General features: G+C 62.7%; 94 protein-coding genes (2 of these 94 only partly in view). 48 read left to right on the top strand and 46 right to left on the bottom strand.

Annotated elements, in window-relative coordinates; all coding sequences use genetic code 11:
• Positions 1 to 2,016 carry the 5' portion of a retention module-containing protein gene (locus CXQ81_RS10150; RefSeq protein ID WP_101337135.1) on the bottom strand. 4,365 nt of this gene lie to the left of the window's left edge, so 2,016 of the gene's 6,381 nt are visible here — the first part of the coding sequence; its start codon is at positions 2,014 to 2,016; the stop codon falls past the left edge of the window.
• A 588-nt stretch (positions 2,017 to 2,604) separates the two neighbouring features.
• Here CXQ81_RS10150 and CXQ81_RS10145 point away from each other — a divergent pair.
• Genes CXQ81_RS10145 through CXQ81_RS10135 form a run of 3 tightly spaced genes read left to right on the top strand, consistent with a single transcriptional unit; the run spans position 2,605 to position 7,508 of the window.
• Positions 2,605 to 3,963 (top strand): TolC family outer membrane protein, encoded by a 1,359-nt coding sequence (locus tag CXQ81_RS10145; RefSeq protein WP_007920684.1) that lies wholly within the window; start codon positions 2,605 to 2,607, stop codon positions 3,961 to 3,963.
• Positions 3,964 to 3,982: 19 nt separating this feature from the next.
• Positions 3,983 to 6,142 carry a type I secretion system permease/ATPase gene (locus CXQ81_RS10140; protein WP_101337134.1) on the top strand — a complete coding sequence of 720 codons (2,160 nt, stop codon included), beginning with the start codon at positions 3,983 to 3,985 and terminating at the stop codon, positions 6,140 to 6,142.
• Between the two features lie 10 nt (positions 6,143 to 6,152).
• On the top strand, positions 6,153 to 7,508 hold the full coding sequence (locus tag CXQ81_RS10135) for an HlyD family type I secretion periplasmic adaptor subunit (protein WP_007920682.1): 1,356 nt from the start codon (positions 6,153 to 6,155) through the stop codon (positions 7,506 to 7,508).
• Positions 7,509 to 7,647: 139 nt separating this feature from the next.
• On the opposite strand, the gene CXQ81_RS10130 is transcribed toward CXQ81_RS10135, so the two are convergent.
• Both CXQ81_RS10130 and CXQ81_RS10125 read right to left on the bottom strand, forming a co-directional pair.
• A complete protein-coding gene (locus CXQ81_RS10130) occupies positions 7,648 to 8,259 on the bottom strand; it encodes a tRNA-uridine aminocarboxypropyltransferase (RefSeq protein ID WP_101337133.1) in 612 nt (203 codons plus the stop codon).
• A gap of 10 nt (positions 8,260 to 8,269) precedes the next feature.
• On the bottom strand, positions 8,270 to 9,163 hold the full coding sequence (locus tag CXQ81_RS10125) for a LysR family transcriptional regulator (protein WP_007920680.1): 894 nt from the start codon (positions 9,161 to 9,163) through the stop codon (positions 8,270 to 8,272).
• A gap of 373 nt (positions 9,164 to 9,536) precedes the next feature.
• Here CXQ81_RS10125 and speB point away from each other — a divergent pair, with 373 nt between their 5' ends.
• The 6 genes from speB to CXQ81_RS10095 all read left to right on the top strand — a co-directional run bounded on the left by speB (position 9,537) and on the right by CXQ81_RS10095 (position 15,139).
• Complete coding sequence (gene speB / locus CXQ81_RS10120; protein ID WP_007920678.1) at positions 9,537 to 10,487, top strand: agmatinase; 951 nt, start codon at positions 9,537 to 9,539, stop codon at positions 10,485 to 10,487.
• Positions 10,488 to 10,496: 9 nt separating this feature from the next.
• The gene (locus CXQ81_RS10115; protein WP_007920677.1) at positions 10,497 to 10,919 is read left to right on the top strand and encodes a nuclear transport factor 2 family protein; all 423 of its coding nucleotides are present in this window, start codon (positions 10,497 to 10,499) and stop codon (positions 10,917 to 10,919) included.
• A 54-nt stretch (positions 10,920 to 10,973) separates the two neighbouring features.
• Positions 10,974 to 12,485: a cytosine permease gene (locus tag CXQ81_RS10110; RefSeq protein WP_101337132.1), complete on the top strand. Its 1,512-nt coding sequence runs from the start codon at positions 10,974 to 10,976 to the stop codon at positions 12,483 to 12,485.
• A 140-nt stretch (positions 12,486 to 12,625) separates the two neighbouring features.
• Positions 12,626 to 14,005, top strand: coding sequence for a sodium:solute symporter (locus tag CXQ81_RS10105; RefSeq protein WP_007920675.1), 1,380 nt, complete (start codon positions 12,626 to 12,628; stop codon positions 14,003 to 14,005).
• An 84-nt stretch (positions 14,006 to 14,089) separates the two neighbouring features.
• On the top strand, positions 14,090 to 14,815 hold the full coding sequence (locus tag CXQ81_RS10100) for an MBL fold metallo-hydrolase (protein ID WP_007920674.1): 726 nt from the start codon (positions 14,090 to 14,092) through the stop codon (positions 14,813 to 14,815).
• Between the two features lie 72 nt (positions 14,816 to 14,887).
• Positions 14,888 to 15,139 carry a phosphopantetheine-containing protein gene (locus CXQ81_RS10095; protein ID WP_007920673.1) on the top strand — a complete coding sequence of 84 codons (252 nt, stop codon included), beginning with the start codon at positions 14,888 to 14,890 and terminating at the stop codon, positions 15,137 to 15,139.
• Positions 15,140 to 15,291: 152 nt separating this feature from the next.
• Here CXQ81_RS10095 and CXQ81_RS31440 read toward each other — a convergent pair whose 3' ends face one another.
• Both CXQ81_RS31440 and CXQ81_RS10090 read right to left on the bottom strand, forming a co-directional pair.
• Positions 15,292 to 15,420 carry a PA1414 family protein gene (locus CXQ81_RS31440; protein ID WP_009042667.1) on the bottom strand — a complete coding sequence of 43 codons (129 nt, stop codon included), beginning with the start codon at positions 15,418 to 15,420 and terminating at the stop codon, positions 15,292 to 15,294.
• Positions 15,421 to 15,558: 138 nt separating this feature from the next.
• Positions 15,559 to 16,440: a LysR family transcriptional regulator gene (locus CXQ81_RS10090; RefSeq protein ID WP_101339396.1), complete on the bottom strand. Its 882-nt coding sequence runs from the start codon at positions 16,438 to 16,440 to the stop codon at positions 15,559 to 15,561.
• A gap of 104 nt (positions 16,441 to 16,544) precedes the next feature.
• Between CXQ81_RS10090 and CXQ81_RS10085 the strand changes: the two genes are divergently transcribed.
• Positions 16,545 to 17,705 (top strand): MFS transporter, encoded by a 1,161-nt coding sequence (locus CXQ81_RS10085; RefSeq protein WP_101337131.1) that lies wholly within the window; start codon positions 16,545 to 16,547, stop codon positions 17,703 to 17,705.
• Between the two features lie 8 nt (positions 17,706 to 17,713).
• Here the strand turns inward: CXQ81_RS10085 and CXQ81_RS10080 are convergent, their stop codons facing one another.
• The 3 genes from CXQ81_RS10080 to CXQ81_RS10070 all read right to left on the bottom strand — a co-directional run bounded on the left by CXQ81_RS10080 (position 17,714) and on the right by CXQ81_RS10070 (position 21,524).
• Positions 17,714 to 18,637 carry a DMT family transporter gene (locus tag CXQ81_RS10080; protein WP_007920670.1) on the bottom strand — a complete coding sequence of 308 codons (924 nt, stop codon included), beginning with the start codon at positions 18,635 to 18,637 and terminating at the stop codon, positions 17,714 to 17,716.
• 157 nt (positions 18,638 to 18,794) lie between these two features.
• Positions 18,795 to 20,243 carry an NCS1 family nucleobase:cation symporter-1 gene (locus CXQ81_RS10075; protein WP_101337130.1) on the bottom strand — a complete coding sequence of 483 codons (1,449 nt, stop codon included), beginning with the start codon at positions 20,241 to 20,243 and terminating at the stop codon, positions 18,795 to 18,797.
• Positions 20,244 to 20,687: 444 nt separating this feature from the next.
• Positions 20,688 to 21,524 carry a S1 RNA-binding domain-containing protein gene (locus tag CXQ81_RS10070; protein WP_101337129.1) on the bottom strand — a complete coding sequence of 279 codons (837 nt, stop codon included), beginning with the start codon at positions 21,522 to 21,524 and terminating at the stop codon, positions 20,688 to 20,690.
• Positions 21,525 to 21,875: 351 nt separating this feature from the next.
• On the opposite strand from CXQ81_RS10070, the gene CXQ81_RS10065 reads away from it, so the two are divergent.
• The 6 genes from CXQ81_RS10065 to CXQ81_RS10040 all read left to right on the top strand — a co-directional run bounded on the left by CXQ81_RS10065 (position 21,876) and on the right by CXQ81_RS10040 (position 26,823).
• On the top strand, positions 21,876 to 22,064 hold the full coding sequence (locus CXQ81_RS10065) for a hypothetical protein (RefSeq protein ID WP_016702300.1): 189 nt from the start codon (positions 21,876 to 21,878) through the stop codon (positions 22,062 to 22,064).
• Positions 22,065 to 22,261: 197 nt separating this feature from the next.
• Positions 22,262 to 22,975 carry a TorF family putative porin gene (locus tag CXQ81_RS10060; RefSeq protein WP_101337128.1) on the top strand — a complete coding sequence of 238 codons (714 nt, stop codon included), beginning with the start codon at positions 22,262 to 22,264 and terminating at the stop codon, positions 22,973 to 22,975.
• 79 nt (positions 22,976 to 23,054) lie between these two features.
• Positions 23,055 to 23,924 carry a DUF6279 family lipoprotein gene (locus CXQ81_RS10055; protein WP_101337127.1) on the top strand — a complete coding sequence of 290 codons (870 nt, stop codon included), beginning with the start codon at positions 23,055 to 23,057 and terminating at the stop codon, positions 23,922 to 23,924.
• 240 nt (positions 23,925 to 24,164) lie between these two features.
• Positions 24,165 to 24,902: a thioredoxin family protein gene (locus CXQ81_RS10050; RefSeq protein ID WP_053260062.1), complete on the top strand. Its 738-nt coding sequence runs from the start codon at positions 24,165 to 24,167 to the stop codon at positions 24,900 to 24,902.
• 117 nt (positions 24,903 to 25,019) lie between these two features.
• Positions 25,020 to 25,967 carry a GyrI-like domain-containing protein gene (locus CXQ81_RS10045; protein ID WP_053260061.1) on the top strand — a complete coding sequence of 316 codons (948 nt, stop codon included), beginning with the start codon at positions 25,020 to 25,022 and terminating at the stop codon, positions 25,965 to 25,967.
• A gap of 583 nt (positions 25,968 to 26,550) precedes the next feature.
• Positions 26,551 to 26,823: a hypothetical protein gene (locus tag CXQ81_RS10040; RefSeq protein ID WP_053260060.1), complete on the top strand. Its 273-nt coding sequence runs from the start codon at positions 26,551 to 26,553 to the stop codon at positions 26,821 to 26,823.
• 303 nt (positions 26,824 to 27,126) lie between these two features.
• On the opposite strand, the gene CXQ81_RS10035 is transcribed toward CXQ81_RS10040, so the two are convergent.
• The 5 genes from CXQ81_RS10035 to CXQ81_RS10015 all read right to left on the bottom strand — a co-directional run bounded on the left by CXQ81_RS10035 (position 27,127) and on the right by CXQ81_RS10015 (position 44,878).
• A complete protein-coding gene (locus tag CXQ81_RS10035) occupies positions 27,127 to 27,717 on the bottom strand; it encodes a hypothetical protein (protein ID WP_053260059.1) in 591 nt (196 codons plus the stop codon).
• A gap of 179 nt (positions 27,718 to 27,896) precedes the next feature.
• Entirely contained in the window at positions 27,897 to 28,475 is a 579-nt protein-coding gene (locus CXQ81_RS10030; RefSeq protein ID WP_371860899.1) for a hypothetical protein, read from the bottom strand.
• Positions 28,476 to 29,221: 746 nt separating this feature from the next.
• A complete protein-coding gene (locus CXQ81_RS31020) occupies positions 29,222 to 29,824 on the bottom strand; it encodes a hypothetical protein (protein WP_157832240.1) in 603 nt (200 codons plus the stop codon).
• Positions 29,821 to 43,146, bottom strand: a complete 13,326-nt coding sequence (locus tag CXQ81_RS10020) for a hemagglutinin repeat-containing protein (RefSeq protein ID WP_256593467.1) — start codon at positions 43,144 to 43,146, stop codon at positions 29,821 to 29,823. The genes CXQ81_RS31020 and CXQ81_RS10020 overlap by 4 nt, the downstream gene beginning before the upstream one ends.
• Before the next feature lie 25 nt (positions 43,147 to 43,171).
• Positions 43,172 to 44,878: a ShlB/FhaC/HecB family hemolysin secretion/activation protein gene (locus tag CXQ81_RS10015; protein WP_101337125.1), complete on the bottom strand. Its 1,707-nt coding sequence runs from the start codon at positions 44,876 to 44,878 to the stop codon at positions 43,172 to 43,174.
• Positions 44,879 to 45,162: 284 nt separating this feature from the next.
• Between CXQ81_RS10015 and CXQ81_RS10010 the strand changes: the two genes are divergently transcribed.
• Positions 45,163 to 45,438 carry a hypothetical protein gene (locus CXQ81_RS10010; protein WP_101337124.1) on the top strand — a complete coding sequence of 92 codons (276 nt, stop codon included), beginning with the start codon at positions 45,163 to 45,165 and terminating at the stop codon, positions 45,436 to 45,438.
• 56 nt (positions 45,439 to 45,494) lie between these two features.
• On the opposite strand, the gene CXQ81_RS10005 is transcribed toward CXQ81_RS10010, so the two are convergent.
• Positions 45,495 to 46,832, bottom strand: coding sequence for a DEAD/DEAH box helicase (locus CXQ81_RS10005; protein ID WP_101337123.1), 1,338 nt, complete (start codon positions 46,830 to 46,832; stop codon positions 45,495 to 45,497).
• 192 nt (positions 46,833 to 47,024) lie between these two features.
• Here CXQ81_RS10005 and CXQ81_RS10000 point away from each other — a divergent pair, with 192 nt between their 5' ends.
• On the top strand, positions 47,025 to 48,323 hold the full coding sequence (locus CXQ81_RS10000; RefSeq protein WP_007920632.1) for a mechanosensitive ion channel family protein: 1,299 nt from the start codon (positions 47,025 to 47,027) through the stop codon (positions 48,321 to 48,323).
• A gap of 152 nt (positions 48,324 to 48,475) precedes the next feature.
• Here CXQ81_RS10000 and CXQ81_RS09995 read toward each other — a convergent pair whose 3' ends face one another.
• The 3 genes from CXQ81_RS09995 to CXQ81_RS09985 form a co-directional block, all read right to left on the bottom strand.
• Entirely contained in the window at positions 48,476 to 49,348 is an 873-nt protein-coding gene (locus tag CXQ81_RS09995; protein WP_053260037.1) for a carboxylate/amino acid/amine transporter, read from the bottom strand.
• 412 nt (positions 49,349 to 49,760) lie between these two features.
• Entirely contained in the window at positions 49,761 to 50,360 is a 600-nt protein-coding gene (locus CXQ81_RS09990) for an FMN-dependent NADH-azoreductase (RefSeq protein WP_007920630.1), read from the bottom strand.
• Between the two features lie 149 nt (positions 50,361 to 50,509).
• Complete coding sequence (locus CXQ81_RS09985) at positions 50,510 to 50,824, bottom strand: hypothetical protein (RefSeq protein ID WP_007920629.1); 315 nt, start codon at positions 50,822 to 50,824, stop codon at positions 50,510 to 50,512.
• Between the two features lie 49 nt (positions 50,825 to 50,873).
• Here CXQ81_RS09985 and CXQ81_RS09980 point away from each other — a divergent pair, with 49 nt between their 5' ends.
• The 5 genes from CXQ81_RS09980 (at position 50,874) to aqpZ (ending at position 56,372) form a co-directional block, all read left to right on the top strand.
• A complete protein-coding gene (locus CXQ81_RS09980; RefSeq protein ID WP_007920628.1) occupies positions 50,874 to 51,797 on the top strand; it encodes a LysR family transcriptional regulator in 924 nt (307 codons plus the stop codon).
• 43 nt (positions 51,798 to 51,840) lie between these two features.
• Entirely contained in the window at positions 51,841 to 52,644 is an 804-nt protein-coding gene (locus CXQ81_RS09975) for an alpha/beta fold hydrolase (protein WP_007920627.1), read from the top strand.
• 3 nt (positions 52,645 to 52,647) lie between these two features.
• Positions 52,648 to 53,211 (top strand): peptidylprolyl isomerase A, encoded by a 564-nt coding sequence (locus CXQ81_RS09970; RefSeq protein WP_007920626.1) that lies wholly within the window; start codon positions 52,648 to 52,650, stop codon positions 53,209 to 53,211.
• An 88-nt stretch (positions 53,212 to 53,299) separates the two neighbouring features.
• Positions 53,300 to 55,132: an ABC transporter ATP-binding protein gene (locus tag CXQ81_RS09965; protein WP_101337122.1), complete on the top strand. Its 1,833-nt coding sequence runs from the start codon at positions 53,300 to 53,302 to the stop codon at positions 55,130 to 55,132.
• A gap of 541 nt (positions 55,133 to 55,673) precedes the next feature.
• On the top strand, positions 55,674 to 56,372 hold the full coding sequence (aqpZ, locus tag CXQ81_RS09960) for an aquaporin Z (protein ID WP_007920624.1): 699 nt from the start codon (positions 55,674 to 55,676) through the stop codon (positions 56,370 to 56,372).
• Between the two features lie 15 nt (positions 56,373 to 56,387).
• Here aqpZ and CXQ81_RS09955 read toward each other — a convergent pair whose 3' ends face one another.
• Positions 56,388 to 57,512, bottom strand: a complete 1,125-nt coding sequence (locus CXQ81_RS09955; RefSeq protein WP_053260033.1) for a GNAT family N-acetyltransferase — start codon at positions 57,510 to 57,512, stop codon at positions 56,388 to 56,390.
• Positions 57,513 to 57,558: 46 nt separating this feature from the next.
• Positions 57,559 to 58,446 (bottom strand): LysR family transcriptional regulator, encoded by an 888-nt coding sequence (locus CXQ81_RS09950; RefSeq protein WP_037033593.1) that lies wholly within the window; start codon positions 58,444 to 58,446, stop codon positions 57,559 to 57,561.
• Between the two features lie 118 nt (positions 58,447 to 58,564).
• Here CXQ81_RS09950 and CXQ81_RS09945 point away from each other — a divergent pair, with 118 nt between their 5' ends.
• From CXQ81_RS09945 to mtr, 8 genes are all read left to right on the top strand, one after another.
• The gene (locus CXQ81_RS09945; protein ID WP_007920621.1) at positions 58,565 to 59,932 is read left to right on the top strand and encodes an MFS transporter; all 1,368 of its coding nucleotides are present in this window, start codon (positions 58,565 to 58,567) and stop codon (positions 59,930 to 59,932) included.
• Positions 59,913 to 60,314: a DUF4440 domain-containing protein gene (locus tag CXQ81_RS09940; RefSeq protein WP_101337121.1), complete on the top strand. Its 402-nt coding sequence runs from the start codon at positions 59,913 to 59,915 to the stop codon at positions 60,312 to 60,314. Before CXQ81_RS09945 ends, CXQ81_RS09940 begins: the two co-directional genes overlap by 20 nt.
• Positions 60,315 to 60,328: 14 nt before the next feature.
• Positions 60,329 to 61,276 (top strand): flavin reductase family protein, encoded by a 948-nt coding sequence (locus CXQ81_RS09935; RefSeq protein WP_101337120.1) that lies wholly within the window; start codon positions 60,329 to 60,331, stop codon positions 61,274 to 61,276.
• A gap of 13 nt (positions 61,277 to 61,289) precedes the next feature.
• On the top strand, positions 61,290 to 62,591 hold the full coding sequence (locus tag CXQ81_RS09930) for a Rieske 2Fe-2S domain-containing protein (protein WP_101337119.1): 1,302 nt from the start codon (positions 61,290 to 61,292) through the stop codon (positions 62,589 to 62,591).
• The gene (locus CXQ81_RS09925) at positions 62,584 to 63,054 is read left to right on the top strand and encodes an aromatic-ring-hydroxylating dioxygenase subunit beta (RefSeq protein WP_009042645.1); all 471 of its coding nucleotides are present in this window, start codon (positions 62,584 to 62,586) and stop codon (positions 63,052 to 63,054) included. The genes CXQ81_RS09930 and CXQ81_RS09925 overlap by 8 nt, the downstream gene beginning before the upstream one ends.
• An 18-nt stretch (positions 63,055 to 63,072) precedes the next feature.
• The gene (locus CXQ81_RS09920; protein ID WP_085530105.1) at positions 63,073 to 64,782 is read left to right on the top strand and encodes an NAD(P)/FAD-dependent oxidoreductase; all 1,710 of its coding nucleotides are present in this window, start codon (positions 63,073 to 63,075) and stop codon (positions 64,780 to 64,782) included.
• Positions 64,783 to 64,818: 36 nt separating this feature from the next.
• Positions 64,819 to 66,162: an amidase family protein gene (locus CXQ81_RS09915; protein ID WP_101337118.1), complete on the top strand. Its 1,344-nt coding sequence runs from the start codon at positions 64,819 to 64,821 to the stop codon at positions 66,160 to 66,162.
• 98 nt (positions 66,163 to 66,260) lie between these two features.
• Complete coding sequence (mtr, locus tag CXQ81_RS09910; protein WP_101337117.1) at positions 66,261 to 67,538, top strand: tryptophan permease; 1,278 nt, start codon at positions 66,261 to 66,263, stop codon at positions 67,536 to 67,538.
• 96 nt (positions 67,539 to 67,634) lie between these two features.
• Here the strand turns inward: mtr and CXQ81_RS09905 are convergent, their stop codons facing one another.
• The 6 genes from CXQ81_RS09905 to aceK form a co-directional block, all read right to left on the bottom strand.
• On the bottom strand, positions 67,635 to 68,978 hold the full coding sequence (locus CXQ81_RS09905; RefSeq protein WP_101337116.1) for an OprO/OprP family phosphate-selective porin: 1,344 nt from the start codon (positions 68,976 to 68,978) through the stop codon (positions 67,635 to 67,637).
• A gap of 565 nt (positions 68,979 to 69,543) precedes the next feature.
• Positions 69,544 to 69,777 (bottom strand): anti-sigma factor, encoded by a 234-nt coding sequence (locus tag CXQ81_RS09900; protein ID WP_007926855.1) that lies wholly within the window; start codon positions 69,775 to 69,777, stop codon positions 69,544 to 69,546.
• Positions 69,771 to 70,385 (bottom strand): RNA polymerase sigma factor, encoded by a 615-nt coding sequence (locus CXQ81_RS09895; RefSeq protein WP_101337115.1) that lies wholly within the window; start codon positions 70,383 to 70,385, stop codon positions 69,771 to 69,773. The genes CXQ81_RS09900 and CXQ81_RS09895 overlap by 7 nt, the downstream gene beginning before the upstream one ends.
• A 66-nt stretch (positions 70,386 to 70,451) precedes the next feature.
• A complete protein-coding gene (locus CXQ81_RS09890; RefSeq protein WP_101337114.1) occupies positions 70,452 to 71,573 on the bottom strand; it encodes a beta-ketoacyl-ACP synthase III in 1,122 nt (373 codons plus the stop codon).
• 331 nt (positions 71,574 to 71,904) lie between these two features.
• Positions 71,905 to 75,816 carry an ATP-dependent RNA helicase HrpA gene (gene hrpA, locus CXQ81_RS09885; protein ID WP_101337113.1) on the bottom strand — a complete coding sequence of 1,304 codons (3,912 nt, stop codon included), beginning with the start codon at positions 75,814 to 75,816 and terminating at the stop codon, positions 71,905 to 71,907.
• 92 nt (positions 75,817 to 75,908) lie between these two features.
• Complete coding sequence (gene aceK / locus CXQ81_RS09880) at positions 75,909 to 77,630, bottom strand: bifunctional isocitrate dehydrogenase kinase/phosphatase (RefSeq protein ID WP_053260022.1); 1,722 nt, start codon at positions 77,628 to 77,630, stop codon at positions 75,909 to 75,911.
• A gap of 199 nt (positions 77,631 to 77,829) precedes the next feature.
• Between aceK and CXQ81_RS09875 the strand changes: the two genes are divergently transcribed.
• Together CXQ81_RS09875 and CXQ81_RS09870 are read left to right on the top strand one after the other, a co-directional pair.
• Positions 77,830 to 78,744, top strand: coding sequence for a DMT family transporter (locus tag CXQ81_RS09875; protein WP_101337112.1), 915 nt, complete (start codon positions 77,830 to 77,832; stop codon positions 78,742 to 78,744).
• A gap of 713 nt (positions 78,745 to 79,457) precedes the next feature.
• A complete protein-coding gene (locus CXQ81_RS09870) occupies positions 79,458 to 83,201 on the top strand; it encodes an autotransporter domain-containing protein (protein ID WP_101337111.1) in 3,744 nt (1,247 codons plus the stop codon).
• Positions 83,202 to 83,380: 179 nt separating this feature from the next.
• Here the strand turns inward: CXQ81_RS09870 and CXQ81_RS09865 are convergent, their stop codons facing one another.
• The 4 genes from CXQ81_RS09865 to cysK all read right to left on the bottom strand — a co-directional run bounded on the left by CXQ81_RS09865 (position 83,381) and on the right by cysK (position 87,384).
• A complete protein-coding gene (locus CXQ81_RS09865; protein ID WP_101337110.1) occupies positions 83,381 to 83,767 on the bottom strand; it encodes a hypothetical protein in 387 nt (128 codons plus the stop codon).
• A gap of 232 nt (positions 83,768 to 83,999) precedes the next feature.
• Entirely contained in the window at positions 84,000 to 84,863 is an 864-nt protein-coding gene (locus tag CXQ81_RS09860) for a DMT family transporter (RefSeq protein WP_009042632.1), read from the bottom strand.
• Positions 84,864 to 85,208: 345 nt separating this feature from the next.
• Entirely contained in the window at positions 85,209 to 86,147 is a 939-nt protein-coding gene (locus tag CXQ81_RS09855) for an aspartyl/asparaginyl beta-hydroxylase domain-containing protein (protein ID WP_009042631.1), read from the bottom strand.
• Between the two features lie 262 nt (positions 86,148 to 86,409).
• Positions 86,410 to 87,384, bottom strand: coding sequence for a cysteine synthase A (cysK, locus tag CXQ81_RS09850; RefSeq protein WP_007926882.1), 975 nt, complete (start codon positions 87,382 to 87,384; stop codon positions 86,410 to 86,412).
• A gap of 133 nt (positions 87,385 to 87,517) precedes the next feature.
• Here cysK and CXQ81_RS09845 point away from each other — a divergent pair, with 133 nt between their 5' ends.
• From CXQ81_RS09845 to CXQ81_RS09835, 3 genes are all read left to right on the top strand, one after another.
• Entirely contained in the window at positions 87,518 to 88,591 is a 1,074-nt protein-coding gene (locus CXQ81_RS09845; protein ID WP_101337109.1) for a DUF748 domain-containing protein, read from the top strand.
• Positions 88,592 to 88,734: 143 nt separating this feature from the next.
• Positions 88,735 to 89,580, top strand: a complete 846-nt coding sequence (locus CXQ81_RS09840; protein ID WP_053260017.1) for a MoxR family ATPase — start codon at positions 88,735 to 88,737, stop codon at positions 89,578 to 89,580.
• A 12-nt stretch (positions 89,581 to 89,592) separates the two neighbouring features.
• Positions 89,593 to 90,771, top strand: coding sequence for a VWA domain-containing protein (locus CXQ81_RS09835; RefSeq protein WP_007926886.1), 1,179 nt, complete (start codon positions 89,593 to 89,595; stop codon positions 90,769 to 90,771).
• Positions 90,772 to 90,913: 142 nt separating this feature from the next.
• Here CXQ81_RS09835 and CXQ81_RS09830 read toward each other — a convergent pair whose 3' ends face one another.
• The 4 genes from CXQ81_RS09830 to CXQ81_RS09815 all read right to left on the bottom strand — a co-directional run bounded on the left by CXQ81_RS09830 (position 90,914) and on the right by CXQ81_RS09815 (position 94,636).
• Positions 90,914 to 91,831 carry a biotin-dependent carboxyltransferase family protein gene (locus CXQ81_RS09830; RefSeq protein ID WP_101337108.1) on the bottom strand — a complete coding sequence of 306 codons (918 nt, stop codon included), beginning with the start codon at positions 91,829 to 91,831 and terminating at the stop codon, positions 90,914 to 90,916.
• Positions 91,828 to 92,535, bottom strand: a complete 708-nt coding sequence (locus CXQ81_RS09825) for an allophanate hydrolase subunit 1 (protein WP_101337107.1) — start codon at positions 92,533 to 92,535, stop codon at positions 91,828 to 91,830. The genes CXQ81_RS09830 and CXQ81_RS09825 overlap by 4 nt, the downstream gene beginning before the upstream one ends.
• Entirely contained in the window at positions 92,532 to 93,281 is a 750-nt protein-coding gene (locus tag CXQ81_RS09820) for a 5-oxoprolinase subunit PxpA (protein ID WP_007926891.1), read from the bottom strand. The genes CXQ81_RS09825 and CXQ81_RS09820 overlap by 4 nt, the downstream gene beginning before the upstream one ends.
• A 68-nt stretch (positions 93,282 to 93,349) precedes the next feature.
• Positions 93,350 to 94,636: an MFS transporter gene (locus CXQ81_RS09815; RefSeq protein ID WP_009042625.1), complete on the bottom strand. Its 1,287-nt coding sequence runs from the start codon at positions 94,634 to 94,636 to the stop codon at positions 93,350 to 93,352.
• A gap of 134 nt (positions 94,637 to 94,770) precedes the next feature.
• Here CXQ81_RS09815 and CXQ81_RS09810 point away from each other — a divergent pair, with 134 nt between their 5' ends.
• Complete coding sequence (locus tag CXQ81_RS09810; RefSeq protein WP_007926895.1) at positions 94,771 to 95,685, top strand: LysR family transcriptional regulator; 915 nt, start codon at positions 94,771 to 94,773, stop codon at positions 95,683 to 95,685.
• 157 nt (positions 95,686 to 95,842) lie between these two features.
• On the opposite strand, the gene CXQ81_RS09805 is transcribed toward CXQ81_RS09810, so the two are convergent.
• From CXQ81_RS09805 to CXQ81_RS09795, 3 genes are read right to left on the bottom strand one after another with little or no spacing between them, the layout of a single operon-like run.
• On the bottom strand, positions 95,843 to 96,385 hold the full coding sequence (locus CXQ81_RS09805; protein ID WP_009042623.1) for a DUF2937 family protein: 543 nt from the start codon (positions 96,383 to 96,385) through the stop codon (positions 95,843 to 95,845).
• An 11-nt stretch (positions 96,386 to 96,396) separates the two neighbouring features.
• Positions 96,397 to 97,173 (bottom strand): class II glutamine amidotransferase, encoded by a 777-nt coding sequence (locus tag CXQ81_RS09800; RefSeq protein WP_007926899.1) that lies wholly within the window; start codon positions 97,171 to 97,173, stop codon positions 96,397 to 96,399.
• 25 nt (positions 97,174 to 97,198) lie between these two features.
• The gene (locus CXQ81_RS09795; protein WP_009047575.1) at positions 97,199 to 97,693 is read right to left on the bottom strand and encodes a hypothetical protein; all 495 of its coding nucleotides are present in this window, start codon (positions 97,691 to 97,693) and stop codon (positions 97,199 to 97,201) included.
• A gap of 101 nt (positions 97,694 to 97,794) precedes the next feature.
• Here CXQ81_RS09795 and CXQ81_RS09790 point away from each other — a divergent pair, with 101 nt between their 5' ends.
• Both CXQ81_RS09790 and CXQ81_RS09785 read left to right on the top strand, forming a co-directional pair.
• Positions 97,795 to 99,849: a S9 family peptidase gene (locus CXQ81_RS09790; protein ID WP_101337106.1), complete on the top strand. Its 2,055-nt coding sequence runs from the start codon at positions 97,795 to 97,797 to the stop codon at positions 99,847 to 99,849.
• A 103-nt stretch (positions 99,850 to 99,952) separates the two neighbouring features.
• A complete protein-coding gene (locus CXQ81_RS09785; RefSeq protein ID WP_007926904.1) occupies positions 99,953 to 100,426 on the top strand; it encodes a cyclic nucleotide-binding domain-containing protein in 474 nt (157 codons plus the stop codon).
• On the opposite strand, the gene CXQ81_RS09780 is transcribed toward CXQ81_RS09785, so the two are convergent.
• Positions 100,423 to 100,728, bottom strand: a complete 306-nt coding sequence (locus CXQ81_RS09780) for a hypothetical protein (RefSeq protein WP_007926905.1) — start codon at positions 100,726 to 100,728, stop codon at positions 100,423 to 100,425. The genes CXQ81_RS09785 and CXQ81_RS09780 overlap by 4 nt on opposite strands.
• A 75-nt stretch (positions 100,729 to 100,803) precedes the next feature.
• Here CXQ81_RS09780 and CXQ81_RS09775 point away from each other — a divergent pair, with 75 nt between their 5' ends.
• The 4 genes from CXQ81_RS09775 to CXQ81_RS09760 all read left to right on the top strand — a co-directional run bounded on the left by CXQ81_RS09775 (position 100,804) and on the right by CXQ81_RS09760 (position 103,003).
• The gene (locus CXQ81_RS09775; protein WP_007926906.1) at positions 100,804 to 101,490 is read left to right on the top strand and encodes a spermidine synthase; all 687 of its coding nucleotides are present in this window, start codon (positions 100,804 to 100,806) and stop codon (positions 101,488 to 101,490) included.
• Between the two features lie 49 nt (positions 101,491 to 101,539).
• Positions 101,540 to 101,905 carry a YajD family HNH nuclease gene (locus CXQ81_RS09770; protein ID WP_009042617.1) on the top strand — a complete coding sequence of 122 codons (366 nt, stop codon included), beginning with the start codon at positions 101,540 to 101,542 and terminating at the stop codon, positions 101,903 to 101,905.
• Between the two features lie 165 nt (positions 101,906 to 102,070).
• Positions 102,071 to 102,538 (top strand): RNA methyltransferase, encoded by a 468-nt coding sequence (locus tag CXQ81_RS09765; RefSeq protein WP_101337105.1) that lies wholly within the window; start codon positions 102,071 to 102,073, stop codon positions 102,536 to 102,538.
• 87 nt (positions 102,539 to 102,625) lie between these two features.
• Positions 102,626 to 103,003 carry a DUF2892 domain-containing protein gene (locus CXQ81_RS09760; RefSeq protein WP_007926910.1) on the top strand — a complete coding sequence of 126 codons (378 nt, stop codon included), beginning with the start codon at positions 102,626 to 102,628 and terminating at the stop codon, positions 103,001 to 103,003.
• A gap of 125 nt (positions 103,004 to 103,128) precedes the next feature.
• Here CXQ81_RS09760 and CXQ81_RS09755 read toward each other — a convergent pair whose 3' ends face one another.
• Positions 103,129 to 104,367, bottom strand: a complete 1,239-nt coding sequence (locus tag CXQ81_RS09755) for a hypothetical protein (RefSeq protein WP_101337104.1) — start codon at positions 104,365 to 104,367, stop codon at positions 103,129 to 103,131.
• A gap of 46 nt (positions 104,368 to 104,413) precedes the next feature.
• Complete coding sequence (locus tag CXQ81_RS09750; protein WP_007926912.1) at positions 104,414 to 104,863, bottom strand: YcgN family cysteine cluster protein; 450 nt, start codon at positions 104,861 to 104,863, stop codon at positions 104,414 to 104,416.
• Positions 104,864 to 105,142: 279 nt separating this feature from the next.
• Here CXQ81_RS09750 and CXQ81_RS09745 point away from each other — a divergent pair, with 279 nt between their 5' ends.
• A complete protein-coding gene (locus CXQ81_RS09745) occupies positions 105,143 to 105,736 on the top strand; it encodes a nitroreductase family protein (RefSeq protein WP_087089047.1) in 594 nt (197 codons plus the stop codon).
• A 127-nt stretch (positions 105,737 to 105,863) separates the two neighbouring features.
• On the opposite strand, the gene CXQ81_RS09740 is transcribed toward CXQ81_RS09745, so the two are convergent.
• From CXQ81_RS09740 to CXQ81_RS31015, 6 genes are all read right to left on the bottom strand, one after another.
• A complete protein-coding gene (locus CXQ81_RS09740; protein ID WP_101337103.1) occupies positions 105,864 to 106,796 on the bottom strand; it encodes a D-2-hydroxyacid dehydrogenase in 933 nt (310 codons plus the stop codon).
• A gap of 127 nt (positions 106,797 to 106,923) precedes the next feature.
• Complete coding sequence (locus tag CXQ81_RS09735) at positions 106,924 to 107,217, bottom strand: YcgL domain-containing protein (RefSeq protein WP_007926915.1); 294 nt, start codon at positions 107,215 to 107,217, stop codon at positions 106,924 to 106,926.
• On the bottom strand, positions 107,214 to 108,347 hold the full coding sequence (gene rnd / locus CXQ81_RS09730) for a ribonuclease D (RefSeq protein WP_009042613.1): 1,134 nt from the start codon (positions 108,345 to 108,347) through the stop codon (positions 107,214 to 107,216). The genes CXQ81_RS09735 and rnd overlap by 4 nt, the downstream gene beginning before the upstream one ends.
• Positions 108,348 to 108,470: 123 nt before the next feature.
• Positions 108,471 to 109,154, bottom strand: a complete 684-nt coding sequence (locus CXQ81_RS09725) for a class I SAM-dependent methyltransferase (protein ID WP_007926917.1) — start codon at positions 109,152 to 109,154, stop codon at positions 108,471 to 108,473.
• Positions 109,155 to 109,238: 84 nt separating this feature from the next.
• A complete protein-coding gene (locus CXQ81_RS09720) occupies positions 109,239 to 110,888 on the bottom strand; it encodes a phosphoethanolamine transferase (RefSeq protein WP_101337102.1) in 1,650 nt (549 codons plus the stop codon).
• Positions 110,889 to 110,935: 47 nt separating this feature from the next.
• Entirely contained in the window at positions 110,936 to 111,151 is a 216-nt protein-coding gene (locus CXQ81_RS31015) for a hypothetical protein (protein ID WP_157832239.1), read from the bottom strand.
• Between CXQ81_RS31015 and CXQ81_RS09715 the strand changes: the two genes are divergently transcribed.
• Complete coding sequence (locus CXQ81_RS09715) at positions 111,150 to 111,932, top strand: transporter substrate-binding domain-containing protein (protein ID WP_085530084.1); 783 nt, start codon at positions 111,150 to 111,152, stop codon at positions 111,930 to 111,932. The two genes, CXQ81_RS31015 and CXQ81_RS09715, sit on opposite strands and share 2 nt — an antisense overlap.
• On the opposite strand, the gene cynR is transcribed toward CXQ81_RS09715, so the two are convergent.
• Complete coding sequence (cynR, locus tag CXQ81_RS09710; RefSeq protein ID WP_101337101.1) at positions 111,905 to 112,819, bottom strand: transcriptional regulator CynR; 915 nt, start codon at positions 112,817 to 112,819, stop codon at positions 111,905 to 111,907. The genes CXQ81_RS09715 and cynR overlap by 28 nt on opposite strands.
• Positions 112,820 to 112,942: 123 nt before the next feature.
• Here cynR and CXQ81_RS09705 point away from each other — a divergent pair, with 123 nt between their 5' ends.
• The 3 genes from CXQ81_RS09705 to CXQ81_RS09695 all read left to right on the top strand — a co-directional run.
• Positions 112,943 to 113,602 (top strand): carbonic anhydrase, encoded by a 660-nt coding sequence (locus CXQ81_RS09705; RefSeq protein WP_007926930.1) that lies wholly within the window; start codon positions 112,943 to 112,945, stop codon positions 113,600 to 113,602.
• Between the two features lie 74 nt (positions 113,603 to 113,676).
• Positions 113,677 to 114,147, top strand: coding sequence for a cyanase (gene cynS / locus CXQ81_RS09700; RefSeq protein ID WP_009042607.1), 471 nt, complete (start codon positions 113,677 to 113,679; stop codon positions 114,145 to 114,147).
• A gap of 260 nt (positions 114,148 to 114,407) precedes the next feature.
• Positions 114,408 to 115,343, top strand: partial view of a cyanate transporter gene (locus CXQ81_RS09695; protein ID WP_101337100.1) — the 5' portion only. It continues 249 nt past the right edge of the window; 936 of the gene's 1,185 nt are visible here — the first part of the coding sequence; its start codon is at positions 114,408 to 114,410; its stop codon lies off the right edge, out of view.

Raw genomic sequence — 115,343 nt, 5'->3', positions numbered from 1 at the left:
ATTCAGCACCAGGTTGGCGGTGCTCGGGTCGCCATCGGCGTCGGTGAGGGTGTAGGCGAAGGTCTCGGTGCCGTTGCCATTGCCCTGCAAAGCCTTGAAGTCGGCGTCCGCGGTGTTGAGGGTGTAGGTGTAAGTGCCATCGGCTGCGAGGACCAGGGTGCCGTAGGTGCCGGTGAAGGTACCGGCGGTCACTGGGCCGGTGGGTACCCGGTCGGCGCCCTGCACGTCGTTGGTCAACACATTGCCGCTGAGCACCAGCTGGCTTTCCGAGGCCACGCCATTGCTGTCATCGACTGCCGTTGGCAGGTCGTCCACCACATTCACATCCAGCGAACCGCTGGCCGTGCTGCCATCGGCATCGGTGGCGACCACATTGAAATGTTCGCTGAGGCTGTTGGCGCCATTGGCCGTTGGGTGGGCCTCATTGTCGGCCAGGGTGTAGCTGTAGCTGATCACCCCGGTGGCGGCGTTGTAGCCCGTGATGGTCAGGGTGTTGCCCAAGGCCGTGGTCACCGATTGCGGGAAGCCCGCGGCCACCCCGCCCGTCACCAGGTTGATCCCGCCGACCGTCAGGGTCTGCATGCCGTCCAGCGCGGTCACGGTGAAGGTGCCGCTTTGGGTCAACGCGCCCGCATCCGGGCTGCTGCCGTCCGCCAGGTTCTTCTCGTAGACCGTGACTTCGCCGCCTTCGGCATTGAGACCCTGAATCACCACCGTGTCGTCGTTGTTGTGCACCTGCAACACCAGGTTGGCGGTGCTGCTGTCGCCGTCGGCATCGGTCAGGGTGTAGGTGAAGCTGTCCGTACCGTTGCCGCCGCCCTGAAGCGCGAGGAACGCCGGGTCGCTGGTATGCACGGTGTAGGTATAGGTACCGTCGGCGGCCAGCACCAGGGTGCCGTAGGTGCCGTTGAAGGTGCCGGCGCTGATCGGCCCGCTGGGCACCCGGTCGGCGCCTTGCACATCGTTGGTCAGGACATTGCCGCTCAGGGTCAGTTGGCTTTCCGAGGCGACGCCATTGCTGTCGTTGAACGCCTGGGGCACATCGTCGGTGATATTGATATCCAGCGAGTTGCTCGCCGAATCGCCATTACTGTCGCTGGCGACCACGGTGAAATGTTCGCTCAGGTTGTTGGCACCGTCGGCGGCGGAATGGATTTCGTTGCCGACCAGGGTGTAGCTGTAGCTGACCGTACCCGTGGCAGGATCGAAACCGGTGATGGTCAGGGTGTTACCGAGGGCGGTGGTGATCGACTGCGGGAAGCTGGCGGCCACCCCGCCACTGACCACGGCGATCCCGCCCACGCTGAGGCTGAGCAGCCCGTCGGGGGCGGAGACACTGAAGGTACCGTTCTGCACCAGCGCCGCGGGATTGCTCGCCGAGCCTTGGGGCAGATTGGCTTCGCTGAGGGTCAACTCGCCATTGGCGACCGACAGGCCGCCCAGGGTGACCGGGTTGTTCGGTGGGGGTGGGGGTGGCGGTGCGATACCGCCATCGTCGCTAGGCGGTACCGCGGCAATCCGCTCAGGCACGAACTCGGGAATGCCGTTGAAGCCCGCGGTGGGGAAACCAATGATCGGCTCGACCCGACCCGCGACTTCTTCAAGCAGTACAAAGGTATGCCCGCCACCCAGGGCGCCAGCGGTGCCACCCGTAGCCCCGGGGCCGGCCGCGGTGGCTTCGCCAGTCTGCGTCGGGTCGGCGCCGGCAGCGATGGCTTTCTGCAGTTGCTCGACATCGGTCAGTTGCGCCTCGCTGGGGGTCACGACTTCAGGAGCCTGCACATGGGGCGCCTGGTTCGCCAGCAGTTGCGGGGTCAATTGCAGGCTGCTGTCGCGCCCGAGGGTCAGTTCCTGGCCGTTCTGCAGATGCACGGCTACCGCGCCCTGCGCACCGGTCACCAGTTGATCCCCCGCAAACAGACGATCGCCTTCTACCAGAACGCGCCGGCTGCCATCCGCCGCTACCGCTACCACCTGCCCGATTACCTTACTGACGACACCGATTAACCTAGCCATGAGCACTTCCTCCGCTGCCGACCGCTATCGGCATCTGGTTGCACGGAAAAGTGCTATGGCGTTATCGGGTCACCGACGGGAAACGCCAGCCTGAAGGTTCGCTGATTGCTGCTCAGTCGAACCTGCGCACCGGCCTTCCCTCTCGCTCGTCCCTCGCTGGCCTGCTGTTTCTGCCGAAGGCAAAACCGAATGCAATCAAACGCATTCAGGCTTCGGACAGCCCTCCCGCGAAAGTCGCGACATGGATTCAAACACTGCAAGTGACAAAAAAATGTCGCTATAAAATCCGTATCGCACCCTCCCCACCGCTCCTCTCCCGCCCTATGTCGCAAATTTTGTTGAACCTTTTCAAGCCCCTGAAAAGCCCTCTAGAGCCTATAAATACGGGGCTTGCGAACTGAACAATGTGCTGGATTTCACAGAGTGCATAAGTTTTTTTCAGCATAAGCCTTATGAGAAATTCTTCTTAGCTTGCGCTCAGGATGTTCTTAGCTCTGTTGTTACAAGCCTGAAACGGTTTGACCTATAAAGTTCGTCATTTTTTTGGCGACTGCAAAGCACCATACATGGACCAGGGAGATGTACCTCATGCGCGTTTTTACCCCCCTCAGTAGCGCGATTTTATTAGCCATGGCCTGCATTCATCAGGCCCAAGCCATGTCTCTGACGGAGGCGATTCAAAGCACGCTGGACAACCACCCGGAACTGCGCGCGAGCCAGAACAACCGTCTGTCGGCTGATGAGGACGTCAAGGTCGCCAAAGGGGGCTTCTATCCATCGCTGGACCTGAATGCTGCCTATGGCCGTGGCTACAGCGACAACACCACCACGCGCGCGTTGGGCAACCATCACACCGAGACCCTGACCTATACCCAGTCGGAGTTGCGCCTGCGGCAAATGCTCTTCGACGGCTTCAATACCGCCAACGAAGTCGGGCGTACCCAGTCGGTCTCCAACTCGCGGGCCTACTACACCCGCGGTACCGCCGAGAGCCTGGCCCTGCGCACCATCGAGGTGTACCTGGAAGTGCTCAAGCGCCGCGAACTGGTGACCCTGGCCAAGAACAACCTGCAGGCGCACCTGCGGGTCAACGACCAGATCGGCCTGCGCAGCGAACGTGGCGTCGGCAGCACCGCCGACCTCGACCAGTCCAAGGCCCGTCGCGCCCTGGCGGAAAACAACTACGACACGGCGCAGGTCGACCTGGCCGACGCCGAGGCCAACTTCTTCAGCGCCGTGGGCCGTATGCCCGACGAACTGGAAAGCCTGCCTTCGGTGCGCGGCGAGATCCCCGCCAGCCTGCCGGATGCCCGGCAGAGCATGCTGGAGAACAACCCCTACCTGAAATCGGCCCAGGCCGACGTGCAAGCGGCCGAGAGCCAGTACGAAGTCGCCAAGTCGCCGTTCTACCCACGCTTCGATGCCGAGGCCGCGGTGGGCGCCAACGACAACGTGCAGGGCGACAAGGGCCACGACAATGAATGGCGAGTGGGCGTGGTGATGAACTACAACCTGTTCCGCGGCGGCAGCGACAAGGCCCGCCTGCAATCGGACGCGCACAAGATCAACCAGGCCATGGACATCCGCAACAACGCGCTGCGCATGCTCAACGAGAACATCACCCTGGCCTGGAACGCCATGCTCAACGCCAAGAAGCAGACCCCCACCGCTCGCGAATACGCTGAAACCACCACCCGCGTACGGGCCGCTTACCAGGACCAGTTCGGTCTCGGCCAGCGCACCCTGCTCGACCTGCTGGACAGCGAAAACGAGCTGTACAACGCCAACCGCCGCTACACCGAGGTGCGTTACACCGAGGAGTTTTCGATGTATCGCGTGCTGGCGAACATGGGCGAGTTGTTGAACAAGGAAAAAGTCGTGGTGCCAGCCGAAGCGATCGCCCAGACCGAAGTGAAGAGCGAAGCCCGTCTGCCTGAGATGCGTTAAGTCCTCGGAGGACTTCAATGTGACCAGCATGGAACCCGGGAGCTCAGGCGTCGATCCGCGCCTGAGCTTTGATGACCCGTTGTTGGACGGATTGTTGATCCTCTGCAAACTGCACGACTGCACCGTCAGCCGGGCCAGCCTCAGCGCGGGGCTGCCCCTGGCCCAGCAACGCCTGAGCCTGGACCTGCTGCCCCGCGCCGCGGCCCGCGCCAGCCTGCAGGCCCGCCTGCTGCGGCGTGAGCTGTCGGCGATCTCCAGGCTCAACCTGCCGGTGCTGCTGATCCTCAAGCATGGCCGCTGTGCGGTCCTGCGCCGCTGGGGCGATGACGGCCAGGCGCTGATCCTGCCCAGCGAAGCCGAAGGCGGCGAGCAATGGGTCAGCCAGGCGGATCTGAACGATGACTACAGTGGCCAGGCGCTGTTCGCCCGGCCACGCCACGAACTGGAAGAACTGCGCAATTCCCTGGTACCGCGGGTCGAAGCCTGGTTCCGCGACACCCTGAAACTCTCGCGCTGGCTGTACAGCGACGCGATCCTCGCCAGCCTGCTGATCAACCTCCTGGGGTTGATGGTGCCGCTGTTCGTCATGCAGACCTACGACCGCGTGGTGCCCAACCAGGCCACCTCGACCCTCTGGGTGCTGGCCATCGGCCTGTTGATCGGCACCGGCTTCGAGCTGGTCCTGCGAGTGGTGCGCGCCCATCTGCTGGACAGCGCCGGCAAGCGCACCGACGTGATTCTCTCCGCCACCCTGTTCGAGCGCATCACCGGCATGGCGATGAAAGCCAAGCCGGCGACCATCGGCGGCTTCGCCCAGAGCATCCATGACTTCCAGGGCCTGCGCGAGTTTCTCACCGCCGTGACCCTGACCAGCCTGATCGACCTGCCCTTCGCCGTGCTGATGCTGCTGGTGATCGGCCTGCTCGGCGGCTGGCTGGTGGTGATCCCGCTGCTGGCGTTTCCCCTGACCATCGTCTTCGCCATGCTGATCCAGGCCCGCCTGCGCGACACCGTGCAAAAGAGCCTGAGCCTGGGCGCCGAACGCCAGGCGCTGCTGATCGAGACCCTCGGCGGCCTGGAAACCCTCAAGGCCTGCAGCGCCGAAAGCGAACGCCAGCACCGGTGGGAAAGCACCCACGGCGCCCTCACTCGCCTCGACAGCCACGCGCGCAATCTCTCGGCCCTGGCCACCAACGGCACCCTGTTCATCCAGCAGTTCTGCGGCATGGCGACCATAGTCGCCGGGGTCTACAGCATCATCGCCGGCAACCTCAGCGTCGGCGCGCTGGTGGCCACCTACATGCTCGGCAGCCGGGTCCTGGCGCCGCTGGGGCAGATCGCCGGGCTGATCACCCGTTACCAGCAGGCGCAACTGACCATGCGCAGCACCGACGCCCTGATGGCCTTGCCCCAGGAACGCGATGCCCGCCAGCGCCCGCTGGAGCGCACGCAACTGCAAGGCGCGCTGGCGCTCAATCAGGTGACCTTCCGTTATCAGGGGCAGAATGCCGCGGCCCTGAGCAATATCAGCTTCAGCATGCAGCCCGGCGAACGCATCGGCATCATCGGCCGCAGCGGCTCCGGCAAGAGCACCCTGGGGCGCCTGGTCATGGGTTTCTATGCCCCCGAGGAAGGACAGTTGCTGCTGGACGGCCTGGACCTGCGCCAACTGGACGTGGCCGACCTGCGCCAGCAGATAGGCTATGTCGCCCACGACCTGCCGCTGCTGGCCGGCAGCCTGCGCGACAACCTGACCCTCGGCGCCCGCTACATCAGCGATGCGCGCATGCTCGAGGTCGCCGAGCTGACCGGAGTCACCGAGCTGGCCCGCCAGCATCCCCAAGGCTTCGACCGGCCGGTGGGCGAGCGTGGCCAGCTGCTGTCCGGCGGCCAGCGCCAAGCGGTGCTGCTGGCCCGAGCGCTGCTGCTGGACCCGCCGATCATGCTCCTGGACGAACCCACCAGCGCCATGGACAACAGCAGCGAAGACGCCCTGCGCCAGCGCCTGCACGCCTGGGTGCAAGGCAAGACCCTGCTGCTGGTGACCCACCGCACCTCGATGCTCAGCCTGGTGGAGCGGCTGGTGGTCCTGGACAACGGGCGGATCGTCGCCGACGGGCCGAAAGAAGCGGTCATCGATGCACTGCGCAAGGGCCGTGTCGGCTCTGCGGCGGTCTAGGAGTCGCCCCATGCCTGCCTCATCGCAATCACGCGGCTACTTCGCCAGCCTGCGCAAAAGCGCGGAAAGCGAGTTCATGCCCGAAACCGCCGGCGCCTCGCTGCAGGATTCGCCCCGCGGCTCGCGCATCGTCGTCTGGCTGACCACCGGACTGCTCGTCAGCGCCCTGCTCTGGGCCAAGTTCGCGGTGCTTCAGGAAGTCACCACCGGCGAAGGCAAGGCCATCCCGTCGAGCAAGGTGCAGGTGGTGCAGAACCTGGAAGGCGGCATCGTCACCGAGATCTTCGTGCGCGAAGGGCAGATGGTGAACAAGGGCGACACCCTGCTGCGCCTGGACGACACGCGTTTCCTGTCGAACAAGGGCGAAAGCGAGGCCGACCGCTATGCCTTGATGGCCCAGGTCGAACGCCTGTCCGCCGAAGCCGAGGGTCGGCCGTTCAAGCCGTCCGACGAAGTGGTGGCCAAGGCGCCCCAGGTGGCGGAGGACGAACGCTCGCTGTACGAACAGCGCCAGCGCCGCCTGGCCAGCGAACAACGGACCCTGAGCGAACAGCTGCGGCAAAAGACCCAGGAACTGGCGGAGTTCCGTTCGAAACAGGGGCAATTCAGTTCCAGCCTGGCCCTGCTCAACCAGGAGATGAACATGTCGGCGCCGCTGGTAAGTACCGGCGCGGTGTCACCAGTGGAGATCCTGCGTCTCAAGCGCAGCGCGGTGGAAATCCGCGGCTCGCTGAATGCCACGACCCTGGCCATTCCCCGGGCGGAATCGGCGATCAACGAAATCAGGAGCAAGATCGACGAGTCCGAACAGGGCTTCCGTTCCGACGCCGCCAAGGAACTCAACGAGAAACGCACCGACCTGTCGAAAATCACCGCCTCGAGCATCGCCATCGACGACCGAGTGACCCGCACCACCGTGACTTCGCCGGTGCACGGGGTGATCAAGCAGCTCAAGGTCAACACCATCGGCGGCGTGGTCCAGCCGGGCAGCGACATGCTGGAAATCGTGCCGCTGGAGGACAACCTGCTGATCGAGGCCAAGGTGCGGCCACAGGACGTGGCCTTCCTCCATCCCGGGCAGAAAGCCATGGTCAAGTTCAGCGCCTACGACTACACCATCTACGGTGGCCTGAGCGCCAAGCTGGAACTGATCGGCGCCGACACCATCGCCGACGACAAGGGCAACAGCTTCTACCTGATCCAGGTGCGCACCGACAAGAACCACCTGGGCGGCGACCTCAAGCCGCTGCTGATCATCCCCGGCATGGTCGCCACGGTGGACATCATCACCGGCGAGAAAAGCGTGCTCGACTACCTGCTCAAGCCGGTGCTCAAGGCGCGGACCGAGGCGATGCGCGAGCGCTGATACACCCGACCTGTAGCCGCTGCCGCAGGCTGCTCCGGGTCGCGCAGCGGCCCCTGGACCTGACACCGCGTACCTCCTGCAAGACCGAGGCGCCTGGATCGGCGCCCGCTTCGCGGTCGATCGCAGCCTGCGGCAGCGGCTACAGGTCTTTTGTCTGTTGGTGGTTACGTTGGTAGGTGTCTTCGCCCATTGCCGCGATCTGTCCGTCGATCAAGGCTTCGAAGGGCTTCAGCAAGGGCGCGAACGTGGCCGGTGCCTCCAGGACTTGCAGGGCCTGGACGATGGCCTCGATGGTCGACAGGGCCCCCGGCGCGGGCGCTTTGCGCAGCCGGTAACGGGACACCGTGCCTTCGGCCAGGGTCACCCGGGGCAACGCGGCCAGCAGCGGATTGAGGTGCAGCAACTTGCGCGCCTTGCGCCAGGTGCCGTCGGGCACCACCAGCAGCAAGGGCTGCTCGTCCGGCACGCTGGAATAGGCCTGCAATGGCTGCGCGTCCTCCGCCGGGAACAGCAGGCGCGCCTGATACCCGGGACAGTTCAACAGCTTCGGCAGATCGGCAAACACCTCGCCGACGATCAACTCGGCATTGTTCAACCCCAACGCCGCCAGCCGCGCGGTGTTCAGCGCGTGGCTCACTTCGCTGGGATGCTGCAACAGGAGTATCCGGGTGCGGCTGTCCAGCCGTGGAATCAGCGGGCACAGGCAATGGGTTTTCGGGCGCAGGCAACGCGGGCATTGAATTCTCGACATGGACGTCTCCTCAGGCCTGATTGAGCTGCGCCTTGAGCAGGTCGCGGAACGTCTGGATCAACGGTTCGCGGCTGCGCCCACGGCGGACGATCATCGAAAACGGCGCCTGATAACCGAAGGTCGCCGGCAGCAGCACGCGCAAGTCGCCCTTGTCGGCCCAGGCCTGGGCGTAATGCTCCGGCAGGTAGCCGATGTAGGCGCCGGACAGCACCAGGATCAGTTGCGCTTCCATGCTCTCCACCGTCGCCGCGCTGTGCTTGAAGCCGTGGCGCGCCAGCTCGGCCTGGCTCCAGTAGCCACGGCCGACCATGCGCTGCTGGGTGATCACCTGCTCGGGGATGCGCCGCTCGTTGAACAGCGGGTGCCGGCTGCTGCAATACAGCCAGTGCTGCTCGCGGTACAGCGGCATATATACCAGCCCGCTCATGCGCGTGGAGAACGCACCGATGGCCAGGTCCAGGCGGTTGTCCTGCACACCGAGCTGCAATTCGTAGGGGCTGAGTACCGACAGATGCAAATGCACCGCCGGGTGTTCCTGGCTGTAGGCACCGATGGCTTCGGCGAACGGCAGGGCCTTGTCGCTCACCGTCGAGTCGATCACCCCCAGGTTGAGGGTGCCGCGCAGTTCGCCCTTGAGCGCCGCGGCGTACTGCTCGAAACCCTCCAGCTCGCCCAGCAGGCGCAGGGTTTCCTGGTGGAACAGCTCGCCCTTGCTGGTCAGGCTGAAACCGCCGCGGCCACGGTGGCACAGGACCAGCCCCAGGGCCGACTCGAGCTGGCTCATGTAGGTGCTGATGGCCGACGTGGAGAGGTTCAGTTCGTGCTGGGCATTGGCGAACCCCTGATGCCGCACCACGCTGACGAAGATGCGCAATAGTTTCAGATCAGGTAAAGCGTTGGCCATGGGAGCTCCACAAGGAAAATCGACAACGGGGATCGGGTGTCAGGGTCATCCAGACCTCATTGGCGTTCCTTCATGAACAGCGTCGCGGCGCCGATTATGACCGCTGTGCGGCCAATCGCGGGCAAGCCTCGCTCCTGCTTCTGTAGGAGCGAGGCTTGCCCGCGAATGATCTCCGGTCCGGGCAGTGCCGCTCTCACAGGACCAGAGTCTATCCTTTACACCCGCCCTTAGTTTAGAAAAATCTGAACTAAGTATTTGCCCGTAGCGATTCTTCCCGCCCACTACATTTCGCAGAATCGGCCCCACTCGGTTTCGCCGGCAGTCATCGCCGCGCCACAAACCCCATAAATAAAACAACGATGAGGCCAATCCCGTGGACAAGATTCTCCACCAACCACTGGGCGGCAACGAAATGCCGCGCTTCGGCGGCATCGCCACCATGATGCGTCTTCCCCATGTACCTACCCCGGCCGGCCTGGATGCCGCCTTCGTCGGCGTACCGCTGGACATCGGCACCTCGCTGCGCGCCGGCACCCGCTTCGGGCCCCGTGAGATCCGCGCCGAATCGGTGATGATCCGTCCGTACAACATGGCCACCGGCGCCGCGCCCTTCGACTCGCTGAACGTGGCCGACATCGGCGATGTGGCGATCAACACCTTCAACCTGCTGGACGCCGTGCGCATCATCGAAGAAGCCTACGACGGCATCCTCGAGCACAACGTGATCCCGCTGACCCTGGGCGGCGACCACACCATTACCCTGCCGATCCTGCGCGCCATCCACAAGAAACACGGCAAGGTCGGCCTGGTGCACATCGACGCCCACGCCGATGTCAACGATCACATGTTCGGCGAGAAGATCGCCCACGGCACCACCTTCCGCCGCGCCGTCGAAGAAGGCCTGCTGGACTGCGACCGCGTGGTGCAGATCGGCCTGCGCGCCCAGGGCTACACCGCCGAAGACTTCAACTGGAGCCGCAAGCAGGGCTTTCGCGTGGTGCAGGCCGAAGAGTGCTGGCACAAGTCGCTGGACCCGCTGATGGCCGAAGTACGGGCGAAAGTCGGCGACGGCCCGGTGTACCTGAGCTTCGACATCGACGGCATCGACCCGGCCTGGGCGCCAGGCACCGGCACCCCGGAAATCGGCGGCCTGACCACCATCCAGGCGATCGAGATCGTCCGTGGCTGCCAGGGCCTCGATCTGGTCGGCTGCGATCTGGTAGAAGTCTCGCCACCGTATGACACCACCGGCAACACCTCGCTGCTGGGCGCCAACCTGCTATACGAAATGCTCTGCGTGCTGCCGGGCGTGGCGCGTCGCTGAGGCCCGGCCATGAGCGAGCGTGAGCAGGTCCTCAAAGCCGCCGCCGAGCTGGTGGCGGCCTTCGCCCGTAACGATCGCGAAGCCTACTTCGGTGCGTTCAGCACCGATGCCAGCTTCGTCTTCCACACCCTCGCCCAGCCCCTGCTGTCCCGCGACGCCTACCAAGCGCTGTGGGACAGCTGGCGCCGCGAGGACGGCTTCGAGGTGTTGTCCTGCACCTCGAGCAACGCGTTTGTCAGCCTGCAGGGGAACACCGCGGTATTCATTCATGACGTCGCCACCGAGCTGCGCATGCAAGGGGAGCAACACTTCAGCCAGGAGCGCGAGACCATTGTTTTTTGCAAACAAGGGTCCGGCACACAACAACAAGGCCTATGGCTGGCCTGCCACGAACATTTGTCCGCAATGCCGGAAGGGCTGCCACCCCCTTAGCCAGAAAGGTGACGCTCACGCACGATGAGCGCGCCCTAGTGATCGGAGCAGATCATGAATAACAACAACAAAGAAAAAAGCCTTAGCAGCATCGAAACGAACGGGGTCGAACAGATCCCCGACCATGAACGCGACGCCCGGCCCAGCGACCTGTTTCGCCTGATCTTCGGCGGCGCCAATACCTTTGCCACCGCCGTGCTCGGCAGTTTCCCGGTGCTGTTCGGCCTGTCCTTCCAGGCGGGTGTCTGGGCGATCGTGCTGGGCGTGATCCTGGGGGCATTGATCCTCGCGCCGATGGGCCTGTTCGGGCCGATCAACGGCACCAACAACGCCGTCTCTTCCGGTGCGCACTTCGGCGTGCACGGGCGGATCGTCGGCTCGTTCCTGTCGTTGCTGACCGCCATCGCCTTCTTCTCCCTCTCCGTATGGAGCTCGGGGGACGCCCTGGTGGGCGGCGCCAAGCGCCTGGTCGACCTGCCGGAAACCGACCTGACCCTGGGCCTGGCCTACGGCCTGTTCGCGATCCTGGTACTGACGGTGTGCATCTACGGCTTCCGCTTCATGCTGTGGGTCAACCGCATTGCCGTCTGGGCGGCGAGCCTGCTGTTCCTGCTGGGGATCTTCGCCTTCGCGCCGACCTTCGACAGCCAGTTCGCCGGTACCCTGGCCCTCGGCCAGGCGGGTTTCTGGGCGGCCTTCATCGGTGCCGCGCTGGTGGCCATGAGCAACCCGATTTCCTTCGGCGCGTTCCTCGGCGACTGGTCGCGCTACATCCCCCGCGAAACGCCGAAAGGCCGGATCATGCTGGCAGTGATCGCCGCCCAGATCGCCACCCTGATTCCCTTCCTGTTCGGCCTGGCCACCGCCACCATCGTGGCGATCAAGGCGCCCGACTACATCGCCGCCAACAACTACGTCGGCGGCCTGCTGGCGGTCTCGCCGAGCTGGTTCTTCCTGCCGGTGTGCCTGATCGCGGTGATCGGCGGCATGTCCACCGGCACCACTTCGCTGTATGGCACCGGCCTGGACATGTCCAGCGTGTTCCCGCGGGTGCTGTCGCGGGTCAAGGCGACCCTGTTGATCGGCGTGCTGTCGATCGCCTTCATCTTCATCGGACGCTTCGCCGCCAACCTGGTGCAGAGCGTGTCGACCTTCGCCGTGCTGATCATCACCTGCACCACCCCGTGGATGGTGATCATGCTGATCGGCCTGCTGGTGCGTCGCGGCTTCTACTGCCCGGACGACCTGCAAGTCTTCACCCGTGGCGAGCAAGGTGGCCGCTACTGGTTCCAGCACGGCTGGAACTGGCGTGGCCTGGGGGCCTGGATTCCCAGCGCGCTGGTCGGCCTGTGCTTCGTCAACCTGCCCGGGCAGTTCGTCGGTCCGCTGGGCAACCTGGCCGACGGCATCGATATCAGCCTGCCGGTGACCCTGGGCCTGGCCTCGCTGGTGTACCTGGCCCTGCTCAACCTGTTCCCGGAGCCGACCGCGGTCTACGGCCCCAACGATCCACGCAGCAAGAGCACGGATTCGCTCGGTAAACCGGTCATGCGCCAAGCCGCCTGACTCAAGCATGACCTGTAGCGGCAGGCTCGCCGGCAATCACGCCTCACACGACGGGTCCGCCAGATCGCGTCGCCTTGATTGCGGCAAGCCTCGCTTCTACAGCAAGCCACTATAAGAAAGACAATCGGAGACACGCCATCATGGCTTTAGATCTACTCGTCGTACTCATCTACGCCGCCGGCATGCTGGTGCTCGGCTATTACGGCATGCGCAAGGCCAAGACCCACGAGGACTACCTGGTAGCCGGCCGCAACCTGGGCCCGACCCTGTACATGGGCACCATGGCCGCCACCGTGCTGGGCGGTGCCTCCACCGTCGGCACCGTGCGCCTGGGCTATGTCCACGGCATCTCCGGCTTCTGGCTGTGCGCGGCGCTGGGCCTGGGCATCATCGCCCTCAACCTGCTGCTGGCCAAACCGCTGCTCAAGCTGCGGATCTTCACCGTTACCCAGGTCCTGGAAAAACGCTACAACCCGATGGCCCGCCAGGCCAGCGCGGTGATCATGCTGGCCTACGCGCTGATGATCGGCGTGACCTCGATCCTCGCCATCGGCACCGTGCTGCAAGTGCTGTTCGGCCTGCCGTTCTGGATTTCGGTGCTGCTGGGCGGCGGCGTGGTGGTGATTTATTCGGCGATCGGCGGCATGTGGTCGCTGACCCTGACCGACATCGTCCAGTTCGTGATCAAGACCGTCGGCCTGATGTTCATCCTGCTGCCGATCTGCCTGTACCGCGTCGGCGGCTGGGATGAGCTGGTGGCCAAGCTGCCGGCGTCCAGCTTCAGCTTCACCACCATCGGCTGGGACACCATCGTCACCTACTTCATGATCTACTTCTTCGGCATCCTGATCGGCCAGGACATCTGGCAACGGGTGTTCACCGCCAAGACCGAAAAAGTCGCGCAATACGCAGGCACCGTCGCCGGCTTCTACTGCATCCTCTACGGTCTGGCCTGTGCCCTGATCGGCATGGCCGCGCATGTCTTGCTGCCGGACCTGGACAATGTCAACAACGCCTTCGCCGCCATCGTCAAAGCCTCCCTGCCGGACGGCATCCGTGGCCTGGTGATCGCCGCGGCCCTGGCCGCCATGATGTCCACCGCCAGCGCCGGCCTGCTGGCCGCCTCCACCACCCTGACCGAAGACCTGTTGCCCAAGCTGCGTGGCGGCAAGCAGTCGAGCCTGGGAATCAACCGCCTGTTCACCCTGCTGACCGGCATCGTGGTCCTGGGCATCGCCCTGGTGGTCAACGACGTGATCAGCGCCCTGACCCTGGCCTATAACCTGCTGGTGGGCGGCATGCTGATCCCGCTGATCGGGGCGATCTTCTGGAAACGCGCGACCACCGCCGGCGCCATCGCCAGCATGGGCCTGGGTTTCCTCACCGCGCTGGCGTTCATGTTCAAGGACGGCCTGGACGCCAACACCCCGATCTACTACAGCCTGGCTGTCGGCCTGATCAGCTTCGTGGTGGTGAGCCTGCTGTCTCGTCGCCCGGCAACCCTGGCCAACGCGATCTAACCTCAGGTCAGACGCCGTACATTTTTCTTCGGCGGGTGCAGCGTCGGTGGCTGCACCCGTTTTTTTTCGCCTGGAGGAAAGTCGATGAAGATTGTCAGCCGCGACCGCTGGTTCGAAGTCAGAAGCCTGAGCGACGGGATTCGGCTGATCCACGAGCCCTATATCCGGCCGTTCTATCGCTGCAACCTGTGGCATATCCAGGGTCGCGACAGGGACCTGCTGCTGGACAGCGGCTCCGGCCTGGTCAGCTTGCGCGAACAGTTGCCCTGGCTCACCGAACGGCCCTTGCTGGCGGTGGCCAGCCATTGCCATTTCGACCATATCGCCGGGCATCACGAATTCCCCGAACGCCTGGTGCACCCGGCCGAGGCGCAGATTCTCGCCGCGCCTGACGGGGCCAATACCTTGTCGGCCGCCTTCGTTGGCGACGCGATGTTCGAGGCCCACCCGGATTGCCCGCTGTGCTACGCCGAATATCGGGTCAAGGCCGCCCCGGCGACGCGCCTGATCGAGGAAGGCGACGTGCTCGACCTGGGCAACCGTAGCCTCCAGGTGCTGCATACACCCGGCCATTCCCCCGGGGGGATCAGCCTCTGGGAAGCCGCCAGCGGCACCCTGTTCAGCGGCGACATCATCTACGACGGTCCGTTGGTCGAAGACGCCTACCACTCCAACCTGGAGGACTACGCTGCCAGCCTGAGACGCCTGTACCAGCTGCCGGTGCAGACTGTGCATGGCGGCCATTTCGGCAGTTTTTCGGGAACGCAGCTGCGCAGGATGATCGAGGATTGGATCCGCCGGCACCCATGAAGCTGTGCTGTACTGCACACAATCGCGCCCGCTTCAAAGACCATGCGCAGGCCCCTGGCGAAAAGAGCCAAGATGAAAAGAGCCGAAGTCCGACAAGCCGTGCATGACTTCATCAGCCGTCTGCTGGATGGCAACGACGGATTTGCCGACGATGTGAGCCTGCAGGAGCTGGGGTTGGACAAGCAGGATATCGAGGACCTGATCTTCCACCTGGAAGATCAGTTTGGACTGACCGCCTTCACCCACGAAGAAGACCAGATGCTCAAGGCGGCGAACAGCGCCAATGACTTGAGCCGGTTTCTGCTGAAGATTTCACGGCACTGAAGATTCCATGGCGCCAAGCACCATGGGCGGGTTACGTGCGGGGTGACTGGTTTGGATCAGAAGGCGGCAACCGTTCGCGAGTGAACCTGCCCTCGCGCGGCTGAAAAGTGGCGGGAGCAGGCTGGATGCCTGCCCCATTCCCGAGCCGATGGTTAGCGGCGACGCTGTTGCCGACGCCGTTGTTCGTCGTCTGTGCGGATTGGCACCGGCTGCAATGGCGGCTCGATCAGCCCCAGTGCGACCCCGAGGTCGTGAAGCCAGTTTTGCAGTTTCTCTTTCATAGTGCCCCCCTTAAGGGTCGTGCCTGGCGGCTGGGTTCTGAAGCCGCTTCGCTCTGATAATAGCGCTAACTTTCGCCCAGTGCTCCCCCCGGATAGCAATGATCTGTTACCGGATTAATCCGAATCAGCCAGCCCGTTTCAGGCCGTCGCCCGCTGATCCGTCTGACTCGCCTGTTGCAGTTCGATCCAGGCATTGAGGTTGGCGCCGAGCATGCCCTTGCGCCACATCAGCCAGGTGGTGGCACTGGCGAATGGCTCGGCCAGCGGGTGAACCGCCACACTCTCGCGACCGGGCAAGCTGGCGAGCATCGACGCCGACATCAGCGCCACCCCGGACCCGGCAATCACGCAGGCCAGCATTCCCTGATAGGACTCGATTTCTATCGCCCGCCCCATGGCCGCTTGGTAGTGGGCGAACCAGGACTCCAGGCGCAAGCGGTACGAGCAGCCGCGGCGAAAGGTAAATACCGCGCGCCCTTCGACATCCCGGGCACTGCGGATCGGCGGGTGGTCCGCTTCGCTGATCAACACCAGCTTTTCATCGCACAGCGGCACCCCGTCCAGGCTGGCCAGCTCCAGCGGGCCGTCCACCAGCACTGCATCCAGGCGCCCGGCCAGCAAGCCTTCGAGCAACTCGCTGCTGGGCGCCGATTGCACCTGCAGGTTCACCGCCGGGTAGGCGCGGTGGTAACGCGCCAGCAGCGCGGGTAATTGAATCGCTGCCGTGCTGTACATGGTGCCCAGTACGAAATTCCCGGCCGGCTGACCGCCCTGCACCGCCCCATGGGCCTCATCGCGCAGGGCAAACAGGCGCGCGGCGTAATCGAGCAGCACCTTGCCCGCCGGCGACAGTTGCAGCCGCTGCCGTTCCCGCAGGAACAGCTCGACCCCCAGTTGCTCTTCCAGTTGCTTGAGCCGCGTCGACAGGTTGGACGGCACCCGATGCAAGCGCTCGGCCGCCCGAGTGATGGAACCTTCCTCGGCGACCGCCTGGAAGATGCGCAACTGGCTGAACTCCACGACCATTCTCCAAAAGCGAACAAGTTACTTAATATTATTCATTTTTATAGAAAGTCAATCAGTCCTAGCCTGACGCTCATCGCCTCTTCGACGGAGCCCGGACCATGTCACCGCTGATTCGCTTACTCGCCAGTTTCATTGCCCTGATGATGGCCATGGGCATCGGTCGCTTCGCCCTCACCCCGCAACTGCCGCACTTGCTGAGCGAAGGTCAGGTCGACCTGACCGACACTGGCCTGATCGCCGCCGCCAACTACCTGGGGTATTTCATCGGCGCGCTGGATGCCATGTTCGCCCGCCGCCCGGCCCAGGTTCGCCGGCGTCTGTTGGGTGGGCTGTGGCTGTGCGTGCTGCTGACCCTGGCCTCGTCCTGGGCCGGCGGCTTCTGGGCGCATTCGGTATTGCGCTTCGGCACCGGCGTGGCCAGTGCCTGGGTAATGGTGATGATCGCCGCCCTGAGCCAGTCGCTGGCCCTGGCCGCCGGCCGGTCACGCCTGGGCGCCCTGGTGTTTGCCGGGCCCGGGCTGGGGATTTTCCTCACCGGCCTGCTGGCCCTGGGCTCGAACCTGCTGGGGCAAAGCTCCGCGATCCTGTGGCTGGTGTACGCCGCGGCCGGCCTGCTGATGCTGCTGGTGATCCTGCCGATCCTGCCGCAACCCGCCATGCCCGCACTGACCGCCCAGATGCCACACGCCTCGAACCACAGCGGCATCCCCCGCCTCGGGCTGATTTATGCGCTGTACGGCCTGGGTTACATCATCCCGGCAACCTTCCTGTCACAGATGGCCAGCGCACGCTTTCAAGGGCAATGGCAGGCCGACCTGTTCTGGCCGTGCTTCGGTCTGGCGGCGGCCATCGGCGTGGGGCTGGTCAGCCTGCGCCGACACAGCCCGAACGCCACCCGTCACTGGCTGATGGCGACCTTGTGGCTGCAAGCCGCCGGGGTCTTCGCCTGTCTGCTGGGCAGTGGTGCCGGCCTGGCGCTGGGGGTGACTCTTTGCGGCGCGCCGTTCCTGGCCTGCATGCAGTTGGTGATGCAGCGCTCGCGGGAGTTGGCGCCCCATGCGGCCCAGCGCAACGCCGGTTTGCTCACGGCCTGCTTCGCCATGGGCCAGTTGAGCGGGCCACTGCTGGCGGCCCTGAGCAGCCATTTCAGCGGTAGCCTGCAACCGGCGCTGATCGTCGCCGGCTGCAGCCTGCTGCTAGCGGGGGGCTTGCTGTTGAGGCAACAACCGCTTGCCCGGGAATGCCACGCCACGGCCTGAGCCTGGGGTTACAGCAGGCTGCGGATCCGCCGGCGCAGCCACTGTTCGGCGCTGACGAAGGTGATGCCCAGCAACACCAGCACCGCGCCAATGACGAAATTGAGGCTCAGGGGTTCGCCCAGCAACAGGACCCCGAAGGTGACACCGAACAGCGGCGTCATGAAGGAAAACACCGCCAGGTTGGCGGCCAGGTAACGGCGCAGCAGCCAGAACCAGGTCAGGTAGCTGAAAAAGGACACCACCAGCCCCTGGAACAGCACGCTGGCCACCGCCACCGGGGTCAGGTCGACATGGGTGACCTGGCCGCTCAGCACGGCGATCAGCAGCAGGCCGACAAAACCGACGATCAGCTGATAGAACAGGGTCAGGGTCGCTGGCGCCTCGGACAAGCGCGACGCGCGCACCACCACCGTGGTCGCGCCCCAGGCCAGGCCGGCCAGCACGCCCAGGGCGTCGCCAAGCAGCATGCGCGTGTCCAGGTTATCCAGCGAAATGCCGCCGGCGAAGGCCACGCCAATGCCGATGAACGCCAGCAGAATCCCCAGCCACTGCAAGGGCCTGAGGCGCTCGCTGGGCAGCAGCCAGTTCACCCCCAGCGCGGTGAAGATCGGCGCGGTATAGAGAAACACCGACATGTGCGCCGCGCTGGTGAGCTTGAGCCCTTCGGCGATAAACAGGAACTCCAGGCCAAACAGGCTGCCGGCCAGCAAACCGCCGCGCCAGGTACTGCCGATCTGCGACCAGCCGCCCTTCCAGCACATCAGCAAGGCCACCAGCAGCGCCGAAATGCCCGAACGCGCGGCCGCCTGCATCACCGGCGCGATATCCGCCGCGGCCCACTTGATCATCACCTGTTGCACGCCCCAGATCAGGCACAGCCCCAACATCACTTGCAGTGCGAAACCGTCGGCGCTGCGCCGCTCGATACTCACCGCAGCCCCTCGGGCAGATTCATAGACATGGCAGTTACTCGACAGAAACGACAAAGCCCCGGAACCGGTCCGGGGCAAAGAATGGATGTGCTGTCGATTATCAACCAAACGGACAGAAAAATACGCCTGGAAAAACACCTTTTCCTGGCCGCGGCCGTCAGCTCGACGCCGTCGGGCTCAGCCTCAGGGATGCCAGGGCCTCACGGCGCGCGAGGAGAAAAAACAGCGCACCACCGAGGAAACACCCGGTGAACCAGGCGAAGTTGGCCATCGGCTGCAATGCTGGCGTGAAGGTGATCGCCACGCCCATCAGGGTCGCCGGCACCAGCGCCTTGACCGCGGTCCAGTTGACCCCACCGCTGTAGTAATAACGCCCGTCCGGGCCGTCGTTGAACAGCGCGTCGATATCGATCTGCTGCTTTTTGATCAGGTAGTAGTCCACCAGCAGAATGCCGAACAGCGGGCCGATAAAGGCGGCCAGCACGTCGAGGGTGTAGTGGATTACCTGCGGGTTGTTGAACAGATTCCAGGGGGTGATGAAGATCGAGGCCAGGGCCGCGATCATGCCGCCCGTGCGCCAGCTGATCCGGCTCGGAGCGACGTTGGCGAAGTCGAAGGCCGGCGAGACGAAGTTGGCGACGATGTTGATGCCGACGGTGGCAGTGACAAAGGCGAAGGCGCCGAGCAGCACCGCGACGTCGTTGTCGATCCGCGCCACCGTGGCGATCGGGTCATGGAGCATTTCACCGAACACCGGCAGGGTGCCGGAGACAATGACCACGGTCACCAGGGAGAACGCCAGGAAGTTCACCGGCAGCCCCCAGAAGTTGCCGCGTCGTACATCCTGCATGCTGCGGCAGTAGCGGCTGAAGTCGCCGAAGTTCAGGGTCGGCCCGGAGAAGTAGGACACCACCAGCGCCGTGGCGACGATCACCTGGCCGAATGCCTGCCAGCCCGACAGCGACTTCTCCCCCAGTGTGAAGCTGATGTTGCTCCAGCCGGCCTTCCAGACGATCCAGCCGGCGAGGAGGAACATCACCGCGTAGACCACCGGCCCCGCCCAGTCGATAAAGCGCCGGATCGACTCCATGCCGGCCCAGAACACCAGGGCCTGGACCAGCCACAGCGCCAGGAAACCGAACCAGCCCAGGTAGGACAGCCCGGCAAAATGCGGCTCGGCATAGGCCGCCATGGCCGGGAAAAAGCGCAGCACCACAATGATCAGGGCGCTGGACGCCAGGTAGGTCTGGATCCCATACCAGGCCACCGCGATCAGGCCTCGAATCACCGCCGGGATATTCGCCCCGAATACACCGAACGCCAGCCGGCAGATCACCGGGTATGGCACCGCCGCCTGCTGGCTGGGCCTGGCCACCAGATTGGCGATCAGTTGCACGATGCAGATCCCCGCCAGCAGGGCCACCAGCACTTGCCAACTGGCCAGCCCGAGGGCGAACAGGCTGGCGGCGAACACATAACCGCCGACGCTGTGCACGTCGCTCATCCAGAAGGCGAAGATGTTGTACCAGTTCCACTTCTGCGGCAGCGGCCCCAGGTCCTGGTTGTACAAGCGCGGGCTGTAGCCCTTGGGTAGTTGCTCGGTCATTGCAAGGCTCCTTGTTGGACAGGCCCTGCCCCCGCGATTGACCTTGCGACCACACTGCGTACGGGAGCTGACATGAGTTGTATACGAAGCGCTACGCAGAATGCGTGCCATACCGGAAAAATCTGTAGGCGAACGGCGCGGATCGCTTGTCCATCAAGGGCTGGGGCTTGGCTGCACAACGATGATCAGCAGCCGGGATCAGTGGCAGACATGCCCACTGGCTGTGCACGACTGCCTGATATCAGTGCATCAGGAATGGCTTGAAACTGTATACAGCGACCATGACAACGATCGAAGACGCCGACTCTGACGTCCTTCAACGCAGCCAGGAAAAAAGCAATAAAAAACCGCTGCCGGAACCGGCAGCGGTTTTTTCGGACAGCCCCGTGGGTCGTTAGCGCCGCCGAAGGTTCTTCGACCGCAACTACGCCAGGGAGGAACGAATCAGATCAGTTCAATGCGGTCGGCATGAATAACGATCTGGCCATTCTTGTACAAGGCACCGATGGCCTTCTTGAAGTTGCCCTTGCTGACGCCGAACAGGCCACTGATCACCGTCGGATCGCTCTTGTCGCTGACCGGCAGGGTGCCATTGTTTTCCCGCAACTTGGCGAGGATCTTCGCGTTCAGGCTGCTGGCCAGTTCTTCGCCCACCGGTTGCAGGCTGAGGCTGATCTTGCCGTCGGCGCGGATCTCTTTGATGAAACCCTTTTCCTGTTTGCCCGGACGCAGGAACTTGAACACTTCGTTCTTGTGGATCAGGCCCCAGTGCTTGTTGTTGATGATCGCCTTGAAGCCCATATCGGTGCTCTCGGCCACCAGCAGATCGACTTCCTGACCAACCTTGTAGGTCACCGGAGCCTTGTCCAGGTAGCGGTCCAGACGGGCCGTGGCGGTGATGCGGCGGGTGTGCTTGTCGAGGTAGACGTGCACCACGCAATACTCGCCGGCGGTCAGCTGGCGCTTTTCCTCGGAGTACGGCAGCAGCAGGTCCTTGGGCAGGCCCCAGTCGAGGAACACACCGATACTGTTAACTTCCACGACTTTAAGACTGGCGAACTCACCGACTTGAACTTTTGGTTTTTCGGTAGTTGCAATTAACTTGTCGGCGCTATCCAGATAAACGAAAACATTCAACCAGTCTTCATCTTCACTGGGAATATCCTTGGGAATATAACGATTGGGCAGCAGTATTTCGCCATCCGCCCCGCCGTCCAGATATAAACCGAAGTTAGTGTGTTTAACCACTTGCAAACTGTTGTAGCGCCCGACTAAAGCCATTTCCAATACCCTCATTGCGTGGGCGGCATTCTACCCGGTTTTCCGCTCCTGGTTGGCCCGCGTCGCCGGATAGCAGCGGATATTTTCCTGAATGCCTTGATTTTTATGGCTTTGCGCCAGCAACCGGTTCCGCCCGTCAGGCCAGCCGGCAGCGACTTTTGCCTCAGCGCCGCCGAGCAAGCCGCTCTTTGTGCCATTGTCTTTATTTAAAACAGCAGCTTATGGGGATATCCCCGAGATCAACTTAGGATTATTCGGGAGTTTTCCACTGTTATTCCAGGAGGATATTTACCAAGCAATTGTCAAGCATTTCATGTATGATGGCTGGCCAAATTAATTTTCTGAAGGTTAATGGCCGCCATGCGTGTAAAAGCATCCAACAGCAAAGCAAAGCCAGCTCCAGCCGTTGAAACCAGCGAATCGATCAACGATCAGATTGCTGCTTTCCTGAAATCCGGCGGCGAGATCCAGCAAATTGCCAAAGGCGTCAGCGGCCAGACTTTCGGCCCGTCCAAGCAGATCAGCCTGGGCAAGAAGTAATCCCCCCGCCACACCTCCTGGTCCCTATGCGCTTTGAGCCTCAAAGCGCTAGGACTAGAGTTCTGACTCCTCCCCTCCCATAAAAATCGACGAACGGCCCTCATCCCCGAGGTTTCGCCGGTATCCTTGCACACGTCTAGATCGGGCATTCCAGTAGGTTCCGCGGTTCCTGCTCCTCGCATTTCATGGAGTGAAGCATGCTCAAACCCTCTCATATGCTGCTTGCCAGCCTTCTCGCCAGCCCCTTGGCCCACGGGCAGATCTTCCAGCGCGAACTGGGGGACTTCGACCTCAAGCTCAGCAGCACCCCGAGCCGCAGCATGGCCCAGGGCCTGGTCAAACCCTCGGCCACCGGCTCGTTCCATGGCGGCCTGGACCTGACCCATGACAGCGGCTGGTACATCGGCCAGTGGTCGCCGAGCATGGGCCTGGGCGAGAGCGACCTGGAAGTGGACTCCTACCTGGGCTTCAAGCGCCCCTTCGATCAGACCCTGGGTTATGAGGTGGGGATGATCCAGTACAACTACCCGCAGCTGGCCCCGCAGGACAGCCAGGAGTTCTATGGCGGCCTGACGCTGCTGGGCAGCCGCTTCGGCGCCGCGTTCAGCCAGGAACCGGACAAACGCAACAGCACCCTGTTCGCCGACCTGGGCGGCAACCAGCCCTTCGGCATCGGCGTCAGCATCAAGTACACCACTCATCAGCTGGGCAACCCGGTTTCGGTGAGCAGCGGCTACGTCAGCAGCTTCAACGACTGGTCGATCAAGTTCTCCCGCCCCTGGATGGGCATCGACCTGAAACTGATCTACAGCGACTCCAACCTCAACGGCAGCGATTGTTCGGCCTATTCTGGACATAACGCGCAATGCGACGGTCTGCTCACCTTCAAGGCCGAGCATTCGTTCTATTGAGCGGCTGAACTGCCGGAAGCTTTCCGGGTTCAGATAAGAAACCCATGCTTACAAACCCAGGCCTTCGCAAGGACTTGCCATGTCGCGCCGGCTGCAACACCTCACCCTGCTACTGCTGTTGAGCCTGGTGCTGACCTCCTGCAATCGTGTCGGCCTGGCTTACCGCAACCTCGATGTGATCATTCCCTGGACGCTCAATGACTACCTGGAAATGAACCGCGAGCAGAAAATCTGGTTCAACCAGCGTCTCAAGAAGCACCTGAGCTGGCACTGCAGCACGCAGTTGCCCGGCTACCTGGACTACCTGGACCGTCTGCAGCAGATGGTCGCACGCAATCAGGTCAACGATGCCGAGCTGCAAGATTTCACCCGCGGAGCCAAGCAGGCCATTGCCCAGACCGCCCGCGCGATCGCGCCTTCGGCCATCGAGTTGCTGCGGGGCCTGGACGACCGACAGGTCGCGGAAATGAAGGCGGCCTTCGCCAAGGACATGCGCCAACGTCGCAGCAAATACCTCAAGCCACCACTGGAGCAACAGATCAGGCTGCGCACCGAACGCATGGACAAGCGCCTGACTACCTGGCTCGGCCCCCTCACTCCCGAGCAGGCCCAGCAGGTGACGGACTGGTCAACGTCCCTCGGCGAACAGAACCAGCTCTGGCTCGCCAACCGGGCCAACTGGCAGGCACAGTTCAGCGCCGCGCTGGAGCAACGCCAGAACAGCGACTTCGACAGACGCATCGAGCGCCTGCTGGTGGATCGTGAAAGCTTCTGGACACCGGCTTATCGCCAGGCCTATGCCAACAGCGAACAGGCAGCGCGCAGCCTGCTGGTGGACGTGATGGCCAAAAGCACGCCAGCCCAGCGCGAGCATCTGCGCAACAAGCTGCAGAACGTGCGCAATGAATTCGAAGCGTTGAAATGCATGAAAGAAACCCGCCTGAAGTAACGCCTGAAGTGCTCTCGTCCCCATGGCAGAGCCTGAGCTCAGATCCCAGTTATAAGTCGCCATCCTGATTCAACCTCCCCCCATGAAAGGCATAGCCCCATCCATAACCACTCAACGGTATCGAGCAGGCAGGCGACCGTTGGGCGGAACCGTCCGGCGGCTGTCGATTTGCCCGCGGGAGAAACGACTAGCCTGTGTAGGCACTGTCGCCGCGCCACCTTTGCCGCAGGAGAAGACGTCATGCACCTCAACGATCATCCAGTCGTATCCCGGGAACAATGGATACAGGCCCGCAAGCAGCACCTGATTCACGAAAAGGCGTTCACCCGCCAACGCGACCAGCTCAGCGCCGAGCGGCGTGCCCTGCCCTGGGTGAAAATCGACAAGCCCTACCGCTTCCAGGGCCCCCACGGCGAACTGAGCCTGGCCGACCTGTTCGGCGATCGCAGCCAGCTGGTGGTCTACCACTTCATGTTCGCCGATGGCTGGGACGAAGGTTGCCCGGGCTGCTCCTTCCTCTCCGATCACATCGACGGCGCCAACCAGCACCTGGCCCACCACGACATCGCACTGGTGGCGGTGTCCCACGCGCCCTTCGCCGAGTTCCAGGCGTTCAAGCGGCGCATGGGCTGGAAGTTCGACTGGGTTTCGTCCGCCGGCTGTGATTTCAACTACGACTTCGGGGTCTGCGCCCGGGCCGACGAGGTCGCCGCCGGCACCGCCACCTACAACTACGAAAAAACCGACGGCGCCGAGGAAGAGCTGCCTGGCCTCAGCGTGTTCTATCGCAATGAAGCCGGTGAGATCTTCCACACCTACTCCACCTACGCCCGTGGCCTGGACCTGCTGGTGGGGGCCTACAACTACCTGGACCTGACGCCCAAGGGGCGCAACGAAGAACAGATCATGGACTGGGTCAGGCACCATGATCGTTATGACGACAAACCGGCCGCCAGTTGCTGCCATGGCGGGTCCTGAGCGCCGGACAGCGATCGCGGGCCTGCAGGAGCGGGCTCGCGATCACGTTCGTCCGGCCGACGGAAAAAACCCGCCCGGCACAAACCCGTGGCCTGGCCCCCGGCTAAACTTGGCTCCATGAGCCCCGCCTATCACAGCCTCCACGAATACACCCAACGCATGAACCGGGTGCTGGAGTATATCGACCAACACCTGGACCAGCCGCTGGAGCTGGCGGAACTCGCGCAGGTCGCGCATTTTTCGCCCTTTCACTTTCATCGCCTGTTCACCGCCTGGGTCGGCGAAACCCTGGGCGACTACCTGCGCCGACGCCGCCTGGCCTGTGCTGCCTATCAGTTAGCCAGCCATCCAGAAATGAGCATTCTCGACGTGGCCCTGGAAGTCGGCTTCAGCTCCGGCGAAGCATTCTCCCGGGCGTTCAAGCAGCATTTCTCGGTTACCCCGAGCACCTGGCGCAGCATCGAACCCAAACGCTGGCACCGCCGCCTCAGCGACGTCCGCGAACGGCGTCTGCGGGAATTGAGCAATCCTGATCAGACGCACATCCCGGCCTTCGACGATCCTGACGCCTTCATTCACCTGAAGGAGCCTTTGATGAACGTCACCCTCAAGGAACTGCCACCGGTCCGCGTCGCCTACCTGCGTTATATCGGCCCCTACGGGTCGGGCATCGGCACCTTCTGGCGCGACACCGTCGCCCCCTGGATGGTCGAAAACGGCCTGTTGGGCCGCGTGCGTTACGGCATCGGCCACGACGATCCCTACGTCACCCCACCCGAAAAATGCCGCTACGACGCCTGCGTCGAAGTCCCCGACGACTTCAAGGCCAGCGCCCCCGCCGTCGTCACCACCCTGCTCGGCGGCCTCTACGCCATCGCCCACTACCAAGGCAAAGGCCCCGACATCGCCGACGCCTGGACCGAACTGTGCCGCGACTGGCTGCCCAAGAGCGGCATGCAATTCGACGCCCGACCAGCGTTCGAGCGTTATCCGGTGGACGCGAAATATGACATGAAGACGGGGGAACTGGAGTGTGAGATCTGTATTCCGGTGAAGGCGTTGTAAGCCGCGCTGAGCGCGGGCGAAATGATACGGGGCAGTCTGTGCTGCCCCATTTTTTTGTGCCTCGGGAATGCTCGGTCTAGAGGCTATCGCTGGTAAAGAACCCGCCGCCCGTCGATCGGGAAGAACTGAACGAGCTGCTGGAACTTGCACTTTTAGCAAAGTGCCGGTATTGCCCGGAGCCATTCGCGGGAAGCCCTGTTCTGGAAAGTGGATGGGGCGTTTTAGCGGGTATTGGAGCTACCTGCCAAGCAGGCAGCGTCCTGCTGGATTAATCAGAAAAGCCCTACAGCCTGCAGTGCACTCCCCTTATTCCTGCCAACCACAGTGCGGCTTACAGTCGATGGGTCGCCCAGATGGCGACCGGGTTTGGCGACCCGAGAGACACAAGTAGGCTGCGTATTCTGCAATAAGGCAGAATACGCCCCTGCGAGCGCAGGCCTTTGCTTTATGGCAGCTGTGCGTGGGAGACCTTCGGGTCTGCCGGTTTCTTGTGTCGCCGGTTCGCCAACCTGCGTACAGCCGCCACCCATTCGTTTGGCGACGGATGAGTAGCGACACTCAGACAGGCACAAGGATAGAAACCATGAATCGCTACATGCCCATTACCGGCCACGACTGCAATATTCCCTACCTGCTTATCGATACCCAGGCACCTATTGACATACTGCACGAGGCCGCTGCTTATCGCATTCGCGCGGTGACCCAGTTGCTGGAAAGCTTTTCAGTAGCTGATGCCCCTCGTCATGAACCTGTTCTTCTTCAGGAACTGACACTGGTCTGTAGCATCGTGCTGCGTGACGGGTGTGATTTGATGGATGTGGCGGGGCGACGACTGCAAGAGCAACTTTCAACATAAATAGTAATGGGCGGCGTTGAGCCGCCCATTCGTCAATTACTTAAAGACATGCAACAGACGACTACTAGAACCATTAAACAACCCACATCATTGATTAACGAGTCGCTTAAGCAGCTAGCCCCATTTGTCCCACCACCTTAAAAAACAGAAACACAAAACCTAGCATTTAGCATTAATCTTTATAGACTACAAAAAAAAACAACAGGACAACTCACAAAAAAGCCAACTCATTCAACAAACAGAGCCTCGTAAACCTTAAAAGCCATCCAATAATAAAAGTGACCCGACTCGATTTCCCTGTGATCAGACAGGATTACTCGCATCATACTTCTCTGTAATAACAGGGATGCGTTCTTTAGGTTTAGTGACATCATAGACATGCTGTTCACAACCTTTACCGATGATCAAGAACTCTACCAGGTAAACTTTTTCCTTCTCGGGTTTGAAGCTCGAGCGCATAGGGCCACAGGCATAAACCAACCTTTCAGCAATACGATAGTAGTTGTTATCGTAAACCCGCGACTCGCCAATCACTTCAATCGACTGCCCAGAATCAGCCTGCAACTCCAACTGTGGGAAACGCTTAACGGCTGCGCTGTTGGCTACTTCGTTAAGCTTGGCGATCCAGCCAAATACCTGACCACGACCGGAGTCTACTACGGTGCCCAATATCTCCGGACGCTGATCCGGGTCAGAACCGCGCCGCACGGAGAACTGTACCGGGTAGGTGAATCCAGTCGATTTCATGATGACCTTCGCATGGCCGGCATCGGCCACAACCTTCTTTTGCTGCAGCTGGATACCATCCTTGAGCAGGCTTGGCGAAGAATCTCTGACATTGGAATGACAGCCTGTCAGGACCAACATCAAGGCTAAAATTTTGGCTATTTTCATTAGGAGAGTTTCCGTGAAGGTGTGAAATAAAAACTGAAACCATTATTTGCTTTCGTTGGCCAATCGGGACTTCCATCAGATTTCACCCACCTAGGATCAACGTCCAACTTCTTAGCAGTGGCCACCTGCGCTGGTGTCGGATTGGCTATGGGAACACGCATTCTGCCTTTTGCACCAATTTAACAAGGTGCTTGAACAAACCTTAACTTCCAATAATCACCACCCTGAACCCAATATCGCTCTATATCGGGTATCAAGAAGCTGAAATCTGAACATTTGGAAAGCCAATCCGGATACGCAAGATCTTCATGGAACCGACCAAAATCCATATGCATATATATCTTTCTGTCAAAATTTATATAGAACATCGGCAATCTAGATGCGAGCCGCCCAGCAAAACTGAACTCATCTGCATCCAACTCCACCCCCGACAAATAATATTCTTCAACTCGCCTCAACAATTTTCCAGCGTTGCATTTTCCATCTACATCAAAGATCCCCTTAAAATCCTCACTAACAAACACACATTCCCTTATGCCACTTATATACTGCAGAAAATTATCGGACGTCAGCTTTAAAACCCCTCCCCTAAACTCCTTACACGCCTGCACATATTGATCTTGCGTTATATAACCTTTACTCAAATACCCACGATAGTCTCTCTCCGCATCTAGCGAAAAATTATATTTATAATCCAAAACCCAATAACACTTTCCTTTGTTGACAAAAAAGCAGATGCTTTTTTTCCCGTTCCACATATCATCAAGTAACGCCTGATCAAAATTCAATTCCCAAACTCCTTTAAAAACGCCTCTTGAGAGTAAACACGTGCATTACTCGAATTCTTTTCAAGTAACGACTCCCATATTTTAGGGAGTTCCAGGGCAGTACCTGGCTTAGTGGGATCTACGATTTTAGGTGCTGATGGATCTCGTGGAATACCTGGGATCGGTCGTTGGGGTATCGCATTAGCCATAATTTCCTTATGGAGATTAGCATCCACATCAAATACAACTACAGAACCATCTGGATGCTTATTAGTTAAGTAAGTGAAATACCCCCCCAACAGATGCCGGTTTCTTTAGAGAGCACTTACTCAACTACATATGTAGTGAATTTATTTACCCCTCTTCTAAGTGCAATCTTCTACAGTTTGGACATCGATATACCGTAATAGCTCTTTCATCAAGAGCCTCATATCGCTGATCAGAAGAGAGCTCACCTCCATTATCCAATCTTTCCCCCATTCTCTCTATCGTCGACTCAGAAATTAAAGTCAGCTCGTAGTCTGACCACTCTTGGGAAAGGTTCATAACGTAACCGCATACACAAGAATACTTTGGCACAGCTAGTCCCCTCCAGAAGGCCGGTAAAATCGGACAACTACCCCATCAGAACCTTGGAAGAATATAGTCTTTATATTCTGAGCGTTAGTTTTTCCCAACATACAAGCAGCGATGGAGGACATAAGACTGCTTGTCGATTACGGCAAAACGGAGCTCCCCTAAGAAAAAGGGGACTCTTTAATTACTGCCAAAGACATAATAACCTGATCTGGTGCATCATTCAGATCTCCTCCACAGCCACTAACCTCTAAGCCACCATAATTTTTATCAGTGTAAAACCACTCTTCAGCACCATCAAACTCCAACCCTGTATATGGCAATAATTCCCGCACATAACTCCCAAGCCCAATGCCTCCTGACAACTCCCCTTGATATGAATTGACAGGCTTATCACCCAGATTAAGACACTCAAACATCCACGCTTTAATAGCATGGATTTTCCATCCACTAGTAAGTACGTGAAGCGCTCGCGTTTCAACACCAGGATGACTTTTGCTATCATAGTACAGACGCCAATTCGTCAGCTCTAAATCAACGACATAAAATCCATATCCACCATCCCCACTTGAATCAAATCTCTTCTCCATCCTCAAAACTGGAGAACCAACAAACCGATATAAACCTTCCACCTCATCAATAACATACTTACTAAGACTTCTCTCAAAGTCTTCCACATGCGCACCCAACGGGATTCCTGCAAGTGAATGAGATGGAACGACCGGAGCCGACCACGAGATAATAAAACAGTTAGTGCTTGTCATTGAGGCGTCCATAAATTTTGCGAAGCGTCAAATTTAACATTCTGCCCCTGCGGGTTCAGGTAAACCGTATTTTTATCATAAACAGGCTGTCCCCTCTCAAAAGTTGGCCGATATGTGGCAGGCTCAACAATCTTGATTTTACTACCATCCGCATAGGTCAACTTATAATATTCACCTATATGCGTTGACTGTTTAACAGCGCCAGCAGTTGACGGACTATATTGCACTTCTACAATTTTAGAAACCCCACCATCACTAGAGCTAACTTTAAATACCTGGGCATTACCAGAGGTACCGCTTTTAGTTGAAGACGTCACAATAAAACGGTCTAGGAGAAATGACTGTTTAAGATCATCTATCGACTTACCCCAAACACTTGTAGGAGCCTCGGCAATATTGCGAGGTATACCGACTTGCGCAGCAAGATTATTACGCAATCCCTCACGAGCAATAGCTGAGGTTGCAGGTATTTCTCTTTCAAGCTCACTTATTACCCCTCCAGTACCTTTGGCACCAAGGCTCTCAGCTTCCGCCGCCGCAACCTTCTTCGCCGCCCGCCTTTCCGCTACAGCTTCCAATATCGTCTTGAGAGTAGCCTTACCTCCGACCACTCCACCCAGCGACAGGATGACATCGTCGATAATACTCACCGACTCCGTATTCTTCACCGCCAGCGTCAATATCCGATCAGCGGCATTTTTCGAGGCTAGGTTGTTACTCGAGAAATCCAGGATTTCCTTGCTGTATGCCTCAGCCTGAGCTTTCCCATACTGCTTCCATTTTTCGGCCGCCGTCAGTTCGCCGTAATAACCCTTTCCAAGGCCGTTGAACAAACCTGAGTCATTAAACTGCTCTGGCGTCGAGGCGAACGCATAGACAGGGTTACCATAGGCAATGATCTGCTTGCCATCTGCCCAAGTCAGCGGGATTTTTTGATCCACCAACTGTTTTACGGCGTTTTTTGCAACATCCAGATCGCGCTTGAACCAATCCGTGGTCGGGTCACTCCCCCACTTCTCAACCAAGGCTTCCAAGCGCGCTTTTTCAACTGCGTCAATTTTTTCACCACTGGCGAGGAGGAGCAGATCCTCCCAAAGGGCGTCAGACTTCGGTTTGCCCAGTGTCTGCTCCAGCTCCTCGGCTTTTTTCTTCAGCAGCGGAAGTTCTTGATCACGATGATGCTGGCGATTATTAACCTCGACCCCTGCCCCGCTACCGCCACCTGCGATTGCTCCGGCAGTACCTCCCAGCGATCCGGCCGATGCTCCAAGCCCCGTGGCGATGAGTGTTGCAATAGCTTCCTGATTGCTCTGTTCAATACCACTTTTGCCCAAGGCCTCTGCAATCGCAGGCATCAGCGCCGCCGACGCTCCCGCTCCCAACGCACCGCTCTGTACAGAGCCGCTCGACAGCCCCATCGCAGCACCGGCCAAGGCGTGAAGCAATACCCGGGCAGCGCCACCTTCAGCCCATGCCGCTCGGCTGATGTCTTCGGTAGCATTGCGCTTCTGTGCATCGGCGTAATCACCAATCTTTTTGAAGGTGTCATTGGCCGTGGTATTGGCAACGATGCCAACTGCAGTCGTGCCACCAACACCTCCGAGGCCCGCCGCAATCAGGCCCGAGGCAATGTCAGCCATGATGCGTTTGTCACCACCGACGCTCCAGCTAGCAGCATCCGCAAGGGCCGTGTTGGCCTTCTCCTTCTCTTCAGAAGTTTTGGCTTTGCTTAGCAGCTCTTTAGCGGAATCCGCCTTGGCTTTAGCTATCAGATTGATGGTGGTACTCGCTAGCTGCGCAGAACTCTGGATCAGGTCCATGCGCTCCTGCATTTTCTTCTCGTCCGGCCGGTCAAGATGCTGATTCGCATTGCTGGTATCGCGATTCAGCCCCACCAGATCCTGGGCGCCCGCTGGATCACGAACCGTGATGGTGCCCTCGCTGATGGCACTGCGAGTGCTGCTGTGATCAGACTCCTTGAGCGCCAGCGGCAGGGTGCCACCGGTTTCCGAGTGTGCCCATTTCCTTTCGCTGTCCGGCGTCTGCGGTCCGCCCGGCTTGTCCCACTTGGTACTGGTGTAAGAAGCACTCAGACTGGCCGATTGGCTTTTGATCTCACTGGTGTTCTTGATGTCGCTGACGATCAAGCGACCTGTATCGAGATGGTTCTTGTCGGCACTGGCTTCACTGGCAATCACCGCGCCTTGCAGCTGGGTATTGGCCCCGACATAAATGTCGTATCCCCCTTTACCTGCATAGAGTCCGGTCTGGTCAGTCACCGCCTGGTAATCGCTGTTCATCTTGCTGCCAGCAATATTGCCGCTGGCGGTCACTATGGAGCCGTAGCAGAACGGCGGTACACAGATGCTGGCGCCGAAACCTCCACTCGTCTGTCGGTTTTTCTGATCAGCTTCGTCCTGCCGGGAGACGATATTGAGATTGCCTCCCACATCCGCCTTGATGGTATCGGCCCGTACCTGGGCGCCGGCCAAGGTGGTGTCCTGACCACTTTTCAGCATGAGCAAGCCGGTATCCACGGTGCTGTTGACCTGGGTAACCGAGTGCCCCTTACCCATGCCTTTGGCCATCTGTGCACCAAGATCCAGAGTGAAGCCGTTCTGATCACCAATATTGAAACTGGCGCCGATACTGGTCTTGCTGTTGCGGTTCTGGTTATCCCATTGCGCACGGTCCTGCGCGCTTTCCAGAGTGATGTCGTTTTTCGCCATCAACAGCGTATCTTTTGCCTTGAGGCTACTACCCACGACATGAATATCGCCCCGGCTACCCGGCGCGTCCCCTACCGCCGAAATGACCAGACCCGCACCGCTGGTCAAGCTCGATTGCTTGGCCGTTTCACTCCTGTACTCGCTGGTACTTTTACTCCGGGTCGAACCCAACTCGGTCCCAATCTTGATAAGCGAACCACTGCTGTTGGCTGGCTTACCTTGGGATTGATTCGCCGCATCGGCGCTGAAGCTGTCGGCCGCGTTGTAGGCAGAGAGCAATGCCTGCGCCCCCTTGACCGCTTTCAAACGACTATCATCTGCATCCCTGGCCGCACGTACATCATTGCGAATGCTCTTGTACGTATCGACCACCATGCCACCGACTACCCGGCCCACTGCAAGACTCTTCGAGCTGTCGGTACTGCTTTGTGTGGCCGTTTCAGTGCCAGCGGCAATCGTCACGTCAGCACCGGTCAGGTACATGTTCTTGGTACTAACCAAATCACTGGCCACCACCTTCAACCCACGTCCGGCCTCCAGCCTCACGTTGCCTTCGCTCGAACCCACCGTACTGCCGGTCAAGGTGGTTTGCGCCGCCTTGCCCGTGTGATTACTGCTGCTGATCGACAGGTGCTGGTTACCGGTGATGTCGTCCACGCCCAGGTTGTTGGCGGTGAGTACGCCCATCAGGTCGCGGTTTTTCTGCTTGTGCAGCTCGCTGCGGGTGAAGGTGTTTTCGGCCGCATCGATGGTCAGGTCATTGCCGGCCTGAACGCTCAGGTCTTTGGTGCTGACCAGCGCGGAACCGGTGACGGTGGCATCGTGCTTGGCAACCACGTCCACGGTGTTGCCGGAAATGATGCTGCCGACCGCCTTGGTCTGGGTTTCCGCCAGTTTGTCCTGGACCTTGCTGGCCTTCAGGCCGCCCCAGCTGCTTTTGCTTTTACTGCTCTCGTGGCGCGCACTGTTGGAGTCGCTGACGGCCAGGATTTGCACGTCATTACCCGCCGTCAGCCGGGCAGCGCCTTTGTCTGCCGCGACTTCGCTGCCTTTGACCAACAAGTCGTTGCCAGCGATCAACACGCTGTTATTACCCGAGGTGACGGAGCTGCCGATATTGGTCGTACTCGCCACCTCATCAAGCCGACTCTTCTTGCCCGACGAGCTCTTCTTGGTCTTGCTGTAGAAGCTGTAGTTGCTGTCCTCCGCGGACTCCAGCGCCAGGTTGCCACCGGCCACCAGATACGCCTCATCCCCCGCACTCACCCGACTGGCAATCAGTTCCAGATCCTTGCCGGCACTGAGGGCCACGCTGCCACCTGCGGTCACCGCCGTGGCCACCTGACTGACCTTGTCCGACTGGCCCTTGTACTTCTTCGAGCTGGAGTACGAGTGTTGTTCGTCCGCTGCCGAGGCCAGGGTCAGGTTGCCGGTGGCGGCCATGGCGAGGTTGCGCTTGGCGTCGATCTGGCTGGCGATGGCCGACAGGTCGCGGCCGCTGTTGATCGTCAGGTCGCGGCCGCTGGTGAGCACCGAGCCGTGCTGGCTGGTGCTGGTGTGCAGGGAGTTGGTCCGGGTCTCGTTGTCCTGCTGTTCGACAGCGGAGAGGTTGGCGTCCCGGCCGGCGTTGATGGTGGTGTCACGCGCCGCTTGCAGTACGCCAGCGGCGTTATTGAAATCGCGACCGGCCTTGAGCGTCAGGTCATTGGCGGCTTCGATACGCGCGGCGCTGTCGAGGAAGTCACGCCGTTGTTGCAGATCGCCGCCGCTGTTCTGGTGGCTGGTGACCGTGCGTTCGTTGACCAGGTCGCCGTTGAGGGCAGTCAGGCTCACATCGCGACCGGCGATGATGCCGCCCGCCTTGTTCACCAGGTTGTTGCCCGCCAGCAGGTCCAGGCGATTGCCGGCTTCGATCAGCCCGCTGTTGACCAGGTCGTTGCCGGCCTTGGCCGAGAGGTTGTTGGTGGCGTGCAGGGTGCCGGCATTGAGCAGGTCCTTGCCGGCGATCAGGCTGATGTCCTGCCCGGCGATCAGCGCGCCGTTGGCGGCCAGGCGATTGTTGGCGTGGGCCATGTACAGCACCGGCACCAGCACGTTCTCGCCATTCACCTGATGCGATTCGAGCCAGACGATGTCGTGGGTCAGGGCCGCGACCTGCTCGGAGGTCAGCGAGGTGCCGATCGCCAGGTTGAGCTGCTGCTTGCTCTGCAGCGCGTTATCCATCAGGTACTTGAACAGTTTCTCGTCGGAGTCCTGGCCATCGATGAAACGTTGGCCGGTGCGGGCGACCACCGCCTGCTGGATCAGCCGTTGTTCGTAGAAACCGTCGCCCAGGCGTTTCCAGCTGTTGTCGGGGTTGTAACCCAGGTTCGACAGCAGGTAGTCCGAGCTCATGAACTGTTTCAGGTTGGTCAGCGCCGGGTTGGTTTCAACCAGGTATTTGTGCGCTTGAGGGGGATTGTCGAGCATCGGGATGCCCTGGACCCGCACAATGCTGCCTTGCACCTGTTGCGCCGGGGTACGGCTGTATACCGGCCCTTGAGTAGCCGTTCCACTGTCCGTCGGGGTCGTGACGCTAATCATCGGCAGACTGGCATCGACACCAGGCTGCACCGCGCCAACCTGCGCCAGCTTGCGCTCAGTCGCGGCCACCGGGGCCACCGGGGCCAGCGAATCGACCTGGAGCGCCCGCGCCTGACTCTGGGCCAGGTTCTGCTCGCGCTCGGCGAATCTCAGGCTGATGCTGCCCATGCTCCAGTCCATCGGTGCCGGGTTGCGCTGGGTCGCCGCGGTGTCGCCGGCTCCTTCGCTGCTCAGGCGGAACAGGCCGTGTTGCCCGACCGGCAACGTGAAGCCTGGCAGGGCCAAGGGGTTGACCTGCTGCTTGGCCAGATCCGGCGGCAATTGCGAGTTGATATAGATCGGCGTCGAATACTGACTGCCCGTCGAAGTGTCGCCGGTCTTCTTGCCGCCGCCGACATAGGCGTAGTAACCACGCACCACGCCGTTGTCGATCTTCTCCGAAGCGTTGAGCTGGACGCTGGCGCCGGACTGGATGATGGCGTCGAAGCGCTTGCCGTCGCTGCTTGCCAGAGCCTTGGTACCACCACCCGCCAGTTTTCGAGTACCGGTCATCAGGGCATTGAACCGCGCCAGGTCGGCTTCGAAGGTAGCAGACGGCTTGGTGCCATTTCGGGCATTGAAGGCAGCCACCGCAGCGACCGCACCTTGGTACTCATCCACATGGTTGTATTTGATGGTGGTGGTTTCAATGTCCTGGGGCACCACCCCCTGGTTCTTGATGCTGACGGCGTTGATCGCCAGGTTGCCGGAGGAGGCGATAAAACTGCTTTCGTTGCTCAGCTCCTGGGCACCGATGTCCAGCTGCCCGCCGCTGGAGATACTGGAGGCCGCCGTACTGGCGGTCACCTGCAGGCGATCACGCTCGGTGAGCTGCCAGACCGCATTACGCCGATTGCCATGCTTCTTGACATGGCATACCCCAAAGGGGCCGCACGGCAACTCAGTGATTGCGGCGTAGTACTTCTCGTGTTCCGAGTAGGTAAGGATGTCCATGACGTTCTTCACCGTCATGGCGCGAATGGTCATGTCACCCAGGCTTTCGAGGGTGCCGGAGCGGTTTTCCAGCAGGCTCGACTGGACCTGCCCGGCATTGGCGGCCACCAGCAGGCTGCCCATGCTGAAAACGTCGGCATAGCGATTGCTGAAGGTGTTGCCCAGCAACTGCATGTCGCCGCCGCTGAAGATCGAGCTGTGCTCGGCATCGCTGACACCGGTATTGAGCAGCGTCCCGGCATTGAGGGTCAGGGCCCCGGCGCTGCCGAGGGAGCCATAGTTATTGATCGCCCCGGCATTGACCGTCAGCCCCTGGGTGGAGCTCAGGCGTCCGCGATTGGTGAGTACCCCGCCGACATTGATCCGCGTGTTGCCGCCCCCGGTGATAGTCGCGGCGCCTGGCAGGTCGAGCTGGGCGGCGCCGAAGCTCATGTCGCCCAGGCTGGTCAGTCGCCCGTTGCCACCGTAGGCGCCGGACAGTTGCAGGCTCAGGCTGCCGTCACTGGCGATCAGGCCATCGTTGTTCCAGTTGCCGCCACCGCCTTCAAAGCTGTCGGAGGCCAGCAACTGGCCGCCGGCACTCTGGTAGAAGTTGTTGACGTTGACCTTCAGGCGTCCGGCCTGGATCACGCTGGTGTTGCTCCACGAATCGGCCGCGAGGGTCAGCCCCCCTTGGGTGACCAGGGTGCCGCCCGCCCCGCTGACGTTGGCCATCGAGATATCGAATTGCCCCTTGCCGGAGTGCAGCAGGGCGCCGCCGGCATTCTGCAAGCTCGTCGCGCCGAGGCCCAGGTCGGTACTGGCCACTTCGATGCGACCGTTACGGTTGTCCAGCAAGCCGCCGATCTGGAACAGGCTCTTGCCGCCGCTCCCGGCGGCCCGTAGCTGACCCTGAGCGTTGTCGATACTGGCCGCGCGAATGAGCAGCGCGGTGTCACTCTCGATAACCCCCAGGCGGTTGTTCAATGCACCGCTCAAGCCGAGATCGATGCCTTGACCGGCAACCTGCCCGCCCTTGTCACCGCCGTTGTCGAACGTAGTCGCGGTGACGCCAAGCTGGCCGCTGGCGTAAAGCCCGCCATTGCGGTTGTCGAAGCCGGCGGTGTTGACGATGACATCGCCCTGGCGCGCGGCAATGCGCCCCCCGTTGTTGTTCAGCCCGGCCAAGGCACGCAGGTTCAAGCGCTGGGCTTCGATCACGCCACGCTGGCGCTGGTCATTCAGGTCATAACCGTTGAGCAGCACGCCACTGATATGGGTTTCAAGCGCGCCCTTGAGGCTCGATAGCACCCCGCCACGGTTGTCGAGGTTGGCCGCGGTAATGCTGACCGCGCCGTCCTGACCGATGACCTTGCCGCCCTGGTTGTTGAAGTCGCCGCTGATATTCAGCGTCAGGCCGTTCTGGCTTTGCACCGCGGCCTTGCTGTTGTCGAGGCTGGCAGCCTTCAGCTCAAGGCCCGCATCACGGCTGTAAATCAAACCGCCCTGGGCATTCTGGACAGCTCCCGCGACAGTCAGGGTGGCTTGCCGGTTGGCCGCCACGGTGCCGTGGTCACGGTTGTCCAGGCTGTCGGCGTTGAAGGTCAACAGATCCTGGCCGATCAGTTTGCCGCCGCGGTTATCGACGTGGGCCGCGCGCTTGAGCAGCAAGGCCCCGTCACTGCTGAGGGTACCCAGGACGTTGTCCAGGCTGGCCGCCACGTCCAGGGTCAGGGCACCTTTGGTCGCCAGGCTGCCGCTACTGTTGTCCAGGCTGCCGGCGCGCAGATCGACCGATTGCAACGCACTGAGGTTGCCGGCCTTGTTGTTCAAGGTTGCCGCCTTGAGATCAAGGGTGGCACCACTGTCGAGCAGACCGCCGCCCGCGTTATTCAGCAGGCCGGCGACCGTGAGCGTCTGGCCGCCGACACTGGAGGCCACCCCTTCGCCGCTGTTGTCCAGGCTCGCAGCGCTCAGCTTGAGCGTGCCATTGCTGGCCAGGGCGCCGGCGCCGCTGTTCAGCAGGGCGCCACTGACGTCAACGGCCAGGTTGCCCTCCTTGCTGGAGAGCGTCCCGTGGTTGCGGTTGTCCAGGCTCCCCGCCTCGACGGTCAGGCCCTTGATCCCCGACACCAGGCCATTGGCATTCAGCAACTGGCCGGACACGACACCCAGCGCCGCCTCACTGATCAACTTGCCTTGGGTGTTATCCAGGGTGCGGCCCGTCAGCGTGAAGCCTTGGCGACTGGACAGGGTCCCCTGCTGGTTCTTCAGGTCCTGCAGTTGCTTGATGCTCAACAAGCCTTTGGCATTCAGTCGGCCGAGGCTGTTGTCGAGATCGCCATTGGCCAGGTCCAGGGTCACCGCGCCGTCGCCCAACAGGCGACCGCCACGCTGCGTCAGCCCCGTGATCTTGAGGTTCATGTCGCCCTTGGCCGACACTTCGCCGGCATCGCTCGAGTCCAACTGGTGCGCGGTCAACTCCAGCGCGCCTTTACTGTTGATCAGCCCGCTGTCCGTGTTGTTCAGCGCCTTGGCCGACAGGTTCAGCCAGTCACCCGCCAGCACGGAACCGTGACGGTTGTTCAAGTCACCACTGGCGATACTCAAGCCGTTGATGGCGTTGATCAGCCCCTGGTCCTGGTTGGTCAGTGGCCCCTGTACCGTCAGTTTCAGCCCCGAGCGGCTGGTCAACGCACCGGCGCTGTTGTCCAGGCTGGCGGCCTCTACCTCCAGCGCCGCGGCACCGATCTTGCCCTTGATGGAGCTGAGCGCCTGTTCGATACGCAGGGTCAACGCCTGGTTACCGAGCAGTTGGCCGCCATCGTTGTTCAGGCTCTTGGCGTTGAGTTCGTAGGCCGCGTCGCTGGAGATTTCGCCGTTGCGGTTGTCAACGTCACTGAGGTTTTTCAGCAGCAGCGCACCCGGCGCGTGAATGAAACCGTCCCGGTTGTTCAGCCGGCCATGGTTCAGGTCCAGGCTCAGGCTGGTGTTGCTGAACAGACTGCCGCCCTGCTGTTCAAGGCTGCTGACCTTCGCGGTCAGTGCCTTGTCACTGCCGATGCGCCCGGCCGCGTTGGTCAGTTTTGCCGCCGTCAGGTCCAGGGTGTCGCCACTGTCGAGGCTGCCGGCCTGGCTGTTATCGAAGTCGCCGGTGGTGACCTGTACCGCGCCCTTGCCGCTGATCACGCCTTTGTGGCTGTTGTCCAGGTTGGCGCTGCGCAACTGCACGCCCCCCTCGCTCACCAGCTTGCCGCCCACGTTGGTCAAGGCGCCACGAGCGCCGAGGTCCAGCTCAGCAGCGCTCATGAGACGACCGTCGCTGTTGTCCAGGGCTGCCGCGGCCACATCAAGGGTGCTTTGGCTATCGATCAGCCCTTGGTTGTTTTGCAGGTTGCCCTTGAGTGTGAGGTCCAGGCCTTGCTGGCTTTTGATTTTCCCACTGCGGTTATCGATACGCCCGCCCGTGATCGTCAGCTCGGCCAGCGCATTGATCAAGCCGGCAGCCTGGTTGATCACCTCATCGACCTTGAGCGTCAGCGTGTCATGGGCCTCGACCAGACCCTGGTCGCTGTTATCCAGCTGCTTGCCTGTCAGGCTCAGGCCGGCCTGGGTAGAAAGCTCGCCGCTTCGGTTATCGAGCGTATCGACCTTGAGTTTCAGCGCTTTTGTAGCCCCTACCAGACCGCCTTGGCGGTTATCGAGGCTCGCCCCCGTCAGGTCCAGCACGCCAGTGGCGATCAACTTGCCGCCCTGGTTGTCCAGGGTGCCGATCCGAGCGGTCACATCTTGTTTGCCGGAGATATCGGCAGCGCGGTTGTCCAGGCTGGCGGCGGTGAGCAGCAACGCGCCGTCGGCGACAACGGTGCCCCGCTGGTTAGCGAAAACCGTATCGACCTTCAGGTCCAAGTCGCCGGTCGTGCCGAGCACGCCATCAGTGTTGTCCAGGCTGGCGCTGTGGCTGTCGAGGGAACTGGCGCTGACCAGGCCCTTCACGTTGTTCAGGGCCTCGGCGATACGCAGGGTCAGCCCCTGGTCACTGATCAGCTTGGCACCGTTGTTGTCCAGGCTTTGCGCTTCCAGGCTGAAAGCCCGGGCGCTGGAAATCTCACCCTTTCGGTTGTCGACGCCCTTCAGGTTCTTGAGCAGCAGGGCTCCCGGCGCATGGATGTAGCCGCCCTGGTTATTGAGCTGTCCGTTGTTCAGGTCCAGGCTCAGGGCGGCTTCGCTGAACAGCTCCCCGTGTTGCTGATCGAGCCCGGTCACGCTGGCCGTGAGGTCCTGTGCGCTGCTGATGCTGCCACCGGCGTTATTGACCTGGGTGGCGATCAGGCCAAGGCTGCTTTCACTGCGCAGGCTTCCACCCTGGCTGTTGTTGAAGGTCGTCGCGGTGATTTGCGTGGCGTGCTTGCCGGACAGCAGGCCCTTCTGGCTGTTATCGAGAGGGCCGCTGGCGACAGTCAGGCCCTTCTCGGACTTGATGGAGCCACCCTGATTGAGCAGTTCGCCACGGCTGGTGATCGACAGGTCTTCCACGCTCTCAATACGGCCGGCGGTGTTCGTCAGTTTGCTGGTGCCCAGGGTCAGGGGGCGGTCGCTGCGGACCAGCCCGCGGGTGTTGTCGAGCCCACCGGCCAGGGTGATCTCCAGCCCGTTGTGGCTGTCGATCTCGCCATCGGTGTTATCCAGGCTCTGGCTGTTCAGCGTCGTGGTGCCCTTGCCCTGGATCAACCCCTTGCTCTGATTGATAAGACGGCCAACCTTCAGCTCCAGATCGCTACCGGCCAGGACTCTGCCGCCGTCACTGTTGTCGAGCTGCTGGCCGTCAACTTCAGTGGTGATTCCGCTGGACAGTTTTCCGGCGCGGTTGTCGATGCCCTGAACCTCTAGTTTCAGCGCTTTTGTCGCCGCGACCAGGCTGTTGTCCCGGTTGTCGAGAACACTGCCGATCAGCGTCAGGTTGCCTTGCGCCACCAGGGTGCCGCCCTGCTGTTGGAAGGTGTCGACGGTCGCATGTACATCGCCTTGGCTGGCGATCCGCCCCAGGGCGTTTTGCACGTTCTGAGCCTTGAGCGTCACTGGGCCGACGGCGCTGAGCAAGCCGCCGCGGTTGTCCAGGCGGGTACCGGTCAGGCCGATCCCTGCCTGACTGGTGATCACGCCTTTGTCGCGATTGTCGAGCTGGCGCACATCGAGTTGCAGGTGCTTGTCGGTGCGTACCTTGCCTGCGCGGTTGTCCAGCAAAGCCGTGTCCAGGCTCAGGCGATCCTTGCCGGTCAGGCTGCCGCCACGGTTGTCGAGACTACCAGCCTGCAGGTCCACTACGCCCTTGGCACCCAGGTCTCCTGCGCTCTGGTTATCGAACAGGCCCGCGATCCGCGTGGTCAGGCTGCCATCGCTGGCCAGGCTGCCTGCATGGCTGTTATCCAGGCTGGCGGCGCTGATGCTCACACGCTTGGCGGAACCCAGGACACCGCCCTGGTTGTTCAGGGCGCCGATCAAGCCGATGTTCAACGCCACGTCACCGGTGACCTGACCGCCGCTGTTGTCCAGGCTGTTGGCCGTCAGGGTGGTGATACCGACGCTGGAGACTTCGCCATCGTGGTTATTCAGATGGCCCAATGTGGCGCTGAGGTTGCCGTCGCCGCTGATCAGGCCCCGGCCGTTGAGCACCTGACCGGCCGTGAGTTCGAGACTACCGCTGCTCAGCACCCGCCCCTTGTTCTGGTTATCCAGGGTCGCGGCGCTGACGTTGGCGCTCTGCCCCGCACTCAAGGTCCCGCCCTGGTTGTTCAGCGCCTGTGCCGCGTTCACCCTCAGATTGCGGCTGGCGATCACGCTCTTGCCATTGTTATTGAGGCTCTGCGCGCTCAGGCTGACATCGCCATTGGCATTGCGGCTGTTATCGGCGTTGACCCCGACTTCGATGATGCCGCTGTTGCTCAGTCGCCCTCCGGCGCTGAGGCTGATGCTGTCGCGCGCGGCGAGGTTGTGCTGGCTGTTCAGGTCGCCCTGGGTCTGCACGTTGAGGGCGGTGCCGGCGTAAATCGGGCCCTGGGCCTGGAGGCTGGCCGCCTTGACCTTGACCGCGCCATTGGCCGCCGAGGCGTCGACCATGCTCAGATGGCCATTGGCATCGAGCTGGATATCGCCGCCGCTGGCGATCAACTTGCCGTCGAGTTTTACCCCGACCCCGGCCTCGGTGCCCACCAGCCTGATCGCCCCGGCGTACATGCCGCCCAGGGCCGAGGAGTCGATCGCCAGTTCCGGCTTGGCGCTGCCGTCGTCGGCGCGGGCCGTGGCGTTCAGGGTGCGGGCATCGACGTCGTTGCGGCCGGTGACGATGGTCAGGTTGTTCGCCTGGATCTCGGCATTGATCTTGGCGCTGCGGGTGATGATTTCGAAGCGGTCGACGTTGCTGGCGTTGAGCGTCGCACCGTCGATGGTCACCTGCCCCTGATCGACCTGGTAACGGCTGAGCTGGCCGTTTTCGATCACCGGCTTGCCGGTGGTCAGGGTGGCTTTCGGGGTGTTGATGAAGCCGCAGCCGTTGCAGCTGATGCCATAGGGGTTGGCGACGATCACATGGGCCGACTGCCCCGCCACTTCGGTGTAGCCGCGCAGCTGGCTCGGGCTGCCGCCGTTGACTTCGTTGAGGATGGTTTGCGCCGCGACGCCCTTGAGGTTCGGGTTGCCGACGATGATCCCGCCCAGCTGGGTGCTTTGCGTGCGGTCGGTGGCGTTGTTGAGGATCAGCCCCTGCTGGCCGACGTTGTAGTCGTGGAACTGGTTATGCGACAGGCCGCTGCCATTGGGCGTGGCGATATTGACGATGGGTACGCCGTTGCCCGCCTGGCCCAGGCTGGTGCCCGGCGCGCTGACCACGATGCCTTCCGCCTGAGCCCACAGCGGTTGCCAGAACATGGCGTTGGCCAGGATGAACGCCAGGCCGCGCTTGGGCAGGCCGCAGAAGTGCTCGCGGGTTTTCAGGACAGCAGAAGGCTGGCGGGCCAGGAAAGCGAATTGGCGAACATCCATGTCGAAGGTCTCGGAAAAACGCGAATCAGAGGAAGAAATCCAGGCGGAAGTAGATCGGCGCTTCGCGCTCGCTCAGGACATCCGGGCGTTCAAGGGAATGGGCGAAGGTCACGCTGGTCGCCAGGTGCCGGCCGCGGGCGAACAGCTCCAGGGAGTTGCTCGACAGGCGCCCGTGCTGCTCACCGTTGTAGCGATCGCCACGGATGACGCCCTGGTCGTAGCCCAGGCTGCTGCGGTACTCAGTGAACAGTGGCTGTAGCCAGGCCCAGGTCACCGGACGGCTCCAGCGCAGGTCGTTGCGCCAGTACCCGCCGCTGTCGCCGGACAGCGACTGATCCTTGTACCCGCGAATCGACGACTGCCCGCCCAGGCTGGTGCGCTGCGGGCTGAACAGCACGTCTTCGCTGCGCTGGCCGGTCATCAGGCTGCTGAAGCTGAACGACTCGCCCCACAGCTTGAACGGCTGCAGGTAACTGAGGGTGGCGGTGTATTTGCGGTAGCGCGCATTCGGCTCGCCGGGTCCCGGGTGGCCATTGTCCTGGGCGTCGAAGGCGCCAATGCCGTGCTGCATGCCCAGGTCGAGGTTGACGAAGGCACCGCCGATGCGCCGGCCATGGTTGATGCCGAACTGGGCTTCGCTGAGGCGATTGCTGCTCAAGGCCAGCTTGCTGTCTTCGATGAAGTTATTGGTGCGCAGGTAGGCCAGGCCGGCATTCAGCGAGGTCTTGCTCACCGCATCACGCAGGATCACCCGCTCGGCGCGCAACTGGTGGTTCTGGCTGTCGCCGGTCTGCTTGAAGCTGAAACCATTGGCCTGGGCCTGGGAGCGGTACTCACTCTGGCTGTAGGTGTAACTGAAGTTCCACCAGCCCCAGGGCAGGTTGTAATAGAGCATGGCGTTGTTGGAGGTGTGCTGGTGGTCGCTCATGGCATCGTGGCCACCGCGCAACATCAGCTGGTCGGCCAGCCCCAACGGGCTGTCCCAGTCGAAGGTGGTGCCCCACTGCTGCTCGCCGGTGCTGCGCTGGCCGTCGTTGCTGCGCGACAGGCCGGCGCGCCAAGGCTTCTGCGGGGTGTTCTTGACCAGCACCTCGCTGCCACCGACCTCCTTGCCGGGGGCCAGTTCCATTTGCGCCTGGTTCGACGGCAGGCGGTTGAGCTGGTCCACCAGTTGTTCGATTTCCCGCAGGTTGACCCGCTCGCCGACCTGGCCGGGAAAGGCCATGGCCAACTCGCGCTCCGATAGCCGGCTGCCCTCGGCTCCCTTCAAGCCTTCGAGCCGGCCCTCGACCACCAGCACCTTCAAGTGGCCGCCAGACAGGTCCTGCTGCGGCAGGTAGGCACGGCTGGTCACCAGGCCCTTCTCGAGGTAGTGGTCGGTGATGACCTTGAGCAGCTCGTTGAGCTGGCTGACACCCAGGCACTGGCCGATATAGGGCTTGAGCAGGCGCGCCTGCTCGGCGGCGGACAGGCTGTCAGCGCCCTTGAGCTCGATGTCCTTGATCGGGAAACAGCGGGTGTCGACAGGCGCGGTCGGCGCCGTGGGGGCGGCCTCTTTACCGGGCAGGTCCTTGAGTTCTTCCAGGCGCCGGCGCTGCTCTTCGAGCAGGCGATCCTGGCGTTCGCGGATCAGGTCGGTGTCACCGGGGGTGGGAGCGGCATGAACGAGGTGTAGCGGAGTCAAGCACAGCAAAGCCAGGCACAACCTCCCCGCGAGGGCGGGTGAGTACATGTTCGGTCCCTCGAGACGCATTAGTGTCAAAATGATATCAACATGTTAATTGGCCATCATTTTGACGTCAATCATTCATCCTGCCGGCTGATGCCGGAGAGAGGCTCTGCAACGGGGGTTCCAGCGAAGAACTTAAGTCGTCGAAGGGTCTGCCCCGATAAGGCCCAGCCAAGCCTGGTTCCGCCCTGAACTCAAGATCGCCCTCACCTGATCAACCGCTGAACTTTTCCAAGTTCCTGGCCCTCAACCGCATAACCCTGTCGCCCCGATCAAGAGGCCACCCCATGAAAGCGCTCCTCTCCCTCAGCATCGCCACCACCCTGCTCTGCGCCCTGCCCGCCTGGGCCTGCACCCTCGACGAGGCCACCGCCAAGCGTGAACAACTGGCCCAGGAAGTGGCCAGGCTCACCGAGCAGAACCCGGCCAAGGCCAAGGAAATCAACGACGAGTTGCAGAAGATGGACCTGAGCACGGCCAGCAAGGATCTGCCGGACAAGTGCCAGTTGATCGACCAGCGCCTGAAGGAGTTGGGCGCGGCCGAGAAGAAGGCCGACAGCTGATCGCCGGCCAATAAAAAGCCCGGACAGGGTCCGGGCTTTTTCTGTTGCGCTACGGCTTATTCGGCAGCCGGTGCTGGCTTGCGGCGCTTGAGCGGCGCCATGCCGTCCTGGCTGACCAGGGCATCGTTTTTCGGCCGGTTGGCGGTTTTGCGCTTGGTCGGGGCCTTGGCCGCGGTTTTTTTCTTGTCGCCCTTGGCGTCGGTCTTTTTCTTCTTCACGCCCGCGGCCTTGCCGGAGGCCTTGACCTTCTTCGGCCCGCCGTAGGTGCCTTTGACTTCCTTGATGGTGCGACGCTCGAAGTTCTGCTTGAGGTAGCGCTCGATGCTCGACATCAGGTTCCAGTCGCCATGGCAGATCAGCGAGATGGCCAGGCCGTCGTTGCCGGCACGCCCAGTACGGCCGATGCGGTGCACATACTCGTCGCCGCTGCGCGGCATGTCGAAGTTGATCACCAGGTCCAGGCCGTCGACGTCCAGGCCGCGGGCGGCGACGTCAGTGGCGACGAGGATTTTCACCCCACCCTGCTTCAGGCGGTCGATGGCCAGCTTGCGGTCCTTCTGGTCTTTCTCACCGTGCAGGACGAATGCCTTGTACTCCTGGGCCACCAGGCGGCCGTAGATGCGGTCGGCCATGGCGCGGGTGTTGGTGAAGACGATGGCCTTCTGGTAGGTCTCGTTGGCCAGCAGCCAGTTGACGATCTGCTCTTTGTGCTGGTTGTGGTCGGCGGTGATGATCTGCTGGCGGGTGGTGTCGTTCAGCTGGCTGACCGCGTTCAGCTGCAGGTGCTCAGGGTTGTTCAGGACCTTGGCGACCATCTCGCGCAGGCCCGAGCCGCCGGTGGTGGCGGAAAACAGCATGGTCTGCTGCCGGTTCGGGCACTCGTCCACCAGGCGCTGCACGTCGTCGGCAAAGCCCATGTCGAGCATGCGGTCGGCTTCGTCGAGGACCAGCACTTCCACTTCTTTCAAATCGAGGTTGCCGGCGTTCAGTTGCTCGATCAGGCGGCCCGGGGTGCCGATCAGGATGTCCGGCACCTTGCGCAGCATGGCGGCCTGGACCTTGAAGTCTTCGCCACCGGTGATCAGGCCGGCCTTGATGAAGGTGAACTGCGAGAAGCGTTCGACTTCCTTCAGGGTCTGCTGCGCCAGTTCGCGGGTCGGCAACAGGATCAGGGTCTTGATGCTGACGCGGATCTTCGCCGGACCGATCAGGCGATTGAGAATCGGCAGGACGAACGCGGCGGTCTTGCCGCTGCCGGTCTGTGCCGTCACCCGCAGGTCACGCCCCTGGAGCGCGAGCGGAATGGCCGCTGCCTGCACAGGCGTTGGCTCGACAAATTTAAGCTCGGCCACGGCTTTGAGCAGGCGTTCGTGCAGGGCGAATTGGGAAAACACGGGTGCTACCTCGAAGATATGCAAAAAAACAGCTGCATAGGGTAACGGTTTCGGGCGCGAAGGCCGAGTTTCTTTCACGCAAACCACGGTAAACAATTGGTTTTTGCCAGCGATTTGTCCTTAACGGTAACTTTCGACGGCTTAAATGTTCTAATCGATCCGTCTCGTCTCATAGAGGAAGCTTCTGACCCCATGGATTTCAAACAGCTCTGGCTCAACGTTCAAGACCTCTGGGGGGCGCTCGATGAGCACCCGCTCCTGCATTCCAGCCTGGCCCTGGTCATCCTGCTGGTGGTGGCGCTGCTCGTCGGACGAGTGGCGCGCTACCTGATCCTGCACGCGGTCAAGCTGCTCGGCCGCCAGCCGTCCCTGCACTGGCTCAACGATCTGCGCCAGAACAAGGTGTTCCATCGCCTGGCGCAGATGACCCCGTCGCTGGTGGTCCAGTTCGGCCTGCACCTGGTGCCGGAGCTGAGCAAGACCAGCCTGGTGTTCCTCGGCAACCTGGCGCTGGCCTTCACCATCCTGTTCCAGGTGCTGGCCATCAGCGCCCTGCTCAACGCCCTGCTGGACATCTACGCGCGCACCGAACATGCGCGCACCCGTTCGATCAAGGGTTATGTGCAGCTGGCGAAGATGGTGCTGTTCGTGTTCGGCGCGATCATCATCGTCGCCACCCTGATCGACCGCTCGCCGCTGCTGCTGTTGTCCGGCCTGGGCGCCATGTCGGCGGTGATCCTGTTGGTCTACAAGGACACCCTGCTGTCGTTCGTCGCCAGCGTGCAGCTGACCAGCAACGACATGCTGCGAGTCGGCGACTGGATCGAAATGCCCCAGGTCGGCGCCGACGGCGATGTGGTGGATATCACCCTGCACACGGTCAAGGTGCAGAACTTCGACAAGACCATCGTCTCGATCCCCACCTGGCGCCTGATGTCCGAGTCGTTCAAGAACTGGCGCGGCATGCAGCAGTCCGGCGGCCGGCGGATCAAGCGCAGCCTGTACATCGACGCCAGCGGCGTGCGTTTCATCAACGATGAGGAAGAAGCGCGCCTGGGCAAGGTCCACCTGCTCACCGACTACATCAGTCGCAAGCAGGCCGAGCTCAAGAGCTGGAACGAAGCCCAGGGCAATGTCGCCGCCATGTCGGCCAATCGCCGCCGCATGACCAACCTGGGCACCTTCCGCGCCTATGCCCTGGCGTACCTCAAGAGTCATCCGGACATCCAGCCGAACATGACCTGCATGGTCCGCCAGATGCAGACCACCGCCCAGGGCATTCCGCTGGAAATCTACTGCTTCACCCGCACCACGGCGTGGACCGACTACGAGCGTATCCAGGGCGATATCTTCGATTACCTGCTGGCGGTGATGCCGGAATTCGGCTTGAGCCTGTATCAACAGCCGAGCGGCAACGACCTGCGCGCCGGCCTGCTGCCGGCGGTGCTGGGCGCCAGTCATATCCCCGAAGTGGAAAAACGCGCGCTGTAATTCCCGCCTGATCGCCCCGTCCCCGGGGCGATCCCCCTCTATCTGCCTATCTGCCTATCTGCCTATCTGTAGGAGCGAAGCTTGCTCGCGATCCGCGCAGCGGCCTGCCCCCGCGGTGTCTGTCAGGTCGCTATCGCGGGCAAGCCTCGCTCCTACAAGGCAGTAGCGGTAGTCGCGTTTTTTACGCCGCGACGGCTGATCCACACCGCCGCCAGAATCACCAGCGCCCCGAGGAACAGGCGCCCCAGTTCTTCGTGCTGGTTCCAGATCAACAGGTTGATCAGCAGCCCCACCGGCACATGCAGGTTGTTCATCACCGCCAGGGTCGCGCCAGTGACCAGGCAGGCGCCCTTGTTCCACCAGTACAGCCCCAGCGCGGTGGACACCAGCCCGAGAAACAGCAGCACCGCCCATTGCAACGGCGCTTCGGGCAGGAAGTCCGGCTTGCCGAACAACAGGAAAGCTGGCAACACCACCGCCAGAGCCCCCAGGTAGAAGTAGCCGAAACGCCGGTAATGCGGCAGGTCGCTCGGATGGCGCGCCACCAGGTGCTTGTACAGCACCTGCCCGGCGGCGTAGGTGAAGTTGGCCAGTTGCAACAGCAAGAAGCCCATGAAGAAGTCCGGGCTGATGCGGTCGTAGCGGATCACTGCCGCCCCGGCCACCGCCACCAGCGCCGCCAGCAGGCCCCAGGGGTTGAAGCGGCGGTTGAGCGCATCCTCGATCAGGGTCACGTGCAGCGGCGTGAGGATGGTGAACAGCAGCACCTCCGGCACCGTCAGCACACGGAAACTCAGGTACAGGCAGACGTAGGTCACGCCGAACTGCAAGGCTCCGATCAGCAGCATGCCGCGCATGAACGCCGGCTCCACCTGGCGCCAGCGGGTCAGCGGGATGAACACCAGCCCGGCCAGCAGTACCCGGACCAGCACCGCGAAGTAACTGTCGACATGCCCGGCCAGGTATTCGCCGATCAGGCTGAAGGAAAACGCCTGGATCAGCGTGACAAAAAGTAGATAGCCCATGCTCGCCTCGTCTTGAAGAGGCGGCGACGATAGCGGTTTTGCCCCATCCGGCGCAAAACACCTCGCCTCCCCGTGCTTGCCGTAGCCGCTGCCGAGCCCTGCGAGGCTGCGATCGATGGCGCAGCCGTCGCCACACCAGGCGCCGCGCAATTCCTGACGCATCGCGGTCGCTGGGTTTACGGCTGCTACGTCGGAATGCCGCCCAACCCGATCACAGCCTCGCCAGGGCTCGGCAGCGGCTACAAAGAACGTGATAAATCGTGGGCAAAAAAAAGCCCGATCTCGCAAAGCGTTCAATCGGGCAGGAGCACTCAGGAGCAACAAGTGCAAAGGGAGGTTCGATGCGCAAACAAACTTGAAGGGGAGCGCAGGGCCTACTAGACCACTGCGCGATTATCTGGCGATTAACGGATCAGGCGACCTGGGCCAGTTTGGCGTTGGCCTGGTTCAGGCCCTTCTCCTGGAAGTCGCCGCCCAGGTTCATGCCTTCGGCGTGAATGAACTCGACGTCGTGGATCCCGATGAAACCCATGACCTGGCGCAGGTAGGGTTCCTGGTGGTCCGCGGTGCTGCCGGCGTAGATGCCGCCACGGGCGGTCAGCACATAGGCACGCTTGCCGTTGAGCAGGCCCTGGGGACCGGTCTCGGTGTACTTGAAGGTCACACCGGCACGCAGCACGTGGTCCAACCAGGCTTTGAGGGTGCTCGGGATGGCGAAGTTGTACATCGGCGCGGCCATCACCAACACGTCGGCGGCCAGCAGTTCGTCGGTCAGTTCGTTGGAGCGCTGCAGCGAGGCCTCTTCGATCTCGTTGCGCTGCCCGGCGGGTTTCATCCAGCCGCCCAGCAGGTTGATATCCAGGTGCGGCACCGGGGTTACCGCCAGGTCACGCACGGTGATCTGGTCGTCCGGGTGGGCCGCTTGCCATTGCTTGATGAAGGTCTGGGTCAGCTGACGGGAAACGGAATCCTGCTGACGGGCACTGCTTTCGATGATCAGAACGCGGGACATGGGATGTAGCCTCCATCGGGAATGCTGTAGGTCGATGGAGCGCAGATTAAACAGAGTCATATCGATGAAAAAGCGCAAATAACTGCTATAACCAATCAATAAATTCGTTTATAAGCGGAGCAGGTCGCGCACCCTGCTCCGCTTTGCGCTTATTTGGCGGTACAGGTCAGGTCGATGCGCAGCTTGATGATGCTGCGGTTGAACTTGGCCGTGGCGTTCTTGAACTTGCCGGCCGCCACTTCCACCTTGCGCGTGCGCGGGGCTTCGGGACCGTTGCGAAAGACCACCGTGCAGGCGGCGTCGGTGGTGCCGTAGTTGTTCACCTGGATCGAACCGATGTCGGCATCGGTGTCGTAGGCGGTGTAGTCGATGCTCACGCCTTCGAGGTGTTTCTTCACGTCGATGGGATAGGCGAACGCACTGAGCGGCAGCAGGGCCAGCAACACACAACAGAATTTTCTCATTCGGCAGTCTCCAATAAGGAGCGCCAGCTTAGGACAAGAGGAGCTCCTCATGAAAGCGCCCCGCGTTACCCTCGATCAATGGCGAACGCTGCAGGCCGTGGTCGACCACGGCGGCTTCGCCCAGGCGGCCGAAGCGCTGCACCGTTCGCAATCCTCTGTCAGTTACACCGTGGCGCGCATGCAGGACCAACTGGGCGTGCCGCTGCTGCGTATCGATGGGCGCAAGGCCGTGCTCACCGAAGCCGGCGGCGTGTTGCTGCGGCGCTCGCGGCAACTGGTGAAACAGGCCAGCCAGCTGGAAGACCTGGCCCACCACATGGAACAGGGCTGGGAAGCCGAAGTGCGCCTGGTGGTGGACGCCGCCTACCCCAGCGCGCGCCTGGTCCGCGCGCTGACCGCCTTCATGCCGCAAAGCCGTGGCTGCCGGGTGCGCCTGCGCGAAGAAGTGTTGTCCGGGGTCGAAGAAGTGCTGCTCGAAGGCGTGGCCGACCTGGCCATCAGTGGCTTCAATATCTCCGGCTACCTGGGCACGGAAATGAGCTCGGTGGAGTTCGTCGCCGTGGCCCACCCGGAACACGCCCTGCACCGCCTGAACCGCGAGCTGAATTTCCAGGACCTGGAAAGCCAGTTGCAGGTGGTGATCCGCGACTCCGGCCGCCAACAGCCGCGGGATGTCGGCTGGCTCGGCGCCGAACAGCGCTGGACCGTCGGCAGCCTGGCCACCGCCGCCACCTTCGTCGGCAGCGGCCTGGGCTTTGCCTGGCTGCCGCGGCATATGATCGAGCGCGAACTCCGGGAGGGCCTGCTCAAGGTGCTACCGTTGGACCAGGGCGGCAGCCGCCACCCGACCTTCTACCTGTACTCGAACAAGGACAAACCCCTGGGCCCGGCCACGCAGATCCTCGTCGAGCTGCTGCGCACCTTCGACACCGCGCCGCTGGACGCGCCGTTCGCCGCCCCGGAACAAGCCTGACCCCGTACTTGAACCCTCCACGCGCCTGAACAGGAATTCAGCCATGGCCTATTTCGAACACGAAGGATGCACCCTGCACTATGAGGAATACGGCCATGGCGAACCGCTGGTGCTGGTCCACGGGCTCGGCTCCAGCACCCGTGACTGGGAAAAGCAGATCGCCGAGCTGTCCGCCCATTACCGCCTGATCCTGCCCGACGTACGCGGCCATGGCCGCTCCGACAAACCCCGCGAGCCCTACAGCATCGCCGGGTTCAGCGCCGACCTCATCGCCCTGCTCGAGCACCTGAACCTGTCGCGGGTGCACTTGGTAGGCCTGTCCATGGGCGGCATGATCGCCTTCCAGGTCGCGGTGGATCAGCCCGGGCTGCTGAAAAGCCTGTGCATCGTCAACAGCGCGCCCGAGGTCAAGATCCGCAGCGCCAACGATGCCTGGCAATGGTTCAAGCGCTGGAGCCTGATGCGCCTGCTCAGCCTGGAAACCATCGGCATTGCCCTGGCCGGCAAATTGTTCCCCCTACCTGCGCAGGCCGAGCTGCGGCAAAAGATGGCCGAGCGCTGGGCAAAAAACGACAAACGTGCTTATCTCGCAAGCTTTGATGCCATCGTTGGCTGGGGGGTCCAGGAACGACTTTCGCAAGTCGCCTGTCCAACCCTGGTCATCAGCGCCGACCGTGACTACACCCCGGTCGCACTGAAAGAAAGTTATGTGAAACTGCTGCCCGACGGGCGCCTGGTGGTGATCGCCGATTCGCGTCACGCCACGCCGCTGGACCAGCCGCAACGCTTCAACCAAACCCTGCTCGAGTTTTTAACCGCAGTCGACACCACCACCCAGGATCACTGACCCATGCTGAAAAAAATCGCCCTCGTCGCCGGCTCCGTTCTGTTCGCTGCCAACCTGATGGCCGCCCAACCGGCCAAGGCGCCTCACGTCCTGCTGGACACCAGCTTCGGCAAGATCGAAGTCGAACTGGACCCGGTCAAGGCCCCGATCTCCAGCAAGAACTTCCTCGACTACGTCGACAGTGGCTTCTACACCAACACCATCTTTCACCGGGTGATCCCGGGTTTCATGGTCCAGGGCGGCGGCTTCACTCCGCAGATGGTGCAGAAGGAAACCCGCGACCCGATCAAGAACGAAGCCAGCAACGGTCTGCATAACGTACGTGGCACCCTGTCCATGGCCCGCACCTCGAACCCGAACTCGGCCACCAGCCAGTTCTTCATCAACGTCGCCGACAACGCCTTCCTCGATCCGGGTCGCGATGCCGGTTACGCGGTGTTCGCCAAAGTGGTGAGCGGCATGGACGTGGTCGACCAGATCGTCAACTCGCAGACCACCACCAAACAAGGCATGCAGAACGTGCCGATCGACCCCGTGCTGATCAAGTCGGCCAAGCGCATCGACTAATGTGTCACCGGGAGTCCCGGCGCGGCGCTGACACAGCGCTGCGCCTGCTTACTGATAAGGAGAGCCCGCCACGCGGGCGTCAGATCCCATGCTCTATCGTCGTTTTGAACAGCTGATCGATATTTTCCGCGACGCTCCCACTGCCGCTCCCCCCAACCGCGTACTGCCCTTCTACCTCTACTACATCAAGCAGGTCTGGCCGAGCTTCGTCGCCCTGCTGGTGGTCGGCCTGTTCGTCGCGCTGATCGAAGTGTCGCTGTTCAGCTACCTGAGCACGATCATCGACCTGGCCCAGGGTACGCCGAATGTCGAGATCTTCAAGACCCACGGCCTCGAGCTGGCCTGGATGGCGGTGGTCGCGCTGATCTTCCGCCCGCTGTTCGTCGCCCTGCACGACCTGCTGGTGCACCAGACCATCAGCCCGGGCATGACCAGCCTGATTCGCTGGCAGAACCACAGCTACGTGCTCAAGCAGAGCCTGAACTTCTTCCAGAACGATTTCGCCGGGCGCATCGCCCAGCGCATCATGCAGACCGGTAACTCGCTGCGCGATTCGGCGGTGCAGGCGGTGGACGCGCTGTGGCACGTGCTGATCTATGCGGTCAGCGCCCTGGTGCTGTTCGCCGAGGCCGACTGGCACCTGATGATCCCGCTGCTGATCTGGATCGCCAGCTACATCGGCGCGCTCTGGTACTTCGTGCCGCGGGTCAAGGAGCGCTCGGTGATCTCCTCGGACGCCAACTCCAAGCTGGTCGGCAGGATCGTCGACGGCTACACCAACATCACCACCCTCAAGCTGTTCGCCCACACCCACTTCGAGCAGAACTACGCGCGCGAAGCCATCGGCGAACAGACCGAGAAAAGCCAGCTGGCCGGGCGCGTCATCACCAGCATGGACGTGGTGATCACCGCCATGAACGGCCTGCTGATCGTCTCCACCACGGGCCTGGCCCTGTGGCTGTGGACCCAGTCGCTGATCTCGGTCGGCGCCATCGCCCTGGCCACCGGCCTGGTGATTCGCATCGTCAACATGTCCGGCTGGATCATGTGGGTGGTCAACGGCATCTTCGAGAACATCGGCATGGTCCAGGACGGCCTGCAGACCATCGCCCAGCCCATCAGCGTCAGCGACCGCGAGCAGGCGCCACGCCTGGCGGTGGCCAGCGGCGAAGTGCGTTTCGAGCATGTGGATTTCCACTACGGGAAAAAGGCCGGGGTCATCAGCGACCTCAACCTGACCATCCGGCCCGGGGAAAAGATCGGCCTGATCGGCCCGTCCGGCGCCGGCAAGTCGACCCTGGTCAACCTGTTGCTGCGGCTCTATGACCTGGAGAGCGGACGCATCCTGATCGACAACCAGAACATCGCCGACGTGACCCAGGAAAGCCTGCGCGAGCGGATCGGCATGATCACCCAGGACACCTCGCTGCTGCACCGTTCGATCCGCGACAACCTGCTGTACGGCAAGCCCGACGCCACCGACGAGGAACTCTGGGAAGCGGTGCGCAAGGCCCGCGCCGACGAGTTCATCCCGTTGCTTTCCGACGCCCAGGGCCGCACCGGCTTCGATGCCCATGTCGGCGAACGCGGGGTGAAACTCTCCGGTGGCCAGCGCCAGCGCATCGCCATTGCCCGGGTGCTGCTCAAGGATGCGCCGATCCTGATCATGGACGAGGCCACCTCGGCCCTGGACTCGGAAGTCGAGGCGGCGATCCAGGAAAGCCTGGAGACCCTGATGCAAGGCAAGACCGTGATCGCCATCGCCCACCGCCTCTCGACCATCGCCCGCATGGACCGCCTGGTGGTCCTGGAAAAAGGCCTCATCGCCGAGACCGGCAGCCATGCCGAGCTGTTGGCCCACGGCGGTTTGTATGCGCGCCTCTGGCAGCATCAGACCGGGGGGTTCGTCGGTATCGATTGATCCACCCCGCCCCAAAAAACGCCAGCACCCTTCGGGGTCCTGGCGTTTTTTTGCGCCACCCTTCACCCGTAGCCGCTGCCGAGCCCGTGAGGCTGCGATCGGCGGCGTAGCCGTCGCAAACCGGTGAATGCGCTCCTTCAGGCAGATCAGGGTTACAGGCTTTGCGAGCGCTGCGCGCTCGATCGCAGCCTTCGGCAGCGGCTACAAAAACGCTACATCAGGGCCCGACATTTTTTCGCTCCCCTGTAGCCGCTGCCGAGCCCGCGAGGCTGCGATCGGCGGCGTAGCCGTCGCAAGCCGGTGAATGCGCTCTTTCAGGCAGATCAGGGTTGCAAGATTTACGACCGCTGCGCGGCCGATCGTAGGCTGCGCCAGCGGCTACAGAAAACGCCAGAGCCCCGTGAACAGGGCCCTGGCGTTTTTTTTTGCACTGGATTTGTAAAAAAAGCCTGCTGTACTGAGCCTAGGTTCTGGAGCAGGGCCTGTAGCCAGGCTGCACGGCTGCATAACGGCTTTATCGGATCGATAAGGAATAACTTCTATGTCGCTGTTCAAACGTTCAGTCACTGAGTTGTTAGGCACCTTCTGGCTGGTATTGGGTGGTTGCGGCAGCGCCGTACTGGCGGCCGCGTTTCCGGATGTCGGCATCGGCCTGCTCGGCGTGGCGCTGGCCTTCGGTCTTACCGTGCTGACGATGGCCTTCGCCATCGGCCATATCTCCGGCTGTCATCTCAACCCCGCGGTATCCGTCGGCCTGGTGGTCGGCGGGCGTTTTCCGCTCAAGGAACTGCCCGCCTATGTCATCGCGCAAGTGATAGGCGGGGTGATCGCCGCGGCGCTGCTGTACTTCATCGCCAGCGGCAAGCCTGGCTTCGAGCTGGCCAGCGGGCTGGCTTCCAACGGCTATGGCGAACATTCGCCGGGGGGCTACTCACTGGCGGCGGGCTTTGTCAGCGAGCTGGTGATGACCGGGATGTTCGTGGTGATCATCCTCGGCGCCACCGATAAACGTGCGCCGGTGGGCTTCGCGCCGATCGCCATCGGCCTGGCGCTGACGCTGATCCACCTGATCTCGATTCCGGTGACCAACACCTCGGTCAACCCGGCGCGCAGCACCGGGCCGGCCTTGATCGTCGGCGGCTGGGCGATCCAGCAACTGTGGCTGTTCTGGCTGGCGCCGATTCTCGGCGCGGTGGTCGGCGGTGGCCTCTATCGCTGGCTGGGCAAGGAAGACAGCTGACAGCAACCCCGAGGGTCACGCCTGCCGATACGGCAGCGCGGCCCTCGCCTCTTCGGCGTAAGCCAGCACGCCCACCCGCTCCTGCTGGAGAAAATCCTTCACCGCCGCTTTCAAGCCGGGGTGTCGCAGGTAGTGCCAGGACCGGGTAATCACCGGCTCGAACCCCCGAATCAACTTGTGCTCGCCCTGGGCCCCAGCGTCGAAACGCTGCACCCCCTGGGCGATGGCGTAATCCATGCCCTGGTAGAAACAGGTTTCGAAATGCAGACGATCGAATTCCGCCAGGCAGCCCCAGTAACGCCCGTAGAAACTGTCGCCACCGATCAGGCTGAAGGCCATGGCTACCGGCCTGGCGTTCTGCTTGGCCAGCACCACGCGAATGGCCTCGGGCATGCGCTCGGCCAGCAGGCTGAAAAAGGCCCGGGTCAGGTAGGGTGACTGGCGCCGCACCGCATAGGTATTGGCATAACAGGCGTAGACAAAATCCCACTGCGCTTCGCTGAGTTGCCGGCCTTCGAGCCACTCGAACTCGATGCCCTGCCCCGCCACCTGTTCGCGCTCCTTGCGCATCTGTTTGCGCTTGCGCGAGCTGAGGGTATCGAGAAAGTCCTGGAAGTCCCGATAGCCGCGGTTCTGCCAATGGAACTGGCAACCCAGGCGCTGCAACCAACCGGCTTGCCCAGCCAGGGCGGCATCGGTAAAGGCGTCGGTGAAGTTGATATGGGCGCTGGAAAGCCCTTCGATCTCCAGGTAACCGGGCAGGCTTTGCAGCAGTTCAAGGCCGTCTTCCAGGCTTGCCGCCAGCAGCCGCGCGCCGCTGACCGGGCTGAAGGGCACGGCGCTCAGCAGCTTGGGGTAATACTCGATGCCGGCCCGGGCGCAGGCGTCGGCCCAGCCATGGTCGAACACGTACTCGCCGTAGGAATGCCACTTGCGGTAGCTGGGCAGCGCCGCGATCAGGCGTCCGTCTTGCACATGCAGCAGGTGCTCGGCCTGCCAGCCAGAGTTCGGGCCGAGGCTGCCGCTGTCTTCCAGCGCGCTGAGAAAGGCGTGGCGCAGAAACGGCTGGCCGTCACTGAGCAAACCGTCCCATTGCTGCGGATCGACGGCGGCCAGGCTGGTCAAGGATTGCAACGGCATTGGGTTCCCCGCGAGTGTGGTCCACGAACGCGCCGAGTATCGCCGATCACTGCCCCAGGTGCAGCAACAGGAAATCGATGAACGCCCGCGACTTGTGCGGCAGGTGCGAACTGTTGGGAAACACCACGTTCACCGACTGCGAAGGCAAGGCGTAGTCGGGCAGCAGGCGCACCAGCCGGCCGCTGGCCAGGTCGTCCTCGACCACCCAGCCGGGCAGTACCGACACCCCGAGGGACGACAGGGTCATGGCGCGAATGGCGGTGGAGGAATTGGATTCGAAATGATTGGGCCCGCTGACTTCGACCTGGCCCCGTTGCGGGTGGCTCAGGGTCCAGTTGGTGGGCCCTTGCAGGTTGCTGTTGGCGATCCACGGCACGCTGTTCAGGTCCAGGGGCTCGCCCACCGGATGGCGCGCCAGAAAGTCCGGGCTGGCCACCAGGACGATGTCGTAATCGGCCAGCTTGCGGCTCTTGAAAGCCGAGTCGGCGAGGTTGCCCAGGCGGATCACCAGGTCGAGTTTTTCCGCCACCAGATCATTCAACGAAGAGTTGAAGTTATAACAAAGACGGATCTCCGGATAACGCTCGGTGAACTTGGAAATGATCGGCAGTATATAGCGCTCGCCATATTCACTAGTTGAACTGAAACGCAACTTTCCAGAAATACGATTATGCCCATGCAGGACATTTTCGAAGGCATTGTCGATATCCGCGACAATCCCCTTGAACTCGTTATAAAAGTCCTGACCTATTTCCGTCAGGGATATATTGCGGGTATTGCGGATCAACAGGGTCGCCGACAAAACTTCCTCGAGCGCCTTGACATGCAGGCTGGCCATGGCTTTGCTGATGCACAGGTAGTTGGCCGCCTTGGTATAGGAGCCGAAATCGACAACCGCCAGGAATGTCTGGACGCGATTTAGATGCGTGTGCATGTTATAGCTCACCGTGTTGTAAATCATTGTCAAATTCCACCAAACAATGTTTCAAGTATAGGCGTATCGACACCCTCGGTCTATCGCTCCTATGATCCCGCCGCAAAAGGGAGATCATATGACTTATCGCTACAAAGTGGCTCTTATATTCCTCATCGGATTCTTTATCGACTGTATAAACATATTCATGTCGGCCGTGGCTTTACCGAGTATTGCCCATGAGATGCACGTCTCGACTTCATCCGTGGCCTGGGTGGCCAATGCCTATATTCTCGGCCTGACCCTGATCATTCCGGTGAGCACCTGGCTGGCCGGACGTTTCGGCAGCCGCGAAACCCTCACCGCCTCGATGCTGGTGTTCAGCACCGCCGTTTGGATGTGCGGGATGGCCGGCAGCTTCCATGAACTGGTGATCTGGCGTTTCGTCCAGGGCATCGGCGGCGGCCTGCTGATCCCGGTGGGCCAGGCCCTGACCTTCAACCTGTTCCAGGGCCCGCAGCGGGCCAAGATCTCCACCCTGGTGATGGCCGTCGCCCTGATCGCCCCGGCCATTTCGCCGACCATCGGCGGCGTGATCGTCGACAGCAGCTCCTGGCGCTGGGTGTTCCACAGCAACATTCCGTTCTCGCTGATCGCCGCTGCCCTGTCCTGGCTGTGGATCAAGGAAGCCCGGCCCGCCAGCCTGGCGCGCCCGGACATCAAGGGCCTGCTGCTGGTCAGCGCAGCCCTGGGCAGCCTGCTGATGGGCATGTCGCTGTACGGCGGCGACTACCCACCGCTGGCCGCCCTGAGCTGCCTGATGCTGGGGGTCACCTGTGTGGTGCTGTATGTCCTGCACTACCGCCGCTGCGACAACGCCATCGTCGAGTTGAGTCTGCTCAAGAGCAAGAAGCTCAGTACCTCGATCTTCATCTATTACGCGATTCCCGGAGTGTTCACCGGGGTCAACCTGCTGAGCATCTTCTTCCTGCAGAACAGCCTGCACTTCAGCGCCCAGCTGACCGGCATGTTCATGATCCTCTACGCCAGCGGCGCCTTCATCGCCATGCTGGTCTGCGGCCGGGTCTACAACCGCTTCGGCGCCCGGCGCCTGTTCACCCTCGGCATGCTCCTGCACAGCGCCGGCATCGCCACCCTGTACCTGGTCGACAGCGCCGCCGACCTGCCGATCATCGTCATCGCCTACTGCCTGATGGGCATCGGCGGCGGCATCGGCGCCAATACCGCGCAAACCACTTCGCTGATGGATTTCGAAGGTGCCGATACCCACAAGGGCAGCGTGATCTGGAACATCAACCGGCAGATGTCCTTCAGCATCGGCGCCGCGCTGTTCCTGATGATCTACAACCTGCTGCTCGCCCGCCTGGCGTCTACCCCGGCCTATCACCTGACCTTCGTCATCGCGGCGGTGATGGGTCTGTTACCCCTGTTGCAGATGAGCAACCTGACCACGCAAAAGGAATGTCATGCACAACACAATCGTTGAACAGGCCAAACACAGCATTCATGCGGTCCACGACCTGATCCACGCGGTCTTCACCGACCAGGACGGCAACGGCGCCGCCACCATCGACCGCCTGCTGCCGGCCTTCGCCGAGCACTTCAGCATGGTCACCACCGCAGGCGCCATCGTCAGCCGCGAGCAGGTCGAACAGATGTTCCGCGGCGCCGTCGGTGCCCGCCCCGGCCTGGAAATCCTCGTCAGCGACCTGCACACCGTGTGGCACGAAGGCCACAGCGCGGCGATCCGCTACAAGGAAACCCATCGCCTGGACCAGAAGGAAACCTCGCGCCTCTCGGTGGTGGTGATCCGCATCCATGAGCACTCGGCCCAGTGGCTGTACCTGCATGAAACACCGTTAAGCTGACAGCGAGTCACCCCATGAATTACCAGATCACCCAGTGCCTGATGCTCTCGCCAAGCATCAAGGAAATCACTCTGGCGCCTCTTGTGCCGGCCCCCTGCGAGACCACCGCCGGGGCCCACTTCAAATGGTGGATTCCCACGCTCGAGCAATGGCGTCACTACTCCCGGGTCGAACTGGCCGAACATGAGCTGCCCCCGGGCAGCCTGGTGTTCGCCATCCGCCTGAACCCCGACTCGCCCAGCAGCGCTTATATCCGCCAACTGAGCGTTGGCGATCAGGTACGGCTCGACGGCCCGTTCAATGCCTTCGACTACCAGCTGGACGACAGCGATGGCGCCGACATCGCCCTCGCCGGCGGCATCGGCATCACGCCGTTGACCGGCATCCTCGGGCATCTGCGAGCCCGGCAGCGCCCGGCGCGGCTGCACTATTTCGCCAAGAGCGCGGGCGACGCCGCCTATGCCGCGCAGATGCGCGAGCTGCTGCAGGACAGCCTGAGCCTGCACTGCTCCGATTCGGCCGAAGGGCGCCCGTCGGTGGCCGCGGTGCTGGGCCAGTTGCAACCCCGGGACCGCCTGTACGTCTGTGGCCCGCAAGCCATGCTCAACGACGTGTTCAGCCATGCCCAGAGCCTGGGTTTTCCCCGCGAGCGCATCCACTTCGAAGTCTTCAACACCTGCCTGGCCGAGGATGACCCCGGCTTCGCCGTGCACGCCGCGGACTCCGGCGTCGACCTGCGGGTGCAGCCCGGCCAGTCCCTGCTCGACGCCCTCGAAGAGGCCGGCCTGGAGCCGCTCTACGACTGCCGTCGTGGCGAATGCGGGGTGTGCGAGCTGGACGTGCTGGAAGGTGAAGTCGATCACCGCGATTTCATCATGAGTCCGCAGCAGGCCGCCTGCAGCAACAAGATCTACCCCTGCGTATCCCGGGCCAAAAGCCCAAGCCTGAAACTGGTCATCTAAAGAGAGAACCTCGTTGGACAACTACTTCAACGGCAAGGAAGTGCATCGCACGCTGTTCCTTGATCCGTCGCTCTTCGAGCGAGAACAACAACAGGTATTCGCCGCCAGCTGGTGCTACCTGGGCCATGAAAGCCTGGTCCCGAAAACCGGCGACTTCTTCACCGGCGAGATCGCCGGACAACCGCTGGCCATGGTCCGGCAGAAAAACGGCGAGATCGTCGTGCTGCACAACCGCTGCCCGCACAAGGGCGTGAAAGTGCTGGCCGAGCCGCAAGGCAATGTCGGCCGGTTCATCCGCTGCCCGTACCACGCCTGGACCTTCAAGACCGACGGCCAGTTGCTGAGCATCCCGGTGAAAAAAGAATACGACGACTGCGACCTCAGCAGCTGCGCCGCCCACAAGGGCATGCAGCCGGTGGCCGCGGTGGAGAACTACCGGGGCTTCGTGTTCGTGCGCCTCAAGGAGCAAGGCGTCGGCTTCAGCGAGTTCTTCGGCGACTCGCTGTCGACCCTGGACAACATGGTCATGCGCTCGCCCCAGGGACAGTTGCGCGCCATCGGCCAGCCCCTGCTGCACCGCCATCGCTGCAACTGGAAGATGGTGGTCGACAACCAGACCGACACCTGCCACCCGATGGTCGCCCACGAATCCTCGGCCGGCGAAGCCATTCGCCTGTGGAAGGAAACCGGGCACGACGGCCAGCCGCCGATGGCTGTCGAGCTGTTCTCGCCGTTCATGGCGTCCTACGAGTTCTTCAGCGCCATGGGCATCCGCACCTGGGCCAACGGCCATGGCCACACCGGCGTCAGCAACTCGATCCACAAGGCCTATTCGAGCATTCCCGGCTACTGGGAGCTGATGGTCGAGAGCTACGGCGAAACCCAGGCCGCGGCGATCCTCGACGACACCCGGCACAACACCGTGTATTTCCCCAACCTGATGGTCAAGGGACCGATCCAGACCCTGCGGGTGATCCGCCCGATCTCGGCCAGCGAAACCGTGGTCGAGTCGTGGATCTTCGAACTGGTAGGCGCGCCGGTGCAACTGCTGGAAAGAACCGTGCAGTACAACAACCTGATCAACTCACCATGCTCGATGGTCGCCCACGACGACGTGGAGATGTACGAGCGGGCCATGGACGGGCTGCGCAGCCAGGCCAACGACTGGGTGAATGTCGCCCGCCTGTTCGAACCGGGCGAAGCCTTTGAGCAGACCCAGGTGGTGTCCGGCACCAGCGAACGGGCCATGCGCAACTTCTACAACACCTGGCAGCAACTGATGCAGGCCCCAGACGGATCGACCGCCCATGGATAACTCGCCCCTCGAACAGCTGATCTACCAAGAGATCGCGCTTCTCGACCAACAGGATTTCGACGCCTGGCAACAGCTGCTGTGCGACGACTTCCACTACTGGATTCCCCTGCGCCACGACCAACCCTGCCCGTTGCGCGAATCCTCGCTGCTGTATGAGGACCGCTTCCTCACCACCCTGCGCATCAACCGCCTGGCCAGTGCCCGCAACTTCTCGCAGCAGCCCAAGAGCCGCGGCCTGCACATTGCCCAAAGGCCAACGATCAGCCTCGATGCGGATGGCCTGAGTGCCCATTGCCGGACCCCCATGCTGTATTGCGAAGCCCGGGGCGACAGCGAATGGCATTACCCGGTGACCGTGGAACACCAACTGCTGTGCCTCGCCGGCCAGTGGAAAATCCAGCGCAAGAAAGTCCTCCTGCTCAACCCTTCCCGCGCGTTTGAAAGCCTGCAGCTCATCATCTGATTTCCGAGACCCTTACCTGTGAACTCCTCCCACTCCGGTTTCGAAGAAACCCAAGGCACCCGCTCGTTCCCCAACATCGACCTGTTGTACGACTATGGGCAGTTCCTGCGCCGTGCCACCCAGGCCATCGGTCACCTGCCGCCGGCGATCGCCGACAAGCACGTCGGTATCGTCGGCGCCGGCCTCAGCGGCCTGATCGCGGCCTATGAACTGCTGCGCGCCGGCGCCACCCGCATCACCCTGTTCGAAGCCTCGAAAGACCACCTTGGCGGGCGTTTCCTGACCCAGTGCTTCGACGAAACACAACCGCAGTTCATCGCCGAGATGGGCGCCATGCGCTTCCCGCCGAGCGAAGTCGGCCTGTTCCATTACCTGGACCGCTTCGGCATCGGCACCACCGAGGCCTTTCCCGACCCTGGGGTGGTCGACACCGAAATCCACTACCGTGGCGAAACCCACCACTGGCCGGCCGGGGAAAATCCACCGCCGATCTTCAACACCGTGCACCAGGGTTGGAACGCCTTTCTCAAGGAAGGCGTGCGCCTGGACGACGGCACCTTCCTGGCGCCGCCGCTGCTGCTCACCGATCTTCTGGAAAAGCAGCAGTACGCCGAGGTGCAGCCGGAGTGGCAACGCTACCTGGACTGCTTTGGCGACCACTCTTTCTACTCGGCCATGGTGCAGATCTTCACCTCGAACAACCCGCCGGGCGGCAAGCGCTGGCGCAAGCCGGAAGACTTCCACCTGTTCGGTTCCCTGGGCATCGGCTCGGGTGGGTTCCAGTCGGTGTACCGGGCCTCGTTCACCGAGATCCTGCGCCTAGTGATCAACGCCTTCGAGGTCAACCAGCGGCTGGTGCCCAACGGCATTTCCACCCTCTGGGAGCGAATCGCCGACGAGGAATTCCATGGCATCGCCCTGCGCGACCGGATCTGCCGCACGCGCATCGAATCCATCAGCAAGGGCGCCGACGGGCAGATCCTGCTGCAAGGCTGCAACGGTGAAACCTATGGCTGCGACCGGGTGATCACCACCGCCACCACCCGCGCCCTGCAAGTCAACATGCGCCTCACCCAGGCCGAGCAGTTCGTCAATCGCGACGTGGCCCGGGCGATCAACGAAACCCACATGGTCGGCTCGTCCAAGCTGTTCATCCTGACCCGCGACAAATTCTGGCTCAAACATGGCCTGGCGCAGAACATCCAGACCGATACCCTGGTCAAGGGCGTCTACTGCCTGGACTACGCCCCGCAGGACCCGGACTCCTGGGGCGTAGTGCTGATCAGTTACACCTGGGAAGACGACTCGCACAAAATGGTTTCGATGACCGACAAGGTCCAGCGCTGCAAGCGCCTGGTGGACGAACTGGCGATGAGCGCGCCGCAGTTCGCTAGCCACCTGGTGCCGCTGGACGGCGACTACCAGCGTTACGTACTGGAATACGACTGGCTCACCGACAAGCAGGCCCTGGGTGCCTTCAAGCTGAATTTCCCCGGCGACGACCTGTACTCCCAGCGCCTGTTCTATCAGTTCAAGACCGCCCTCGACCCGCAGCAGGACACCGGCCTGTACCTGGCCGGCTGCGGCAGCTCGTTTACCGGCGGCTGGGCCGAAGGCGCGGTACAGACCGCCCTGAACGGTGCCTGCGCGGTGATCGCCAGCCTCGGCGGCGAACTGCTCGAAGGCAACCCGCTGTTCGATCTGCAATCGCACTTCCGCTATTGCTGAGCCCAGGCCCCTACCGACTTTCGTTGAGACTTTTTCATGTACAGCCAGCATTCGATCGAAGCGCTCGTTGACGGGTTTCGCCAGGGCAGCCTCTGCCTGGATTCCTGGCACCGCGCGCTACTCGAGCAATACGCCGACGCCAGGCACCTGAACAGCTTCATCAGCTTCGCCGCGCAGGCGTTCAGCGGCGACACCGGCACGCCAGAGCAGCGCCAGGCGCCGCTCTACGGCATCCCGGTTTCGTTCAAGGACAACATCAATGTCAGTGGCCTGGCGACCACCGCCGGCACCCCCGGCCTGGCCGACTACCAGCCGGCCGCGGACGCCGGCATCGTCCAGCGCTTCAGGGCGCTGGGCGCGCGGGTCGCCGGCAAGAACAACATGCACGAACTGTCGTTCGGCGTGACCTCGGCCAACCTGAGCTACGGCGCGGTGGTCAACCCGCGCCACCTGCAACACAGCGCCGGCGGCAGCAGCGGTGGTTGTGCCGCGGCCGTGGCCGCCGGCCTGGTGCCCTGCGCGGTGGGCACCGACACCGGCGGCTCGGTGCGGATTCCCGCGGCCTTCTGCGGTGTGGTGGGCTTCCGGCCGAGCACCGGGGCCTACCCGGGCGACGGCATCGTCCCGGTGTCCCAGACCAAGGACTCACCGGGCCTGCTGACCCGCAGCCTGGAAGACGCGCTGTTCGTCCATCGGCATCTGACCGGCACTTCCTTCACCGCGCCGACCGAGCCCAAGCGCCTGCGCATCGGCATTCCCCAGCGGTTCTTCTGGTCCGAGCTGGAGACCAAGGTGCACAGCGATTGCCGCGCGGCGATCGATAGCCTGGCCGATCAGGGCGTGGAAATGGTGCCGGTGGACGACCGCCTGATCGGCGAGATCAACGAAAGCATCCAGTTCCCGCTGCCGATCTTCGAGTTCTTCATCGACTTCCCGCGCTTCCTGCTGAAGGCCGGCTGTGGCGAGCGGTTCCTCGAGATCCTGGCGCAGATCCGCGACCCGCAGATCAAGAAGACCCTGATGGCGCAGTTGGAGAGCCCGGCCATTTCCTACGAGGACTACGTGCAGGCCTTGATGAGCAAGATCCGCCTGGATCGCGAATACGCCGGGCTGTTCCAGCAGCACCGCCTGGACCTGATCGCCTACCCGACCGTCAGCTGCACCGCGCCGCTGCTGAGCGACAGCGGCGCCCAGGAGCATTTCGAGCGTTTCGTGCGCAACACCGACCCGGCCAGCAACCTGGCGGCGCCGAGTATCAGCGTGCCGGTGGCCGAGCCGGGCAGCCTGCCGGTCGGGCTGTCGTTCGACGCCTTGCCCGGGCAGGACCACCGGCTGCTACAGATGGCGCAGCAACTGAGCCGCCTGCTGGCTCTGCGCTGATTTGTCGCCCGGGTGCACGGGAGCCGGCCTGCCGGTATTCCGCACACCCGAGGCGCCCCCTCGCTACCTCCAATAACAATTTCATTGCAGGCCTTGCCATGCGCGGTACGTCCATCGCTTCATCCCCTTCAACCTCCCACTGCACGGTCGCCGAACGCCGGCCTTCGGTCATCGGCGGCGCCATGATCATCGGCGGCACCATTGTCGGAGCGGGCATGTTCTCGCTGCCGGTGATGATGTCGGGGCTGTGGTTCCAAGGCTCCCTCGCGGTGCTGGCGCTGTCGTGGTTCTGCACCCTGCACTCGGGGCTGATGATCCTCGAAGCCAACCTCAACTACCGGCCGGGGGCGAGTTTCTCGACCATCACCCGCGACCTGATCGGCCGGCGCTGGAGCCTGTTCAACGGCGCCACCCTGGTGTTCGTCCTGTACATCCTGACCTATGCCTATATCTCGGCCAGCGGCTCGGTGATCCGCCACACCGCCCACACCCTGGGCCTGGAGATTTCCTCGCGCAACGGCGGCCTGCTGTTCGCCCTGGCGGTGGCCCTGGTGGTCTGGCTCAGCACCGCGGCGGTCAGCCGCATCACCACCCTGGTGTTCGGTGCCAAGATCCTCGCCTTCTTCCTGACCTTCGGCGGCCTGCTCGGCCATGTGCAGCCGCAGGTTTTGCTCGATCGCGGCAACCCGCAACCGGACTACCTGCCCTATCTGTTCATGACCCTGCCGTTCTGCCTGACCTCCTTCGGCTTTCACGGCAACGTGCCGAGCCTGATGAAGCACTACGGCAAGGACCCGCAGCGCATCCGCAACTGCCTGCTGATCGGCACCCTGATCGCCCTGGTCCTGTACACGGTATGGATGCTCTGCACCATGGGCACCCTGCCCCGCGAGCAGTTCAAGGACATCGCCCGCCAGGGCGGCACCATCGATGTGCTGATCAGCGCCCTGGGCAGCATGCTCGACAGCGCCCGGGTCGACCTGCTGCTGACCCTGTTCTCCAACTTTGCCGTGGCCTGTTCGTTCCTCGGCGTCACCCTGGGGTTGTTCGACTACATCGCCGACTCCCTGGGCTTCGACGACAGCCCCCGGGGCCGCCTGAAAAGCGCGCTGGTCACCTTCGCCCCGCCGATCGGCTGCGCGCTGATCTGGCCGGAAGGCTTCATCCTTGCCATCGGTTTTGCCGGCCTGGCGGCGACCGTCTGGGCGGTGATCACCCCGGCCCTGCTCGCCCACACCTCGCGTAAACGCTTCGCCAGCCCGCTGTACCGGGTCTGGGGCGGCACGCCAATGATCGTCCTGGTGCTGCTGTTCGGCCTGGCCAACGCCCTGGCCCACCTGCTGTTCAGCTTCGACCTGCTGCCGGTCTGGCGTTAGCCGGGAGACGGGCAAAAAAAAGCCCCGCCGAAGCGGGGCTGAAACGAAAGGAGCTTTAACGGATGAGAAAGAGCTCTTTACAGCGGTAAATGAACCTTAGAACACGTACTGCGCGCGAACGATGAAGCCGTCGCCGTCGTCGTCACCGGTACGCGCGGCTGGAGTACCACCGCTGGCGGCCGTGGCGTTGGTGACCTTGTCGGTCTTGGCCTTGACGTAGGTGGCGGAGATTTTCACTGCTTCGTTGGCGTACCAGTTCACACCCAGGTTGTGCACCTTGACTTCGGCATCGCCGACGTCGCGGGTCAGGCTGGCGGTGGTGATGTTGTCGTCTTCGACAGTCATGCTGTCGTAGCGATAGAACAGTTCCCAGGCGCCGAAGGCCTTGTTGGCCGGCTTGATGGCGTCGAACTTGCCCACCTTGTAGCCGCGGGATTCGCCGGTCAGGGTGTAAGCGCCCTGCACGTAGAAGCCGTGGCCCTTGATGTCTTCGTAGGCGTTGGAATCAGCCTTGGTCTTGCGGGTGATGTATTCACCCTGGATCGAGGCCGGGCCCATGGCGAACGCGGCTTCCAGACCCAGCGCGGTGTCGCGGTCGAAGGAACCGGCCGGCGAAGTCGAGCTGCCGCCCAGCACCGGACGGTTGCCGTTGGTGCCGGCATCGTTGCCGCCCAGGGTCTCGACGCCACGCATGCCCATGCGGGTGCGATAACGGGAGTCGAATGCGGTGTCGGAGACATCACGCGAAGCCACGTTCACACCGAAGTGCAGGACGTTGCCGGCATCGTGCATCGGAGCGAAGACGAAGCGACCGTTGACCTGCTTGACGCTGTCGCCGTCGGTGTCGTCGGTGTCCTTGCTGAACACGCCAGCCGAGGCATAGAAGGAATCGGCGAAGGTGCTGGAAGCCTGCAGGCCCATACCGTTCTGGTGGGTGTTGGCCCAGTCGATCATGTCGTAGGCGATGTTACGTTCCGGCGCGGTGACCCACTTGGAGCTGGTGGCTTTTTCCAGGCCGAAGTCCGGGTCGAAGCGACCGACCTTGATCGACACCGGCTTGAAGCCGTTGTAAGCCAGCGAGGCTTCGTCGAAGTAGCCGTTATCGGAGTCGCCGGTGTTGTGGGAGAAGTCGTAGTTGATGGTGTAGGCCCAGTCGGTGTACAGCACACCGGACAGTTCGAGGAAGGCGCGACGGAAGTAAGCGGCGTCGGCGCTGTCGCCGTTCTTGGTGTAGACACCGTCGAAGCGGCTGTAGTCGGCTTGCAGGCGGCCACCGAGCTTGAAGCTGAACTCTTTGTCTGTGGTGGCGACCTCAAGGCCGCCCTTGGTCTTGACTACGATATCGGCGCCATCGGTGGTGACGGTGCCAGCGAAAGCCTGGGCGGTAACTGCCAGGGCCAGGGCGCTGGCGGCAAAACCGGCGAAGTGCTTACGGATCATCGAAGATTTCCCCTAATTGGTGGTCTGTAGCGCTGGAAAAAACACGCGAGTCAGGCCCGCTTGTGTTGGGAGGGAATCTTGGCGGCGGGTTATTTCAGGGGAGTTGCCGATAGATAAAGATTTGATGACAGCGGAACTTTTTTACTTCCAAACGAAATAAGGCAAAAAGCCTGTACTAGAGCGCTCGGCGGGGTATTTGGGGAAAAACGAAACCCTGTAGCCGCTAGCGAAGCCCGCGATCGGCCGAACGGTCGCAGCGACTTCAAGATCGCTGAAGGCCTTCGGCCTTATCGCAGCCTACGGCAGCGGCTACAGGAACTCGTACACCTTGCAGGCGTTGGTGTAGCCGCTGGCGAAGCCTGCGATCGAGCGCGAAGCGGTCGCAGTGACTTCAAGATCGCTGAAGGCCTTCGGCCTTATCGCAGCCTGCGGCAGCGGCTACAGGAACTCGTACACCTTGCAGGCATTGGTGTAGCCGCTGGCGAAGCCTGCGATCGAGCGCGAAGCGGTCGCGCTCTTGAGGACCTTGAGGCTTCAGCGACTACGGGAGGATTGTCGGGTGAAATCAGGCGTTGCGCTTGCGCTCGGCGGCCAGGCGTTCGGCCAGCGCATCGATATCGGCGATGGGCGCTTGCGGCATCTTGCGCAAGGTGGCCTGCATCAGGCGCATCTGCCGCAGGAAACGCCGGCAATTGGGGCAGAACAACAGGTGATGGCGCTGGATCAGGCGCTGGCGAAAGCTCAGCTGACCATCGAGATAGTCGCTGGAACGTGCCACTTGTTCCTTGCAGGTCAGCATTGGCCGGTCTCCTCGAAGTGCTCCACCGTGGCAAAAATCTTCAGCCGCGCCCGGTGCAGCAGCACCCGGACATTGGAGAGGGAAATGTCCAGAAGATTACAGATCTCCTCCAGCTCCAGGCCCTGGCGCTCGCGCAGGGTCAACACGCTGCCTTGCAGTTCCGACAGGCTCAGCAAAGTGTGCTCCAGGCATTCGCGCAGTTCGGCCTCGGTAAGCAGGGCTTCCGGGGTGTCGGCGTGCCAGGCGAACGGCGCCACCAGCCAGTGCCCGTCAGAGGAAGAAAAACGCTCGTCGCCGATGGTGCCGTGGGGTGCCGGCAGGTCATCCAGCAGGACTTCGCGGCGGTTCTGTTTGTAGCGGCTTTTCGCCGAGTTGGCGGTGATGGTCAGCAGCCAGGTCTTGAGGCTGGAACGCCCCTGGAAACCGACCAGGTTGCGCACCACCGACAGCCAGGCATCCTGCACCACTTCGTCGGCGTGGCGCTGGCCGACAATGGCGTAGGCCACGGCGCGCATCGCGCTCTGGTAGGTGCCGACCAGTTCCTTGTAGGCCTTTTGCTCGCCGGCCAACAGGCGTTCAAGCAGTTGCGTGTCGTCAGCTGCGGACATTCATGCCTCGTAATCGGAATCCAGGATCGCAACCGCTGAATCCAGCGGCTGCGATCCATAAGACTGTCAACGCTTGCGCAGAAGCACACTGCCAATCGAATAACCGGCGCCGAACGAGCTGAGCACCGCCAGCGAGCCGCTGCTCAGGTCGTCCTGATTCTTGTGGAACGCGATCACCGAACCGGCCGAACTGGTGTTGGCATAGGTGTCGAGAATCACCGGTGCTTCTTCTTCGGTGGCCTCGCGGCCCAGCAGCTTCTTGACGATCAGGTGGTTCATGCTGAGGTTGGCCTGGTGCAGCCAGAAACGCTTCACGTCGCTGACGTTCAGCTGGTTTTCCTGCAGGTGCTCGGCAATCAGTTCCGCCACCATCGGGCAGACGTCGCGGAACACCTTGCGGCCTTCCTGCACGAAGAGTTTGTCCGGCGCGCCGATACCCTCTTCCGCGGCGCGGTTGAGGAAGCCGAAGTTGTTGCGGATGTTGTTGGAGAACTTGGTCAGCAGCTTGGTGCTGATGATGTCGAACTGGTACGGCGAGGTGGCCAGGTCTGCCCGCTCGATGATCACCGCGGTGGCCGCGTCGCCGAAGATGAAGTGGCTGTCGCGGTCACGGAAGTTCAGGTGGCCGGTGCAGACTTCCGGGTTGACCATCAGGATCGCCCGGGCCTGGCCCAGTTGCACGCTGTTGCAGGCCGCCTGGATGCCGAAGGTGGCCGAGGAGCAGGCCACGTTCATGTCGAAACCGAAACCTTCGATGCCCAGGGCTTCCTGGACTTCGATGGCGATGGCCGGGTAGGCGCGTTGCAGGTTGGAGCAGGCGACGATCACCCCGTCGATGTCCGCGGCGGTCTTGCCGGCGCGTTGCAGGGCCTGTTCGGCGGCGCCGATGGCCATCTGGCAGAGCACCGACCATTCGTCGTTGGAACGCTCGGGCAGGCGCGGGGCCATGCGCTGCGGATCGAGGATGCCGTCCTTGTCCATGACAAAGCGGCTTTTGATGCCGGAGGCCTTCTCGATGAAGGCCGCGCTGGATTCGGTCAGGGCCTGAACCTCGCCGCGCTCGATCGCTTGCGCGTTGTCGGCGTTGAACTGATGCACGTAGGTGTTGAAAGACTCCACCAGCTCTTCGTTGGAGATGCTGTTGGCCGGGGTGTACAGGCCAGTGCCGCTGATGACGACGTTATGCACGGTCGTTCCTCTATTCTGTTCAGGCAGAAGGTATTGGCACCGTCGTACCAAACCGTAAATGGTCTATCCCGACTGGCGGAATAGGACCTGACATCGCTTTATTCCGCTTTGCCCGGGCGGCGAACGCTCAAAACCGCGGGGCCGGCATTTATAACGGCGAAGTTTGCCATAAACGCCGGCGTTTAGCCCCATCGGCAAGCGTAGTCGGCGCAACATCGCCGATCCTGTAGCCGCTGGCGAAGCCTGCGATCGAGCGCGAAGCGGTCGCGCTCTTGAGGCCCTCGAGGCCCCTGCGGGGCCTTACGCAGCCTGCGGCAGCGGCTACAGCGCATCAGGCTTCCACCTGGCTCCACTGTTTGTTCAGGCGCTTGTCGGAAATCGGCGCCTTGGTGCCCAATTGCTGGGCGAACAGCGAGACCCGGTATTCCTCCAGCCACCAGCGGTACAGCTCCAGTTGCGGGTCGCGCTTGCCTTCCTGGGCATGTTTGCTCGCCCGCGCCTGGTACTGGTTCCACAGGCCGGCCAGTTCGGCGCTCCAGACCCGGTCCTTCTGCACCTGGCTGCCGAGCTTCTCAAAGCGCAGCTCCACGGCCTTGAGGTAACGCGGCAGTTCCTTGAGCCACTGCGCCGGGGTCTCGCGGACAAACTCCGGGTACACCAGATGGCTTAGCTGCGACTTGATGTCGTTCAGCGCCACCGCCTGGGCCAGGTCGATCTTGCCCTTGAAGCGCTTTTGCAGGCCATGCCAGAGCTTGAGGATCTCCAGGGTCAGGCGCGCCAGGCGCTCGGCGTGCTCGGTCCAGCTGCCGCGCTTGCGCTCGGCCAGCGAGGCCAGGCCGGCGCCATCGCGCGGCAGGCTGTCCTCGCCTTCCAGCACGCAGCTGTCGAGGCTGGCCAGCAGGATGTCTTCCACCAGGGCATCGACACGCCCCAGCTCGCGATACAGCAGGCCCAGCTCGGTCAGCCCCGGCAGCTTGTTGCGCAGGAACTTGGCCGGCTCGGCCAGCTGTTGCAGCAGCAGGCGCTGCAAGGCGCGGCGATGCTGGAACTCGGCTTCGGCCGGGGTCGAGAAACGCCCTTCCTTGACCGTGCCACCCTCTTCCACCAGCGCCGGATACACCGTCATCGACAGCCCGGCGATCTTCTGCTGGGTTTTCTCCGCCACCGCGGCGAACACCTTGGCTTCCACCGGCTGCTGGCTTTTCGCGGTTTGCGGCACGGCCAGGGCGGCCTGGCTGGCCTCGGCGAAACGCGCGGTCAGCTCGGCCAGGTCGCGGCCTTCGCCGAGAAACTTGCCCTGGGCATCGACGATTTCCAGGTTCATCCGCAGGTGGCCTTCCACCTGTTGCGCCGACTCGGCCCAGGCCTCATCGCTGACCCGCGCCCCGGTCATGCGCAGCAGTTCGCGGCCCAGGGCCTGGGACAGCGAACCCTGGGCGAAGTCGATACGCGCCAGGGCCGCCTTGACGAAGTCCGGCACCGGTACGAAGTTCTTGCGCAGCGCCTTGGGCAGGTTGCGCACCAGGGCGATGCACTTGGCTTCCACCAGCCCCGGCACCAGCCATTCCAGGCGTTCGGCGGGCAAGGCCGGCAGCAGCGGCGCCGGCACCCGCAGGGTCACGCCGTCCCGTGGATGGTTGGGCTCGAAGTGGTAACTCAGGGCCAGTTCCAGATCGCCGATCTGCAAGGTGTCCGGGTACTGCATGGCGGTGACTTCGCTGGCCTCGCGGGCCAGCACGTCTTCCTCGCGCATGATCAGCAACTGCGGGTCTTTCTGGCTATGCACCCGGTACCAGCTGTCGAAAGTCGCGGTCTGGTGGATCTCCGCCGGCAGGCGCGCGTCGTAGAAGGCGAACAGGGTTTCCTCGTCGGCGAGGATGTCGCGGCGCCGGGCCTTGGCTTCCAGTTCGTCGAGCTGCTCCAGCAGCCGCGTATTAGCGCTCAGGCACTTGGCTTTCGACTGGATTTCGCCACGCACCAGGCCCTCGCGGATAAACAGCTCGCGCGACACCAGCGGGTCCACCGGGCCGTAATGCACCGGGCGACGACCGACCACGATCAGGCCGAACAGAGTGATCTGCTCGTAGGCCACCACCTGCCCGCGCTTCTTCTCCCAATGGGGTTCGAAGTGGTTTTTCTTGATCAGGTGCCCGGCCAGCGGCTCGATCCAGTCGGCGTCGATCTTCGCCACCATGCGCGCGTAGAGCTTGGTGGTTTCCACCAGTTCGGCGGTCATCAGCCATTGCGGGCGCTTCTTGCCGATCCCCGACGACGGGTGAATCCAGAAGCGCCGCTGGCGGGCGCCGAGGTAATCGCCTTCCTCGGTCTTCTGGCCGATCTGGCTCAGCAGGCCGACCAGTACTGCCTTGTGCAGCTTCGGGTAATCGGCCGGCTCCTTGTTCAGGCTCAGTTGCAGGTCGCGGCAGATCAGGCTCAGTTGGCGATGGGAGTCGCGCCACTCGCGCAGGCGCAAGTAGTTGAGGAAATTCTTGCGGCACCAGTTACGCAACGGGCTGGCGGTCAGCGCCTGGCGCTGCTCTTCGAAGCCGCGCCACAGATTGACCAGCCCGGCGAAATCCGAGTCGGCGTCCTTCCATTGCGCATGGGCCTGGTCGGCCGCCTGCTGGCGCTCCGGCGGCCGCTCGCGCGGGTCCTGGATCGACATGGCACTGGCGACGATCAGCACTTCCTGCAGACTGCCCAGCTTCGCCGCTTCCAGCAGCATGCGGCCCATGCGCGGGTCCACCGGCAGCCGTGCCAGCTGGCGGCCCAGCGGCGTCAGCTGGCTGTTGCGGTCCACCGCCGAGAGTTCTTGCAACAGGTTGAAACCGTCGCTGATGGCCTTGCCATCCGGCGGTTCGATAAAGGGGAACGCGGTGATTTCACCGAGACGCAGATGGAGCATCTGCAGGATCACCGCCGCCAGGTTGGTGCGCAGGATTTCCGGGTCGGTGAATTCCGGACGGCCGTTGAAATCCTCTTCGCTGTACAGGCGCACGCAGATGCCCGGCTCGACCCGGCCGCAGCGGCCTTTGCGCTGGTTGGCGCTGGCCTGGGAAATCGCCTCGATGGGCAGGCGCTGGACCTTGGCCCGGTAGCTGTAGCGGCTGATGCGCGCGGTGCCGCTGTCGATCACGTAGCGGATGCCCGGCACGGTCAGCGAGGTCTCGGCGACGTTGGTCGCCAGCACTACCCTGCGGCCCGGATGCGACTGGAAAATCCGCTGCTGCTCGGCCGGCGACAGGCGCGCGTACAGCGGCAGGATCTCGGTGTGCTTGAGCTGGGCCTTGCGCAGCATTTCGGCGGCGTCGCGAATCTCCCGCTCGCCCGGCAGGAACACCAGCACGTCACCCGGGCTGCGGCGCTCGCTGCGCTCATGGGCGGCGATTTCATCGAGGGTGGCGAGGATCGCCTGGTCCACCGTCAGGTCGTCCTCGACCCGGTTGCCCTCTTCGTCCTGCTCCAGGGTCAGCGGGCGATACCAGGTTTCCACCGGGAAGGTACGGCCGGAGACCTCGACGATCGGCGCGTCGTCGAAGTGCTTGGAGAAGCGCTCCAGGTCGATGGTCGCCGAAGTGATGATGACCTTGAGGTCCGGACGCCGCGGCAGCAGGGTCTTCAGGTAGCCCAACAGGAAGTCGATGTTCAGGCTGCGTTCGTGGGCTTCGTCGACGATGATCGTGTCGTAGCGTTCCAGGTAGCGGTCGTTCTGGGTTTCCGCCAGCAGGATGCCGTCGGTCATCAGCTTGATCAGGGTGTTGGAATCGCTCTGGTCTTCGAAGCGCACCTGGTAACCCACCAGGGCACCCAGCGGCGTCGCCAGCTCTTCGGCGACCCGGCTGGCCACGCTGCGCGCGGCGATCCGCCGGGGCTGGGTGTGGCCGATCAGGCCGTGCTGGCCGCGGCCGATTTCCAGGCAGATCTTCGGCAACTGGGTGGTTTTGCCCGAGCCGGTTTCGCCAGCGATGATCAGCACCTGGTGCTTTTGCAGCGCCGCCTTGATCTCGTCGCGCTTGGCGGCGATCGGCAGGCTGTCGTCGTAGCGAATCGACGGCACGCTGGCGCGCCGCGTCAGCACCTGGGCGCAGGACGCCTGCATGCGCTCGACCCACTGCACAAGCTTGGCCTCGTCGGGCTTCTTGCGCAGCTCAAGCAGCTGCCGACGCAACCGGTGGCGGTCGGCAAGCATGGCGTGGTCGAGGTTTTTCAGCAGTTGGTCGATTGCAGGCGATTCGGAAGTCATAGGAAAGCAGCGGCAAGCTTCAAGCGAAAAGCCGCAAGATTAACGCAGCTTTACGCTTTTAGCTTGCAGCTTGTAACTTGCCGCTGCCCCTTCTATTCGTTATCCCGGTCCTTGCGCCGGTACGGGAACACATCGATCACCTTGCCGGCGCGAATGGCCTCCTGCAGGCCTTTCCAGTAATCGGCGTTGTACAACTCGCCGTGCAACTGGTCGAACAGCTTGCGCTGCCCGGCGTCGGCGAACAGGAACGGTGGGAACTCCTCGGGGAACACGTCCAGCGGGCCGATGGAATACCAGGGCTCGGAGGCCATCTCGTCCTCCGGGGTACGCGGCGCCGGGATGTGGCGGAAGTTGGCTTCGGTGAGGAAGCAGATCTCGTCGTAGTCGTAGAACACCACCCGGCCATGGCGGGTGACGCCGAAGTTCTTCAGCAGCATGTCACCGGGAAAGATGTTGGCCGCGGCCAGTTGCTTGATCGCCAGGCCGTAGTCCTCCAGCGCCTCGCGCACCTGGGCCGGGTTGGCGTGGTCCAGGTAAAGGTTGAGCGGGGTCATGCGCCGCTCGGTCCAGCAGTGACGGATCAGCACCGTATCGCCTTCCACCGACACCGTGGACGGCGCGACTTCCAACAGTTCCTCCAGGCACGCGGGGTCGAACTTGCCCAGGGGAAAGCGGAAATCGGCGAACTCCTGGGTATCGGCCATGCGCCCGACCCGGTCGACGCTTTTCACCAGGCGGTACTTCTCGATCACCGTGGCGCGGTCGACGTTTTTCGACGGCGAGAAGCGGTCCTTGATGATCTTGAACACGGTGTTGAAGCCCGGCAGGGTGAACACGCTCATGACCATGCCGCGCACGCCCGGGGCCATGATGAACTGGTCGTCTGTGTTGGCCAGGTGGTTGATCAGCGCCCGGTAGAACTCGGACTTGCCGTGCTTGTAGAAACCGATGGAGGTGTACAGCTCGGCGATGTGCTTGCCCGGCAGGATGCGCTTGAGGAAACCGATGAACTCCGCCGGCACCGGCACGTCGACCATGAAATAGGAGCGGGTGAAGGAAAAGATGATCGACACATCGGCTTCGTCGGTGATCAGCGCGTCGATCTGGATCCCCCGCCCTTCGCGGTGCAGCAGCGGAATCACCAGCGGCCACTGCTCGTCGTGGGTGTAGATGCGGCCCACCAGATAGGCGCCCTTGTTGCGGTACAACACCGAGGAAAACAACTCCACCGCCAGCTCCGGGTCCTTGCACACCCAGTCCGGCAGGTTCTCCCGCAGCTGCGACTCCAGGCGCCGCAGGTCGCCGGGCAGGTCGGCGTAGGCTTCGCTGAAGCTGTAGTCGACGAAGATCTGTTCGAGCATCGTCGACAGATGACCTTGCGGCCGGTAGGTGCGGGTCTGCGCGGCCCGGGCGCGGCGCAGGCTCGGCCGCGTGGTGTGGATGAACATGCAGCCGTCGCTGATCAGGTCATGGCTGAACAGGCCGCAGAAGGCCGAGTTGTACCAGGTCTCGGACAGCTCATCGTCGAAGCGCAGGTCGATCAGGCTGATATAGGCGCTTTTCACCAGCGGCCACTGATTGACGTCGAGCAGGGTCTCCAGGTCGAAGGTCGTACGCAGCCGCTGCACGGTCTCGCTGACCTTTTCCTCGTACAGGTTGATCCGTGCCGCCGAGGCGGTCTGCGCCTCCTGCCACTGCGCCTGCTCGAAGCGTGCCCGGGCACCGTCGGTGATCTGGCGAAAATGCTCGCGGTAATCGTCGAAGCCATCGAGGATCGTTCGAGCGATATCGGCGGCGGGCCATTTCTGCGGCATGGTGAGACCTCTGCGGGAATTCGGAAAGGCCTGAGCTTAGCCAGTGAACCGGGTACAGGAGAAGTGCAATTTTGCGCAGATAGCAAAGGCGGCCGCCAATTCAACCGCAAGATAGCGATTGCCCGCGTCCCGTCTCTCGGCAACACTCTCGCCCTGCTGAAAAAAGGGCCGTTGAACGGCCTATTAAAGGAGTTGCGCCGTGAGACTTGTCGATACCCTGCGTTTGTTGTCCCTGGCCGCGATCTGGGGCGCGAGTTTTCTGTTCATGCGCATCATCGCTCCAGTGATCGGCAGCATTCCCACGGCATTCTTTCGTGTCTCCATCGCCGCCACCGGCCTGCTGGTGATCCTCGCGCTGATGCGCATCAGCTGGGACTTCCAGGGCAAGTTCAAGACCGTGCTGCTGCTCGGCGTAATCAACTCCGGCATCCCCGCCACTATGTATTCGGTGGCGGCCCTGGTGCTGCCGGCCGGTTATTCGGCGATCTTCAATGCCACCACGCCGTTGATGGGCGTACTGATCGGCGGGTTGTTCTTCCATGAAAAACTGACCCCGCCAAAAATCGCCGGGGTCAGCCTGGGCCTGTTCGGCGTGGGCATCCTGACCCGCGCCGGCCCCATGGCATTCGACCTGGAACTGCTGCTGGGCGCGCTGGCCTGCCTGCTCGCCACCACCTGCTACGGCTTCGCCGGCTTCCTCGCGCGACGCTGGCTGGACCAGGCCGGCGGCCTCGACAGTCGCCTCTCGGCCCTGGGCAGCATGCTCGGTGCCAGCCTGTTCCTGCTGCCGGTCTTCGCCTACAGCGCCATCAGCCAGCCGCCCGCCAACTGGGGCGGCTGGAGCGTCTGGCTGTCGTTGCTGGGCCTGGGCCTGGCCTGCACCGCCTTTGCCTACATCCTGTATTTCCGCCTGCTGAGCTCGATCGGCCCGGTCAAGTCCATGACCGTGACCTTCATGATCCCGCCGTTCGGGGTGCTGTGGGGCGCGTTGCTGCTGGACGAGCCGCTGTCCATGGCTCACCTGTATGGCGGCGTGCTGATCGCCGCGGCCTTGTGGCTGGTCCTCAAGCCAGGGGCCCGGGTCGCCTCGCCCCGGGAACTGGCGGATCGCTGATCGCGTCGATTCCCCGGCATTGCGAGCGGTCCTGAAACATGGGCGCGCTCGCCACTTGCATGACAGTCTCGATCAGGCTTGAGCGGAATCGAACTGCCTATCGGACACCGTAACTTCCGACCTTCGGCAAAAGAACTTAAAACAATAAAAAATCATCACCTTCTAAAAACAAATACTGCTCTCTCAACAAAAACATCCCCTCAAGCAAAAAAAAATCATTACCCCGCCGTCTTTATTTTTTACCCCCTTCTTTCACCCCCTCGCCCAAACCCCATAAAACTTGAATGCAATTCGCAAAAGAAGCCCGCACCAGAGAGTTCCACTGATAACAACAACGAACTAACCATTACCAACAAAGATTATTCTCGATCACCATAAAGATATTTCTGAAAAGCTTCAAAAAAGTTCCCAACCTCTCTCCCCACGTATATTCCCGCCTTCTTCTTTATTAAGTTACCGGCCCGTTCACAACTTGCCCGGACAACTTGATCAGTTATTCAACGCTTATGAACAGATCACTCAGGCCGCACTGTTACAGCACCGGTCCTATTGCACTTCATAGCCAGAAAACTCCTCTCCCGGCCAAAAGGCGCTTCGCGCTTCCGTGCGGCCATCGAACGCTTTCAACCCCCGGCGCGCGCCGCTGATCCATAGCGCACTCAACGCCATTTTCCCCCTCCGACCACACAGGCACCGCCTTGGAAAAGAAAACCATGACACCCCATAATTTCAGCCCCTCCAGCACAGCGCTCGCCGTCGCCCTGGCGTTGAGCTCCTTCGCCCCAGCCGTATTCGCCACGACGAACTGGACCGGAGACGCCCATCACATTGTCTATGACGAAGACGGTAATCCCCATCGCGTCGACGACAGCAACGCCTGGGAAAACAGTGGCAACTGGAGCAACGGCGCTCCCGCCAGCGATGAGGCGGTCAACATCGACCGGCCGCTCGCCGGGCGCAACAACCAGGTCGCGCAACTGGACAGCGCGCGAACGGTCGGCAGCCTGAACGTCGGCACCGCCAACAATGGCCTGGGCCAGTTGAATGTCGGCGCCAACGGCAAGCTGAACATCGGTGACAGCTTCACCCTGGGCACCGTCCAGGGCGCCACGGGCAAGGCCACCTTCAACAACGGCGCGACAGTGAACACCGGCGGCGACCTGATCGTCGGCAAAGGCGGATCGGCCGACCTGACCCTCAAAGACGGCTCCAAGGTCCGCTCCCAGGGCGATACCCTGATCGGCGCAGACCGCGGTGCCTCCGGCACCCTTATCGTCGACAGCGGCTCGACGCTGACCAGCGACAAGCGGCTGGTAGTCGGCGGCGCCGGCAACGGCACCCTGCAGGTCAAGAACGGCGGCCAGGTAGAGAGCCAGGACAGCATCATCGCCGCCGACCTGGGCGCCAATGGCAGCGCCAGCCTCGATGGCACCGGCAGCCTGTGGAAGACCCTCGGCGACATGATCGTCGGCCAGGCCGGCAACGGCTCGCTGTCGCTTACCAACGGGGCCAAGGTGCAGACCGCTGGCAATACCGTCCTCGGTGCGCTCAGAGGCGGTAGCGGTACGGTCAGCGTCGACAACGGCACGCTGTCCACCGACAAGACCCTGATCGTCGGCGGCGCCGGCAACGGCACCCTGCAAATCAAGAACGGCGGCCAGGTCACCAGCCAGGACAGCATCATCGCCGCCGACCTGGGCTCCAATGGCAGCGCCAGCCTCGATGGCGCCAACAGCCTGTGGAAGACCCTCGGCGACATGATCGTCGGCCAGGCCGGCAACGGCTCGCTGTCGCTCACCAACGGGGCCAAGGTGCAGACCGCTGGCAACACCGTCCTCGGCGCACGCAAAGGCTCAAGCGGTACGCTCAGCGTCGACAACGGCACGCTGTCCACCGACAAGACACTGATCGTCGGCGGCGCTGGCAACGGCACCCTGGAGATCAAGAATGGCGGTCAGGTAAACAGCCAGGACGGCATCATCGGTGCCAACCAGGGCGCCAATGGCAGCGCCAGCATCGACGGCGCGGGCAGCCTCTGGGAAACCCTCGGCGACCTGACCGTGGGCCAGGGCGGTAACGCCAGCCTGGTGCTCGCCAACCAGGGCGTGGCCAAAGTCGGCAGCGGCATCCTACGGATCGCCGCCGACGGCACCTCCAATGCCGCTCTTTATGTGGGAGCGACCAGCGACAAAGCCGCCGACGCCAAGGGCGCGGGCAAGCTGGAAGCCAAACGCGTGGTCTTCGGCCAGGGCCAGGGCCTGGTCCAGTTCAACCACAACGACCGTGACTACCAGTTCGATGCCGGATTCGAAGGTCAGGGCCGCATCAATCATATCGCCGGGCAGACCGTGTTCAACGGTGACTCCAGCCGCTTCACCGGCCAGTTGAATGTCAAAGGCGGCGAACTGCTGCTGAACAACGTCATGGCCGGGCAAGTACAGGTCGACAAGAACGCCAGCCTGCACATCGGTGCCTTCAACGGCAGCCAAGGTGAAGTGCTCAGCGATATCGGCAACGATGGCAAGGTGGTGTTCGACCGTAACAACCAGTACCAGTACGACCACGTCATCTACGGCAGCGGCTCGGTCGAGCAGCGCGGCACGGGGACCACCGTGCTCACCGGCGAAAACACCTACAAGGGCGGCACGCTGATCAGCAACGGCACCCTGCAACTGGGTGCCGGCGCGAACGGCGGCAACAGCGGCTCGATCCTTGGCGACGTGCAGATCGACGCGCCCGGCAGCCTGGTGTTCAACCGTGCCAACGGCTACACCTTCGGCGGCGCCCTCTCCGGCACCGGCACGCTCTATAAGCGCGGCGCCGGGCGCACCGAGCTGAGCGGCGACAGTTCCGCCTTCCACGGCCGCAGCCTCGTCGAATCGGGCATCCTCGCCGTCAACGGCAAGCTCGGCGGCTCGACCGACGTGTATGACGGCGCGACCCTGGCCGGCAACGGCCAGGTCGGCAACGTCACCCTGCACAAAGGCGCGACCATCGCCCCCGGCAACTCCATCGGCACCCTGACCCTGGCCGGCGATCTCGACCAGCACAGCGGTTCGACCTTCCACGCCGAACTGCTGAGCACCGGGGCCAACGACCGGCTGCTGGTGAACGGCGCGGCGCGGCTCGAGGACGGCAGCATCATCAAGGCGGACAAACTCGACAGCAAACGCTACGAGCTGGACCGTCGCTACCTGGTGCTGGCGACCGAGAAAGGCCTGAGCGGGCGCTACAAGCTGACGGGCGATACCTGGGTCTCGACCTTCTATGACCTGGTGGACAACTACGACAGCCACAACGCCTACCTGGATGTGCAACAGACGCGCCTGTTCCAGGAAGCCGCCTTCACCCCCAACCAGCGGGCCACGGCCACTGCGGCACAAAGCCTGAAAGGCGCGGCCGTGCCGGCGCTGACGCCACCGGTGCACAACAAGCTGTTCGAGGCCATCGCCTATCTGCCCGATGACCACCAGGCACGGGATGCCTTCGATCAACTGTCCGGCGAGTTCCACAACTCCACCCGTTCGGCGCTGGTCCAGGACAGCCGCCTGGTTCGCGACGCGGCGAACACCCGCCTGCGCTCGGCGAGCGCCGCCCAGGCCCGTGACACCGCGAGCGACACTCACTCCAGCCTGACCCCGTGGATCACCACGCTGGGCAACTGGGGCGAAGTCAAGGGCGACAGCAATACCGCCAACCTGCGCAGTGACACCAAGGGCTTGCTCACCGGGGTCGATACCGCGGTCGGCGACCGCGGCCATGTCGGCGTGCTGACCGGCTACAGCCGCACCGAACTGAAGAGCTCGTCACGCGACTCCTCAAGCGACAACGACAACATCCACCTGGGTGTCTATGGCGGAACACAGGTCAGCGGCTTCGACCTGCGCGGCGGCATGGCGTACACCTGGAGCCGGATCGACGCCAAGCGTTCGGTGAACTTCGCCGGCTACAGCGACCACCTGAAGTCCAAGCATGACGCCAACACCCTGCAAGCCTTCGGCGAACTGGGCCGGCGCTTCGACCTCAGCCCTTCGGTACAGCTGGAACCCTTCGCCAACCTGGCCTATGTGCAGGTCAAGAGCGAAGGCTTCAAGGAAAGTGGCGGCCCTGCGGCCCTGCGCGCCAAGCACGCGTCGGACGAGCAGACCTTCTCCACCCTGGGTCTGCGCGCCAGCGCCGACAAGCAGCTGGACAACGGCAAGTTGCTCACCGTGTTCGGCAGCGCCGGCTGGAAACACGCCCTGAACGGCATCACACCGTCCAACACCTACCGTTTCGACGGCAGCGATGCGTTCCGTATCGAAGGTGCGGCCTACTCGCGCAACAGTGCAGTGGTCGAAGCCGGAGTGGAAACCCGGGTGACTCCCGAGCTGAGCCTGGGCGCCGCCTACAACGGGCAACTGGGCAGCGGTGCCAGCGAACATGGCCTGAGCCTGAACGCCAGCTACCGCTTCTAACCCCGCCCTGATCACGCAGCGGCGGCCCCGCCGCTGCGTGTTGTGGATTGACCGGCAAGATACACTTGCCGGTCTTTTTTTTGCCTTTCGTCAAGGCATGCCTCCAGCAACAACGGCGGCATCCGTGACGGTCATTCAATACCCGGCGCTCTAGCGCCGGGTATTGGCCTATACCTGTGTCATGGCGACGTCAAGGTAATCAGGTACATCCCCGAGTTGACCGGCTTGCCCACCTCATCGACCAGCGCATATTGCTGATCGTAGTAGCGCCCTTCCTTGCCGCTGTCCGTGACCAGCTTGACGTTGACTGGCGATTTGCCGATGGCCGTCACCGAGCTCGATGGGCCGACGCCGTGTACACGAATGTCGTTGCCGCGGGAAAACTGCGGGCACTGGCGAAGACTCAACGCCGCCCCGCCGTGGGCAATCGAGCTTGGCGTGCAAGGCTCCTCGACGATGCTGCCGTGAAAATAGATCGTTCCCTGGATGCTTTGAGGGGCTGCGGAACAGATTCCACTCAAGCCTAGAAACATACCGACACCTGCCAAAACCAGCTTGCTACTCATTCTGACTTTCTCCATTGGGCCTGAAGAGTATGTCGTCAGTGTAGAGGAAATCTTTAATTTTTAAGGTTTGTCCTATTCCCAAATAACCAATAAATAGGGTAAAAGCGAATACAAATTAATGGCAATGAGCCATCATTGCTATCGGCCAGCCCTGGCCAATCTGAAGGGCACACCCAGGCAAAAAAAGGCGCAGCCCTCGCTCAAGTCGAAAGCTGCGCCCGCCCCTCATGAATCAGCTGTTTTTGCGGAACACAAACACCAACCCAACGATGATCAACAGCATGCCAAGCACGCTCAGCAGTGCCAGCCGATTACCGAAGAACAGATAGTCCATCACGGCCGTCACCGCCGGCACCAAGTAGAACAGGCTGGTGACATTCACCAGATTGCCGCGAGCGATCAACCGGTACAGCAGCAGGGTCGCCAGCACCGAGACCACCAGCCCCATCCACAGCGCCGGGACGATAAAGCCGACGCTGTGCTCGAAGTGGAACGGCTGGAACGGCACGAACAGCGCGCACAGCAACAGCCCGGCCAGGTACTGCACCGGCAGGGTGCCCAGCGGGTTGTCGCTGATGCGCTTCTGCATGATCGAGCCCAGGGTCATGCTCACCAGGGCCAGCAGGCCGAAGAGCATCCCGGCCAGCGACATGCCGGCCAGGCCGATGCCCTGATAGACCACCATGATCAACCCGGCCAAACCCAGCGCCAGGCCGAACATCCGGCTCCAGGAGCGCTGACGCTCCATGATCACCACGGTGAGGATGGGTTGTACTCCCATGATGGTGGCCATCACTCCGGGGGTGACCTTCAGGTCCAGGGCCAGCAGGTAGAAGATCTGGTATGCCCCCAGCAACACCAGCCCGGTGGCCACCGCGTACAGCATCGGCTTGCGTCCGCGGGGCAAACGCAGCTTGAGCAGGGGAATCAACAGCACCAGCCCGCACAGGGCGATGGCAAAACGGAACAGCAGGAAGGCAAAGGGCGAGGCATGGGCCAGCCCCCATTTGGAGAAGATCGCCCCACTGCTCCAGAGCAGGACGAACAGGCTCGTGGAAGCCGCCGCAAGCGCGGACTTTTTCGATATGAACAACATGAATACCACCTGTAATCAGGCAAATAGCCAACTCAGCCGAGGCTGAAATTCAGTAGTTTTTTCTGGCGGGCGCGGGCAACAGCAGAGGTTGCCGATCAGCCCCGTACGACGACGCCCGGCGGCGATACGACGGCGCACACCGGCGTGCTACTGACAGGTGGGGGGTAATGACTGATCTGCACAGGCTGCGGGTTCCCGCACGGCACGACGCCAGCGTTGACCGCTGAATCGACTACCGCGTTGATGAGGGAATGAGGCATGTGCTGATCTTTCTGAAGTGGAAGGTGAATCTTCTGATACACCGGGCGCCGACTATAACCAGCGCCCGATATTCATTGCAACGCCTTATCCGAACAACCAGTAACCCAGGGCGGTCAGGACCACCACCGCCAGCACCGGACGCATGACGCGGTAGAGCTTCGGATTGCGGCGCTTCCATTGCTTGACCACGCCACTGATGCGATCGCTGAAGCGCTTGCTCCAGGCATAGGCCTGGTTGATCCCGCCGACGCGCTCGTCGTCGAGGTTCTGCGGCGCGGTGGCACGCCCCAGCCAGGCGCTGATCCAGCGGTTGATGCGGGTCATCAGCGGGTTGCTCAGCGGACGCTCGATGTCGCAGAACAGAATGACCCGGGTCTTGTCGGTCTCGTTTTTGACCCAGTGCACATAGGTTTCATCGAACATCACGTCTTCGCCATCGCGCCAGGCGTAGACCTGGCCGTCGACGAAAATCCGGCAGTCGTCGGAGTTCGGCGTGGACAGGCCCAGGTGATAGCGCAGGGAGCCGGCGAACGGATCGCGGTGCGGGTTCAGATGGCTGCCACCGGGCAGCAGGGCGAACATCGCGCCCTTGACGTTGGGAATGCGGCTGACCAGTTCAACGGTCTTCGGGCACAGCAACTCGGCCGACGGCAGCGGTTTGTCGTACCACTTGAGGTAGAAACGCTTCCAGCCCTTCTTGAAGAACGAACCGAAACCGGCGTCGTTGTTCTTCTCCGCAGCGCGGATGTAACCCTCGTCGAACAAATGCATGGCTTCGTCGCGGATCACTTCCCAGTTGTCCTTGAGCACATCCAGCTCGGGGAACTTGCTGCGATCCAGATAGGGCTTGGAAGGCACACCGGAAAACAGGTACATCAAGGCGTTATAAGGAGCGAACAGCGCCGAATGGTTGACGAACTGACGCAGCACCGGCAGTCGAGCCTTGCCGCGTAAATGCACGTAGAGAGTGCTGCCGATGAATAGCAGCAACACCGCGGACTTGGCGGCAAACGAAAGGCTCATGCAATATCTCCTTGAAATAATTACCGGCGGGGCAGCATTCATCCGGCATGGCAGCCGGCCATGATAAACACTCCTGGCCCCTGGAAAAACCCGCACAAACCGACAATCAGTGTTAACAGTCGTGCAATAAAACGCTGATTAACATACGCCAGCTGAACGCCAGCTGATGCAGGTCAGTACCCATGCAACATGCCCTGCAACGCCTTCGATCGCCGGCAAGCGGGCTCCTGCGGAGCCTGCCGGCGATCACCTTCCCACTGCCTTACTGCTGGTTCTCCTGCTCGGTGAACAGGTCGCTGAACAGCATGCTCGACAGATAACGCTCACCCGAATCCGGCAGCACCACCACTATGGTCTTGCCTTGCATCTCGGGGGTCTCCGCCAGGCGCACCGCCACCGCCATCGCCGCGCCGCAGGAGATGCCACAGAGGATCCCCTCCTCCTGCATCAGGCGCAGGGCCATGGCCTTGGATTCCTCGTCGCTCGCCAGCTCGACCCGGTCGACCATCGACAGGTCGAGATTGCTCGGCACAAAACCGGCACCGATGCCCTGGATCTTGTGCGGGCTGGGCTTGATCTCTTCGCCGGCCAGCTTCTGGGTGATCACCGGCGAGACGCTCGGCTCCACCGCCACCGACAGGATAGGTTTGCCCTGGGTCTTCTTGATGTAGCGGGAAACCCCGGTGATGGTGCCGCCGGTGCCGACGCCCGCCACCAGCACGTCCACCGCGCCATCGGTGTCATTCCAGATTTCCGGACCGGTGGTTTTCTCGTGGATCGCCGGGTTGGCCGGGTTATCGAATTGTTGCGGCATGAAGTATTTGTCAGGATCGCTGGCGAGGATTTGCGCGGCCTTCTCGATCGCCCCTTTCATGCCCTTGGCCGGCTCGGTCAGCACCAGTTCGGCCCCCAGGGCCTTGAGCACCTTGCGCCGCTCGATGCTCATCGACGCCGGCATGGTCAGGACCAGCTTATAACCACGGGCCGCGGCGACGAACGCCAGGCCGATACCGGTGTTACCCGAGGTCGGCTCGATGATGGTCATGCCCGGCTTGAGTTTGCCGCTGCTTTCCGCGTCCCAGATCATGTTCGCGCCGATCCGGCACTTCACCGAATAACCCGGGTTGCGCCCTTCGATCTTGGCCAGGATGGTGACGCCGCGGGGCGCGATGCGGTTGATCTGCACCAGCGGCGTATTGCCGATGGAATGGGCGTTGTCAACGAAAATGCGGCTCATGGCTGGGTCCTTGTACAGCGTGAAAGGAAGTCTTCAAGGGTATGCCTCGCACCCATGAGCGTCCAGTCGGGACGAACGTCTGCGATGCCGGGGAGTCAATCGCTATAAGGCACATGGCTGGAGACTCACGCTCATGAAACGTCGCTACAGTTGGCCCCTGTGGACCCTCGCCGGGGTGCTGGTGCTGCTGGTTGCCCTGCATATCGCCCTGCCCTATCTGGTGCGCGATTACCTCAATGACCGGCTCGCCAACATGGGCGACTACCGCGGCCAGATCGCCGATGTCGACCTGGCCCTGTGGCGCGGTGCCTACCGGATCAACGGCCTGAAAATCGTCAAGGTCGACGGCAAGGTGCCGGTGCCGTTCGTCAATGCACCGCTGGTCGATCTGTCAGTGAGCTGGCGTTCCCTGTGGTACGACCATGCGGTGGTGGCCGAAGTGCAATTCGTCGGGCCGCAGGTCAACTTCGTCGACGGCGCCAACAAACAGAACTCGCAAACCGGTGAAGGCACCGACTGGCGGGCCCAGCTGAACAAACTGCTGCCCATCACCCTCAACGAAGTACAGGTCAGCGACGGCAAGATCAGTTTCCGTAACTTCAACTCCAAACCGCCGGTGAACATGAGCGCCACCCAGGTCAACGCCAGCGCCTACAACCTGACCAACGTGGTCGACACCCAAGGCAAACGCGACGCCCGCCTCGAAGGCAAGGCCCTGCTGCTGGGCCATGCGCCCCTGGAAACCAACGCCACCTTCGACCCACTGAGCGACTTCCAGGACTTCGAGTTCCGCCTGCGCGTGCGGGATATCGAACTCAAGCGCTTGAACGACTTCGCCGCCGCCTATGGCAAATTCGACTTCAACGCCGGCCACGGCGACCTGGTGATCGAAGCCGAAGCCAACAAAGGCCAGCTCACCGGCTATATCAAGCCGCTGCTGCGCGACGTCGATGTGTTCAATTGGCAGCAGGATGTCGAGAACAAGGACAAAGGGATATTCCGTTCGATCTGGGAAGCCCTGGTGGGGGTCAGCGAAACCGTGCTGAAAAACCAGGGGAAAAACCAGTTCGCTACCCGGGTCGAACTCAAAGGCAGCGTACATCAGCGTGATATCAGCGCATTCCAGGCTTTTTTGCAGATTTTACGCAATGGTTTCATCGAGGCCTTCAATGCCCAGTATGAGCGTCCCAAACCATCCGCTGACTGAGTCACCACGTGACGCCCCATTCAGAGACTGAATGGGGCGTCTGCGTTCACAGTCGGCCGGGCGGCGCGCTATAGTCGGCCATTCGTGTTTTATTCTTCCGACCTGCTCGATGCACGTCGGCGTTACCGTTCGAGGAATTGCAGATGAAGTTCGAAGGCACCAGCGCGTACGTCGCCACCGATGACCTGAAGCTGGCAGTCAATGCCGCCATCACCCTGGAGCGGCCGCTGCTGGTCAAGGGCGAACCGGGCACCGGCAAGACCATGCTCGCCGAGCAACTGGCCGAGTCCTTCGGTGCCAGGCTGATCACCTGGCACATCAAGTCCACCACCAAGGCTCACCAGGGCCTGTACGAATACGACGCGGTGAGCCGCCTGCGCGATTCGCAGCTGGGCGTGGACAAGGTGCATGACATCCGCAACTACCTGAAGAAGGGCAAGCTGTGGGAGGCCTTCGAATCCGAGGAGCGGGTGATCCTGCTGATCGACGAGATCGACAAGGCCGACATCGAGTTCCCCAACGACCTGTTGCAGGAACTCGACAAGATGGAGTTCTACGTCTACGAAATCGACGAGACCATCAAGGCCAAACAGCGCCCGATCATCATCATTACCTCCAACAACGAGAAAGAGCTGCCGGACGCTTTCCTGCGCCGCTGCTTCTTCCACTACATCGCCTTCCCCGACCGCACCACCCTGCAGAAAATCGTCGACGTGCACTACCCGGACATCAAGAAGGACCTGGTCAGCGAAGCGCTGGACGTGTTCTTCGATGTGCGCAAGGTGCCGGGCCTGAAGAAGAAGCCTTCTACCTCCGAACTGGTGGACTGGCTCAAGCTGCTGATGGCCGACAACATCGGCGAAGCGGTGCTGCGCGAACGCGATCCGACCAAGGCCATCCCGCCGCTGGCCGGTGCCCTGGTGAAGAACGAGCAGGATGTACAGCTGCTCGAACGCCTGGCGTTCATGAGCCGTCGTGGCACCCGCTGAGAGGGCATTGTCATGCTGCTCAACCTGTTCAATGAAATGCGTGCCGCCAAGGTTCCGGTGTCGGTGCGCGAGCTGCTCGACCTGATCAATGCGCTCAAGCAGCGCGTGACCTTCGCCGACATGGACGAGTTCTATTACCTGTCCCGGGCGATCCTGGTGAAGGACGAACGGCACTTCGACAAGTTCGACCGCGCATTCGGCGCCTACTTCAACGGCCTGGAAAAACTCGACGACCACCTGCAGGCGCTGATCCCCGAGGATTGGTTGCGCAAGGAGTTCGAACGCTCGCTGAGCGATGAGGAACGGGCGCAGATCCAGTCCCTCGGCGGCCTGGACAAGCTGATCGAAGAGTTCAAGAAGCGCCTGGAAGAACAGAAGGAACGCCATGCCGGCGGCAACAAGTGGATCGGCACCGGCGGCACCAGCCCCTTCGGCTCCGGCGGTTTCAACCCGGAAGGCATCCGCGTCGGCGATGCCGGCAAGCGCCAGGGCAAGGCGGTCAAGGTCTGGGACCAGCGCGAGTACAAGAACCTCGACGACTCGGTGGAACTGGGCACGCGCAATATCAAGGTGGCCCTGCGCCGCCTGCGCAAGTTCGCCCGCCAGGGCGCGGCGGACGAGCTGGACATCGACGGCACCATCGATCACACCGCCCGTGACGCTGGCCTGCTGAACATCCAGATGCGCCCGGAACGGCGCAACAGCATCAAGCTGCTGTTGCTGTTCGATATCGGCGGCTCCATGGATGCCCACGTGAAGATCTGCGAAGAGCTGTTCTCGGCCTGCAAGACCGAGTTCAAGCACCTGGAGTACTACTACTTCCACAACTTCATCTATGAGTCGGTGTGGAAGAACAACCTGCGTCGCGGCTCGGAACGCACCTCGACCCAGGACGTGCTGCACAAATACGGCGCCGACTACAAAGTGATTTTCGTCGGCGACGCCGCCATGGCGCCCTACGAAATCACCCAGGCCGGCGGCAGCGTCGAGCACTGGAACGAAGAAGCCGGTTATGTGTGGATGCAGCGCTTCATGGAGAAGTACAAGAAGCTCATCTGGATCAACCCCTACCCGAAAGACACCTGGGGCTACACCGCCTCGACCAACATCGTGCGCGAACTGATCGAAGACCAGATGTACCCGCTGACCTTGCGCGGCCTGGAAGAAGGGATGCGGTTTCTCTCCAAATAGGATCCCATCCAACGCGATCCCTGTAGCCGCTGCCGCAGGCTGCGATCGGCTTGGGCGGCACTCCGACGAAGCAGACGCGCTCTTGAGTCCGCTTGAAGGCCCTTCGGGCCTTATCGCAGCCTTCGGCAGCGGCTACATCGGTTCAGACAAACCGCCGTAAAAACTCGATCTGCTGCCGATACGCCGTCTCCTGCACCACCGGCGTCAGGCGCACTTCGCTGCCCGGCAGGCATTGCGCCAGCCGCGCCAGCGCCAGGGGCGTCAAGGCCCCCAGCCGCGGATACCCGCCAATGGTCTGCCGGTCGTTGAGCAGCACGATCGGCTGGCCGTCCGGCGGCACCTGGATCGCGCCCAGGGGAATGCCCTCGGAGATCATCGGTGCCCCTTGATAACGCAGTGACGGCCCCAGCAGGCGCATGCCCATGCGGTCGGCGCGGCTGTCCAGGGTCCAGGCGCTGTTGAAGGCATCGAACAGGCTCTGCCCGCTGAACTGGCCGATCTGCGCCCCGAGAATCACCTCCAGCGGCGCCTTCGATTGCAGGTCCGGCAGTTGCTTGCCCGACAGCACCTTGAGGTTCACCCCCGCCCCGCAATACTCCAGCCGCGCGCCCGCGGCCAGTGGCCGGCCGAAGCCGTCGAGCCCGCCCAATTCCTCGCGGACCACGCTGGCGCAACTGCCCAGCACCTTGGGCGCATTGAAACCGCCGGGCGCCGCCAGATAGGCCCGCGCCCCCAGGTACGGCTGGGTGAAGCGCAACCGCTGGCCTTTTTGCAGGATAAAGCTGCGCCCCGGGCTGAGCGGACGCTCGTCGATACAGGCCCCCAGGTCGGCGCCCGCCAGTGCCAGCAGGCACAACTCCTCGGCGACCACGCTGAAACCGCCCAGGGTGATCTCGATCACCGGCGCATCCAGGGCGTTGCCCAGCAGCCAGTTGGCCCAGGACATCGACACCCAGTCCAGCGCGCCGCCCTGGGTCACGCCCAGGTGCCGCACGCCAAAGCGACCGGCATCCTGCAACAGGCACAAGGGCGTACTGGCTTCGATCGTCAGGCGGCTCATGCCAGTGCCTCCGGAAGTGGCGTGTCGTCACCGCCCAGGCGGATGAATTCGGCGTGGTCCACCGCGGCGAAACGCACACTGTCGCCCGGTTGCATCAGGCTGTAGCCATCGCGCTCGCGATCGAACAGGCGGCTCGGCGTACGTCCGATCAGGTTCCAGCCCCCCGGCGACACCACCGGATAAGCCGCGGTCTGCCGCTCGGCAATGCCCACGCTACCGGCCGCCACCCGCTTGCGCGGGGTATCCAGGCGCGGCACGGCCAGCACTTCGTCCACCAGCCCCATAAAGGCGAAACCCGGGGCGAACCCCAGGGCGAACACCTGGTATTCACGCTCGCTGTGGCAACGGATCACCTCGTTCACCGACAGGCCGCTGCGCCGCGACAACAGGCTCAGCTCCGGGCCGACGCTGAGGTCGTACCAGACCGGCAGCACATGGCGCTGGCCGCCGGTGCGCGAATCGGGGGTCAGGTCGGTCAGGGCCAGATCGATCAGTTCCCGCGCCTGGGACGGGCTCAGGGCCCGCAGGTCGTAGTGCACCATCAGCGTGGTATAGGACGGCACCAGATCGATCAACTGCCCGCCGAAGGCCGTCCGCAGGCGCTCGCTGGCAGCGAGCATCCACGGCATGTTGGCCTCGGCGATGGCATCGAACAGGCGCACCATCAGGCAATCGATGGCCACCACTTCAAGGCGTATTTTCATGCTGGCAACTGCGCAAGGGCCGCGCGAATACGCTGCACGGCGGCCACCGAACTGGCGTTGTCGCCGTGCACGCACAGGGTATTGGCCTGCAGGTGCAAGGCGCTGCCGTCACTGGCCAGCAGCGCGTCGCCGCGGGCGATGGTCAAGGCCTGGGCAATGATCTTTTCCGGGTCGTGATGCACCGCCCCCGGCAGTTGCCGCGAAACCAGGTGACCGGCGTTGTCGTAGGCACGGTCGGCGAAGGCTTCGAACCACAGGGTCACGCCGAACTCGTCGCCCAGGGCCTGGGCCGCGCCGTTGTCACGGGTGGCCATCAACATCAGCGGCAGTGTCTTGTCGTAGGCGGCAACCGCCTGGATCACCGCGCGCAGCTGCGCCGGGTTGGCCATCATGTCGTTGTACATGGCGCCATGGGGTTTGACGTAGCTCACCCGAGTGCCCTGGGCCCGGCAGATGCCGTCGAGGGCTCCGATCTGGTAGTGCAGCAGGTCCTGCAGTTCCTGGGCGCCGTAGGCCATGGAACGGCGGCCGAAACCGGCCAGGTCCTGGTACGCCGGGTGCGCACCGATGCGCACGCCATTGGCCAGGGCCAGGCTGACGGTCTTGCGCATGATGCTCGGGTCGCCGGCGTGGAAACCGCAGGCGATGTTGGCGCAATCGATGAACGGCATCACCTCGGCATCCAGGCCCATGGTCCAGTTGCCAAAGCTTTCGCCGATGTCGCAATTCAATAACAGGCGGCTCACGGTCAGTGCTCCTGTAGCGTTTGTCATGTTGGCTGCGGGGATCGCGCGGGATGCCCACAGATTATCAGTTAGCGCGCTTCGAGTTGTTTGCCACGGGTTTCCGGCAGGCTCAGGGCCGCCAGGACCACGATGCCGTAGGACACGGCGGCGAAGGTGCCGATGGCCGCGCCCAGCGGGATGTGCTGGCTGAGCAGGCCGATCAGCAGCGGGAACAGGGCCGCCAGCGCCCGGCCGCTGTTGTAGCAGAAGCCCTGGCCCGAACCGCGGATCCGCGTGGGGAACAGCTCCGTCAGGAAGGCGCCCATGCCGCTAAAGATCCCCGAAGCGAAGAAGCCCAGGGGAAAGCCCAGCCACAACATCACCGCGTTGCTCACCGGCATTTGCGTGTAGAGCAGGACGATGGTGAAAGAACCGGCGGCGAACAGGACGAAGTTCTTCTTGCGCCCGAGAATGTCGGTCAGATAGGCGCTGATCACATAGCCCACATAAGAACCGAAGATCACCATCGCCAGGTAGCCGCCGGTGCTCAGCACGCTCAAGCCGCGCTCGGTCTTGAGGAAGGTCGGCAGCCAGAACGTGATGGCGTAATAGCCGCCCTGGGCGCCGGCCGCGAGCAGCGACGCGCGCAGGGTGGTGCTGAGAATGCCGGGGGCGAAAATCTCGTAGAAGCGCGAGGGGTTGTCGGGCACTTCCCGGGCCCGGGTTTGCCGGTAGACCTCAGGGTCCTTGACCAGGCGGCGGACGAAGATCACGAAGATCGCCGGCAGGATGCCCAGCAGGAACAAGGCGCGCCAGGCGTCTTCCGGCGGCAGCAGGGAATACATCAGCGCATAGAGCAGTGCCGTGATGCCCCAGCCCAAGGCCCAGCCGGACTGCACCATGCCCACCGCCTTGCCGCGGTTTTCCGCGCGGATCACTTCGCCGATCAGCACCGCGCCGGCGGTCCACTCGCCACCGAAACCGAAGCCCATCAGGGTCCGGGCGATCAACAGTTGCTCGTAGTTCTGCGCCAGGCCACAGAGGAAGGTGAAGAAGGCGAACCAGAGCACAGTCAGTTGCAGGGTGCGTACCCGGCCGATGCGATCGGACAGGATGCCGGCGATCCAGCCGCCCAGGGCGGAAGCCAGCAAGGTGCTGGTGTGGATCAGGCCGGCCTCGGCGGAGCTGATGCCCCACAGCGCAATCAGGGTCGGGATGACGAAGCTGAGCATCTGGGTGTCCATGCCATCCAGGCCGTAACCGGCCTTGCAGCTCCAGAACGTGCGGCGCTCCTGCTGATTGATGTCGCGGTACCAGTCGAAGGGGCCGGCGCGGCCTTTGGCCTTGCTGGCGGCGAGCGTGTCGGGCGCACTCATGGCAAATCTCCACTTTATTAATATTGTTCTGGGTCCCGACGACGCTTATCGTGAGACGCAGCGATTTTTGGCGCCCGCGCCCTGCTCCGTCCAACTAATAAAAACCGCCTCCAGACATAAGAAAAGTTGATCGCATGAACCTCAAGTTTCTTGAAACCTTTGTCTGGGTGGCGCGCCTGAAAAGCTTTCGCCTGACCGCCGACAAACTCTTCACCACCCAGGCGTCGATCTCCAGCCGCATCGCCGTGCTCGAGGGCGAACTGGGGGTCAAGCTGTTCCTGCGCGACTCGCGCGGCGTGACCCTGACCCCGGAAGGCCTCAAGGTACTCGACTATGCCGAGCAGATGATGGACACCATGCAGGCGCTCAAACAGTCGATCGAGACCCGCTCGAGCAAGGTCGGGCGGATTCGCATCGGCGTCATGGACACGGTGATCCACACCTGGCTCAGCCCCCTGGTGGCGCGGATGATGGACAGCTATCCCCAGGTGGAAATCGAGCTGGTGGCCGACACCTCGCTGAACCTCTGCGACCAGTTGCAGAAAGGCTTTCTCGACCTGGTGCTGCAAACCGACCTGCTGCGCCAGGAATCCATTCGCAGCCTGGAACTGGCCAGCCACCCGATGGGCTGGATAGTCGCCAGCCACTCGATCTACAACCGCGAGTACGCCAACCTGGCCGAGCTGGCCCGGGAACGCATCATCACCTACTCGAAGAACTCCCTGCCGCACCAGGAAGTGCTGAGCCTGATGCAGGCCAACGGGGTGACCGCGCCACGGCTCAACTGCGTGAACTCGGTGTCGGCCATTACCCGCCTGCTGCGCGACGGTTTCGGCATCGGCGCCTTGCCGCCGGTGCTGGTCAGCGAGGAACTGGCGCGCGGCGAACTGACCCTGCTGGCCATCGACCAGCGCCCGCCGAACCTGCAGGTAGTGGTGTCATGGCGGGTGGGGGTCGAACTGGTGGAAGAGGTGGTGGTGCTGTGCCAGCAAGTGCTGGAGCGTTATGCGCAAAAGGTCGGCGAGAACTACATCGTCCTGGCGGGCTGATCCACCGAGAGGGCTTTATGTAGCCGCTGCCGAGCCTGCGAGGCTGCGAACGGCAACGCAGTTGCTGCGTAACCTGCATCCGCGATCTGCCTGGAAAAACGCGTCGGCTGGTTTACGACGGCTGCGCCGTCGATCGCAGCCTGTGGCAGCGGCTACATCACAAGCCCTTCAAGTCACGCTCTTCGATCGGCCGGCTCTGGCGCAGGCGCTTGCCGCCGAGCACCACCCAGTCGATCAGGCGATACAGGCATTCCAGGCCGAACGACAGCAGCAAGGCGCCGCTCATGGCCCAGATCATCGCTTGCGGGGTCAGCAGGATCTGGTAGCTGTAGCCGTTCCAGGTTTCCTGGCGGATATCCGGGTCGGCAGCCAGCACCACTTGCAGCAGGCGGATGTACCACGGGCCCTGCATGGCCTGGAACTGCTTGTCCAGGGCGCGCTGGCGAACCAGCAGATTGCCCAGGCTGTCGGCGTCGCTGCGAAACACCGGATCGTCGCTGGCCCGATAGTGGGCGACCAGCGCCTGCAGATCGCCCTTGAAGAACTGGTTGGCGGTGCCCTGGAACCCTTGCAGGCCGGCCTGGGCCTCGATCAGGTGAGCCTCGACGCGCTTGGCGTAATCGCTGATGAAACCCGGCACCTGTACACCGATCAACAGGCCCGCCGCAAACAGCACCAGCCGCAGATAACTGAGCAACATAGGGGATGTCCTTATTCGGTCTGGCCGTGCAGGACGCATTCACCGCGCCGCCACAGGCTCCATTGGCCCGGCTCGTAGCGAGTCCAGGTTTCGTTTTCGGTCAAAGGTTCGGTGGCGATCACCGTCACCACGTCGTTGGGCGTGGTTTCCGCCTGGAAGTCGACGATCACATCGACATCCTTCAGGCGGGCCGGGCCAAAGGGCGCGCGGCGGGTGATCTGCGCCAGCTTGGTCGAGCAATAGCAGAACAGCCAGTCGCCATCGCTGAGCAGGCAGTTGAACACGCCCTTGCCGCGATATTCGGCGCAGGCGGCCACCAGCGACGGTAGCAGTTCCTCGACTTCCACCGGCTCGGGAAAGGCTTCGCGCACCCGGTTGAGCAGGTCGCAGAAAGCCGCTTCGCTGTCGGTATCGCCCACCGGACGATAGAAGCTGGTGGGAGGCTGGAAGTCCGCCAGCTGGCCGTTGTGGGCGAAACACCAGTTGCGCCCCCACAGCTCGCGCACGAACGGATGGGTGTTGGACAGGCAGACCTTGCCGACGTTGGCCTGGCGAATGTGGCCGATCACCACTTCGCTCTTGATCGGGTAGCGCTGCACCAGGTTGGCCACTTCCGACTCGCTGCTCGCCGCCGGGTCCTGGAACAGGCGCAGGCCGCGGCCCTCGTAGAAAGCGATGCCCCAGCCGTCGCGATGCGGGCCGGTGCGCCCGCCGCGCTGCATCAGCCCGGTAAAGCTGAACACGATATCGGTCGGTACATTGGCGCTCATGCCCAATAACTCACACATGCTCGGACTCTCGCTTCAATGCGTGTTACAGGCGCGGTTCGATCCGCGAACGCTGGGGGTTGCTGGGCACTGGCGGGCGGCCGTAGCGATCGTCGCCGGCACCGCCGAAAGGCTGGTCGTCCGGCTCTTCGGCACGGGCCGCGGCCTTGGCGGCCTCGGCCTGTTCCTTGCGGGCCTTGGAGGCGCGCTCGATCGGCCAGCGGATCAGGACGAACACCAGGTAGATGCCGAAGGCGATCACGCCATACATGAACAGGTCGGAGACCGCGCGCCAGGCGTTGTTGCCGACCTTGAACAGCATGTCCAGGGCGGTGATGGCCACGGCCGGGGCGAACATTTCCTTGGCCGGGTCGACCACGGTCGGGCTGAACAGCAGCACCGCCACCAGCACTCGCAGCGGCTCGCGCAGCCAGCGCCACATCCAGCGGGTCAGGCGCATCCACACCAGCAGGCAGCCCAAGGCGGCGAAGGCGTAGAGCCCCCAAGCGATCAGATAGTCGTTCTCGGTCATGGTGTCCATGGCAAGGCAGGCAAAGAGGCGCTTATGATAACGGCTTTTCGCATGCCAGGCTGCACCGCCGTCTGCCGCGCCCTTAATTGTCACCGCCCCGAGAGCCCTTCATGCCCGTATCCGCCCACGTCACCAGCGCCCCGATCGCCCGCAAGGCCGAAGGCCCGGACCCGTACGCCTGGCTCCAGGAGCGCGACACCGATGCCGTGCTCGATTACCTGAAGGCCGAAAACAGCTACCAGGAAGCCGCCCTCGCCGACCAGGCGGCGCTGCGTGAAACCCTGTTCCAGGAAATCAAGGGCCGGATCCTCGAGACCGACCTGTCCCTGCCCTCCCCCTGGGGCCCGTACCTGTATTACACCCGCACCACCGCCGGCGACGAATACGCCCGGCACTACCGCTGCCCGCGCCCGGCCGACGACAGCCTGAGCGTCGACGAAAGCCAGGAACAGCTGCTGCTGGACCCCAACGAGCTGGCCAAGGGTGGCTTTTTCTCCCTCGGCGCCTTCAGCATCAGCCCCGACCACCAGCGCCTGGCCTACAGCCTCGACACCAGCGGCGAAGAGGTCTACACCCTGTTCGTCAAGGAGCTGTCCAGCGGCAAGGTCAGCGAACTGGCGTTCGCCGATTGCGACGGCAGCATGACCTGGGCCAACGACAGCCTGACCCTGTTCTTCGGTGAGCTGGACGACACCCACCGCCCGCACAAACTGTTCCGTTATCGCCTGGACGGCACCACCGCCGAAGAGGTGTTCCATGAGCCGGACGGGCGCTTTTTCCTGCATTGCTACCGCTCAAGCTCGGAGAAACAGCTGCTGCTGTCCCTGGGCAGCAAGACCACCAGCGAGGTCTGGGTACTCGACGCGGCGCAGCCGCAGCAGGCCTTCACCTGCCTGGCGCCGCGGGTCGAGCACCATGAATACGACGTCGATCACGGTTTGCTCGACGGCCAGTGGACCTGGTTTATCCGCAGCAACCGCGACGGCATCAACTTCGCCCTCTACCAGGCGCCGGACCAGGGCACGGTGCCGGGTGAAGCCGACTGGCAGAACCTGATCCCCCACAGCAATAGCGTGATGCTCGAAGGCCTGAGCCTGAACAGCTCGGCCATGACCCTGAGCCTGCGCGAAGGCGGCCTGCCGATCATCGAGGTGCACCCCGAGGGCCTGCCAGCCTATCGCGTGCAACTGCCGGATGCGGCCTACAGCCTGCATGTGCAAAACAGCCTGGAATTCGTCAGCCAGCGCATCCGCCTGCGCTACGAAGCGCTGAACCGTCCGGCGCAGATCCGCCAGCTGGATCTGGCCGGCGGCGCACAGAAAGTGCTCAAGGAAACCCCGGTGCTCGGCGTGTTCGACCCGGACGCCTATGTCAGCCAGCGCCTGTGGGCGACCGCGGCCGACGGCACCCAGGTGCCGATCAGCCTGGTGATCAAGCGCGAAGCCCTGGGCCGGCCGGCACCGCTGTACCTCTACGGCTACGGCGCCTACGGCGAAAGCCTCGACCCGTGGTTCTCCCATGCGCGCCTGAGCCTGCTGGAGCGCGGCGTGGCCTTCGCCATTGCCCACGTGCGTGGCGGCGGCGAGTTGGGCGAAGCCTGGTACCGCGCCGGCAAGCAGGAACACAAGCAGAACACCTTCAGCGACTTCATCGCCTGCGCCGAACACCTGATCGCCCAGGGCCTGACCACTTCCGAGCAGTTGGCCATCAGCGGCGGCAGCGCCGGCGGACTGTTGATCGGTGCGGTGCTCAACCAGCGCCCGGAACTGTTCAAGGCGGCGATCGCCGAGGTGCCGTTCGTCGATGTGCTCAACACCATGCTCGACCCCGAGCTGCCGCTGACCGTCACCGAGTACGACGAATGGGGCAACCCGGAGGAGCCCGAGGTCTACGCGCGGATCAAGGCCTACGCGCCTTATGAAAATGTCGAGGCCAAGGCCTATCCGGCGACCCTGGTGATCGCCGGCTACAACGACAGCCGCGTGCAGTACTGGGAGGCGGCCAAGTGGGTGGCCCGGTTGCGCGCCACCAAGACCGACGACCACCTGCTGCTGCTCAAGACCGAGCTCGGCGCCGGCCACGGTGGCATGAGCGGGCGTTACCAGGGATTGCGTGACGTAGCGCTCGAATATGCATTTGTTTTCAAGATTCTGGGCATTGCCTGAGGAACTCCGGCCGGCGCTCCTGTCTTAACCCAGGACCGCCGGCCCCGAGCCATACCGCACCTGCCCGGGACCGCAACAGACACAAGAAAAAGACCGTGACGACATGCCAGAACCTACCTTGTTGAACAATGAAATCCGCGACTGGCTGATGGACTGCGGATTGTTCGATCAGCTCTTGCCGGCCGACTTCAATGCCGCCGCCGGCTACTTCAGCATCAGCAGCATCGCCCAGGGCCAGGAGATCTTCCGCGAAGGCGATGCCGGCAGCTTCATGTGCATCATCCATTCCGGCCAGGTGGCGGTGCAGAAGACCAACAGCGAAGGCGTGCGCGTGACCATTGCCACCCTGCGCAGCGGTCGGGCCTTTGGCGAGATGGCGGTGCTCGATGGCGAGCGGCGTTCGGCCAGTTGCGTGGCCGCCAGCGATTGCCGGTTGCTCAACCTGGGCAAGGACTCGCTGGAGAAAATGCTCAACGACGCGCCGAAGATCGCCGCCAAGATCATCCGCGCCCTCGCCGTGTCACTGTCCAGGCGCCTGCGCATGGCCGACGGGCAGCTGCTGTCGCAACAGGTCTAGCTACCCGGGGTCCTGGTTTTCGTCTCGTTCTGCTGCAACCCTGGCAAGGTCTGGTCCTTCGGCGGCTTGGGCATGTCGATCGGCGGTAGCAATGGCGCACCGCCATGGGCCGTGGCCTTGGGGGTGCTGGGGGGCGTGACCTGCGGATAAGGGGTCGGGGTCGCGGTGCCGGGCGAGCCGGCGGCGGGGACCGGAGTCACGGGCACCGCCTGCAGTTCCTCGGCGTGCACGGCGCTCATCGCGAGCGCCGCACTTAGCAAGAGCGCTGCGCGGGCAATGACCGTTAGAATAGTGCGCTTCATCAATGGCTCCATCGCTATTGTCAGCCCTCAGGCTACTCCCAACCGGGGCGGTTTGCCTTCCTCATTGAGACCCTCATGAAACGTTTCGTTCTGCTGGACACCACCCCGATTCCCGAAAATGGCGGTGCCTTGTGCCTGTTCGAATACGGCGAGGATTTTGTCATCAAGATCCAGGGCGGCGACGGCGGGCAATTGATGAACACCCGCATGCACGGCTCCGAAGACGCCCTGGCGGAGATCCCCTGCCGCAAGGTCGCCGGGCGGCCGAATTCGCGGGTGCTGATCGGCGGCCTGGGCATGGGCTTCACCCTCGCCTCGGCCCTCAAGCACCTGGGCAAGGGCGCCGAAGTGGTGGTCGCCGAGCTGGTGCCGGGGGTGGTCGAATGGAACCGCGGACCGCTCGGGGAGAAATCCGGCCGGCCGCTGCTCGACCCGCGCACGGTGATCCGCCTGGAAGATGTGGCCAAGGTGCTGCAGGCCGAACCCCAGGGGTTCGACGCGATCATGCTCGACGTCGACAACGGCCCCGAAGGCCTGACCCAGAAGGCCAACAGCTGGCTGTACTCCGCCGCCGGGCTGGCGGCCTGCGCCAGGGCCCTGCGGCCCAAGGGTGTGCTGGCCGTGTGGTCGGCCAGCGCCGACAAGCAATACTCCGACAAGCTGCGCAAGGCCGGCTTCAAGGCCGAGCAAGTGCAGGTCTTCGCCCACGGCAACAAGGGCACCCGCCACACTATCTGGATTGCCGAGAAGCTCAAGGCCTGAGCTAAACTGGGCTCATTACCGTCATTAGTCTTTGCATAAAGGTGAACCCATGAGTTCGACCAACACTTCCAAGCTCGACCGCATCCTCGCCGACGCCCAGCGCGACCGCGAGATGGGCTACCGCGACAAGGCCCTGAAGATGTACCCGCACGTCTGTGGACGCTGCGCCCGCGAGTTCTCCGGCAAGCGCCTGAGCGAGCTGACTGTGCACCACCGCGACCACAACCACGACAACAACCCGCAGGACGGTTCCAACTGGGAACTGCTGTGCCTGTACTGCCACGACAACGAACACTCGCGCTACACCGACCAGCAGTACTTCGGCGAAGGCTCCCTGAGCACGCCGAAAGTCGCCAAGGCCACCCACAACCCCTTCGCCGCGCTGGCGGGGTTGATGAAGAAAGACGAAGAGTAACCTCCGCTCTTTCCGGTTCGACAGGACCGGTCTCTCGCGGGCAAGCGGCGCACCGGCAGACACTGATCCTGCAGATGCGCCGCTTGCCCGCGATGCATTTGCCGGATCCAACCGCCGGCCGACAATCCCCGTATAATCGCGATTTTTCTCGAAGGCACCCCGCTCGTGGCAAACAAAAGGTACAGCTGCATTGGTTTGTATAACCCCAAGTCACCGGAGAACGTCGGTTCGGTGATGCGCGCCGCCGGTTGCTATGGCGTCGCGTCGGTGTTCTACACCGGCAAGCGCTATGAACGGGCCCGCGACTTTGTCACCGACACCAAGAAGGTCCACCAGGACATCCCGCTGATCGGCATCGACGACCTGAAGAGGATCCTGCCCCTGGGCTGCGTGCCGGTGGCGGTGGAACTGGTGGAAGGCGCCCGCTCGCTGCCGGAATACACCCACCCGGATCGCGCGCTGTACATCTTCGGCCCGGAAGACGGCTCCCTGGACAAGGACATCCGCGACTGGTGCGAAGACGTGGTCTACATCCCGACCACCGGCTGCATGAACCTCGCCGCCACCGTCAACGTGGTGCTCTACGACCGCCTGGCCAAGGGCAACAACACCCGCTCCGGCCCCAAGTTCTGAGCACTGCTTCAAGTTCGCGGTACATTCGATGGAACGAGCGCCGCGCCAGCGCAGTCAGCTTTATATCCATCCCCCTGGAGACAGATCATGAGCGACAGCAAACAACTGGAACCCATCGCAACCACCCCTTTCCAGAGCCCGGCGGAGCAGAACGTACAAGGCTGGGAGCGCATCGGCTCGCTGGCCGGCGGCGTAGTAATGGTCGGCAAGGGCCTGCGCCGTGGCGGTGTGTTCGGCCTGATCCAGGTCGCCATCGGCGGGGTCGCCCTGGCCCGTGGCATCACCGGCCACAGCTCGGCGAAAAGCCTGCTGGAGAAGAGCCGCCAGGATATGAATAACGTGCGGGCGAAGATCGAGCGTGCCGGCGCGGAGCTGAAAACCCTCAAGGCCAATGCCGAGGCGGCCACCCGTACCGCGACCGTAACCGGCAACGATTCGTTGAAATCGCCCAAGGCCGGGGTTTGATCGGCGGCCTCGAACGCCGCGTTGAATGAACCGGCGCTATCGCGAGCAAGCTCGCTCCTACAGGGGATTGCGCAAAACCTGTAGGAGCGAGCTCGCTCGCGATGACCGCAAAGCGGTCGACCCCACTAGCGCAACAAATCGCTGTCGAGCACCTTCGACGAGCCGTCCAGCACGCTCTCGCTGAGCTGGATGAACTCTTTGGTGCTGACACGCTCCAGACGCATCACCGCCCGGGTCACGTCATCCAGCGAACGCTTGTTGCGGGTCTTCAGGCGGATCTCCCGATCCAGTTCCTGCAACAGCAGCACCGCCCTGGCCACCACCGGCGCGTCCACCTGTTCGCCACGCAGGCTGCTGACGCCGTGGCCGCTCTTGGCCAACCGGGTCTCCAGGGCCTGGTAACGCTCGTCGCTCATGCCGCCGGCGCGGCGCATCAATTCGATGGCGTAGTACTCCGCCAGGCCCTCGCCGATCCAGTCGCTGCGCTCGCTGTCATTGATCCGGGCAAAGACCTGGATCACTTCGCGCAGCAGCGGGCTGGCGCCGCTCTCGCTGACCAGCGGCAGGCGGCTGTGCAAGAACAGCGAATCGTGCCCGGCCAGGCTGCCGCGCCACATCGGGTCGGCCGCGCCGACGATCAGCAACTTGGTTGGATGACGGGGAAAGGTCGCCTGGATCTGCGGCCAGACAAAGGTCAGCAGGGTCAGCACATCCATGCGCCGCATGCCCTGCCCTTGCGGCGAGGCCACCGTGACTTCGGTCTCCCCCAGCCGGGTGCGACGACTGCCCAGGGCACCGGCCAGCACCCAGCCGGTGGGCCGGTCGAACAGGCGCGCGGGATTATCGATACGGAAACGGTTCTTGCCGATCCGCGGCCAGGCGGTTTCCACGCTTTTCCAGCCCGCGGGCAACTCGAACTCCAGGCGCGACATCAGCTCGATGCCGTCCTGCTGGTCGAGCTTCGCCGCCGGCACCAGCGTGTCGCCACGCAACAAGGCCCAGTGCGGGGTCATGCGGCTGTCGAAGCTGTCCTTCTTCAGGCTGTGGCTGATCCGCACCCGGTAGCTCAGGCTGGCCTTGCCGCCGGCCGGGCGCCATACGCCGCGCTGTACCGCGGGAGGCTTGGCCGCCCCGGGCTGCCATTGGCCATCGGCCTTGAAGTCGCTGTAATCGCCATGCGTACCCAGGTCGAAATCCAGGCTGCGCACCGCCGCGCCGTCCGCCAGGGTCAGACGCACCTCGGCCTGGTCGCTCTGCGGCAACAGGCGCACGTGGTAATCCAGATCGACTTTTTTCGCCGCCCACCCCGGCGCACTGAGCACCAGCAGCCAACCGGCCAGCGCCAGCCTTGCCCCCACAGCCATACACACTCCTTCGTGAAACAACCTTGAACGCGAGCGCGGCGTACCCTCAGCCGGCGCGGAAAATCAGATGATCTTCCCAGTCTTCCTCGGCCACGCTGCCTTCGGCGAGCATGCGTCCTGATTGGGAAATACGCTCGTGGTGCACCGCGTCGCGGTCACCGCACACCAGATGGTGCCAGAGCGGCAGGTCCTTGCCCTCGCTGACCAGGCGATAACCGCAGGTCGGCGGCAGCCATTTGAACTCATCGGCTTTGCCCGGGGTGAGCTGGATACAGTCCGGCACCGAGGCCCGGCGGTTGGCGTAGTCGCTGCACTGGCAGGTCTTCAGGTCCAGCAGTTTGCAGGCGATGCGGGTGTAGTAGACGCTGTTGTCTTCTTCATCCTCGAGCTTCTGCAGGCAGCACAGGCCACAACCGTCGCACAATGACTCCCACTCCTCCTGATCGAGTTGTTCGAGGGTTTTGCGGATCCAGAAGGGTTCAACTTTGGCGGCCATGGCTCAGGTAATCGGTATCGGACAGGGAAAAGGCCGCCAGTCTAGTGCCCAAGGCCCCGCGGGCCAAGCGCTGGCGACTGTCGGTAAGGCACTACTTGTCAGGTGGCATGCCGCGCAGTAGCTTTGCCTGTCGCAAAGACCCACGTCCGCGTGCCATTAGCGCTCGACCGCGTCGCACCGGTGAACCGCCCAGGGTCAGGACAAACCTCATTGCCCAGTTCAACTGCGCTCGCCGGTTTATCCACCTTTCATTCTCAAACGTAGCCAGGAATCTCTGTCATGAGCGCCAATCCCCGCGTTGCCGAGTACGCCATCCACCCGCAGTTCACCGAGCGCTGGTCGCCGCGCGCCTTCACCGGCGAAACCATTCCCGAGGAAACCCTGCTGAGCTTCTTCGAAGCCGCGCGCTGGGCGCCGTCGGCCTACAACTCGCAGCCGTGGCGCTTCCTGTATGCGCGCCGCGACACGCCGAACTGGGAACGTTTCCTCGGCCTGCTCAACGAGTTCAACCGTGGCTGGGCGCAGCACGCCTCGGCATTGGTGATCGTGATCTCGAAAACCACCTTCACCGCGCCTGGCGCCAGCGAGGAAACCCCGGCCCTGTGGCACACCTTCGACACCGGTTCGGCCTGGGGCCACCTGGCGCTGCAAGCCAGCATCAGCGGCTGGCACACACACGGCATGGCCGGGTTCGACCAGGAGCTGACTCGCAAGGAGCTGAAGATTCCAGAAGGTTATGCCCTGCATGCGGCCGTGGCCGTCGGCAAGCTGGGTGACAAGGCGAGCCTCGCCGAATACTTGCAGGCCCGCGAAGAGCCAAGCCCGCGTCGCCCGCTGAGCGAAACCGCGGCCGAAGGCGATTTCAGCCTGTAAACCAGCAACCTGTAGCCACTGCCGCAGGCTGCGATCGCCCACAACGTGGGCGCAGGATCTTGAGATCGCTGAAGTCCTTCGGACTTATCGCAGCCTTCGGCAGCGGCTACAGAGTCTGTGATTCCCCTCAATACCCGCGGGTGAAATCCACTTCGCCACGCAACGCCGTGTCGGCCTGATAGGCCCGCAGGTTGTCGATGAACAGCTGCGCCATCAGGGTCGGCGAGGTCGGCGCCGAGCTGTGGCCGGTCAGCAGCAGGCCCCAGGCGGTCCAGAACGGATGGCGCTGCGGCAACGGCTCCTGACGGCAGACGTCGATCACCGCCCCCGCCAAATGCCCTTCTTTCAAGGCTTCCACCAGATCCGCATCGACCACCGCGACCCCGCGACCGACGTTGATGAACAGGCCGGTCGGCTTGAAACGCTTGAACAGCGCCGTGTCGTACAGATCATGGGTGTGCGGGGTGTTGGGCAGCAGGTTGACCACATAATCCACCTCACCGACCAAACGTCCCAGGTCCGCCAAGGCCGCGACTTCGATAAACGGCGCCTGCTCCCGGGCTTCGCTGGCGATGCCGTACAGCTCGACGCCGAACGGCAAGAGGAACTGCGCCACACTCTGGCCGATATCGCCCGCGCCGACGATCAGCACCTTGCGCCCGGCCAGGCTCTGGCCCGTGCGGTTATCCCACTTGCGCTCGACCTGGCTGACCAGGCGCGCGAGGACTTCGCGCTCGTGGCCGAGTATGTAGGTGAGCACGTATTCGGCCATGACCTGGCCGAAGATCCCCACGGCACGGGTCAGCCGGTAATGGCGTGGCAGGCCGTCGGCGAGCAGCGGCGTGATACCGGCCCAGGTCGATTGCAGCCACTGCGGCTGGTGGCCCTGGCGCAACAGGGTGGCCAGCAGGTCCGGCTGGCCGAGCCAGACCGGGCAGTCCGCGGCCAGCTTCGACAATTCGGCGGAATCGCCGCTGGTGAGCACTTCCAGGTCAGGTGCCAGCTGACGCAACAAACGGGCATAAATAGCGTGATCGTGTTCGGCAATCAGAACGCGCATGGTTCAAACCTTACAAAACGGTGCAGGCAGCCACCGACGGAGTATCGCTCCATCGATCGCGGCAGCCGCCAGATAGAATCAGTTCCATTTTCAACGATGCCCCGGACAGGGCCTCTACAGGTGTCCGTCAGACCGGATCATTACGGCGCAGCAGCTCTTCGGGCAAGTGCTCGATGTACTCGTCCTCGGCCGGTGGCATCTGCAGGTGGTAACCCTGCTTCTCAAGGTTTTCCAGCACCTGGTGGATGTCCTCGCGCGACAGCTTGCGCTCCGGACTCAGCACCAGGTCGAAGGCGTGCTGCGGCTTGCCGAACGCCGCCAGCAGGTTTTCCGGCACGCGCTCCAGGGCATCGCTCTTGAGCACGTAGAGGTACATCTCGTTCTTGCGCGGGCTTTTGTAGATCGAGCAGATACGTTTCATGGCTGTTCTCCGGCGGTGGCCAGGCTGTCAAGCAGCGCCTGGCCCATCAATTCGCGGCGCCAGCCACGCAGCGAATCGGGCAATTGGTAGGGTCCATTGGGGAAGCCACTCTTGAGCAGGCTTTCCAGGGTTTTCTTGCGCAGCATCAGTTCCGGGGCGATACCCAGGCGCTCGGCTTCGGCCTGACCCACGGCGCGCAGGCGCTTGAGCAGGGGCGAGGCTTCCATCGGCAACGGCTCGGGGACGGCCGGTGGCCACTGGTCGGGGCCGACGCTGGCGGCACGCTTGATCAGGCCCAGCAGGAACTCGCCGTCCTGACGCACGGTGCGCGGGTGCATGTCTTCGATTTTCGCCAGGGCGCCGAGGTTGTCCGGCTGGCTCTTGGCCAACGGCCACAGCGAGTGCTCGCGCACGATCCGGTTGCGCGGCAGGTCCCGTGCCCGTGCCTCACGCTCGCGCCAGGCGCAGAGTTCACGCAGCACCGCCAGTTGCGCACGGGACAGTTTCCAGGCCAGCTTGGCCTCGCGGTAGACCTCATAGGGATCGACTTCGCGGCGCAGGTTGGCCACCAGCTCGGCGCCGTCTTCCAGCACCCAGTTGTATTTGTCCTCGGACAGTTTCGGCCGCAGCCGGGTGAACACCTCGGCCAGGTGCACGGCGTCTTCGGCGGCGTAGCTGACCTGGGTTTCCGACAGCGGGCGTTGCAGCCAGTCGGAGCGGGTCTCGCCCTTGGGCAACTCGATGCCCAGCACTTCCTGGACCAGCCGCGAATAGCCCATGGAGAAACCCAGGTTCAGGTAGGCGGCCGCCAGTTGCGTGTCGAACAACGGTGTCGGCAGGCTGCCGGTCAGGCGCAGCAGGACTTCGAGGTCCTCGCTGCAGGCGTGCACCACCTTGACCACCGCGCTGTTCTCCAGCAAGGCCGCCAGCGGCTGCCAGTCGTCGATGGTCAAGGGGTCGATGAGGTAAGCGCGCTGGCCATCGCCGACCTGCAACAGGCCGGCGATCGGATAGAAGGTGTCGACCCGCATGAATTCGGTGTCGAGGGCGACGAATGGCAGCTTCTGCCACTCGGTGCAGAATTGACCGAGGCTATCGTTGTCGCGAATCCAGTGAATATCGATGGCCACACGGCTCTCCCTTGAAGAATGGCGCGCAGTATATATCGCCCTTGGCGATTTCTGAGCATTCACTCGACAAGAGCCTGCGCGAAATCGGCGCCCGGGCCACAAGAATAATCCGAACGCCGTCGGCTACCCCTGTTTGCGCAGGACGTAAACCCGCCAGGCGGCGCAACCGGGAATGAAATCCTGGTGGCTGAGCACTTCGAACCCCGCGCCCTTGAACTCGGCCTCGACCCGCGCCCGGCTGACGTCCATGCGTGGAGCACGCTGCAACTGCAGGGTGTCGTTGCCCTCCAGCCGGTCGCGCATGACTTTCAAGCGACTGTCGATGCGCACCGCGAGGATCACCGAGTCGCGACTGACCCGATGGAATTCGCCCAACAACGCCAAGCGCGCCTCGCTGCTGGCGACATGGGGGAACAGTTGCAGGCAGACGATGCAGTCCACCGCGTTGGCCGACAGGCCGATGCTGAACGACGAACTCTGGAAAGTCCTGACCCGCCTGAGCAGGCTCGCCGGGTGATGGGTCTGGGCGTGGTTGAGCATGTCCTGGGACGGGTCCGCCGCCAGGATCACCCGATTACTGTGCTCGCCCAGCACTGGCCAGAAGCGCCCCGCGCCGCACGCGAGATCGAGAATCAGCCCCGGCTCGCCCGCCACCTTCAACGCGCGGCGAACCAGCCACTCGTCGCGCCACAACGACAGGCGCCGCCCCAGCCCGAGCGGGCGCTCGTCGCCACAGACGCGCGCATGCGCCTGGTCATAACGCCTGGCGAACTCGAGCTCGAGGGGGGATGGAGGGTGCGCGGACATGGATCTGCTGGCTCTTGTAAGTCTTGGATGAAAAACAGGTTACCGCCCCGATCGTGAAAAAAAGGTCGAACGCCGATCAAGGCTTCATTGCCGCGCCAGCACGCCGTCGACCACGCTGCCCCGGCAGCCGGCGAACAGGTCCAGATCGGACTGGTAGACCCGGCTGTCGACCTCCAGCAGACCGAGCATCGAGTGGAACAGGTTGTCCTGGCTCAGCGGTTTTTCCCGGCTCAGTTGCAGGCAGTGGGTGTCCACCGAGAAGGCCTTCTGATAGCTGTCCGAGAACCAGGCCAGCATCGCCACATGTTTCTGCTGCGACGGCGCGAGCATGTAGGGCGTGCCATGCAGGAACAGGTTGTATTCGCCCAGGGACTCGCCGTGGTCCGACAGATAGAGCATGGCGGTATCGACCTTGTCCTGGTTGCTGCGCAACAGGTCGATCAGGGTCGCCAGCACGTGGTCGGTGTACAGCAGCGTATTGTCGTAGCCGTTGACGATGCTCTCGCGGCTGCAATTGTTCAGGGCGTTGCTCTGGCACACCGGGGTGAAGCGTTCGTATTCCTTGGGGTAGCGCTTGAAGTATTCCGGCCCGTGGCTGCCCATCTGGTGCAGGACCAGCACGGTGTCCTTGTCCAGGGTATCGATGAAGTGCTGCAGGCCCTGGAGCAGGATCTCGTCGCGGCATTCGCTGTTGGCACAGAGCGCCGGGTCCTTGAGGTTGCTGACGTCGTCGAGGGTCACCCGGTCGCAGGTGCCCTTGCAGCCGGACTGGTTGTCCCGCCAGATCACCTCGAGCCCGGCGCGCTTGAGCACGTCCAGCAGCCCTTCCTCGTTCTTCGCCTTGCTGGCGTCGTAGTTCTTGCGCCCCATGTTGGAGAACATGCAGGGCACCGAGACCGCGGTCTCGGTGCCGCAGGACGACACATCGGTAAAGGCGATCAGGCCGTTTTCCTGGCTGAGTTTCGGCGTGGTGTCGCGCTCGTAGCCCAGCACGCCGAAGTTCTCGGCCCGGGCACTTTCGCCGACCACCAGCACCGTCAGCGACTTGCGCGCGTGGTTTTGCCAGGTCGGATTGCGCTGGGCATCTTCACCGATCTTGACGAAGGGCTGGCGCGCCGAGACCACTTGCTCACGCAGATAACCAAAGGAAGCGCCCACGTAGTTGCTCGGCACTATCATCAGGCGCAATTCATGGTGATTGCGAAACAGCGAGGCCAGCCCCTGATAGTTGGCCAGGGCGACCCCGCCAATGGCCGCCGCGCACATAACGGAAACCAGCAACTTGCTCAATAACTCGCGGTGCCAGCGACGATAATTGATCGGGGTTTTCCACAATAACCAGGAAGGCAATACACCCAGCAACAGAATATAAACAAGCAACTTCAGCGAGAGTAAGTCACGCACTTCCGTTGCATTGGTTTCGGCAAAGTTGCGAAACATTCCGGCATCTATCAGCACTCCGTACTGGCTCATGAAATAAGCCACGCCGGCACTGACCATAAACAATAAAACCAGCACCGGCTTAAGTACCCGGCGAAATGCCAGCCAAGTCAGGATAAGGTTGAACGCACAGAAGATCATCACCCCGAAGGCCACGCGCATGGCGATACCACGGGCGTCCGAGGCGGTAATGCTAAACAGGTGCTGCCAGAGCACAAAGTTGCAGCCAAGCAATAAAAAGGCGCAGGCAATCAACGTCACCCATTCGGGACGCAGGGGGTTGATGTTTAGCATGACGATCGACTTGTTCCTTGAAAGAAGTACGTCGTCAGGCCTGTTATTCAATGACCGCCCACGACAGCACGAACTTTAGGTAGCCGACCATCAACGTTTCGTGAAAAAGAAGCCAACAAATAGTTGGATAGCCCTTTGCCAAAACTTTTTTCGGTGAAAACGACCCGCGCGCACTGGCGAGCGATGCGCCTTGCCCCATTCGGGTCGAGCGCAAATAATGAGCCGCCCTCGGCCACTCCCTCGTCATCAAGGATCGACCGCATGAAAGCACGCCTTCTGCTCTGCTCACTGCTGACCCTCAGCGCCCCGGCCTTTGCCGCGCCAAGCACCTCGCACCTGGACCAGGTCATCGAGCGCGGCCACCTGAACGTCTGCACCACCGGCGACTACAAGCCCTACACCTACCTGCGCACAGACGGTGCCTACGAAGGCATCGATATTTCGATGGCGCAGTCCCTGGCGCAAAGCCTGGGGGTCGAGGTGAAGTGGGTGAAGACCACCTGGAAAACCCTGATGCCGGACTTCCTGGCAAACCAGTGCGACATCGCCGTGGGCGGTATTTCCGTGTCCCTGGAGCGACAGAAGAAAGCCTTCTTCAGCGACACCCTGGGCGTCGACGGGAAAATCCCCCTGGTGCGGTGCGCCGACAAGCAGCGCTACCAGACCGTCGAGCAGATCAACCAGCCTTCGGTGCGCCTGATCGAACCGCCGGGAGGCACCAACGAAGTCTTCGCCCGGGCCCACCTGCCCAAGGCCAGCCTGACCCTGTTCGCCGACAACGTGACCATCTTCGAGCAACTGCTGGAGAACAAGGCCGACGTGATGATCACCGACGCGTCCGAAGCGCGCTTCCAGCAGAAACTCAAGCCGGGGCTGTGCGCGGTGAACCCCGAGCAGTACCTGCAATACAGTGAAAAAGCCTTCCTGTTGCCACGGGACGATGTCGCCTGGAAAAGCTACGTCGACCAGTGGCTGCACCTGAGCAAGGCCACCGGTTTCTACAGCGGCGTGGTCAATCAGTGGCTGGCGGCGCCCACGCCCTGAGCCGTCAGCCGCTCGCGAAAAGCAGTCGTCAGCAGCTCGCGAAAAGCCTGGCACGCGGCGCTGCGATAAGCGCCCTTGCGCCCCAGCAGCGCCACGCTGCGGGGCGCCAGGGTCGGTTGCAGGATCACCGGCCTCAAGCCCGGCTGCTCCTGGGTAATGGCCAGCGGCAGGATGGTCGCCAGCTGCCCACGGCGAACGATTTCGACAATGGCGCCGATGGAGTTGGCTTCGATGGCGATGCGCGGCGTCATGCCCTGCTCGCGGCAATAACGGTCGATATGCTGGCGGGTGGCGAAATCGCCGCTGAGCAGCACCAGCGGCTGCCGCTCCAGCTCGGCCGCCGTCAGTTCCCGCGGTAGCTCGGGCTGCTGCTCGCGGCTGACCATCAGGCTCAGGCTCTCCTCGAACAACAGCTGGCTGTCGATGTCCGGCAGGTGCTGCCCGGAAAAGGCAATGCCCAGGTCCAGGCGGTCTTCGGCCAGGGCCGCTTCCAGTCGGTCCTGGGTCATCTCTTCAAGGCTCAGGGCGATCCCCGGATACCGCTGGTTGAAACGGGTCAACAGCGGCCCCGCCAGGTAAGTGCTGAAGGTCGGGGTCATGCCCAGGCGCAACGAGCCGCGCCGCAGATCCTGCACATCATGCATGGCGCGCCTGGCAGCCTCCAGGTCCTGCAGGGCCAGCCGCGCATAACGCACATAGGCCTCGCCGGCGTCGGTCAGGCGCACGGTGCGCCCCGAGCGGTCGAACAGCGGCGCGCCGAGGCTGTCCTCCAGTTGCCTGATCTGTTGCGACAGCGTCGGCTGGGACACGTGCAAGGCTTCGGCGGCGCGGGTGAAGTTGCCGTGCTCGGCGACGGCCAGCAGGTAACGGATATGACGTAGCAGCATGGTGTCTCCAGGCCAGGACCGCCAACTATAGGCAGTACTTATGGCCAGCATAACAAGCCAGTCTTGGACGCTATAGCTGAAATTTCCCATCCTTGCGCCATCAGCGATGCAAGGAGAACCACCATGCGGCACATCATCGACGGCTTCCTCAAGTTCCAGCGCGAAGCCTTCCCGAAACGCAGCGAGCTGTTCAAGCAACTGGCCACCACCCAGAACCCCGGCACCCTGTTCGTCACCTGCTCCGACAGCCGGGTAGTGCCGGAACTGCTGACCCAGCAGGAGCCAGGCGATCTGTTCGTGATCCGCAACGCCGGCAATATCGTGCCCTCCTACGGGCCGGAACCGGGCGGTGTGTCGGCCACCGTGGAGTACGCGGTGGCCGTGCTCGGGGTCAGCGACATCGTGATCTGCGGGCATTCGGACTGCGGCGCCATGACCGCCATCTCCACCTGCAAATGCCTGGACCATCTGCCGGCCGTGGCCAACTGGCTGCGCCATGCCGAGTCGGCCAAGGTGGTCAATGCCGCCCGCAGCCATGCCTCGGACGAAGCCCGCCTGGATGCCCTGGTGCGGGAAAACGTGATAGCCCAGTTGGCTAACCTGAAGACCCATCCCGCGGTCGCCCTGGCCCTGGAGCAGGGCCGGCTGAACCTGCATGGCTGGGTCTATGACATTGCCAGCGGCGCCATTGCCGCGCTGGATGGCCCAAGCCAGGGCTTCGTGTCCCTGGCCGAACACCCCGACGCCTGCGCCTTGGTCGGCAAACCGCGACACGCGGCGTGAGTGCTCTCTTTTCACAAGCCTTTTTCAACGGCTCGTTCAACAACCGTTTCACCATCCCCAACGAGGAACTCGACATGCTGCAATCCCAATTCGCCCAAGCCCCACGCCTGGCCCTGGCCGACACCATCATCGACGCCAAGGCGCGCAAGAACCTGTCGTGGCAACAGCTCACCGACGGCACCGGCCTGAGCCTGGCGTTCGTCACCGCCGCCCTGCTCGGCCAGCATGCCTTGCCGGCCGCGGCCGCCGACCTGGTCTGCAGCAAGCTCGACCTGGACCAGGACGCCAGCCGCCTGCTGCAAAGCATTCCGTCGCGCGGCAGCATCCCCGGCGGCATCCCCACCGACCCGACCGTGTACCGCTTCTATGAAATGCTCCAGGTCTACGGTTCGACCCTCAAGGCGCTGGTCCACGAGCAGTTCGGCGACGGCATCATCAGCGCCATCAACTTCAAGCTCGACATCAAGAAAGTCGAAGACCCGGAGGGCGGTTCCCGCGCGGTGATCACCCTGGATGGCAAGTACCTGCCGACCAAGCCGTTCTGATCGCCCGAGGCCCGCGCACCGTCGCGGGCCTCTGTAGCCGCTGCCGCAGGCTGCGATCCAGGCCGCAGGACTGGCCCGGGCAACGTGGTGCTTCCGGCAGACCGCGTGTGCAGGTTTGGGGGCTGCTTCGCAGCCCAGCGCAGCCTGCGGCAGCGGCTACAGGTGTTATTTGATTTCTAGATAGTCCTGCACACTTTCTGATTTGCTCCGGCCACGCCCCTCCCCGCCTAATCAGCGCCTGAATTGTTCAAGGTCTGGTTATGGAAAACGTTCGCGCGACAACCCGCCCCGTCTTCTGGCTGATGCTCAGCGTGACGCTGGTGGCCTTGAACCTGCGGCCGTCGATGGCCGCCGTCGGCCCCCTGCTGTCCGGGATTCGTGGTGATATCGCCCTGAGTTTCAGCGGCGCCGCGCTGCTGACCATGCTGCCGGTCATGGCCATGGGCCTGGCGATGTTCTTCGGCGTGCGCATCGGCCAGCGCCTGGGCGACCACCGCAGCGTGGTGGTTTCGCTGCTGGTCATTGGCCTGGCCACCCTGTCGCGGCTGTTCCTCGATTCGGCCGCCGAACTGATCCTCAGCGCCGTGCTCGCCGGCCTCGGCATCGCCCTGATCCAGTCGCTGATGCCGGCACTGATCAAGTCGCGCTTTCCCGAGAATGTCTCGCTGTTCATGGGCCTGTACGTCACCTCGATCATGGGGGGCGCGGCGGTCGCGGCGTCCTTTGCCCCGCTGGTGATGAGCCGCACCGGCAGCTGGCGGCTGGGCCTGGCGATCTGGGCGGCGCTGGCGGTCCTGGCGCTGCTGTTCTGGTACGCGCAACGGGCGGCCATGCCGAAACTGCCGGGCGCCGCGACGCACCACGAATCTTTTGCCGGCAACCGTCGCGCCTGGCTGCTGGCGATCTTCTTCGGCCTGGGCACGGCGTCCTACACCTGCGTCCTGGCGTGGCTGGCCCCCTATTACGTGGAACAGGGCTGGAGCGAACAGGACGCCGGCCTGCTGCTGGGATTTCTCACCGCCATGGAGGTGGTCTCGGGCCTGGTGACGCCGGCCATCGCCAACCACAGCCAGGACCGTCGCCGGGTGCTGGTGGCCTTGCTGGTGCTGATCATCGCCGGCTTCTGCGGGCTGATCCTCAGCCCCCGGCACCTGAGCCTGCTCTGGCCGTTCCTGCTCGGTCTGGGTATCGGCGGG

The organism is Pseudomonas sp. 09C 129, from assembly GCF_002843625.1.
Lineage (GTDB): Bacteria > Pseudomonadota > Gammaproteobacteria > Pseudomonadales > Pseudomonadaceae > Aquipseudomonas > Aquipseudomonas chlororaphis.
This window is presented reverse-complemented; position numbering and strand designations above follow the sequence as displayed.

What these genes read in the sequence shown, in the direction of transcription:
- CXQ81_RS09980 (WP_007920628.1), top strand. Translation starts at nt 50,874, where the DNA reads ATGAAAGCGCCCCGCGTTACCCTCGATCAATGGCGAACGCTGCAGGCC.
- CXQ81_RS09780 (WP_007926905.1), bottom strand. Translation starts at nt 100,728, where the DNA reads ATGAAGCGCACTATTCTAACGGTCATTGCCCGCGCAGCGCTCTTGCTA.
- CXQ81_RS09745 (WP_087089047.1), top strand. Translation starts at nt 105,143, where the DNA reads ATGAGCGCCAATCCCCGCGTTGCCGAGTACGCCATCCACCCGCAGTTC.
- CXQ81_RS10060 (WP_101337128.1), top strand. Translation starts at nt 22,262, where the DNA reads ATGCTCAAACCCTCTCATATGCTGCTTGCCAGCCTTCTCGCCAGCCCC.
- CXQ81_RS10115 (WP_007920677.1), top strand. Translation starts at nt 10,497, where the DNA reads ATGAGCGAGCGTGAGCAGGTCCTCAAAGCCGCCGCCGAGCTGGTGGCG.
- mtr (WP_101337117.1), top strand. Translation starts at nt 66,261, where the DNA reads ATGCGCGGTACGTCCATCGCTTCATCCCCTTCAACCTCCCACTGCACG.
- CXQ81_RS09995 (WP_053260037.1), bottom strand. Translation starts at nt 49,348, where the DNA reads ATGGGCTATCTACTTTTTGTCACGCTGATCCAGGCGTTTTCCTTCAGC.
- CXQ81_RS09855 (WP_009042631.1), bottom strand. Translation starts at nt 86,147, where the DNA reads ATGAGCCTTTCGTTTGCCGCCAAGTCCGCGGTGTTGCTGCTATTCATC.
- CXQ81_RS10105 (WP_007920675.1), top strand. Translation starts at nt 12,626, where the DNA reads ATGGCTTTAGATCTACTCGTCGTACTCATCTACGCCGCCGGCATGCTG.
- CXQ81_RS09915 (WP_101337118.1), top strand. Translation starts at nt 64,819, where the DNA reads ATGTACAGCCAGCATTCGATCGAAGCGCTCGTTGACGGGTTTCGCCAG.
- CXQ81_RS10040 (WP_053260060.1), top strand. Translation starts at nt 26,551, where the DNA reads ATGAATCGCTACATGCCCATTACCGGCCACGACTGCAATATTCCCTAC.
- CXQ81_RS31440 (WP_009042667.1), bottom strand. Translation starts at nt 15,420, where the DNA reads ATGAAAGAGAAACTGCAAAACTGGCTTCACGACCTCGGGGTCGCACTG.
- CXQ81_RS09970 (WP_007920626.1), top strand. Translation starts at nt 52,648, where the DNA reads ATGCTGAAAAAAATCGCCCTCGTCGCCGGCTCCGTTCTGTTCGCTGCC.
- aqpZ (WP_007920624.1), top strand. Translation starts at nt 55,674, where the DNA reads ATGTCGCTGTTCAAACGTTCAGTCACTGAGTTGTTAGGCACCTTCTGG.
- CXQ81_RS10030 (WP_371860899.1), bottom strand. Translation starts at nt 28,475, where the DNA reads ATGTGGAACGGGAAAAAAAGCATCTGCTTTTTTGTCAACAAAGGAAAG.
- CXQ81_RS31015 (WP_157832239.1), bottom strand. Translation starts at nt 111,151, where the DNA reads ATGCGGTCGATCCTTGATGACGAGGGAGTGGCCGAGGGCGGCTCATTA.
- CXQ81_RS09905 (WP_101337116.1), bottom strand. Translation starts at nt 68,978, where the DNA reads ATGATCCGTAAGCACTTCGCCGGTTTTGCCGCCAGCGCCCTGGCCCTG.
- CXQ81_RS09895 (WP_101337115.1), bottom strand. Translation starts at nt 70,385, where the DNA reads ATGTCCGCAGCTGACGACACGCAACTGCTTGAACGCCTGTTGGCCGGC.
- CXQ81_RS10070 (WP_101337129.1), bottom strand. Translation starts at nt 21,524, where the DNA reads ATGGCTTTAGTCGGGCGCTACAACAGTTTGCAAGTGGTTAAACACACT.
- CXQ81_RS09795 (WP_009047575.1), bottom strand. Translation starts at nt 97,693, where the DNA reads ATGGACACCATGACCGAGAACGACTATCTGATCGCTTGGGGGCTCTAC.
- CXQ81_RS09830 (WP_101337108.1), bottom strand. Translation starts at nt 91,831, where the DNA reads ATGAGCCGCCTGACGATCGAAGCCAGTACGCCCTTGTGCCTGTTGCAG.
- CXQ81_RS10145 (WP_007920684.1), top strand. Translation starts at nt 2,605, where the DNA reads ATGCGCGTTTTTACCCCCCTCAGTAGCGCGATTTTATTAGCCATGGCC.
- cynR (WP_101337101.1), bottom strand. Translation starts at nt 112,819, where the DNA reads ATGCTGCTACGTCATATCCGTTACCTGCTGGCCGTCGCCGAGCACGGC.
- CXQ81_RS09845 (WP_101337109.1), top strand. Translation starts at nt 87,518, where the DNA reads ATGAAACGTCGCTACAGTTGGCCCCTGTGGACCCTCGCCGGGGTGCTG.
- CXQ81_RS09775 (WP_007926906.1), top strand. Translation starts at nt 100,804, where the DNA reads ATGAAACGTTTCGTTCTGCTGGACACCACCCCGATTCCCGAAAATGGC.
- CXQ81_RS09750 (WP_007926912.1), bottom strand. Translation starts at nt 104,863, where the DNA reads ATGGCCGCCAAAGTTGAACCCTTCTGGATCCGCAAAACCCTCGAACAA.
- CXQ81_RS10130 (WP_101337133.1), bottom strand. Translation starts at nt 8,259, where the DNA reads ATGTCGAGAATTCAATGCCCGCGTTGCCTGCGCCCGAAAACCCATTGC.
- hrpA (WP_101337113.1), bottom strand. Translation starts at nt 75,816, where the DNA reads ATGACTTCCGAATCGCCTGCAATCGACCAACTGCTGAAAAACCTCGAC.
- CXQ81_RS10015 (WP_101337125.1), bottom strand. Translation starts at nt 44,878, where the DNA reads ATGTACTCACCCGCCCTCGCGGGGAGGTTGTGCCTGGCTTTGCTGTGC.
- CXQ81_RS09770 (WP_009042617.1), top strand. Translation starts at nt 101,540, where the DNA reads ATGAGTTCGACCAACACTTCCAAGCTCGACCGCATCCTCGCCGACGCC.
- CXQ81_RS10035 (WP_053260059.1), bottom strand. Translation starts at nt 27,717, where the DNA reads ATGAAAATAGCCAAAATTTTAGCCTTGATGTTGGTCCTGACAGGCTGT.
- CXQ81_RS10000 (WP_007920632.1), top strand. Translation starts at nt 47,025, where the DNA reads ATGGATTTCAAACAGCTCTGGCTCAACGTTCAAGACCTCTGGGGGGCG.
- CXQ81_RS09825 (WP_101337107.1), bottom strand. Translation starts at nt 92,535, where the DNA reads ATGAAAATACGCCTTGAAGTGGTGGCCATCGATTGCCTGATGGTGCGC.
- CXQ81_RS09755 (WP_101337104.1), bottom strand. Translation starts at nt 104,367, where the DNA reads ATGGCTGTGGGGGCAAGGCTGGCGCTGGCCGGTTGGCTGCTGGTGCTC.
- CXQ81_RS10135 (WP_007920682.1), top strand. Translation starts at nt 6,153, where the DNA reads ATGCCTGCCTCATCGCAATCACGCGGCTACTTCGCCAGCCTGCGCAAA.
- CXQ81_RS09965 (WP_101337122.1), top strand. Translation starts at nt 53,300, where the DNA reads ATGCTCTATCGTCGTTTTGAACAGCTGATCGATATTTTCCGCGACGCT.
- CXQ81_RS31020 (WP_157832240.1), bottom strand. Translation starts at nt 29,824, where the DNA reads ATGACAAGCACTAACTGTTTTATTATCTCGTGGTCGGCTCCGGTCGTT.
- CXQ81_RS09860 (WP_009042632.1), bottom strand. Translation starts at nt 84,863, where the DNA reads ATGTTGTTCATATCGAAAAAGTCCGCGCTTGCGGCGGCTTCCACGAGC.
- CXQ81_RS09715 (WP_085530084.1), top strand. Translation starts at nt 111,150, where the DNA reads ATGAAAGCACGCCTTCTGCTCTGCTCACTGCTGACCCTCAGCGCCCCG.
- CXQ81_RS10065 (WP_016702300.1), top strand. Translation starts at nt 21,876, where the DNA reads ATGGCCGCCATGCGTGTAAAAGCATCCAACAGCAAAGCAAAGCCAGCT.
- CXQ81_RS09865 (WP_101337110.1), bottom strand. Translation starts at nt 83,767, where the DNA reads ATGAGTAGCAAGCTGGTTTTGGCAGGTGTCGGTATGTTTCTAGGCTTG.
- CXQ81_RS09985 (WP_007920629.1), bottom strand. Translation starts at nt 50,824, where the DNA reads ATGAGAAAATTCTGTTGTGTGTTGCTGGCCCTGCTGCCGCTCAGTGCG.
- CXQ81_RS09720 (WP_101337102.1), bottom strand. Translation starts at nt 110,888, where the DNA reads ATGCTAAACATCAACCCCCTGCGTCCCGAATGGGTGACGTTGATTGCC.
- cynS (WP_009042607.1), top strand. Translation starts at nt 113,677, where the DNA reads ATGCTGCAATCCCAATTCGCCCAAGCCCCACGCCTGGCCCTGGCCGAC.
- CXQ81_RS10075 (WP_101337130.1), bottom strand. Translation starts at nt 20,243, where the DNA reads ATGACCGAGCAACTACCCAAGGGCTACAGCCCGCGCTTGTACAACCAG.
- CXQ81_RS09760 (WP_007926910.1), top strand. Translation starts at nt 102,626, where the DNA reads ATGAGCGACAGCAAACAACTGGAACCCATCGCAACCACCCCTTTCCAG.
- CXQ81_RS09975 (WP_007920627.1), top strand. Translation starts at nt 51,841, where the DNA reads ATGGCCTATTTCGAACACGAAGGATGCACCCTGCACTATGAGGAATAC.
- CXQ81_RS09805 (WP_009042623.1), bottom strand. Translation starts at nt 96,385, where the DNA reads ATGTTGCTCAGTTATCTGCGGCTGGTGCTGTTTGCGGCGGGCCTGTTG.
- CXQ81_RS10125 (WP_007920680.1), bottom strand. Translation starts at nt 9,163, where the DNA reads ATGGCCAACGCTTTACCTGATCTGAAACTATTGCGCATCTTCGTCAGC.
- aceK (WP_053260022.1), bottom strand. Translation starts at nt 77,630, where the DNA reads ATGCCGCAGAAATGGCCCGCCGCCGATATCGCTCGAACGATCCTCGAT.
- CXQ81_RS09925 (WP_009042645.1), top strand. Translation starts at nt 62,584, where the DNA reads ATGGATAACTCGCCCCTCGAACAGCTGATCTACCAAGAGATCGCGCTT.
- CXQ81_RS09940 (WP_101337121.1), top strand. Translation starts at nt 59,913, where the DNA reads ATGCACAACACAATCGTTGAACAGGCCAAACACAGCATTCATGCGGTC.
- CXQ81_RS09955 (WP_053260033.1), bottom strand. Translation starts at nt 57,512, where the DNA reads ATGCCGTTGCAATCCTTGACCAGCCTGGCCGCCGTCGATCCGCAGCAA.
- CXQ81_RS10110 (WP_101337132.1), top strand. Translation starts at nt 10,974, where the DNA reads ATGAATAACAACAACAAAGAAAAAAGCCTTAGCAGCATCGAAACGAAC.
- CXQ81_RS09935 (WP_101337120.1), top strand. Translation starts at nt 60,329, where the DNA reads ATGAATTACCAGATCACCCAGTGCCTGATGCTCTCGCCAAGCATCAAG.
- CXQ81_RS09945 (WP_007920621.1), top strand. Translation starts at nt 58,565, where the DNA reads ATGACTTATCGCTACAAAGTGGCTCTTATATTCCTCATCGGATTCTTT.
- CXQ81_RS09785 (WP_007926904.1), top strand. Translation starts at nt 99,953, where the DNA reads ATGCCAGAACCTACCTTGTTGAACAATGAAATCCGCGACTGGCTGATG.
- CXQ81_RS09725 (WP_007926917.1), bottom strand. Translation starts at nt 109,154, where the DNA reads ATGTCCGCGCACCCTCCATCCCCCCTCGAGCTCGAGTTCGCCAGGCGT.
- CXQ81_RS09735 (WP_007926915.1), bottom strand. Translation starts at nt 107,217, where the DNA reads ATGAAACGTATCTGCTCGATCTACAAAAGCCCGCGCAAGAACGAGATG.
- cysK (WP_007926882.1), bottom strand. Translation starts at nt 87,384, where the DNA reads ATGAGCCGCATTTTCGTTGACAACGCCCATTCCATCGGCAATACGCCG.
- CXQ81_RS10045 (WP_053260061.1), top strand. Translation starts at nt 25,020, where the DNA reads ATGAGCCCCGCCTATCACAGCCTCCACGAATACACCCAACGCATGAAC.
- CXQ81_RS09705 (WP_007926930.1), top strand. Translation starts at nt 112,943, where the DNA reads ATGCGGCACATCATCGACGGCTTCCTCAAGTTCCAGCGCGAAGCCTTC.
- CXQ81_RS09810 (WP_007926895.1), top strand. Translation starts at nt 94,771, where the DNA reads ATGAACCTCAAGTTTCTTGAAACCTTTGTCTGGGTGGCGCGCCTGAAA.
- CXQ81_RS10020 (WP_256593467.1), bottom strand. Translation starts at nt 43,146, where the DNA reads ATGGATGTTCGCCAATTCGCTTTCCTGGCCCGCCAGCCTTCTGCTGTC.
- CXQ81_RS09835 (WP_007926886.1), top strand. Translation starts at nt 89,593, where the DNA reads ATGCTGCTCAACCTGTTCAATGAAATGCGTGCCGCCAAGGTTCCGGTG.
- CXQ81_RS09740 (WP_101337103.1), bottom strand. Translation starts at nt 106,796, where the DNA reads ATGCGCGTTCTGATTGCCGAACACGATCACGCTATTTATGCCCGTTTG.
- CXQ81_RS09870 (WP_101337111.1), top strand. Translation starts at nt 79,458, where the DNA reads ATGACACCCCATAATTTCAGCCCCTCCAGCACAGCGCTCGCCGTCGCC.
- CXQ81_RS09800 (WP_007926899.1), bottom strand. Translation starts at nt 97,173, where the DNA reads ATGTGTGAGTTATTGGGCATGAGCGCCAATGTACCGACCGATATCGTG.
- CXQ81_RS09815 (WP_009042625.1), bottom strand. Translation starts at nt 94,636, where the DNA reads ATGAGTGCGCCCGACACGCTCGCCGCCAGCAAGGCCAAAGGCCGCGCC.
- CXQ81_RS10055 (WP_101337127.1), top strand. Translation starts at nt 23,055, where the DNA reads ATGTCGCGCCGGCTGCAACACCTCACCCTGCTACTGCTGTTGAGCCTG.
- CXQ81_RS10095 (WP_007920673.1), top strand. Translation starts at nt 14,888, where the DNA reads ATGAAAAGAGCCGAAGTCCGACAAGCCGTGCATGACTTCATCAGCCGT.
- CXQ81_RS10010 (WP_101337124.1), top strand. Translation starts at nt 45,163, where the DNA reads ATGAAAGCGCTCCTCTCCCTCAGCATCGCCACCACCCTGCTCTGCGCC.
- CXQ81_RS09990 (WP_007920630.1), bottom strand. Translation starts at nt 50,360, where the DNA reads ATGTCCCGCGTTCTGATCATCGAAAGCAGTGCCCGTCAGCAGGATTCC.
- CXQ81_RS09790 (WP_101337106.1), top strand. Translation starts at nt 97,795, where the DNA reads ATGCCCGTATCCGCCCACGTCACCAGCGCCCCGATCGCCCGCAAGGCC.
- CXQ81_RS10100 (WP_007920674.1), top strand. Translation starts at nt 14,090, where the DNA reads ATGAAGATTGTCAGCCGCGACCGCTGGTTCGAAGTCAGAAGCCTGAGC.
- CXQ81_RS09950 (WP_037033593.1), bottom strand. Translation starts at nt 58,446, where the DNA reads ATGCACACGCATCTAAATCGCGTCCAGACATTCCTGGCGGTTGTCGAT.
- CXQ81_RS09900 (WP_007926855.1), bottom strand. Translation starts at nt 69,777, where the DNA reads ATGCTGACCTGCAAGGAACAAGTGGCACGTTCCAGCGACTATCTCGAT.
- CXQ81_RS09840 (WP_053260017.1), top strand. Translation starts at nt 88,735, where the DNA reads ATGAAGTTCGAAGGCACCAGCGCGTACGTCGCCACCGATGACCTGAAG.
- CXQ81_RS10085 (WP_101337131.1), top strand. Translation starts at nt 16,545, where the DNA reads ATGTCACCGCTGATTCGCTTACTCGCCAGTTTCATTGCCCTGATGATG.
- CXQ81_RS10050 (WP_053260062.1), top strand. Translation starts at nt 24,165, where the DNA reads ATGCACCTCAACGATCATCCAGTCGTATCCCGGGAACAATGGATACAG.